The following is a 113275-nucleotide window of genomic DNA, read 5'->3' as shown; positions in this document are numbered from 1 at the left end:
GCCATCTCCGCGACCCGCGCCGCGGTCGAGGAGGGCATCGTCTCCGGTGGTGGCTCCGCGCTGGTCCACGCCGTCAAGGTGCTCGAGGGCAACCTCGGCAAGGAGGGCGACGAGGCCACCGGTGTCGCCGTCGTCCGCCGCGCCGCGGTCGAGCCGCTGCGCTGGATCGCCGAGAACGCGGGCCTCGAGGGCTACGTGATCACCGCCAAGGTTGCCGAGCAGGACAAGGGCCAGGGCTTCAACGCCGCCACCGGCGAGTACGGCGACCTGGTCAAGGCCGGCGTCATCGACCCGGTCAAGGTCACCCGCTCCGCCCTGGAGAACGCCGCCTCCATCGCTTCGCTGCTGCTGACGACCGAGACCCTGGTCGTCGAGAAGCCGGCGGACGAAGAGGCCGAGGCCGGTCACGGCCACGGTCACGGCCACTCGCACTGACGCGTGCAGTAATCCGGTACGGCTCGAGGCCCGGTCCCCGCTCAACGCGGGGGCCGGGCCTCGGCCGTACGCCCGTCGGCACCGCGGCCGCGACCGTCGGCCGCCGCCTCATGCCGAGTGGCCCAGCCCCTCCGGCCGTACGGGATCGCTGAACGGCAGCCCCCGGGTGTAGCGCTCGAGTTCGTCCAGGGCCAGGTCGGCCAGGCGGTGGAGCTCGCCGCCGAGGGAGCCGGCGATGTGCGGGGTCAGCAGGACGTTGGGGAGGTCGTACAACGGGGAGTCGGGGGGCGGGAGTTCGGGGTCGGTGACGTCGAGTACCGCGCTCAGCCGGCCGGTCAGCAGCTCGGCGAGGAGGGCCGCTTCGTCGACGAGGGACCCGCGGGCGGTGTTGATCAGGGTGGCGCCGTCGGGCATCAGAGCCAGCTCGCGGGCGCCGAGCATATGGCGGGTGGCGGGCAGCTGAGGGGCATGGACGGTGACGATGTCGCTGTCGGCGCAGAGGGTGTCGAGGGGTACCGCGGTTGCGCCCAGGCGAGCGGCCTCGGCGGCGTCCACGTACGGGTCGTGGAGGAGGACCCGCAGGTCGAAGGGGCTCAGGAGTTCCATGAGGCGGCGGCCGATGCGGGAGGCGCCGATGACGCCGACGGTGCGGCCGCAGTTGCCGGAGCCGGTCAGCTCGTGCTGCCAGTCGTGCGGGGCGCGCAGGGTGCGGTAGCGGTGGGCGGCGTGCAGGACGCGCTTGTTGGCGAAGAGGATCGCGGCGAGGGCGTACTCGGCGACCGGCAGCGCGTTGGCGGTGGCGGCCGAGGCGACGGCGATGCCGCGCTGCCAGCAGGCCTCGGTGATGTGGTGCTTGACGGAGCCGGCGGCGTGGACGACGGCACGCAGCCGGGGCGCGGCGGCCAGCACCCGGTCGGTGAGCGGCGGGGCGCCCCAGCAGGTGAGGAGCACCTCGGCGCGGGCGAGGGCGGCGGCGACCTGGGGGGTGGGAGCGGCCAGGTCGTGCGCGACGAGGTGGGAGTCGGTACGGGCGAGGGCCGCGAGGCGGCGGTGGTGGCGGTCGGTGAGCAGCCGGGCGGCGATGCCGGGGCCCATCGACAGCAGCAGGCTGGGGCGCCTTCCCACGTCCTGCGCGCCGTCCCCTCCCGTGGGCGGGTCGTTGGGGCCGGTGGAGGCTGATGCGGTCATGTGTCCTTCTCTTGACCGTTGGCGGGGAAGCCATGCCCGGGTGGCGCTCCGACCCGTCGGCGTCCCGGGCGCCACGGTGGAGGCGCCGGGCCGTAGCGGCGATGCCGTGCGGGCCCGGCGCCGCGGCGGACCCGCACCGGACGACCCGCTAACGAGGCCCGTACTTCCGCCCCGTACGAGAGGAAAGGCCCCCCAGCACCCCCCGAGGCGCCAACTTCACGGCGCCCATCAGCGCCTTGTACCGCGGATCCGGAATCGAGAGGGACTTCCCCCGCGTCAGATCCTTCATCGCCGCATCCACCAGCTTGTCCGCATCCAGCCACATCCACGAGGGGATGTTGTCCGTCCCCATCCCGGCCCGCTGGTGGAACTCGGTCCGTACGAACCCGGGGCACAGCGCCATCAGCCGCACCCCGCTCCCCGCCAGATCCCGCGCCGCCCCCTGCGTGAACTGCACGACCCACGCCTTGCTCGCCCCGTACGTGCCCCGCGGCACGAAAGCGGCCACCGACGCCACATTGACCACCGCACCCCGCCGCCGGTCCCGCATCCCGCGCACCGCCGCCGAGGTCAGCCGCAGCACCGCCTCGCAGTGCACCTTCAGCATCGTCAGCTCGTCGGCCATCGGCACTTCGAGGTACTCGCCCTTGTTGCCGAAGCCGGCGTTGTTCACCAGCACATCCACCGGGTGCTTGGACTCCCCGAGCCGTGCCTCGACGGCTCCGATGCCCTCCTCGGTCGCCAGATCGGCGACCAGCACCTCCGCCTCGATGCCGTGCCGGTCGTGCAGCTCGGTGGCCTGTTCGCGCAGCCGCTTCTCGTCGCGCGCCACCAGCACCACGTTGTGTCCGTCGCTCGCGAGCCGCCGGGCGAAGGCCGCCCCGATGCCCGCCGTCGATCCCGTGATCAATGCAGTCGTCATACGGGCACGCTATCCGTCCGGGTCGCGCAACCCCCACCCCGAACGGATGCTCAATTCCCCGCCCGCCCTGCCTGCTTCGCCTGCTCCGCACGCTTCAGCGCCTTGGCCCGCGCCTCCGGATGCAGCGCCTCGCCCGCGTCGAGCAGCCGCGGCAGCAGTTCCGGCTGCGTGGTCAGGGCCCGGAACATCAGCGCGAGGGTCACCTCGTGGCCGGGCCGGTGCACCACCTGCACGGCGTCCCCGGCGCGGATCTCGCCGGGTTCGAGCACCCGCAGATACGCGCCGGGCACCGCGGCCCGGGTGAAGCGCTTGATCCACCCGGGTTCGCCGAGCCACTCCTGGAACGTCCGGCACGGGATGCGCGGCGAGGTCACCTCCAGCAGCAGCCGCGGCCCGATCCGCCAGCGTTCGCCGATCCGGGCGGCGGTGATCTCGACGCCGGAGGTGGTGAGGTTCTCGCCGAAGGCGCCGTTGGCCAGCTCGCGGCCCAGCTCCCGCTCCCAGTCGTCGAGGTCCTCGCGGGCGTAGGCGTACACGGCCTGGTCGTTCCCGCCGTGATGACGGATGTTGACCACCGCGTCGCCCGCGAGCCCGCTCGCCCCGATGCCCTTGGGCCCCGGGGCGGCGACCGCAACCGGCCCGGTCGCCGGACGCTTGTCGATACCCGTGCCGGCGCGCGCGGCCGCGGACGGCCGGGGCCGTCCCACATTCACGGTCAGCAGCTGCACACCGCGCTCCCTACGCCGCTCCGTCCGTGGTCGATAGCGTCACGCTAAGCCATCGCGCCGCCCCCCGCGCGGCCCGCTGCGCCGCCCGAAGCGCCCCCAAAGACCGCAACCAACTTTCCGCGATCAATCCAAGACTCGCTTATACTCGAAGCATGATCGAGGCCCGTCATCTCCGCGTCCTGCGCGCCGTCGCCCGGACCGGCTCCTTCTCCGCCGCCGCGCGGGAGCTGGGCTGCACCCAGCCCGCCGTCAGCCAGCAGATGAAGGCCCTGGAGCAGGCCACCGGCACTCCGCTCCTGGTCCGTACGGGCCGTGAGACGCGCTTGACCCAGGCGGGTGAGGCGCTGGTACGGCACGCCGTCGGCATCCTGGCGGGGCTGACCGCCGCCGAGGAGGAGGTCGCGGCCATCGCGGGCCTGCGCGCGGGGCGGGTGCGGCTGGTGTCGTTCCCCTCGGGCAGCTCGACGCTGGTGCCGACCGCGCTCGCCAAGATGCGCGCCGCGCACCCCGGAACCCGGGTCTCGCTGGTCGAGGCCGAGCCGCCGCGCTCGATCGAGATGCTGCGCAACGGCGACTGCGAGATCGCGCTGGCCTTCCGATACCCGGAAGTGCGCGGGGCGGACCCGGCGGCCGGGGCGGAGTGGGACGACCTGGTGGCTCGGCCGATCCTGAAGGATCGGCTGATCGGGTTGGTCCCGGACGGCCACCGGCTGGCGAAGGCGGAGGCGGCGGGGTTCGCCGAGCTGGCCGACGAGCCGTGGATCGCGGGCTGCCCGCGCTGCCGCCGGCATCTCGTCGAGGTGTGTGAGAGCGCGGGCTTCACGCCCCGTATCGACTTCGCGACGGACGACTATCCGGCGGTGATCGGGCTGGTCGGCGCGGGCCTCGGGGTCGCCGCGCTGCCGGAGCTCACCTTGGCGTCGGTACGGCCCAAGGGGGCCACGACGGTACGGATGGAGCCGGCCGTGCACCGGGAGATCGTCGCGCTCACGCTGCCGGATCTGGCGCGGGTCCCGGCCGTGGAGGCGATGCTCGATCAGCTGGTGGAGGCCGCGGGTCGCGCGCGTTGAGGGGCGTCCGGGCGCCGACCGGCCGCACGGAGCGGGAGCGCGCAGGTCGGACGCGCACCGACGGGGCGCGGTGGGCCCGCCGGTTCATCCGTGGGGTCTCGGGTCGTTCTGAAGAAACGTTTCCTCGTTACTGATCCGCTCCGGACGATCAGGGGCCGCTCATGCCCGCTTGGCCGGTCAGTGAGGTCGCGGGGATCAGCCGATGACGGGCCCGGCCCATGAGTTCCTCGCGTTCGTCCTCGGTCAGTCCGCCCCAGACCCCGTAGGGCTCGCGGACAGCCAGGGCATGCGCCGCGCACTCGGCCCGCACGGGGCAGCGCATGCACACCTCCTTCGCCGATGTCTCACGCGCGCTGCGGGCCGCTCCGCGCTCACCTTCGGGGTGGAAGAAGAGCGAACTGTCCACGCCGCGGCAGGCGGCGAGGAGCTGCCAGTCCCAGAGGTCTGCGTTCGGGCCCGGGAGGCGGGAGAAATCTGCCATTGCTTGTCCCCTCGAAGCGATGCTGATTCGGGCTCGGTGCTCAGAACGTACATCTACCGTCTAAGTAGATGTAAATATGACTCATTGCGAATCTAGTCGCAGACTCCGCGAAAATGGAAGCAAGAGAGCCAAATAGGGCATAGGGTGCACGCGCGGATGCCGGTCGCCCGAGATGCCGTCTGCGTATCCGGCTCCTTACGGAGCGTGCTGAAGACGGTCACCGAAGCCGTAACTCTTTCGAGTGACCGTCGTTGAGTGTGCGGAGGCGGTTGGCAGAGGTAGTCGTCGGGCAGGTGTCCGAGGGCCGTCAATCGCACAGGTGACGATACGTACCAGCCTGGAGGCTCAAGGTGACGCGCATCAGCTGCGGAGGGCGGTCATGACATCCGTCCTCGTCTGCGACGACTCCCCGCTTGCCCGAGAGGCGCTCCGTCGGGCGGTTGCGACCGTGCCCGGCGTCGAGCGTGTGACGACCGCGGCCAACGGCGAGGAAGTCCTCCGCCGCTGGGGTGCCGATCGCTCGGACCTGATTTTGATGGACGTACGGATGCCCGGACTCGGCGGTGTCGAGACCGTGCGCCGGCTGCTGTCCGCCGACCCCGGCGCCCGGATCATCATGCTCACGGTGGCCGAGGACCTCGACGGGGTCGCGCTCGCGGTCGCCGCCGGTGCCCGCGGCTATCTGCACAAGGACGCCTCGCGCGCCGAGCTGCGGGCGACGGTGACCCAGGCGCTGGCCGACCCGACGTGGCGGCTCGCCCCGCGCCGGCTGCGGTCCGCCGAGATGGGCGCCGCGCCGACGCTCACCGCACGCGAGATCCAGGTGCTGGAGGGGATGAGCCACGGCCGCTCCAACGCCGAGATCGGCCGTGAGCTGTTCCTGTCGGAGGACACGGTCAAGACCCACGCCCGGCGCCTGTTCAAGAAGCTCGGCGCCTCGGACCGCGCGCATGCGGTGGCGCTCGGTTTCCGCTGGGGACTGGTTCGCTGAATCTGCTGTGCCCACGGGGTTACGGCACCCGCCCGCCGGCCGGGTGGTGACCGTCGTAACCCCGCTGCGTCGACGCCCGGCGCCGAAACCTCGCGGGATGCCGCATCCTTGAGGTGTGACTCCTCCCCGGCGGAGGCCGGGGCTTCTCACTCGGCCAGAAGAGACCTCATGACGGACAAGTCCTGCCCGGCGCCGTACGGCACGCAGCCAAGCTACCGGCGAGGGCTCGCGGTCGGTATGGGTACAACCCGAACGGGGGAGGCGTGGAACGTGAGTGCTAGCGCGACGGCTCGTAACGGTTCGGGGCACAACGACGGGGGTGGTGCCACGGATCGTCCGGCACCAAGGCACCATGGACCGATGCGCGAGGACGGGAATCAGGAGATCGGCGATCTCGTCGCACGCGCCGTCGAGGGTGACCAGCGGGCCACGCACGACCTCCTGGCCCACGTCCATCCCCTCGCCCTGCGCTACTGCCGCACCCGGCTGTCGAGGCTGCCGGGCGATGCCCGGCACTTCGTCGAGGACCTGGCGCAGGAAGTCTGCGTGGCGGTGCTCTGCGCGCTGCCGCGCTACCGCGACACCGGCAAGCCCTTCGAGGCGTTCGTCTTCGCCATCGCCGGCCACAAGGTCGCCGACCTGCAGCGGGCCGCGATGCGGCATCCGGGCAGTACGGCCGTCCCGTCCGACGAGATGCCCGAGCAGCCGGACAACTCCCTCGGCCCCGAGGAGCGGGCGCTGCTGAGCAGCGATGCCGAGTGGGCCAAGAAGCTGCTGGCCAATCTGCCGGAGAACCAGCGGGAGCTCGTCCTGCTGCGGGTCGCCGTCGGGCTCACCGCCGAGGAGACCGGGCAGATGCTGGGGATGTCGCCCGGCGCGGTACGGGTCGCCCAGCACCGCGCGCTGAGCCGGCTGCGGGCGCTGGCCGAGCAGTAGGCACCGCCCGCCGGCGGGCGGCGCTCATCCGCGGCGCGATGTCGCCGTAGGAAGCCACAAGTGACGAGGCCCTCATTCGCCGTGGAATTGGACACCCCTCCAGGCCGTTAGCATGGGAGTCCGCGCTGAGGCAAGAGCATTGGGGAAGGTGTCATGAGTGACAACGTCGACGGTATGCCCGCCAAATTCGCCATGCTCGGGCTGACATACGACGATGTCCTGCTGCTGCCCGGTGCGTCGGAGGTGCTGCCGAACACGGTGAACACCGCCTCCCGGGTCTCGCGGAACGTCTCGGTCAACATCCCGCTGCTGTCGGCCGCGATGGACAAGGTCACCGAGGCGCGGATGGCCATCGCCATGGCGCGTCAGGGCGGCGCCGGTGTGCTGCACCGCAACCTCTCCATCGAGGACCAGGCCAACCAGGTCGATCTGGTCAAGCGCTCCGAGTCCGGCATGGTCACCGACCCGATCACGGTCCGCCCGGACGCCACGCTCGCCGAGGCCGACGCGCTGTGTGCGAAGTTCCGCATCAGCGGCGTCCCGGTGACGGATGCGGCCGGCAAGCTGCTGGGCATCGTCACCAACCGCGACATGGCCTTCGAAATGGACCGCGCCCGTCAGGTCCGCGAGGTCATGACGCCGATGCCGCTGGTCACCGGCAAGGTCGGGATCTCCGGCGAGGACGCCATCCAGCTGCTGCGCCGTCACAAGATCGAGAAGCTGCCGCTGGTCGACGACGCGGGCGTGCTCAAGGGCCTGATCACGGTCAAGGACTTCGTCAAGGCGGAGAAGTACCCGAACGCCGCCAAGGACGCCGAGGGCCGACTGGTCGTCGGTGCGGCGGTGGGCGTCGGCGACGCGGCGTACGACCGGGCGCAGGCGCTGGTCGAGGCCGGTGCGGACTTCCTCGTGATCGACAGTGCGCACGGCCACAGCCGCGGCATCCTCGACATGATCGCCAAGGTCAAGTCCAACATCACCGTCGATGTCGTGGGCGGCAACGTCGCCACCCGGGACGGCGCGCAGGCGCTGATCGACGCGGGCGTGGACGGCATCAAGGTCGGCGTCGGCCCCGGCTCCATCTGCACCACGCGGGTCGTCGCCGGTGTCGGCGTGCCGCAGGTCACCGCGATCTACGAGGCCGCGCAGGCCGCGCACGCCGCGGGCGTCCCGCTGATCGGTGACGGCGGGCTCCAGTTCTCCGGCGACATCGCCAAGGCCATCGCGGCCGGCGCGGACACCGTCATGCTGGGCTCGCTGCTGGCCGGCTGCGAGGAGTCGCCCGGCGAGATGGTCTTCATCAACGGCAAGCAGTTCAAGTCGTACCGCGGCATGGGCTCGCTGGGCGCGATGCAGTCCCGCGGCCAGGCGCGTTCCTTCTCCAAGGACCGCTACTTCCAGGACAACGTCCTGTCCGAGGACAAGCTCGTCCCCGAGGGCATCGAGGGCCAGGTCCCCTACCGCGGCCCGCTGGCCTCGGTCGCCCACCAGCTCGTCGGCGGCCTGCGCGCCTCCATGGGCTACGTCGGCTCCGCGACCGTCCCCGAGCTGAAGGAAAAGGGCCGCTTCGTCCGCATCACCACCGCGGGCCTGAAGGAGAGCCACCCGCACGACGTCCAGATGATCACCGAGGCGCCGAACTACGCGCGCGGCTAGCCTCGCCACGGCGTCCGAGCGCCGTTGCGGTGCAGTTGCAGGGGACCCGCGACCGGGGAGGTCGCGGGTCCTGTCGCGTCAGGGATACTGGGGGGCGTATTCCGTAGGAAGGGCCAATCACAGTGACTGAGATCGAGATCGGACGCGGCAAGCGCGGCCGGCGGGCGTATGCCTTCGACGACATTGCCGTCGTACCGAGTCGCCGCACCCGCGACCCGAAGGAGGTCTCGATCGCCTGGCAGATCGACGCCTACCGCTTCGAGCTGCCGTTCCTGGCGGCTCCCATGGACTCGGTGGTCTCCCCGCAGACCGCCATCCGCATCGGCGAACTGGGCGGCCTGGGCGTCCTCAACCTCGAGGGCCTGTGGACCCGGTACGAGGACCCGGAGCCGCTGCTCGCGGAGATCGCGGAGCTGGACGGCGCGTCGGCCACCAAGCGGCTCCAGGAGATCTACGCCGCGCCGATCAAGGAAGAGCTGATCGGGCAGCGGATCAAGGAGGTGCGCGACTCCGGTGTCGTCACCGCCGCCGCGCTCTCCCCGCAGCGCACCGCCCAGTTCTCCAAGGCGGTCGTGGACGCGGGCGTGGACATCTTCGTGATCCGCGGGACGACGGTGTCGGCCGAGCACGTCTCGTCCGCCGCCGAGCCGCTGAACCTCAAGCAGTTCATCTACGAGCTGGACGTTCCGGTCATCGTCGGCGGCTGCGCCACGTACACCGCGGCGCTGCACCTGATGCGTACCGGCGCGGCCGGTGTGCTGGTGGGCTTCGGCGGCGGTGCCGCGCACACCACCCGTAACGTGCTGGGCATCCAGGTGCCGATGGCGACCGCGGTGGCCGATGTCGCGGCCGCGCGCCGGGACTACATGGACGAGTCCGGCGGTCGGTACGTCCACGTCATCGCCGACGGCGGCGTCGGCTGGTCCGGCGACCTGCCCAAGGCGATCGCCTGCGGCGCGGACGCGGTGATGATGGGCTCCCCGCTCGCCCGCGCGACGGACGCGCCGGGCCGCGGTCACCACTGGGGCATGGAGGCCGTCCACGAGGACGTGCCGCGCGGCAAGCGGATGGACCTGGGCGCGGTCGGCACCACCGAGGAGATCCTGTGCGGTCCCTCGACCACGCCGGACGGGTCGATGAACTTCTTCGGCGCGCTGCGCCGGGCGATGGCCACCACCGGGTACTCCGAGCTGAAGGAGTTCCAGCGGGTGGAGGTCACGGTCGCGCCGTCGCAGCACGACAACCGCTGAGGCTGCCCTGTACGACCTGAAGGGCCCGGACCGCACGCGCGGTCCGGGCCCTTCGGCCGTGTGCGGGGGTGTTAGCCCGCCACCTTCTTGGCGGTGCTGAAGCCACCGGCGGCGGCCAGGATGAAGAAGAGGGCGTCGATCGCTTCGAGGTCCTTCTTCCAGACCTCGCTGAGGATGTCGAAGTGCTGGAAGAGCGCTTCGAAGACGGAGATGTTCGCGCCGTCGCCCAGGGCGAGGGCATAGGCGAACATCGTGCCGAGGTAGTACGAGAGCAGGCCGAGGATCGCGGCGACCACGGGAACCGCCGGGTTACGACCGCCGATCTTGCCCATGGCGGCGCCGATCAGCGCGCCGAGGGCCAGGGCCGCGTAGCCGATCGTGGCGCCTTCGGTGGCCTTGAGGATCGCGCCGTAGATGCCGGCCACGACCAGCATGACGATGACACCCACGGCGATGGCGCCACCCGGGTTTCCGCTGCTGGCCGGCGGCGCCGGGTAGCCGGGTGCGGGAGCGCCGTACTGGGGCTGCGGGGCACCGTACTGCGGCTGCTGGGGCTGTTGTGGCTGCTGAGGCGGATAGGGCTGGCTCATCTGGATCCCCCGTAGAAGAAAGCATGAAGAAATGCGTGAACGAGGGGACAAGCTAGCAGCGCGTCCTGGCATGCCCACAACCAGATAGTGGACTGTGACCTCATTGATGCCCGTCCACCACACGGGTTACAGCCGATGCGCCGCCCCCGTAGGCGTCGCCCCCCGCGTATCCAGGAGGAGTTGGGCCTTCACGGCCAGACCCTGCAGGTCGTAGACGCGGTGGGGCTGGAGCAGCACCGTCAGGTCGGCGGCGGCCGCGGCCTCGTAGAGGGAGTCGGCGCGGGGGATGGGGCGGTCGAGGACGTTCCACTGGGGGACGTAGGGGTCGTGGTAGGTGAGGCCGGCGCCCAATTCCATCAGGCGGGAGGCGATCTCGCGGGCCGGGGCGGCCTCCTGGTCGCCGATGTCCGGCTTGTAGGTGACGCCGAGGAGCAGGATGCGGGCGCCGCGGGCGGACTTGCCGTGTTCGTTGAGGAGGGTGGCGCAGCGCTGGATGACGTAGCGCGGCATCCGGCCGTTGACCTCCTGGGCGAGTTCGACCATGCGGAGCGGGTAGCCCAGTGAACGACCCTTGTAGGAAAGGTAGTTGGGGTCGATCGGGGCGGCGTGGCCGCCGACTCCCGGGCCGGGGCGGAAGGCCTGGAAGCCGAACGGCTTGGTCTCGGCGCAGCGGATGACGTCCCACAGGTCGACGCCGATGTCGTGGCAGAAGACCGCCATCTCGTTCATCAGGGCGATGTTGATGTGGCGGTAGTTGGTCTCCAGGAGCTTGGACGCCTCGGCCTCGCGGGGGCCGCGGGCGCGTACGACCTTGTCGGTGATCCGGCCGTAGAACGCCGCGGCGGCCTCGGTGCAGGCGGGGGTGAGGCCGCCGATGACCTTGGGGGTGTTGCGGTAGGGGTGGGTGCGGTTCCCGGGGTCGTGGCGGCCGGGGGAGCAGGCGAGGTGGAAGTCGCGGCCCGCGGTCAGTCCGGAGCCCTCTTCGAGGAGGGGGCGCACGAATTCCTCGGTGGTGCCCGGGTAGGCGGTGGATTCGAGGATGACGGTGGTGTGCGGGCGCAGCCGCGCGGCGAGCGCGCGGGCCGCATCCGCGATGCCGGTCAGGTCCAGGGCCCGGTCCGCGCCGAGCGGGGTGGCCGCGCAGATGACGGCCGTACGGACCTTTCCGAGGGCGGCGGGGTCGGTGGTGGTGCGGAAGCCGGCCGCGAGCAGCCGGCGGATCTCGGTTGCCGACAGCGGCCCGTCGGCGCCCGAGGGGGTGGCGGCGTGCGGGTCGGGGTCGTAGCCGATGGTGTTGATGCCGGCGGCGGTGGCGGCCTGGGCGAGGGGGAGGCCGAGGTGGCCGAGTCCGATGACGGCGAGGTCCGCGGGCATGTCTGCTGCCGTCCTTCCCGAGCGACTGCGAATAACGCATAAGTAGACTAAGCCGACATTTGACCCAGAATAGGGATTGGTGGATCAAGGGGGCGGGGTGTTGCCGTAACGGGCGGACCGGGGATACCGGCATGGAGCACGGCCGGAACGACGAACGATGGGTATGGCACCGATCACAGCGGGAGGCAGTGGTGAACACAGCGACACTGGGACCGGCCCAGCGTGCCGAGGCGCTCGCCCGGATGGCGGAACAGGAGTTGGACATCCTGGTGGTCGGCGCGGGGGTGGTCGGCGCCGGCACGGCACTGGACGCGGCGACGCGCGGACTGGCCACCGGCCTGGTCGAGGCCCGCGACTGGGCCTCGGGCACGTCGAGCCGGTCGAGCAAGCTCATCCACGGCGGCCTGCGCTATCTGGAGATGCTGGACTTCGCGCTCGTACGGGAGGCGCTCAAGGAGCGGGGGCTGCTGCTGCAGCGGCTGGCGCCGCATCTGGTCAAACCCGTGCCGTTCCTCTATCCGTTGCAGCACCGGGGCTGGGAGCGCTGGTACGCGGGCTCCGGCGTGGCGCTCTACGACGGCATGTCGGTGTCCTCCGGGCACGGCCGCGGGCTGCCCGTGCACCGCCATCTCTCCCACAAGCGGGCCCTGCGGGTGGCGCCCTGCCTGAAGAGCGACGCGCTGGTCGGCGCGCTCCAGTACTACGACGCACAGATGGACGACGCGCGCTATGTGGCGACGATGGTGCGCACCGCCGCCGCGTACGGCGCGCAGGTCGCCAACCGGGCGCGGGTGGTGGGCTTTCTGCGCGAGGGCGAGCGGGTGGTCGGCGCGCGGGTGCAGGACGTCGAGGCGGGCGGCGAGTACGCCATCCGGGCCCGGCAGATCGTCAACGCCACCGGGGTGTGGACGGACGACACCCAGGCGCTGATCGGCGAGCGCGGGCAGTTCCATGTCCGCGCCTCGAAGGGAATTCACCTGGTTGTCCCAAAGGACCGGATCCACTCGACGACCGGACTCATCCTCCGTACGGAAAAGAGCGTGCTGTTCGTCATCCCGTGGGGACGGCACTGGATCATCGGGACGACGGACACCGACTGGGACCTCGACAAGGCCCACCCCGCGGCCTCCAGCGCGGACATCGACTATCTGCTGGAGCATGTGAACTCCGTCCTCGCCATACCGCTGACCAGGGACGACGTGGAAGGCGTCTACGCCGGCCTGCGGCCGTTGCTGGCCGGGGAGTCGGATGCGACCAGCAAGCTCTCGCGCGAGCACACCGTCGCGCATCCGGTGCCGGGGCTGGTCGTGGTCGCCGGCGGCAAGTACACGACGTACCGGGTGATGGCCAAGGACGCCGTGGACGAGGCGGTGCACGGGCTGGACCGGCGGGTCGCGGAGTGCGTGACGGAGGACGTGCCGCTGGTCGGTGCCGAGGGCTACAAGGCGCTGTGGAACGCGCGGGCCCGGATCGCGGCCCGCACCGGCCTCCATGTCGCCCGTATCGAACACCTCTTGAACCGCTACGGGTCGCTGACCGAGGAACTGCTGGAGCTGGTGGTGGCCGATCCTTCGCTGGGCGAACCGCTCGCGGCCGCGGACGACTATCTGCGCGCCGAGGCCGTCTACGCGTGCACCCACGAGGGCGCCCGGCATCTCGACGACGTCCTCACCCGCCGTACCCGCATCTCCATCGAGACCTTCGACCGCGGTACCCGCAGCGCCCGCGAGGTCGCCGAACTGATGGCGCCCGCGCTGGGCTGGGACGACGCCCAGATCGAGAAGGAGGTCGCGCACTACGAGAAGCGGGTCGAGGCGGAGCGCGAGTCGCAGCGCCAGCCGGACGATCTGACGGCGGACGCGGCCCGGCTGGGCGCACCCGACATCGTGCCGCTGTAGTCCGCGGGTGCGGGCCCGCTACGGCCGGCGCTCCGGGCAGAACTCCGCCGCCAGTACGGCCGTCCCGTCCGCCGGCCGGGCCGGCGCGTCGGCGTTGACCCGGTAGCTGACCAGGTGCCGGCCGTCGGCGGTGCCCGCGGTCTCGACGAACGACCCGTTGATGCCGCCGCGGTGGCCCCGGACCGTGACGCCGCACGGCAGCCGGGTCGCGTACAGGCCGAGTCCGCGGGCGCGGTCGGCGCCCCGGTCGTTGCGCAGCTGCGCCATCTGGCGCGGCGCCAGGAACGTGCCGCTGAGCAGCGCGGAGAAGAAGCGGTTGAGGTCGCCGAGGGTGGTGACCATCTCGCCCGCGGCGCCGGCCCGGCTGGGGTCCAGGAAGGTGGCGTCCACCCGCCGGCCGCCGATCAGCGCGTAGCCGCGGCCGTGCGGCCGGGGCAGCGACGGGTCGGCGCCGGGGAAGGAGGTGTGGTCGAGCCCGGCGGGGACGATGAGGCGCCGGTGGATCTCCGAGGCGTACGAGCGGCCGGTCACCCCCTTGATGATCAGGCCGAGCACCAGGTAGTCGGTGTCGGCGTACGCGTAACGGACGCCGGGTGCGGCCACCGGACGGTGCGCGAGGGCGATCCGCAGGAGGCGGTCCGGGGGGTGGGTGTCATAGCGGTGGGCGGCGAAGCCCGTGCCGTACAGCCGTCCGGAGAGCCGGGGGTCCCGCGCGTAGTCGAACAAACCACTCGTATGGGCCAGCAGCTGGCGGATTGTCACCTTTCGTAGATCGCCGCCGTCGCTCTTTCCCGTGGCGGGCCAACGGGCCGGCACGCCCGCGGGGAGGTGTGCGGCCGCGGTGTCGTGCAGGGCCAGTTTCCGCTCGGCGACGAGTTGCAGGATCACCGTCGCCACCAGAGTCTGGGTGAGACCGCCGGCCCGGAAATGGTCGAGGGCGTCCATCGGGCGGCCGGTGCGCAGATCGGCCGCGCCGGCCGTGGAAAAGCGCGAGCCCCAGAACCTGCCGTCGCGGGTGATGAGGGAGGCGGCGCCCGGCGCCCCGTCGTGCACCAGGCGGCGCAGCGCCCCCACCGTCGTGGCGGGCGGCCGGCGGACTTCCCCAGGTGGGAGGGGAGCGATACGCGTCTGACCAGTACACCCCGTCAGAACCGGCACGATCAGCGCGAGCAGGGCGGCCAGTGCGGCCCGGTGGAGCGAGCGCATCGTCATCAGGACTCCCGTTCGTCCCGGCCATCATGCAGGGCGCGCGGCCCGCTACTGGACCGACCCGGGCCTTCCCCATGGCCGCGGATGAGGGAGAATGAAGGCTCCGCCAGGGTGGGTTGTCCGAGTTGGGTCAGTTTGGCGATCGCTGGAAGATCGACATGCGGTCGGCATGTGGTCTTCATGGCGTCGCGGTGCCAACTCGGCTGGATTGCAGAGGGGATTCCGTGGGCGACGAGGTCGAGATGGACGGCAAGGAGGGCAGGCTGCTCGCCGGCCGGTACCGGCTCGCCGATGTTCTCGGCCGGGGCGGCATGGGCACCGTCTGGCGGGCACGCGACGAGGTCCTGGGCCGTACGGTCGCAGTCAAGGAACTGCGCTTCCCCGGCGGGGTCGAGGAGGACGAGAAGCGCCGTCTGATCACCCGTACGCTGCGCGAGGCCAAGGCGATCGCCCGGATCCGCAACAACGGCGCGGTGACGGTCTTCGACGTGGTCGACGAGGACGACCGGCCGTGGATCGTGATGGAGCTGGTCGAGGGCCGCTCGCTCGCCGAGCTCGTCCGCGACGACGGCGCGCTCACCCCGCACCGCGCCGCCGAGGTCGGCCTCGCCATCCTGGACGTACTGCGCGCCGCGCACCGCGAGGGCATTCTGCACCGCGATGTGAAGCCGTCCAACGTCCTGATGTCCGACGACGGCCGCGTCGTCCTCACCGACTTCGGCATCGCCCAGGTCGAGGGCGACCCCTCCGTGACCTCCACCGGCATGCTCGTCGGCGCCCCCTCCTACATCTCCCCGGAGCGCGCCCGCGGCCAGAAGCCGGGCCCGCCGGCCGACATGTGGTCGCTGGGCGGCCTGCTCTACGCCTGCGTCGAGGGCCATCCCCCGTACGACAAGGGCTCGGCGATCGCCACTCTGACGGCGGTGATGACCGAGCCGGTCGAGCCGCCGAAGAATGCCGGTCTGCTGGAAGAGGTCATCTACGGCCTGCTGGTGAAGGACCCGGCGGGCCGCCTGGACGACGCGGGCGCGCGGGCGCTGCTGCAGGACGTCGTCAACGGCCCCGAAGAGCCCGAGCCCGAGCCGCCGATGGACGCCACGCGGGCGATAGCGCTGCCCACGGTGCCGGCGGAGCGGGCCGCAAAGCCGAAGGCCGCGCCCAGGAGCAAGGCCGCGCCGAAGCCGAAGCCCGAGCCGAAGCCGAAGGCCTCGCGGAAGCCGAAGGCGAAGCCCGAGGCCGGGGCCGCCGGTAAGGGGACGACGGCGGCCGCCGCCTCGGTGGGTGCGCCGGAGAAGGCGGAGACCTCCGGCACGCCGGCCGGCCCGGACCGTACGGACTCCGCTGCCGCCACGGCGAGCGACGCGGCCCAGCGGGACGCGGGCACCGCGACCGCCGACCGCCCCGCGGCCCGTCCCGGCTTCGACACCGACGCCGCCAAGGAGCGGGTGCGCGGCGCCCTGCAGGCCGTCCGCAACGCCGCCGCGGCGGCCCGCAACGACTCCAGACCCGGTGACGGCGGCCGTCCCGCCCCGCGCGCCTCGGTGACCGACGTCGTGCCGCGCCGCACGCTGATCACCGCGGCCGTGATCGTGGCACTGCTGATCCTGGGGACGATCCTGGCCTTCGCGCTCAGCGGCGGCGACACGACGAACGGCGCCTCGGGCGGCAAGGACGGCAAGGGCGGGAAGACGTCCGCCGGACACGCCAAGCCCTCGAAGGACGGCAAGAACGAGCCGGATTCGGCCACCGCGAGCAAGCCCGGGACCGACCAGAACGGCCCGTCGGGCCCGCAGTCACCGAACCCGGGGCAGGGCGGCGACGACAAGGGCAGCGACACGGGGGACAAGGGCGACAAGGCCCTGCCGGACGGCTTCGCGTCGGTCTCCAACGGCCGGTTCCACTTCACCGTGGCGATGCCCAAGGGCTTCAAGCAGACCGCGACCGCGGGCGAGGGCTCCGGCGCCATATACAGCACCTCGGGCGGGTTCCCGCGCATCCAGATCGACTACAACGCCAAGCCGGGCAACGATGCGGCGGCCTCCTGGCGCGACCTGGAGCCGGCCGTACGCCGCTCCACCCCCGACTACCACCTCCTCGGCATCAAGACGGTCTCCTGGCGGGACTATCCGACCGTCGCGGACTGGTCGTTCACCCGTCGGCAGGACGGCCAGAAGGTACGCGTCCTCGACCGCGGCTTCAGGGCCGACGACAACCATGGCTACGCGATCATGATCACGTGCAAGGCCGACGCCTGGTCGGACAAGGAGTGCACCCAGCTGCGCGACACGGCGTTCCGCACGTTCGCCGTGAAGGACTGAGCCGTACCGGGCGTTCGCCGCGAAGGACTGACGCCGTACGGGACCGACGCGGCGCGGGCCTGTGTCGGTCCCGGCACGTATCGTGAGAGCGGAACGGGCCGTACGCATGAACGCCGTACGCCTGAACGCGCTGTTGGGGAGGCGTCGTGGACGAGTACGCGGGGAGAGTGCTCGCCGAGCGCTATCGCCTGCCGCTGCGCCCCTCCGGCGAGGACACCTTCGCCGAGACCCGCGCGTTCGACACCTACAGCGGACAGGAAGTGCTGCTCCGTCAGGTGCCGCTGCCGGAGGTCGTGGAGGCGGAGGTCGTCGGCGACCCCGGCTTTCCGGGCGGCGGGCCCACCGGCGGCACGGGCACGGGGACGGCCGACCGCAGCCCCCGCGACCCCGCCGTCCGCCGCGCGCTGGACGCCGCGACGGCCGCCGCGCAACTCCCCGACCACCCCCTCCTCGACCAGGTCTTCGACGTCTTCGCCCAGGACGGCAGCCTCTGGATCGTCGGCGAACTCATCCCCGCCCGCCCGCTGTCCGCACTCCTCGCCGAGCGGCCCCTGAGCGCGCATCGCGCCGCGGAGATCGCCGCCGACGTCCTGACCGCACTGCGCGCCCTGCACGCACACGGCCGCCTCCACCGGAACGTCACCACCCGCACGGTCCTGGTCTGCGACGACGGCCGGGCCATCCTCACCGGCCTGGCGGTGGGCGCCGCCCAGGAGGCGCTGTGCGGCTACGACCCCGCCCCGGAGGAGGACGCGCCCGCGCCGGACGCCCCCGCCGCGGCGCTCCCCGAGCCGACCCGGGGGCCCGAGGCCCGCCAGGAGGACGCCTCGGGGGCGCGGTTCGGCCCGTACGGCGACCACATCGGCGTGCGCGCCGACCTGCACACCGACCTGCGCACCGACGCCGACACCCCGACCGACGCCGATACGGGCGACCTGCCCGCGCCGCGCCGCGAGCCGGCCCCGCAGACCGCGCCCGACGCCGACCTCGACCCCGCGCGCAATGTCCGCCTCACCAAGAGTGAACCCTCCGCCCCCTCCTCGTACGGCCGCCCCAGCGCGGGCCTGGCCGCCGAGCGCGCGTGGCAGGCCCGGCTCCAGATCGTCGGCCCCGTCACCGAACGCTGGGCGCCCGAACAGGCCGAACCGGCCCAGCGCGAGGGCGAAGTGACGGCTCGGACGGGCCCGGCAACGGACCTCTGGGCGGTCGGCGCGCTGCTCTTCCGTGCCGTCGAGGGACGTCCCCCCTTCCCCGAGGAGAGCGTTGCCGAACTGACGCGACTGGTCCGCTCGCAGCCGCCCGCCCCGGCCGACGCCTGCGGCGAGGATCTGGGCTACCTCATCGCCTCCCTCCTCCGCCGGGACCCTGCCGCCCGGCCGGACTTCGAGGAGCTGCGCGGCCGGTTGCGCGCGCTGATCCGTACGGCACCGGAGCCGGAGATCGGCCGTCGGCTGATCTCACTTCCGGCGCTGGAGCAGGGCACGGACCCCCGCCGGCTGCCGATCGTGCGGCGCCGCGGCGAACTCGTCCGTAAGGGGCGGCGCAAGAAGGACCGGGCCCGCCCCGCGGCGCAGCCGCGGACGACGCCCCTGGCCGCGCCGCGCGCGGACGACTTCGCGTCGCCGGTCGCCCCCGTACCCCGCCCTGCGCGCCCGCCGCGCCCCCCGAAGCAGCCCAAGCCCCTCCGCCAGCCCAGATCCGCCAGACCTGCCAGACCGCCCAAGCCGCCCAGGCCCGCCCGCAGCTACGGGCCGTCGGCCGGGGATCCGTACGAGGAGCAGCAGCTGCTCGTGCAGGTCGGCGTGGAGGCGGCACCGAAGCGGCCGCGCGGTGCCCGGGACCACGCCGACGCACGGGCCCCGCGAGGCCGCGGGCCGCGCCACCTCGGGCGGCTCCTCCTCGCCCTGATCCTGCTGCTCCTCGTGGGCGCGGTCGCCTACGCGATGGTGTTCCTGCCGAAGTCCGGCGGGGAGGCCCGGCGCGGATCGGATGGCTCGGGCGGCTCGGAGACCGGCGGCGTATCGGGCGCGGTGTCCGGCGGCACCCCCGCGCCCCCCACCGGCCAGGACGGCGGCCAGGACCAGAGCGAGGGCCAGGACGGCGGCTCGGGTGGCAGCCAGGCCCCGCAGCCCACCCCGCCCACGAACGTCGCCGACGGCTACGCGCTCCGCACCGACCCCGAGGGCTTCCAGGTAGCGGTCCACAAGGGCTGGCAGCGGCGCGCCAAGAACGGCCAGGGCCAGGTCCGTTACCTGGGCGGCGATTACGAGCTGCTGATCGTGCCCGGCCGCGACACCACGGCGCACTTCGGCGCGGACCCCATGGCCTACCAGCAGGACAAGGAGGGCGAGCTGGCTCCGTACCGAGGCTCCGGCTGGTCCTCGGCCTCCGGCCTGCGGCGGATCGACGTCGGCAAGACGGCGATGGCCGAGGGCACGTTCACCTGGAAGGACACCAGCGGCCGCGCGGTCTACGTCCGCAACCTCGCCATGATCCACAACGGCCGCTACCACCTCGTCCTCGTCATCGGCCCCGACACCGGCCGCCGCGAGGTGGACCGCCTGTACGAGCAGGCGACGAGCACATACAGCCCCCGGTGACACCGGTGCCGACCGCTGCGCCTCCCCCTACCCGCTCAACTCCCGCTCCAGCGGCGTCCGGAACCGCGGAGTGATGCGGACGTCGCCGACCCAGCCCGCGAGCCGGGCCGCCTCCGTCTCCACCGCCGAGGCGGCCGCGCGTCCGCCCTCGTCCGTCAGCAGCCGCCAGGCGATCTCGCCGTCCGCCCGCTGCGCCCAGCCGCCGACGATCCGGCCGTTCCACCACACCGTCGGGCCGATGTTGCCGCTGCGGTCGAAGAGGCGGGGGATGTGGTCGGGGCCGAGGTACCAGTCGCGGGCCTTCCAGCCCATGGCGGTGGGGTCGAGGGCGGGGAGGAGGGCGGCCCAGGGCTCGGGCGGGGCGAGCGGTTCGAGGTCGTCGGGCAGTGCCCAGGCGCCCACGCCGTCGTCCAGTGTCACCTCGACCGCATCGGTCGCGGCCACCGCCCGCCGGGTGTCGGTGAGCGTCCAGCCCGTCCACCACTTGAGGTCCTCGACGGTCGCCGGGCCGTACGCGGCGAGCCAGCGGCGGGCGAGGTCGGCGCGTGCTTCAGGGGCCGGCGGGGCGGGCAGGTCGGCGAATGCGGTGCCGGGGGTCCAGCGGAAGGAACTGCTGGTCCAGCCGCCGCGCGGCCGGCCGCGGCGGATGCGGCCCTCGGCGGCCAGTACGCGCAGGATCCGGCTGGAGACGGCGACGGTGGCCTCGTACCGTTTGCCGGGGGAGACGACGATCGTGTCGCGCAGTTCGGGCACATCGGTGGCGAGATCGCCGGCCGTCGCCTCGCCGCGGGCGGTCAGCGCGGCGAGGGCCTTCGCCTCCACCTCCGCCAGGCGCCGTTCGTCCCAGCCGGGAAGGCCACCGATGATCCACCGCGTCATATCGCGCCGTTCCTTCGCGGCGATGGCCAGCGCAGTGGACGAGGCGACCACGGGTGCGAGTCCGGCGCCGACCGCGAAGAGCGTGCGGCGCATGCACAGCAGCCGGACCAGCGAACCGTCGTCGTAGAGGGCCCGTTCCACCTCCGCCGGGTCGGGCGCGGTCAGGCGGGCGCAGGCCGCCAGATGGACGGTGGCCGCATCGCTGGCGTGCAGCCCCACGACCGCATCGGCGACCTCTTCGGTACGGGCCGACCGGTACGCGGGCGCCAGCAGATGGCGCCGCCCGAGGCGGGCCCGGCGTCCGAGGGCGTCGATGTGCGGGCGGGGGTGACTCATGGGGCGTCCCTGTGGGGGCGGGGGCGGTTCATGCGCAGGACCGTACGGGGTGTGGAGGACGGGTCGCGTCCTACACGCCGGTTCCCTGGGCGCCGGTCCCCTCGGCGCCCCCGAACCGCTCCCGCAGTTCCTGTTTGAGCACCTTGCGCAGGGTCGCCCCGCGCGGCAGCGCCGTCAGCACCTCCAGCTGTTCGGGGAGCTTGTGCGGCGCCAGGCCCTGGGAACGGAGGAACGCGCACAGGGCGGGAAGGGTCAACTCGCCTGCCTCCGGCGGCTGTTCGACCACGGCGCAGACCCGCTCGCCCCGCTCCGGGTCCGGCAGGCCGATCACCGCCGCATCGGCCACGTCCGGGTGCCGGTGCAGCAGGTGCTCGATCTCCTGGGCGGAGATGTTCTCGCCCTTGCGGATGATGATGTCCTTGAGACGTCCGGTGACGACGAGGTGGCCGGTGGGGGTGAGGCGGCCGAGGTCGCCGGTGGGGAGGAAGCCGTCGGCGTCGAAGGGGGACGGCTCGTCCAGGTAGCCGCGGCAGACGGCCGGGCCGCGCAGCCGTATCTCCCCGCTGTCGGGCGCGATACGGATCTCCATCTCGGCGGGCGGCCGGCCGTCGGTGCCGGCGAGGTGTTCGGGGCTGTCGTGCGGGTCGCCCATGGTGACCATCGGGGCCTCGGTCATGGCGTAGCCGTGGGTGAGCTGACACCCCAGCTCGGCGACCACCTCGTGGTGGAGCGAGGGGGGTTTCGGCGCGCCGCCGCCCGCCAGCAGGCGGAGGGCGGGCAGGAGCCGGCGGCCGGGCGGCAGTTTGCGCTGTTCGGAGAGGAAGAGGGAGTAGAAGGCGGTGGATCCGCCGGCGAGGGTGACGCGGTGACGCCGGTAGGCGGCCAGCGAACCGGGGAGGGCGAAGTGCTCCAGGAGGACGGCGGGAATGCCGTGCCGTAGGAGCATGACGGTGTAGTCGGGGCCGGCGACGTGGGCGTACGGGAAGGCCATCGAGCCGACGTCGGACGGGGCGATGCGCAGCGCGGCGGCCAGACAGCGGCCGGCGGCCAGCAGGCTGCGGTCGGTGTGCAGGACGCCCTTGGGGCCGGCGGTGGTGCCGGACGTCCAGTAGATCCAGCGCGTCTCGTCGGCGTCGGCGGGTGGCGGCGGCAGTACGTCCGGGTTCCCGTCCGGGAGGGCCCGGTACGCCTCGATGACCGTCGGCGGGGCGGGCAGCGAGGCCGCCAGGCGGCGGGCCATCGCGGTGTGGTCGAAGCCGCGCCAGGTACCGGGGACGGCGAAGAAGGCGGCGCGGGTGCGGCGCAGCACCTGGCCGACCTCGTGGTCGCGGTAGAGGGGGACGACCGGGCTCTGGACGGCGCCGATCCGGGCCAGCGCGAGGCTGAACAGCACGGTCTCGATGCGGGTCGGCAGCTGCCAGACGACTCGGCTGCCGGGCCGCACGCCCCGCCCGTACAGGCCGGCGGCGACCCGCTCCGCCCGCCGGTGCAGCGCCCCGAAGGTGATCCGGCGCTCGTGCCGGGCGGACTCGGTGCCCTGGATGAGGGCGGGCGCATCGGGGCTGCGGGCGGCGCGCCAGGCGACCAGGTCCCAGAAAGTGGCGCCGGTCGTCGTCATCCGGATCTGCCTCCCCTGCACTCCCGCATACTGACGGTGCGTCAGATTTCCTGCCGAGGTTAGAGGTCGACGCCTTGTCGGTCCAGAGCGCCGGGGCTAGCCTGATTCTGACGGGTCATCAGATACCGCGGCCGCCCGGATACGGCCGCTTCACGGGGCGAGGGGACACGATGGGGAATCCGGCAGAGCTACCGCGCATCATCGGCGTCGACGACCATGCGAGCGGGCCCGCGCACCGCTTCGGGACCCGGCTGCGGGGCGATGCGGTCCGCACGCTCCGCCCGGCCCTCGACGCCCGCCGCGGCAGGTAGCCGCCTCCCATGGACCTCACCTATACAGAAGAAGAGGAAGAGTTCCGGGCGCGGCTGCGGACCTGGCTCGGCGAGGTGCTGCCGAAGCTCCCCGCCAAGCCCGCCGCGACGGACTGGCCCGGCCGGCGGGCGTACGACGCCGCCTGGCAGCGGATGCTGTACGACGCCGGATACGCGGGGCTGCACTGGCCCCGGGACGCCGGTGGACAGGGTGCCACCCCCACCCAGCACCTGATCTTCCTGGAAGAGACGGAACTGGCCGGCGCGCCCTACGTCGGTGCGGGCTTCGTCGGGCTGCTGCACGCCGGTCCGACCATCGCCGCCGAGGGCACCGCCGAACAGCGCGCCCGCTGGCTGCCGCCGATCCTGCGCGGCGACGAGATCTGGTGCCAGGGCTTCAGCGAGCCGGACGCCGGATCCGACCTCGCGGCGCTGCGCACGAAGGCGGTACGGGACGGCGACACGTATGTCGTCACCGGCTCCAAGATCTGGACCTCGCACGCCGAGGTCGCCGACTGGTGCGAACTCCTGGTCCGTACCGATCCTCGGGCGTCCAAGCACCGCGGCATCAGCTGGCTGGCGATGCCCATGGACGCGCCCGGCGTCACGGTCCGGCCGCTGCGCACCCTCGCCGGCTCGACGGAGTTCGCCGAGATGTTCCTCGACGGGGTACGGGTGCCGGCCGGCAACCGCGTCGGGGCGGAGAACGACGGCTGGCGGGTGACCATGGTGACCCTCTCCTTCGAACGCGGCACCGCCTTCGTCGGCGAGGTGGTGGCCTGCCGCCGGGTGCTCGGCGCGCTCGCCCGTACGGCCCGGGCCAACGGCCGCTGGGACGATGCCGTGCTGCGCCGCAGGCTCGGCCGGCTGAGCGCGGAGTTCACGGCGCTGTGGCGGCTGACCCAGTGGAACGTCAGCGAGGCGATGGGGGTCCCCGGGAGCGGCGGTTCGGTCTTCAAGCTGCGCTATTCGCATGCCCGGCAGGAGCTGTACGACGCGGCGGCGGAGGTGCTGGGCGCCGGGTCGCTGGACGCGGACCAGGAGTGGGTCGCCGACCGGCTGTCGTCCCTCTCGTACACCATCGCCGCGGGCACCTCCCAGATCCAGCAGAACATCGTCGCCGAGCGCATCCTCGGCCTGCCGAAGGGGCGGTGAGCGGGCCGGTGCATTTCCAACTCGACGAAGATCAACGGGCGTTGCGGGAGGGCGTGCGGGAGCTGCTGGCCGGGCGGTTCGGCCGGGACCGGCTGCGGGCGGCCGTGGACGGGCCCGCGCTGGACCGCGCCCTGTGGCGGGAGCTGGCCGAGGCCGGGTTCTTCGCGCTGCGGCTGCCGGAGTCGGACGGCGGCGTGGGGCTCGGACTGCCGGAGGCGGTGCTGGTCCTCGAGGAGACCGGGCGGGCGCTGCTGCCGGGACCGCTGGTCGCCTGCCAGCTGCTGGCCGGCGTGGTGGACGGCGTCGCCACCGGCGAACGGATCGTCGCGCTGGCCGATGCGGCGACCGGCCCAGCAGCCGGCCCGACCGCCCCCGTGCTGTGGGAACACCCGGCGGACTGCGACGCGTTGATCTTGCTGGGGGGTGCGCAGGAGGCGGAGCCGGTGCACCAGAGGCGCGCATACGGGGCGTACCGGAGCGCGGCCGCCTCGGTGGCCTGCGCCCCTTTCGCCTCGGTCGACCCCCTGACCCCGCTCGTCCGCGTCACGGGCACCCCGGACGCCGCGCCCCTGGCCCTCGACGCGCCCCGGCTGCGCCGCGAGGCGGCCCTGCTCACCGCCGCCCAGCAACTGGGCAGCGCGGCCCGTACGGTCGACATGGCGGTGACGTATGCGCGCGAACGCGAGCAATTCGGCGCCCCCATCGGATCCTTCCAGGCGATCAAGCATCTGTGCGCGCAGATGCTCGTACGAGCCGAAATCGCCCGAAGTGCGGTGTATGCGGCGGCGGTCACGGAGGGTGTTCTCGAGACAACCGGCGCAAAACTGCTCGCCGATGCGGCTGCGGTGCGTAACGCCCGGGACTGCCTGCAGGTTCATGGCGGCATGGGGTTCACCTGGGAGGCCGATGTGCATCTGCATCTCAAGCGGGCCTGGTGGCGTGCCGAGTGCTGGGGCCGGGCCGCCGAGGCGGAGGAAGCGCTGGCGGAGGGCTTGATCGCCTGACGGAGGTTGAGGCGATGGGTCGTCTCGTGGACCGTGATGTCAGACTCTGGCATCACGTGTGCGAAATGTCGGGCACCGCACGCATAAGCGGTCACGGAGGGTCGATATCGGGTTGTGTCCTAGGCGTGACTCGTCGCAGGCGGGAGTCGGCGTTCCGCTCGGGTACGCTCCATTGGGTGCGAGTGGTTCTGTGGCGCAATGGTCGCGGTGCCGTCGAAATGACGGCTCCGGGGTACGGACTGCGCGCCGCTCGCCTCGGGCGAGGGCCCGAGAAATCCCCTTGTTCGACTCCCCGCAAAGTGCGTCGCACAGTATGCAGCACGCATACTCCCTTGCGCTGGAATATGCCCGAAGCGCTTGTTGGGGTGACTGAACGTCAACCATGCTGTGCTTCACCGGGGTCACGCACCGTGATCCTGTGGAGGCGCGAGGCGATGTTTCCGCCGGTTCGGATGGTGTGAGCGGTGCAGGTGCTTCAGGTTCAGTTGGAGGTACGGCCCGACCCCGCAGAGGTGGGGCGGGCCAGGCGATGGGCCCGATCGCGGCTGATGGGCTCCGGCATAGGGGCCGATGAGCCGCTGGCCGAGACGTTGATCTTGCTGATCTCCGAGCTCGTCACCAATGCCGTGGTGCATACCGGCTCGGCGGCCAAGCTGCGGATGTGCTTCTCGGGGTCGGGCGCGGTGGTGGGGACCGTACGCGTCGAAGTGCTGGACGCCAGCGCCCGCCCGCCGCGCCAGCGGCACGCCGACGGCGAGGACACCAACGGCCGCGGCCTCGAACTGGTCGACGGCCTGGCGGACCGCTGGGGCTGGCAGCAGGAAGGCGCCGGCAAGCGGATCTGGTGCGAGGTGGACCGCTGCCAGTCCCTGTTGATGGCGGCGGGCGGAGAACTGGGGCGTACGAAGCTCCTTGCGCCGTGACCGATCGGACGTAGGCGCATCGCACACCGATACATCGCGCGTCGGCAGGTGGCGCGCCGGCGAATCACGCGCCAGGCAATCACGCGCCACTCCATCACGCGCCAGCCAATCACGCGCAACCCCATCACGCGTCAGCGAATCACGCGCAACCCCATCACGCGTCAGGGAATCACGCGCCCATGCATCGTGCGGCAGTGCATCGGGTCCGAGTGAAGCGGGCGCAACGGAATTAGTCCAGACCAGCTGTTGACGTGACGTGCTCCGTTGATCACCCTTGGGGAGAGCGATTCGCCGCGAGGGGACGCCGAGGCCTTGGGGGAGGCGGCCGGTCCGGGATCTTGGCGAGTGCGGGTCGCGGCCTGGTTGGGGGTTCCCCGGCGTGAGCCGGGGGCGGGTGGCGGTCCGCGGTGCCGCGCTCGGGGCGCGCATGGGCGCACCGCCACCTGGCCGGGCCGGACGGCGTCCGGCGGGCCCCTTCAGAGGATCGCGACGGGTGCCACCGGCGTCCCGGTCCCGCCGACGAACGGCTCGGCCATCGCCGACAGCAGGAACGCCGAGCGGCCCGCCGCCGCGCAGGCCCGGCTCAGCTCCTCCAGATTCCAGTTCTGGCCCTGAAGCATGCCCATCTCCACCAGGTCGAGGGCGTGCACCGGCATCCACAGATTCTCGATCTCCGGCGGGAAGATCTCGAAGGTGAGGGTGTCGTTGGCGACGGCCGCCACATCGCGGGCGTGGAACCACTCGGGGGTGCGCAGCGACAGCCCGGGGGAGGGGAAGGCGTACGCCTGGCGGTCGCCCGCGAGGTAGTGCTGGATCTGGCCGGTGCGGACGAGGACGATGTCGCCGGCGCGGACCTTCGTACCCGCCAACTCCTCGGCGGCGTCGAGGTCTTCGGGGGTGACGGCGTGCCCGCCCGGCAGTCGGTCGGTGCCGTGGGCGCGGGCGACGTCCAGGAGGACGCCGCGGGAGACGATCGGGGTGGCCTTCTCGATGCCGAGGCTGGTCGCGCCGCCGTGGGCGGTGACGGAGTCGGCGGGACGGTTGTTGTAGAGCCGCCCGGAGTGCGAGACATGGGTGAGGCCGTCCCAGTGGGTGGCGGCCTGGAGGCCCATGGTGACCGCGTCGTCGGAGGTGGCGACCGTACCGGGGCCGAAGATCTCGTGGTTGATCGCGACCATGGTGTGCAGGGGGTTGACCCGGCCGGGGATCATGCCCGTTTGCACGCCGTCCTGTTGGAGGGGCAGCGCCAAGGGGATGCGCCGTCCGGTACGGATGCCGGCGGCGGCCGCGCGTACCACCTCGTCGGTGATCAGGTTGAGGGTGCCGATCTCGTCGTCGGCGCCCCAGCGCCCCCAGTTGTTGACGCGTTTGGCGATGTCGTGGAACTCCTGCGGCAGGGACATGGGTCTCCTCGGGGCGGGTTCGGCTCGGGGTCTTGTGTTCGTACCGCGTCTGCTCAAAAATCTAACGGTCCGTCAGAAAGTGCGGGAAGGGGTGCGGCATGGGGAACTTCTTGGCCGGCAAGGTGGTCGCCGTCACGGGCGCCGGGCGCGGCATCGGGCGCGCGGTCGCCCTCGCCTGCGCCGAGCACGGCGCCAAGGTGGTCGTCAATGACTACGGGGTCTCCCTCGCGGGCGGCGAGCCGAGCAGCGAGGTCGCCGAGTCCGTGGTGAAGGAGATCGAGTCGGCGGGGGGCGTCGCGACGGCCGTCGCCGATGACGTGTCCACGATGGCCGGCGGGCAGCGCATCGTGGACACCGCGCTGGCGCAGTACGGGCGCATCGACGGTGTGGTGTGCGTGGCCGGGATCCTTCGGGAGCGGATGCTTTTCAATATGTCCGAGGGGGAGTGGGATCCGGTTGTCGCCACCCATCTGAAGGGGACGTTCACGGTTTTCCGGGCCGCGGCGGCCGTGATGCGGCGGCAAGGGTCGGGGACCCTCGTGGGATTCACCAGCGGGAATCACCAGGGGTCGGTGTCCCAGGCCAATTACTCGGCCGCCAAGGGCGGGATCATTTCGCTGGTGCGGAGCGCCGCGCTCGGCCTGCACAAGTACGGGGTGACCGCCAATGCGGTGGCACCGGTCGCGCGGACGCGGATGTCGGCGAATGTGCCGATGGAGCTGACGGAGATCGGGGAGCCGGAGGATGTGGCGGCTTTCGTCGTGTATTTGCTGAGTGAGCGGGCGCGGGAGATCACCGGGCAGGTCTATACGGTCGCCGGGCCGAAGGTCGCGGTCTGGGCCCAGCCGAAGGAATTGCGGTCCGCTTATGTCGAGGGCGGATGGACACCGGAGAAGGCCGCCGAGGTGGTGGCCGGTTCGGTCGGCACCGATCCGATGCCGATGCTGGCGCAGCTGTCCGCCATGGCGGAGGCGGCGCGGGGCCATGCGCGCCCCAATCAGTAGGGGCCGCTCCGTGCGGCGCCGGGCCTGCACGGCTACGGCGCCGCGGCCCGTCCCCTCCCGCGGGTGGCGGTCGATGTCGGCGGGACCGTGCCTGGGAGGTTGGCGTGGACTTTGAGTTCGGGAGTGCGGACGGCGCATTCCGGGGTGAGGTGCGCGACTGGCTGTCGCGTCATCTCGTGGGATCCCATGCCGCATCGGGTGGGCTGGGCGGTCCCGGAAGCGAGCACGAGGGTTTCCCGGCGCGGCGGGACTGGGAGCGGGAACTCGGGGCCGGCGGATGGATCGGGCTCGGGTGGGACCGGTCGCGGGGCTCGTACGGGAATCGCGCGGCGACGCTGACCCAGCAGGTGGTGTGGGCCGAGGAGTACGCCCGGGCGCGGGCGCCCGGCCGGGTGGGGCATATCGGGGAGAACCTGCTGGCGCCGACGCTGATCGCTTACGGGGACGAGGTGCAGCGGGCGCGGTTCCTGCCGGGCATCGCGCGGGGGGAGGAACTGTGGTGCCAGGGGTACAGCGAGCCGGACGCGGGGTCGGATCTGGCGGCGGTGCGCACGGTCGCCGTACGGGACGGGGGAGCGTACCGGATCAGCGGGCAGAAGATCTGGACGTCGCTGGCCAGGGAGGCCGACTGGTGTTTTGTGCTGGCGCGGACGGATGCGGGGGAGCGGCGGCATCGGGGGCTGTCCTTTCTGCTGGTGCCGATGGATCAGCCGGGGCGGATCGAGGTGCGGCCGATCCGGCAGATGTCGGGAACCTCGGAGTTCAACGAGGTGTTCTTCGACGGGGCGGTGGCCCGGGGCGAGCACGTGGTGGGCGGGGCGGGCGCCGGCTGGCGGGTGGCGATGGGGCTGCTGGCGTGGGAGCGAGGGGTTTCGACGCTGGTCCAGCAGATCGGGTTCGCGGCGGAGCTGAGTGAGGTGGTCGGCGAGGCGGTCGGTGGCGGAGCGGTGCGGGATCCCGTTCTGCGCGATCAACTCATCGCCCAGTGGGCCGAGTTGAGGGTCATGCGGTGGAATGCGCTGCGGACCTTGGGGGCGTCCGGGGACGCGGGGGCGCCCAGCGTGGCGAAGCTGCTGTGGGGTGGGTGGCACCGGCGTTTGGGGGAGCTGGCCATGCGGGTGCGGGGCGCCGCCGCGGCGGCCGGGCCCGTTGCGTGGTCCCCGGAGGCGCCGTACGAACTCGATGCACTGCAACGGCTGTTCCTGTTCAGCCGGGCCGACACCCTCTACGGCGGTTCGGACGAGATTCAGCGCAACATCCTCGCCGAGCGCGTGCTCGGCCTGCCCAGAGGGGAGCGGCGATGAGGGGTGTCATTTTCGACGGCGAGCAGACCCGGGTCGTGGACGATCTGGAGGTACGGGATCCGGGGCCGGGCGAGGTACTGGTCGGGATCCGGGCCGCCGGACTGTGTCACAGCGATCTGTCGGTCGTCGACGGGACCATTCCGTTTCCGGTGCCGGTGGTGCTGGGGCACGAGGGCGCGGGGGTGGTCGAGGCCGTGGGGGCGGGCGTGGAGCATGTGGCGCCCGGTGACCATGTCGCGCTGTCGACGCTGGCCAACTGCGGCGCGTGCGCGGAGTGCGACCGGGGACGGCCGACGATGTGCCGCAAGGCGATCGGGATGCCGGGCAAGCCGTTCCGGCGCGGGAACACGGCGCTGTTCAACTTCGCATCGAACTCGGCGTTCGCGGAGCGTACGGTCGTCAAGGCGGTGCAGGCCGTGAAGATCGCCAAGGACATTCCGATGACGTCGGCCGCACTGATCGGGTGCGGGGTGCTGACGGGCGTCGGGGCCGTGCTCAACCGCGCGAAGGTGGACCGCGGGGATTCGGTGGTGGTCATCGGCACCGGCGGCATCGGACTCAATGTGCTTCAGGGTGCGCGCATCGCGGGGGCTTCGGTGATTGTCGCCGTGGATGCCAACCCGGCGAAGGAGGCGGTGGCGCGGCGGTTCGGGGCCACGCACTTCGTGGACGCGTCGGCGGTGGCGGACGGCGTCAAGGCCGTGAAGGACATCCTGCCGACCGGAGCCGATCATGCCTTTGAATGCGTGGGCAGTACGCGGCTGATCCGGCAGGCGATCGATCTGCTGGACCGGCATGGGCAGGCGGTGCTGCTCGGCGTGCCGCCGGCCAGCGCGGAGGCGTCGTTCCTGGTGTCGTCGATGTACTTGGACAAGTCGATCCTGGGATGCCGGTACGGGTCGGCCCGGCCGCAGCGGGACATTGCGCTCTACGCCCGGATGTACCGGGAAGGGCGGTTGCTCCTGGACGAGTTGGTGAGCGAGACGTATCCGGTGGAGGACTTCGCCAAGGCCGCGGACGATGCGCACCACGGCCGGGTGGCTCGGGGGGTGCTGACGTTCGGGTAGGGGGCGCGGTGGGTCCGGGGTGCCGGGCGCGCCTCGCTGGCCCGATCCTGGTGAAGGCTGGCCCTCCGGCCGCTCGTTCCGTACGGACCGGTCGATGATGCTGCTCGGGTGAGCCAGATACCTGACCGGATGTCCCCGCCGGTGCCGCCGCTCGCGGCGCCCGAGCCCACGCCCGTCCGCCGCCGGCGGCCCCACCGGGCGTGGTCCGTCGCCGCCGTCGCCTTCCTCACCATCATCGGCGCGGCCGGCTTCGCGTCGCTGCCGGGCCTGCTCATCGACCCGCTGCACGCCGAGTTCCACTGGTCGCGCGGCACCATCGGCTTCGCGGTGTCCGTCAATCTCGCGCTGTACGGGCTGACCGCGCCGTTCGCCGCCGCGCTGATGGACCGCTTCGGCATCCGCCGAGTGGTCGCCGCCGCCCTGACGGTGATCGCGGTCGGCGCCGGGCTGACCGTCTTCATGACCGCCAGCTGGCAACTCGTGCTGCTGTGGGGCGTGTTGGTGGGACTGGGCAGCGGATCGATGGCGCTGGCCTTCGCCGCCACGGTCACCGGGCGCTGGTTCGTCGCGCGGCGCGGGCTGGTCACCGGCATCCTCACGGCGGCCGGCGCCTCGGGACAGCTGGTCTTCCTCCCGCTGCTGTCCTGGATCGTGGACCGGCACGACTGGCGGCCCGCCGCCGTCACCGTGGCGCTCGCCGCGCTCGCGGTCGTCCCCCTGGTGTGGCTGCTGCTGCGCGACCACCCGGCGGACGTGGGCCTGGCGCCGTACGGGGCAACGGAGTTCGTCCCGAAGCCGCCGCCACAGCGGGGCGCGGCCCGGCGCGCGCTGGGGGCGCTGCGCTCGGCGGCCGGTACGGGCCCGTTCTGGCTGCTGGCCGGCACCTTCGCGATCTGCGGCGCCACCACGAACGGCCTGGTCAAGACCCACTTCGTGCCCGCCGCACACGACCATGGGATGCCGATGACGGCCGCCGCCTCGCTGCTCGCGGTGATCGGCTTCTTCGACATCGTCGGGACCGTCGCCTCCGGCTGGTTCACCGACCGCTTCGACACGCGTCGGCTGCTCGCCGTGTACTACGGCCTGCGCGGCGTCTCGCTGATGTTCCTGCCGCTGCTGCTCGCGGACACCGTCCACCCGCCCATGGTCTTCTTCATCGTCTTCTACGGCCTGGACTGGGTCGCGACCGTCCCGCCGACCATCGCCCTGTGCCGTGAGTACTACGGCGAGGACGGCGCGATCGTCTTCGGCTGGGTGCTGGCCGCCCACCAGGTGGGCGCCGCCGTGATCGCCTTCCTGGGCGGCCTGGCGCGGGACGCCTTCGGCACGTACGACCCGGTCTGGTACGCCTCCGGGGCGCTGTGCGCGGTCGCGGCGCTGATGGCGCTGGTCATCCGGCGGCGCAGGGCCGCTTAGGCGGCCCTGACGTGGGGGCGTCCCGAGGGCGGTGCATCATCCCGGTGGGAGGGTGATGCGGGATGAGCAAGACCAGGGGTGGGAATTCCGGCGGTGTTCTGGAGCTGGCCGGCGGTGGCGGTCTCGACTGCGGCGCTGCTGGGTGAAGCGTTGGCCGTAGGGGCCGGGCAGGCGATGTACGACCTCACCCGGGAACCGGCCGGACCGGGCGGCATCGGCTTTCTGCTGCCGGTCGTGCTGCCCTTCCTGCTGCTCTTCGGGCTCGTGCTGGGCGCCTTCGCCGGTTTCGTGGTGACGGTCACGCTGGTCCTGCCGACGCTCTGGCTCGCGGGGTGGGCGCACCGGCGGGCCGGCCGGCCGGGGCGACCCGCCTGGTGGTGCACGGTGGCCGCGACGCCCTTCGCCGCGTTCGGCGCGACCGTCGTGTACGGGGTCTTCTTCCTCATGGTCCACCGCACCACGGAGCCGCCCGGCTTCTCTTTGTTCCTGTGGCTGCTGCTCACGGCGGCCGCCGTCCCCGCCGCACTGCTGGCCGCGTATGCCGCCCGGGACCGCGCGGCGCGGCGTGCCGTACGGCTGACCGCCACCGTCGCGGGCGGCGCAATCGGGGTCGCACTCACGGTGGTTGTGCTGTTCGCGGTCGCCTTCGCCACCGGGCTGATGCATGAATACCGGGCACCTCACCTGGACCGCGCCGCGCTCACCGGCGTCTGGCAGGACGGCTCCGGTGGCACCCTGCGGCTGCGCTCCGACGGGGCGGCGAGCGCGTCCCGTCTGGACGTCGACGGGGTGCGCTGCGAGGGGGCCGGCAGGTGGTGGTCGGAGACGGCCTCGGAGCAGACGGTAGAGGTGAGCGGCGACATCTGCGGGCAGGACTGGAGCATCGGCGGTACGCAGGCGAAGCCGACCCTTTACTGCTACGTGGGTGACCCGGATGAAGGAAAGCGGCTGGTGCTGACGCGCCGGGCCGGGGCCCGGCGGTGAACGGGCCGGCCGCCGTCAGCCGCTGAAGCGCCCGAAGGCGCCCCGGTGGAAGAGCAGCGGTCCGGCCTCGGCGGCGGCCGGGTCCGCGGCGAGGGCGTCCACCCGGCCGACCACGATCAGATGGTCGCCACCGGTGTGCACGGCCTGGATGGTGCAGTCGATCCAGGCGGGGACGTCCGCCAGCCGCGGCGAGCCCGTCGCCGGAGCCGCCGTGTACGGGACGCCCGCGAACTTGTCGCCGCCGCTGACCGCGAACCCGCGGCACAGTTCGCCCTGTTCGGCGCCGAGGATGTTGACGCAGAAGACCCCGGCGCGGGCGATCACCGGCCAGGTGGTCGACGTACGCGCCACCATGAACGTCACCAGCGGCGGGTCCAGGGAGAGCGACGCGAACGACTGACAGGCGAAACCGGCCGGGCCCGCTTCGCCCGGCGCCGTGATGACGGTGATGCCGCTGGCGAAGTGCCCCAGGACGGAGCGGAATTCGGCCGGGTCCAGGGGGGCCCGCTCGTCCTCCCGTACGGCGCGCAGCGCGGGGCGCGGGTGCGGGGCGGCGGCCGGGTCGGGCGTGGTGTCCGTGCCTGGCGGGGAGGCCGTGGTCGGCGCGCCGACCGAGCGCAGATATCGCACCGCCGTGGCCGCCATTCCCGCGTGTCCCATCATGAGTTCATTGAATCTGATGCTTCGTCAGATGGGAAGTCCCCGGACGAGTGCCGGACGAGTGCCGGAAGGGTGCCGGACGGGTATCGGGCCGGCGCCGGGTTGCCGTCGGGCCTTCGTCGGGCCGCCGGCGGGCGGGAGCCGGGGGCCCGCCACCCACAGGGGTGGTTTGGGGTGACTCAGGGGTGATGCAGGCGGAATTCGGGGGAGATCGGGGGTGGTGCCTGGTTGGCTACGGACTGCACGGGTAGCTTCCGCCCAGGCCGCCGCCCGTAGCCCAGCACGGGGGAGTTTCCACCACATGGCCGATGCGACGCCGTCGTCACCTTGGTCTGCCGTGTCACCCACCTTCGACGAGGTCTTCTGCGGGCTGTTGCCCCGGCTCTACCGGCGCGCGGTGATGCTGGCCGGATCGAGACAGTCCGCGGAGGACGTGGTGCACGAGGCCTACCTCAAACTCGCTGCCCGCCCCCAGCGCTTCCTCGCGCATCCGGAGCCGTACGCCTACGCCTTCACCACGGTGCTCAACATCGCCCGCGACGCCCACCGCAAGGACCGCCGCCAGGTGCTGGTCGAGGCGATGGAGGGCGTCGAGGAGGTCCGCGCGGCCGGGGGCGTCGGCTGCGGGGCCGGGCCCGGTGGGGCGGCCGGGGGCTGGGACGGCGGGGTGGAGCGGCGGCATGCGGAGCTCGAAGCGGTGCGCCTGCTGGGGCGGTTGTCGCACCGCCAGGCCGGCATCGTCATCCTCGTCGACCTCGACGGCTACACCATCGACCAGGCCGCGAAGATCATGAAGGTGCACCGCGGCACGGCCGCCCGCCACCGCGCCCGCGCGCTGGACAGGCTGCGCGCCTACCTCGGGGCATCGCAGCACGGACGGGCCGGGAGGTGAGCGGCACGGTGGATGCGGGGGACAACGCCGAGGCGCTGCTGCGCGAGCGGCTGCGGCGTGCGGACGAGGGGATCGAGGTGCCGGGCGGGCTGTGGGCCCGCATCAAGCGGCCCGGCGCCGGGCCGGCACCCGTGCCGCCTGCGACGCATGTGGTCCCCGTGCCCACCACGCCGCCGCGCCGGAGGGCGTACGCCCTCGCGCTCGCGGTCGCTGCCACGGTGGCCGCCGTCGCGCTGGGCGCATGGTGGCTGGTCCGTCCGGGCGCCGCCGTGCGGCAGCCGGCCGCCGGCGTCCGTGCGGTGCCGGTCACGGTCTACAACAGCGAGTCGGCCTGCCGCCGGATCCGTTCCCTGGAGTGCGGGCTGCGGCTGGCCAAGGACCCGCACGTCAGATACGCCGCACGGGACAATTCGGCGGGCCGGGTCTGGCACGGCGAGGTGCTGGCCGCGCACTGTGTGGTCGCCGACGGTCGGTTGGTCCGGGACGAGGAGGGGGTGACGTCCACCCGCTGGTATCTGGTGACCGACAAGGGCGGCGTGACGGGCTGGCTGCCGGGGGTGCGGACCCGCAATACGCGCGAGGTGCCGTACTGCTAGGAGGGCCTGCCCGGTGGATCGGGGCCGGAAATCGATGTGCGGATCGGCTATCCGGTTGACAGGCTGAGGTCATGAACGACCCGCACGAACCCGTCCCCGGCTCCACCACGCCCCGGACGGCGGACTGGATCACCACTTCCGTCACCGCAGACCTCCTGCGCGGCGCGCTCGAGCTGGAACACACCGAGCACGGTGTGCTGCCGCACCGGCTGCCCGCCCGGGCCCGCGCACAGTGCGCCGACGGGCAGCTGGCCATGGCGGAGGCCCAGCCCTCCGGCGTGCGGCTGGTGTTCCGTACCCGGGCCACCGCCGTCGAGCTGGACACGCTCCGCACGAAGATGGCCTACCGGGGTGCCCCGCCCCGTCCGGACGGCGTGTACGACCTGCTCGTCGACGGCCGCCTGGCCGGCCGGGCCGGCACGGCCGGCGGCAACGTCCTGATGATGGACATGGCCACCGGGTCCGCGGAAACCCGGCCCGGCCCGGTCGGCACGGTCCGGTTCGCCGGTCTGCCCGACGGTGTGAAGGACGTCGAGATCTGGCTGCCGTTCAACGAGATCACCCAGCTGGTCGCCCTGCGCACCGATGCCCCCGTCGAGGCCGTGCCGCCCGGGGGCCGCAGGGTGTGGCTGCACCACGGCAGTTCGATCAGCCACGGCTCCGACGCCGCGAGCCCCACCACGACCTGGCCGGCCCTGGCCGCGTCGCTCGGCGACGCGGAACTGATCAACCTCGGGCTGGGCGGGAGCGCCCTGCTCGACGCGTTCACCGCCCGCGCGCTGCGGGACACCCCCGCGGACCTGATCAGCGTCAAGATCGGCATCAACCTGGTCAACACCGACCTGATGCGGCTGCGCGCCTTCACCCCGGCGGTGCACGGCTTCCTCGACACGATCCGCGAGGGGCATCCCACCGCGCCGCTGCTGGTCGTCTCGCCCCTGCACTGCCCCATCCATGAGGACACCCCCGGCCCCAGTGCCCCGGACTTCGACAACCTCGGTGCGGGGAGGCTGCAGTTCCGGGCCGCGGGGGACCCCGCGGAGCGCGCCGCCGGGAAGCTGACGCTCAACGTCATCCGTGCGGAGCTCTCCCGCATCGTGACGCAGCGCGCGGCCGACGACCCCCACCTGCACTATCTCGACGGCGGCGACCTCTACGGCGCGGCGGACTTCGCCGAACTGCCGCTGCCGGATCAGCTCCACCCGGACGCCGCCACCCACCGCCGCATCGGCGATCGCTTCGCCGAGCTGGCCTTCGGCGCCGGGGGGCCGTTCGCCGCCTGAACGTCCGGTGTGATGTAGATCACGTCGCGGTGTGTCATGTGGGGCGGGGGTGCCGCGCGTGTGCCGTGTGGAGGGCCGGCCGCGGGGCCGGCCCTACGGGCGTACAGGGAGTTCGGCGATGACGGCGGCGGCAGGCAACAGGCTCGGCGGCGCTCTGTGGGCCGGGGTGCTCGCGGCCGGGCTGCTGTGGGCGGCGGGCGTGGCCACCGGTGGGCAGGTCGGGGTGGCGGACGGCGGCGGTGCGGAGGGCGTCGCGGCGGGGCGTGACCCGGACGTCAGCGCGGACGACCGTGCCCGGCCCGTGCGGGCGGGCGGCACCCGTACCGCCCGCCGTCCTGTCACCGGCCCCGGTACGCCGGCTTGCGGCGCGCCACGAAGGACGCGACCCCTTCCTGGGCGTCGGCCGTGGTCATGTTGATCTCCTGGGCGGTGGCCTCGGCGGCGAAGGCCGCGGCCCGATCGGTGTCGAGCGAGGCGTTGACCAGCTGTTTGGTGAGGGCGAGCGTCCGGGTCGGGCCGGCCGCCAGACGCTCGGCCCACTCCCGCGCCGTCTTCTCCAGCTCGCCGTCCGGGACCACCCGGTTGACCAGGCCCAGCCGCTCGGCCTCGGCGGCCGGGACGGCGTCGCCGAAGAACATCAGCTCCTTGGCGCGCTGCGGGCCGATCAGCCGCGGCAGAAGGTAGGCGCCGCCGCCGTCCGGGACCAGCCCGCGGCGTACGAACACCTCGATGAAACGGGCCGATTCGGCGGCCAGTACCAGATCGCAGGCGAACGCGAGATGCGCGCCGATCCCGGCCGCGGTGCCGTTGACGGCGGCGATCACGGGCTTCTCGCAGTCCAGTACGGCGCCGATGAAGCGCTGCGCACCGCGCCGGATCATCCGCGCGACGTCGCCCGCGACCCGCTCCTCGCTCGCCGACGGCGCGCCGCGCAGATCGGCGCCGGCGCAGAAGCCCTTGCCGGTCGCGGTGATCACGACGGCCCGTACGTCCGGGTCGGCGGAGGCGTCCGCGAGCCGCTCGACGATCCGTTCGCGCTGGTCCCAGGTGAGGGCGTTCAGCGCGGCGGGGCGGTTGAGAGTGATCCACGAAACGCCGTTGTCAGTGGCGTGGAGTATCAAGGAGTCAACGGAAGGTGAGGGGCCGTCGGGGGATTCCGCGGATGCGGCGGATGCGGCGGCGCCGGGGGATTCGGGGGATGCGGGGGAGGACGTCATGGGGGTGCGGCTCCAGGGGGTGCGGTCCGGGCGCGTGCGGTCGGGGCGGGGGCGGCGGTGGGGTCGATGGTGGGGTGGGTGGTGGCGGCGATCACGGGGTGTGGGCCCCGTGGGGGGCATGGCACACGGCGAGCGCATCGAGGGCCACGGCCCCCTGCCCCCGCGGCAGGACGACCAGCGGGTTGATGTCCAACTCGGCCAGGTCCTCGCCCAGTTCGAGGGCCATCCGCTGTACCCGAAGGACGACCTCGACCAGCGCGTCCACATCCGCGGGCGGTGCGCCCCGTACGCCGTCGAGGAGGGCGTGGCCGCGCAGTTCGCCGAGCATGGCGCGCGCCTGGTCCTCACCGAAGGGCGGCACGCCCACGGCGACGTCCCGCAGCACTTCTACGAGGACCCCGCCCAGTCCGACCGTCACCGTCGGCCCGAAGAGGTCGTCATGGGTGACCCCGACGACCATCTCGACGCCCCGCTCGATCATCTGGCAGACCAGCACCCCGTCGAGGGGGACGCCCTCGTACCGGGCGATGTCCGTGAGCTCGCGGTAGGCGTCCCGTACCTGGCTGGCGGAGGTCAGTCCGACCTTCACCAGGCCGAGTTCGGTCTTATGGGCCAGTTGTGGCCCCGAGGCCTTCATGACCACGGGATAGCCGACCTGACTCGCCGCCCGTACGGCCGCCGCCGCGCTGGTCACCAGCTGTTCGCGGGGTACGCGGATGCCGTAGGCGCGCAGCAGCTGTTTGGCCGCGTGTTCGCTGAGCTGCTGGCCCGGACGCATCAGCGCCTGCGCCTTGCGGGCGGAAGGGGAGAGCACCCGCGGGGCGTCGTCGAACGGCGAGCGGTAGCCGTCGACGAACCGGTGGTGGTCGAGGCAGGCGCGTACGGCGGTGATGCAGTTGCCGAAGGTGCGGAACGTCGCCACGCGAGAAGAGCCGAGGAGGGTGCGCCGGTAGGCGTCCTCGGTGCCGACCGGCGACCCCCACACCACACACACCAGCTTGTCCGTCTGCTCCGCCGCGTCCACGAGATCCTGCGCGAGCTTGTCGCTCATGGGCGGGAAGGGCCCGGTGATCGGGCAGATGAGCACGCCGATCGAGGGGTCGGCCAGGATCGCATCGATGATCTTGCGGCCCCGCCAGTCCCCTACGGGGTGCCCGCCGTTGTCGATGGGATTGGCGACGTTGAGATAGTCCGGTATCCACTGGTGCAGCTCGGACTGCTTGGCATCGTCGAGGGTGGGCAGCCGCAGTCCCGCCGCGGTCGCCAGGTCCGCGAAGTGCGCGCCGGTGCCACCGGAGATCGAATACACCGCGACGCCCTCGGCCGTGGGCCGCTTGGCGCGGGCCAGCAGCGCGGCGGTGTCCTGCAGCTCGTCGAGCCCGTCCACCCGGATCACGCCGAACTGCCGCATCGCGGCGTCCACGACCCCGTCCGCACCGGTGAGCTTGCCGGTGTGTGAGGCGGCCGTCCGGGCGCCGGTCTCGGTACGGCCGACCTTGACGGCGACGACCGGCACCTTGTTGCGGGCGGCGCGGTCGGCGGCGAGCAGAAAGCTGCGGCCGTCCTTGAGACCTTCCACATACGCGGCGATGGCGCCGACCTCGGGCCGGGAGGCGAAGTAGGAGAGGAAGTCGGCGGTCTCCAGATCGGCCTCGTTGCCGGTGGGGGCCCAGTGCGAAAGGCGGATGCCCAGTTCCTGGAGGGTGAAGACGGGGCGGCCCTGGTGGCCCGACTGCGTGATGAGGGCGATGGCCGGGCCGTCGAGGTCCTCGCGGAATTCTTCGAAGGCGTTGAGGTTGGTGTTGGGCCCCAGCAGCCGCAGGCCGGAGCGTTCGACGACCTCGGCCAGCCGGGCCTGCGCCGCCGCGCCGTCCGCGCCCGTCTCGGCGAAGCCGGAGGCGAATGCCACCGCGAACTTCACCTTGGCGTCGCCCAGTTGCTCGATGACCGGGACCGGGTCGGCGACCAGCAGGACGGCGAGGTCGACGGGTTCCGGGAGGTCGGCGACGGAGGCGTGGCAGGGCCGGTCGAAGACCCGCTCGCGCCCCGGGTTGACGGGATGGAGCCGTGCGCCGACCCGCTCGGCCCAGGCGATCAGTTGGCGGGTGATGCCGGTGTTCGGACGGCCCTCGCTGTCCGAGGCGCCGATCACCGCCACGGACTCGGGCCGGAAGAAGCGGTCCAGGTCGGGCACCGGAGCGTGCAGCGGCCGCCCGCTGACGTCCCGGTCGACCGCCGCGCCGGGCCGCTGGTCGGCGCCGTCGCCGCGCGCCTCGGACACGCCGTGGACGGTATGTGGTGGTTGCTCCCCACAGGCCACGACGCGGGCCGGCCGGGAGTGAGTGGTGAGGGTGCCGTGAGTCGATCCAAGCATCGCAGACGCCCGCTCCTGTGTGACGGCTCTCATTAACTGACGCACAGTCAGATTACTGAACTGACGGCATGTCAGGAATGGGGCTGCACGGTAAAGCTTCGCGGCGGCGCCCCCAGGATCCGGGCGCCGCGCGGGGTGGTCAACGGCGCACGGCCCCTTGCGCACCCCTCCCCGCATCCGCTGAACTGACGTACCGTCAGGCAGCGGGGTGTCCCCGGCGGCCGTCGTTCGGCCCTGTTCGCGAGGGGCCGGCGGGCGTGGTCGCTCGACGATGCGGTGGAGGTGTTCCAGTGATGGCGGGACCCGAGGCGGCGCGCGGCGCGCCGCGAAGCGATCTGCCGGAGTCGGACGCCTTCACCCGGCCGTACTGGGACGGCGCCGCGGAAGGGCGGCTGCTGCTGCGCCGCTGCCGGGCCGAAAGCGGCGGGTGCGGTGCCGCCCACCACTACCCGCGCGAGTTCTGCCCGTACTGCTGGGGCGAGGACGTCGAGTGGGAGCCGGCCGGCGGCCGCGCCACCCTGTACACCTGGTCCGTCGTGCACCGTAATGACCTGCCGCCCTTCGGCGCCCGGGTGCCGTATGTGGCGGCCGTGGTCGACCTCGCCGAGGGGCCCCGGATGATGACCGAGATCATCGGCTGCGCGCCGGAGGACCTGCGGATCGGGATGCCGCTGGTGGTGGACTTCCGGAACGAGGCGACCCCCGCGGACGGCGGGGGCGCGGTCGCGGTCCCCGTCTTCCGGCCCGCGTGACCCGCCTCTCCCGACGGAATCGGGTGGCATGCCCGGCGCGCCCGAGTCATCCTCTCCTTGTGCAGATTCGCGAAGCGACCGAGGCCGACTGGCCCGCCATCTGGCCGTTCTTCCATGCCGTCGTCGCGGCCGGGGAGACCTATGCATATCCGCGTGACCTCGATGAACCGGCCGGCCGGGCGATGTGGATGCTCCCGCCGCCGGGCCGTACGGTCGTCGCCGTCGACGCGGACGGCACGGTGCTGGGCTCGGCCAAGATGAACCCCAACCACATGGGCGGCAGCTCACACATCGCCAGCGCCAGCTTCATGGTCGATCCGCGGTACGCCCGGCGCGGGGTCGGCCGGGCGCTGGGTGAACACGTACTGGCCTGGGCCCGCGCCGAGGGCTACCGCGGGATCCAGTTCAACTCGGTCATCGAGACCAACACCGCCGCCGTCGCCCTCTGGCAGTCCCTCGGCTTCGAGATCATGACCACGATTCCCGAAGGGTTCCGGCACCCCACCAAGGGCTATGTCGGTTTCCATGTCATGTACCGGAAGGTGTGAGCCCCCGGCCCGCCCGGCCCCTGCCGGCCTGGCTGCCCTGCCGCCTGTCACACCGTTACGGCCAGAGCAGTTCCCGTTCCCAACCACCGCCGGTGCGACGGTAGTTGAGCCGTACGTGCCGGCGCAGCGCATCCCCCTGGAAGAACTCGACCTCCTCGGCCCGCAGGACGTAGAGCGTCCAGCTGGGCACGGGGGCGTCCGGCTCGCGCCGGGCCCGCTCCCAGGCGGCGTCCGAGGCGCGGGCCAGTTCTTCGGCGGAGCCGAGGACCTCGCTCTGGCGGCCGACCAGCGCGGCGGCCAGCGCGCCCGTGGAGCGGCGGTGCAGATCGGCCGCGCTCTCCTCGGAGCCCGCCGCGGCCACCGACCCCCGGATGCGGACCTGACGGCCGACCGCCGGCCAGTAGAACCCGAGCGCGGCCCGCGGCCGGGCGGCCAGCTCGCGGCCCTTGCGGCTGCCGCGGTGCGAGCCGAAGTGCCAGCCGTGCTCGTCGGCGTCGTGCAGCATCAGGGTCCGTACGGAGGGGTCACCGGCCGCATCCGCCGTGGCCAGCGTCATGGTGTGCGGCTCGGGCACACCGGCCTCGGCGGCCTCGCGCAGCCACTGCCGGAAGAGCGGCAGCGGTTCGGCCGGGGCCCGTGCCGGGTCGAAGGCGGGCAGTTCGCTCTCCCAGACCCGCAGCCCGCGCAGCAGCTCGCGGAACGCGCGGGCCGCCGCCGCCTCCTCCGGAGGGTGGCGGTCGGCGCCGGTGGCGCGGTCGTCCGGGGAGTCCTGGTGGGCAGCGGGTTCGGCCATGTCAGGCAGCGTACGGGGGAAGAGCCGCGGCCGCCGGGGCGGTCCCGCGCCGTGCCGGGCGCCGGGCCGTCGATGCCGGGCGGACGGCGCCGTAGTCCTTGAGCGTGATGGCGTTGGCCCCGCGCTGCACGTCCTCGGCGATCTTCCTCGCGACGAGGTTCTTCCACGGCATGTGCGGCAGGATCCGCAGCATCAGATGCCGCAGCCGGATCCCCCGCCGCGTCGCCAAGGTCATCTCCTTCGCGAACTTCTCCGCCAGCCGGTGGTTGACCTCGACATAGCCGCGCATCTCCCGCTCGTAGCGGTCGAAGGCCACCGCCGGGTCGCCGCCCGCCGCCGCGAGCTCCCCGGCCAGGACGTACGCGCCGACCATCGCCATCCCCGTGCCCTGCCCCGACGCCGGCGAGGCGCAGTGCGCGGCGTCGCCGAGCAGCACCACCCGGCCGCTCGACCAGCGGTCCATCTCGATCAGTTGCATACCGTCGAAGTAGAGGTCGGACGCCTCGCGGGCCGCCCGCAGCAGCCGCGGGGCCCGCCCGCCATCGCCCGCGAACGCCGCCTCCAGCAGGGCAAGTTGCCGGTCGGTGTCCCGGTGGTCGTAGGTCAGCCGGGGCGAGCGGAAGCTCATCATGCCCTTGGCCGCCGGGTCCCCGGCCGAGCTGTATTCGCAGAGCAGCTTGTCGGGCAGCGCGTAGTACAACTCCTCCCGGTCCAGGCCCAGGTCATTGGGCATGGAGAAGGCCGCGATACAGGTCCCGAGGTGGCGCGCGAATCGCTCCTCCGGGCCGAAGACCAGCCGCCGTACGGTCGAGTGCACCCCGTCCGCGCCGACGACGATGTCGAAGCGGCGCGGCGCGCCCCGCTCGAAGGTGACGTCGACGCCCTCGCCGTCGGCGGTGGCGGAACCGAGGGAGGCGATCGAGTCGCCGAAGACGTACTCGACATCCTCCCGCGTGCGGTCGTAGAGGATGCGGGCGAGATCGCCGCGCATGATCTCGTCGTCGCGGCCGATGCGGGCGCCGAAGATGTCGGCGGGGAGCGTGGCGATCCGCTTGCCGTCGTCGTCGACGTAGGCGCCGGTCTGCATGTCCGTACTGGCGCGCTGGATGTCCTCCAGGATTCCCATTCGTTCGGCGGCCTCGATCGCCGCGCCCCGGATGTCGACCTTGTAGCCGCCGGTCCGCAGCGCGGGGGCGCGCTCGACGACGGTGACGGCGAAGCCGTGGCGGTGCAGCCAGTAGGCGAGCGCCGGTCCGGCGATGCTCGCGCCGGAGATCAGCACGGTCTTGGCGGGGCGGGGACGCGATCCGGTGCCGGGCATGGCGGATTCCCTTCGGGGCTGTGGGGCTTGGGCGGGGCGGGCGTGAGCGGCGCTCACGAACGTGACTATACGAGCGTCTTAAACGTTTGTCTATGACGCTTGTATAGAAGGGGCTCGGGTGGCTCCAGCCTCAGCCCCACCCCCACCCCCGCCCCCGGTCCCGGCCCCGGCCCCGGCCGAGACCGTGGGCGCGCCGCCGATGCGCCGCGCCCAGGTGCGGGCGCCTACCCCCTCCCCAGGACCACCGTCCCCGACGAGCAGAACCAGCCACCCGTACCGGAGGCGACGGCGAGCTGTGGGAGCCGGCCGCCCGGTTTGCGGACCTGGCGGCCGGGGCCGGCCTCGCCGCGGAGTTGCCGTACGGCCTCCACCAGCAGGAACAGGCCGCGCATGCCCGGGTGGCAGGCGGCCAGGCCGCCGCCGTCCGTGTTGACCGGCAGCGCGCCGTCCCGCAGCAGCCGCCCCTTCTCCACGAACGCCCCGCCCTCGCCCTTGGCGCAGAAGCCCAGGTCCTCCAGCGTCACCAGGGTCATGTACGTGAAGGCGTCGTAGAGCTCGGCGAGGTCGATCTCGGCGGGGCGGACGCCGGCCCGCTCGAAGGCCAGGCGGCCGGAGACCGCGGCCGGCGAGACGGTGAAGTCGTCCCACTCCGACATGGTGGTGTGCGAGACCGAGGTGCCGGAACCGAGCACCCAGACCGGGGGTTTGGCCAGGTCGGGGACGTAGTCCTCGGCGACCAGCAGGACCGCGCAGCCGCCGTCGGAGCGGATGCAGCAGTGCAGCTTGGTGAACGGGTCGGCGATCATCGGGCCGGCGAGGACGTCGTCGACGGTGATCGGGTCGCGGTACATGGCGTCCGGGTTGGCCGCCGCGTTGGCCCGCGCCTGGACGGCGATCTCGGCCAGCTGCTCCAGCGTGGTGCCGTATTGGTGCATGTGCCGGCGGGCGGCCATGGCGTACTTGGCTATCAGGGTGTGCCCGTAGGGGACCTCGAACTGGAGCGGGCCCCGCGCGCCGAACGACAGGTTGGAGGTGCGGCGCCCGGCCTTGATGTCCGCGCGCGCGGTGGATCCGTAGACGAGGAGTACGGCACGGGCGTGACCTGCGGCGATCGCGTCGGCGGCGTGGGCGGCCAGGACCTCCCAGGTTGCGCCCCCGACGGAGGTGGAGTCCACCCAGGTGGGGCGCAGGCCCAGATACTCGGCGACCTCTACGGGCGCGAGGGTGCCCAGCCCGGCCGAGGCGAAGCCGTCGATCACCGACCGGTCCAGGCCGCTGTCGGCGAGCGCCCGGCGGGCGGCCTGGGCGTGCAGGGCGTAGGGGGTGGCCTCGTCCACGCGTCCGCAGTCGGACAGGGCGACTCCGGCGACGGCTACCTTGCGAGGGCGATGACGGTGGCGATACCCGGAAGGGGTCCCTGAAGTCATGAATCTGACGGTACATCAGATAGTGCGGTGCGGGCAGGTGGCGGACGGGGCGGCGGGTGGGGTCGGCGGGGCCCCGGCGGCGCAAACCCCCTCGGGAGGTCGAGGGCCGCGGCCCTAGGAAAGTCGTGCCCCCGTCCCTACTATGACGGCCCGTCAGATCGGATGCCGGGGCCCGTCGTACCCGATGGGCGTTGTCGCACGGCCGGGAGGAGCCCGCCGATGGATGCCGCGTTCACCGAGGAGCAGGACGAGATCCGCCGCACTCTGCGCGAACTGCTGCACAAGCGCTGCGGCCCGGACGAGGTCAAGTCGGCGGTGCGCACCGCGCCGGGGTACGACGAGGCGCTGTGGCGGCAGCTCGCCGGGCAGCTCGGGCTGCCGGGCCTCGCCCTGCCCGCGGCCTACGGCGGCGCGGACTGCGGGCCCACCGAACTCGCCCTGGCCTGCGAGGAGACCGGCCGCGTCCTGCTGCCCTCGCCGCTGATCGCCACCGCCGCGCTCGCCGCGCCGCTGATCCTGGCCCTGGGGACGGAGGGGCAGCGCGCCGAGCTGCTGCCGAAGCTCGCCGCCGGGGAACTGACCGCGACCCTTGCCGTGCCCGGCGGACGGCTGGCCACCGCGCTGGCGCTGACCGGGTCGAATGCCGGGGACTGGGCGGGCGGCGGCCGCGCGGGCGGCATCCAGGCGCAGGCGCAGAACGGAGGGTGGCGGCTGTACGGGGAGGCCGCGCAGGTCCTCGACGGCCACACCGCAAAGGTGCTCCTGGTGGCCGCGCACGCCGGCGGCTTCGCGCGCAGCCGCACCCTGATCTTCGTCGTACGGGCGGACGCCCCCGGCCTGGTGCGGACCCGGCAGACCGCGATGGACGAGACCCGCCCGCAGGCTCGTATCGAACTGCGCGATGTGGCCGCCGAGTTGCTGGGGGATGGTGAGGGCGGCGAGACGGCCGTGACGGACGCGCTCGCCGCCGCTGGGGTCGAGGCGGCCGCGGCGCTGGCCGCCGAGGCGGTCGGTGCGGCCGATGCCGCGCTCGCCCGTACCGTCGAATACGTCCGTACGCGCGAGCAGTTCGGCCGGCCGATCGGCTCCTTCCAGGCGGTGCAGCACCGGCTCGCCGACCTGTACGTGGCGGTGCAGGCGGCGCGCTCGGCGGCGTACTACGCGGCCTGGTCGGCGGGCGGAGCCCGGAGCGGGGAGCGGCGCGCGACGGAGCCGGGGGTGGCCGGGCTGGCGCTCGCGCAGGCGTTGGAGGCGCTGCGCAAGGTGGCTGCCGAGGCGGTGCAGTTGCACGGCGGCATCGGCTTCACCTGGGAACACGAGGCGCACCTCTACTTCAAGCGCGCCGCCTGCGACGAACTGCTGCTGGGGCCCGTGCACCGGCTGCGGGCGCGGGCCGCCGAGGAGGCCGGGCTGTTCGCGGCCGGGGGCGGGGGAGCGGCGCTCGGCCCGGCCGCGGCGGCCGGTGCGCGAGAGGCGGTCGATGCCTGATGCCACCGGGTGAGCGGCTGGTGCAGAAGGTCTCCTCGACCCGTACGTTCGCGCGGATCGCACCGCATGTCATCCCCGCGCTGGATCGCGCCGTACACCGGGTGACCCGGGGAAAGGTGCTGCTCAGCGCCCGGATGCTGCCCGGGGTGATCCTGACCGCGACCGGGGCGAGGAGCGGGCAGCCGCGGCGTACCCCGCTGGCGTGCATGCCGGAGGAGGGCGGCAGCTGGCTGCTGATCGGCAGCAACTTCGGGCGTCCGGGACACCCCGCCTGGACCGGGAATCTGCTCAAGCATCCGGATGCGGAGGTGAGTTGGCGCGGTCGGGACATTCCGGTACGGGCCCGGCTGCTCAAGGGGGCGGAGCGGGAGCGTGCCTGGCGGGCGGCGCTCGCCTTCTGGCCGCCGTACGCCGCGTATCAGGCGCGGGTGGAGCGGGAGATCCGGCTGTTCCGGCTCGAGCGGCGCTGAGCGCACGGACAGCGGGTGCCTTATGAACCCCTGAGGGCCCTACGGCACCCGCTGTCTGTGCAGCTGGACTGCTATGGCAGGACGGATACAGGACGGATGCAGGGCCGGTCGCGAACTGGTCCGGCGGCTGCGGTGACGGCTGAGGAGCCGGCTGCTGCGGACTGCGTCGGCTACCGCGCGGCTACTTCGTCGGCTTCTTGCCGGTGATGCCGAAGTGCACCAGCAGCGCCAGATTGGGCTTGAGCTCGGTCTGCTTGACGCCCCAGCTCTGGAAGCCCTTCTGGTGCCCGGCGACCGCCGCCAGCATCGCGACGATGGACCCGGCCATGGCCGGCGCGCTCACGTCCTTGTCGACCTTGTTCTTGCTCTGCAGCTCCTGGATGGAGTCCGTAAGGGAGTTGGTGACGGCATTGAGAATCTTCATGCGGATCTTGTAGAACCGCTTGTCGCCCTCGGCCGCGCCCAGATCCACGACGCGCAGGATCGCGTCGTTCTTGCGCCAGAAGGAGAGAAAGCCGTCGACGAGCTCCTCCGCCGTCTGCCAGCCGGACTTGCCCACCCAGGAACGTCCGGCGACAAGATCGGTCAGACTTGCGCCTTCTTTGGCCATCTCCTCGGCGATTTCGAGGACAGCGCCCTCCACGTCCGGGAAGTACTGATAGAACGTAGCGGGTGAAGTCCCCGCTTTTCGGGCCACATCGATGACTTTGACGTCCCGGTAGGGGGACGAACTGAGCATTTCGCTGAGGCAGTCGAGCAGCTTCTGCCGCGTCGCCTGTCCACGGCGGCCGGCAACTCTGCCGTCGACGGTTCGCACTTGTCCTGTCATGCCGTCAGCTTACCGACGGGTGATCGGAGCGCGATTTGGCTGCCTGCAAATGGGGATGCGGGAGTTAGCCGCCCTTGGCCCCGGTTCCCGCCCCTCTTGCGGCCTCCGGCACGACTGCGGATCCGTGCGGCGGCGCTTGATCCAAACCGGTGAATGGTCTTATCAACAGGCTGTGGACAACTTTGGTGGACAAGCGCGCGGGGCGGCGATGACAAGTGCGGGCGGCGACTGGCCTGTTGTGCGCCATCCGCGGGATGACCTGCGTCAACACGAGAATGAATCGACCACACGTTCGAGTGCTCGCCGGGCGGGGCGCCCGTACCGCCGCTAGCGTTGAGGTCATGACTGCACTCGCGGACGGTGCTCCCTGCTGGGCGGATGTCATGCTGCCCGATCCCGAGCGGGGCAAGCGCTTCTACGGCGACCTCCTGGGCTGGACGTTCTCCGGGGGCGCCGCCGAGTTCGGCGGGTACATCCAGGCCTTCCGCAACGGCAAGAAGGCCGCCGGGCTGATGCCCCGGCAGGACGAGGCGTCCCCCATCGCCTGGGGGCTCTACTTCGCGACCGGCGACATCGGGCGCACCGAAACCCTGATCCGGGACGCGGGCGGGCGGATCCTCGCGGCGCCCGCGGAGGTCGGGGCGCTGGGCTCCATGCTGGTCGCCGTCGACCCGACCGGGGCGGTGTTCGGCGCCTGGCAGGCCGGAACGCACCTGGGCTTCGAGACCGGCCAGGAGCCCGGCGGCTACCTCTGGATGGGGCTGCACACCCGCGACGCCGCCGCGGCGGATGCCTTCTACGGGAAGGTCTTCGGCTTCGAAGGCGTCGCCGACAGCCCGATGGCGCGCCCCGGCTTCCTGCCGTGGCGGCTGCCCGGCCACGCCCGCGAGATCGGCTGCCGGATCGCGATGGACGCGACGTTCCCGCCGCAGGTACCGGCGCATTTTCTCGTCTGCTTCCTCGTCGACGAGATGGACGCCGCGGTGCGCACCGCAACCGCCCTCGGTGGCAGTGTCGTCGTCCGCCCGAAACAGACCCCCGGCGGTCCGTTCGCGGTCTTCAGTGACAACCAGGGCGCCACCTTTGGCGTCATAGGGCTGAAGTAGCCGTTGGCGTCGCAGAATTGGGCCGGCGGTTGCGAGCCGCCGGGAGAGTGTCGGAGAAAGTCGTGCGGAGGGTGGAAGGTGCGAGTGCGGGGGAATACGCGGGGTGCGCGCGACGCTGCACGACGTGCACGACAGCGGCGGCAGGGCGGGGGAGAGAGGGCCGTTGGGGGACGGGCGCCGGGGCGGACGACGGCGGAGCGGCGGAGGTGTGCCGCCGGGGGCCCGCTGCGCCGGGGGATAGCGGAGACCGGCGCAGGGGCAACCGGCCGGTAACCTCGCGGCAACCGCTTTTTGCCGGACGTATCGGCGCACGTCAGGCGGGCGTGAGTTACACCTGGTAACGGCCGCGCCATGTGTGACGGGGCGTGATCCCGGACACGACGCATGGCCCCGGGTTCGCAACCGTCGGCCCGGCCAGGAAGAATCACCACGCGTACGGCCGTTTCGGCCAGGCGGTGAGACGCTGCACGGGGCAGTGGCTCTCGGCGGCTCGTGGCTATTGAGAGTCTCTTTTTAAGCCCCACGGGGAGGTGGCAGGCAAGTGGTGGAGCAGCTGACGCAGCTGACGCAGCACGATCCCCGGCGGATCGGGCCGTTCGAGGTGCTCGGCCGTCTCGGGGCCGGCGGCATGGGACTGGTCTATCTGGCGCGTTCGGCGTCCGGCCGGCGCGTGGCGATCAAGACGGTGCGTACCGAGCTCGCCGAGGACCAGCTGTTCCGGGTCCGCTTCACACGCGAGGTCGAGGCGGCCCGCGCGGTCAGCGGCTTCTACACCGCGGCGGTGGTGGACGCCGATCCGCGGGCGGCGGTGCCGTGGCTGGCGACGGCCTACGTCCCCGCCCCCTCCCTCGAGGAAATAGTCAATGAGTGCGGGCCGCTGCCGGCCCAGGCGGTGCGCTGGCTGGCGGCCGGGATCGCCGAGGCGCTGCAGTCCATCCACGGCGCCGGCCTGGTACACCGCGACCTGAAGCCCTCGAACGTCCTGGTGGTCGAGGACGGCCCCCGGGTCATCGACTTCGGTATCGCCTCCGGGGTGTCCAACACCCGGCTGACGATGACCAACGTGGCCGTGGGGACCCCGGCCTACATGTCGCCCGAACAGGCGCGCGACTCGCGCAGCGTCACGGGCGCCAGCGACGTCTTCTCCCTCGGCTCGACGCTGGTCTTCGCCGCCACCGGGCACGCCCCCTTCCACGGCGCCAACCCCGTCGAGACCGTCTTCATGCTGCTGCGCGAAGGCCCCGACCTGGCCGGGCTGCCGGGCGAGCTGCGGCCGCTGCTGGAGTCCTGTATGCAGATGGAGGCGGTCCACCGGCCGTCCCCCGCCGATCTGCAGTCCCAGCTGGCGCCGCATCTGTTCGGCTCCGGCAGCGACGACAGCGGCACGGCCTCGGCCTGGCTGCCGCCCGGCGCGGTGGCGCTCATCGAGCAGCGGCGCGGCGGCCGTTCCGCCGTACCCAAGAGCGCGCAGCGCGCCGCCGCCGGCCGTGGCTCCGGCCGCCAGGCGCCCGCCGAGCCCGCCCCGCAGCCCGTACAGCCGCCGCCGCGCCCCGAGAGCGCCCCGGCGGCCGCCGCCGCGCCCGAGTCCGGCTGGCCCGGCCGGGTCGGCGCGGGCCCCGGCGCGCACCGCGGCGGCGACCCGCGTACCGGCGGCCCCGGCCCGATGCCGCAGCCCGCTGCGCTCGGCCCGGACGTCTCGACGGCCCGGGTGACCCCGATCTCCGCCGCACCGCCGCCCGCCGCGCCCCCGGAGGCGGGCCCCGTCCACCTCGGTGGCTCGCCCGCCGCCATAGGGCCGGGGCCGCGCGCCGCCGATGCGCGCGATCCGCAGCCGCGCGGGCAGGCCGGTGCCGCCACGAACTGGGTGCGGCCGCCGGGCGGCGGGCCGGCCGCCGGTGTGCCGCAGCAGGGCGGGGCCAACGGCGCCCCGGCCCAGGCCGCGCCGCCCCCGCCGCCCGAGCAGCCGCCCGCCGAGCCGGGCCGCTGGCGCCCCTGGCGCTTTCGGATGTCGAACGACGTGTGGGGCACCCCCGCCGTCTCCGGCGATCTGCTCTACGTCACCTCCTTCGAGGTGCACGCCCTCGACGTGGCCAGCGGACGGCGGAAGTTCAAGACCCGCGACGTGGCGTGGGCGATGGCCGTCGCCGACGGCCGCATCCATGCCTCGGACGGCCCGAGCCTGTACGCCCTGGACGCCGATGACGGCACGGAGCTCTGGCGGCTGAACACCGAGGGGTGGGTCTACGCCCTGAAGGTGGACCGCGGCACGGTCGTCACCAGCACGCGCGGCGGCGGTGTCCAGGCCTGGGAGGCCGCCAACGGCGAGCTGCTGTGGGAGACCGGCGGCCTCCAGACGGACTTCGAGACCGATGAGACCGGGCCCGTGGTGCACGACGGCACGGTCTTCGTCTGGGCCGACGCGCGGCTGAAGGCGCTGGAGGCGCGTACCGGCGCCGAGCGCTGGTCGTATCCCGTGGGCGACACCGCGTCCTGCGGCGGGGTGCCGATGAGGCTGCTGCCCGCGCCCGACGGCGTGGTCTACGTCGTGGCCGGGGCGCGGGTGATGGCGCTCGACATCGCGCGCGGCGATGTGCGCTGGCACTTCGAGGCGCCCGCGGTGTTCGTCAGCCCGCCCGCCTTCGCCCCCGGCCCCGCGGTCACCGGCGGCGGCGTCTATCTGGCGGACTACCTCGGCACGGTCTACGCCCTGGACGCGGCGGACGGCCGCGACCGCTGGCGGATCGCCACGGAGGCGCGCCAGTCCACCGAGCCGGTGCTGGTCGCACACGGCGCGGTCCACCTGGGCAGCGGCAAGGCGCTCTACACCCTGGACGCGGTGACCGGGACGCCGCGTTGGCGGTTCCAGGCCGGCGCGGACGTGGTCGGCGCACCGGTCGCCGCCGAGGGCCGGGTGCACTTCGGCTCCGCCGACCACTGCCTGTACACCCTCGACGCGATGGGTGGCCAGCTGCGCTGGAAGCTGGAGACCGGCGGCGAGATCACCGGATCCCCGGTGGCGGTCGGCGGCGTCGTCTATGCGTGCAGCAAGGACCGCTGTGTGTACGCGCTGGACGCGGCGAAGGGGACGGGCCAGGCCCGGCGTTCGTAACCGGGCCGCACCAGCACCGGGCCGCGGCTACTCCCGTTCCTCCGGAGGCTGTTGGGTGCCCCGCTGCCGATGCTCCTTGCCCCACTCCACCGGAGGCGTGGGGGGCTGCGGATGCGCCGGCCCGGTCGGCGGCGGAGGCGGGGGCGGCGGTGCCGTCGGCCGGGGCCAGGGTTCGGTGGACGGCTGGTGCGGCGGGCGGCCACCGTCTTCGGGGCCGAGCCTGTCCGGGTCGAAACCGGGGCGGGTGAGCGGGCGGGTGGCGGGCCCGTCATCAGGGGGCTCGCCCTCGTTGCCGTACTGCTCCGGCGTCCACTCCTGGGTCGCCGGGTCGTGCGTGACCGGGCGGCCCGGGTCCCATGGTTCGGGCGCTGGTCGGGGCGCCGCCGCCGGGGGCGCGGCCGCGGGCTCGTCGTAACGGCCGTACCCGTCGTCGTAGCGCTCCTCGGCCCGGCGGCCGCCTACCCGCCCGCCGTGTACCCGCCCGCCGCGACCGCTCATCACCAGGGCGCCGAGCACCATCAGCGCACCGCCACCGAGGGCATTGGCCACGCCCACACCGAGGCCGTGGGCGCCCGCCGTGAGTTCGCCGGCCGACTGCCCCTGGCGGACCATCCACAAGACGGTGAAGCCCAGCACGACCACGCCCGCGAAGGCGACGAGCACCCGCGAGCGCAGCACGATGCCGATCAGGGTCAGCACGCCCGCGACGGCCAGCGGCAGAAAGACGGAGCCGTAGACGGAGGCGGCGTTGTCGGTGATGTTGTTGAAGAGATCCTCGATACGGAAATCGCTTCCGTGACGGCCGTCGTACCAGGGACGGAAGGGGCTCCAGACGGCGGCCGTCGCTCCGATGAGGGCGATCAGGGACCCGATGACGTTGCGCACCACTGGCGTCGCCTCGCTTCGAGTCGTCCTGAGCTCCTCCGTGAACGACGCTACGCCTGACCGCCCGTACCCGCTATTTCTCGGGCGTTTTCGGGCCCCGTCCGGGTTGTCACCCACGCTTGCTAGGGTGCCGTGCACGCGTCAGCCAACGCATGACGCGGAGAAAACGTCTTCAGGGGGATGGGCAAGGGTATGAAGCAGCGCACGCGCATATCGGGGACACAGAGCGGCAGGCGAACGAGGGCGCGGGCGCTGACCGCGACCGGGCTCGCACTGGCCACCGTCGCGACGGTCGGGGGCTGCGCCCTCACCACCCCTCGGGTCAAGATGCCGCCGCTCCCGTCCCCGAGCCCCTTCAGCTCGTACAACCCGAACGACCCGACCCCCTCCGACGAACCGTCGTACGACACCTTCTCGCCCTCGCCGACCGAGGAGACCTACAACCCGGACGGGAGTGCCGACGTCAACGGCACCGGCTGCGACTTCTCCGAGTCGCGCCACACGTTCACGTACACGATCCACATCACCAACCCGTCGCTGAGTGACACGTACTCCTACGACATCTCCGTCCTCTGGCTGAAGGACAAGCCGGCCGACGGCAAGAACTACGGCTCGCACCGGCGCTCCGTCACCGTGGGCCCCGGCGACACGGAGAGCTACGACGCCGAGTTCACCATCAATCAGTCCACCTGGGACCGGTTCTGGTTCACCTGCCACATCGATTCGGTCCAGAAGTCCCGGGCGTGACCGCATCCGGGCCGGGCCCGGTCACCGCACCCGATGGCCCCCTTTCCGGGCCGCGAACAGGTCCGCCTGCTGCTCCGGCGGCGCGTTGCCGAGCGTGATCAGATGCGGCGCGCCCGCCAGCGCCTGCGCACGCGCCGCCTCGCGCGCCGACCAGACCGCCCGTACGGTCCCCTGGACGGCCGCCGTCGGGTAGGAGGCGATCACCGCGGCCGCCCGCAGCGCCGCCGCGACCTCCTCGCCGTCGGGTACGACCTCCGACAGCAGGCCGGTCTCGTAGGCCCGCGCGGCCGAGAGCCGCTCCGCCGTCCCCATCAGCGCCATCCGCGCGATCTCGCCGAACGGCATCCGCTGCGCCATACCGATCGCCTCGTACGCGCTGACCATGCCGTACGTCGTATGCGGGTCGAAGAAGGTGGCCGACTCGGCGCCGATGAGGAACTCGCACTCGCCCAGCAGGTAGAACGCGCCGCCGCAGGCCATGCCGTTGACGGCTCCGATGACCGGTTTCCACAGGTCGTTCGCCTTCGGGCCGACGGTCAGCAGCGGGTCGTCCATCGAGTACGGGGAGGAGGGCTGCGGCGCATGGACGGAGCGGTCGATGCCGGTGCAGAAGGCACGGTCGCCCGCTCCGGTGAGGACCACGGCCCGGATCCGGTCGTCACCGCGGATCGCCCGCCAGGCGGCCTCCAGCGCCGCGGCCGTCGCCAGGTCGATCGCGTTGTGCCGTTCGGGCCGGTCGATCGTGACCAGTGCGACGCCGTCGTCCCCGGGGTGCTCGACCCGGATCGTACGGCCGGTCATGTTGTGCGTGCTGTTCGTGCCGTTCGTGCCGGTCACGGCCGCTCCAGGAGCCAGCGGGGTACGGTCACGCCCCCGGGCATGGTGTGGAAGGCGACTTTCACCGGGGCGCCGATGCGCAGCCGCGCCGGGTCGACGGAGTTGAGGGGGGCGTCGGCGGCGGTGACGAGGTTGCCGACGAGGCGGATGCGCGGGGCCTCGGCCAGCTCCACGACGACGGCGTTGTAGCCGGGCTGGGCGGCGTACGCGGGCAGCAGCGGCGGATGCGGCAGCACATACGACCAGATGCGGCCGCGGCCGCTCATCTTCCGCCAGTGGGCGGCGAAGGATTGGCAGTGCGGGCAGCAGGGGCGGGGCGGGAAGCGCAGCTCGTCGCAGTCGGCGCAGGCCTGGATGCGGAGTTCGCCGCGGGCGGCGTGTTCCCAGAAGGGCGCGCCGTCGTCGTCGGGGACCGGAAGAAGCAGGTCGGCGCCGGTGTCGGGCCGATTGTCAGTGGCGGGTGCCACGCTTGAGGACATGACTTCACGAACGGATTCGACGTCTCGGACGGATGCGGCGTCTCGGACGGATGCGGCGTCGCGCGCGAACTCGCGAGAACTCATTGACCGTCAACTCCTCAGCAGCAGGGCCGAGGTGGGGACTCCCTCGCCCGCGGTGACCAGGCAGGTGGCGGCGTCCGGGACCTGTGCGGTGCTGGTGCCGCGCAGCTGCTTGACGCCTTCGTTGATGAGGTTGAAACCGTGGACGTACGCCTCGGAGAGGCCGCCGCCGCCGGTGTTGAGGGGGAGCCGGCCGCCGATCTCCAGCGCGCCGCCTTCGGTGAAGGCCGCGCCTTCGCCGCGCCCGCAGAAGCCGTAGCCCTCCAGCGAGAGGGGAATCAGGGGGGTGAATGCGTCATAGATCTGCGCCACGTCGACGTCCTGCGGTCCGAGGTCGGCGCCCTTCCACAGGTGGCGGGCGGCGGTCCAGGCGGGCCCGGTGAGCGGGTCGTCGTTCCAGTAGTTGACCATGCCGTGGTGCTGGGCGGGCAGGCCCTGCGCGGCGGAGTGCACATAGACGGGCCGCTGCCGGCAGTCGCGGGCCCGCTCGGCGGAGACCACGACGCAGGCCAGCGCGCCGTCCGTCTCCAGGCAGTTGTCGAAGAGGCAGAGCGGTTCGCTGATCCAGCGTGCGGTCATGTACATCTCGCGGGTCAGCGGGCGGTCGTACATGATCGCGGCCGGGTTCTGGTTGGCCCGGTTGCGGCAGGCCAGCGCGACGTTGAAGAGGTGGTCGCGGGTGGCGCCGTACTCGTGCATGTAGCGGCGGGCCAGCATGCCGATCTCGTCGGCGGGGCGCAGCAGTCCGAAGGGGCGGGTCCACTGCCCCGGGGTCGGCAGCTGGACCTGCGTGTTCTTCCAGGGCCGCGGTCCCGAGCCGCGTTTGCGCGAGCGCCAGGCGACGCCGACGCTCGCCTGGCCGGTGGCGATGGCGGCCGCCAGGTGGGCCACGGTCGCGCACGAACCCCCGCCGCCGTAGCCGATTTTGGAGAAGTGGGTGACGTCGCCTGCGCCGATCGCCTTGGCTATCTCGACCTCGTCCGTCTCCTCCATGGTGTACGAGGCGAACGCGTCCACCTCCGACGGTGCGATCCCGGCGTCGTCCAGCGCCGCCACGATCGCCCGGCAGGCCAAGGCCTTTTCCGATTCCGGGAGTTGTTTGGCAAAAGGAGTCTGTCCGATGCCGGCTATCGCCGTAGCGTCCTTGAGGGTCGCCCCCATCGCCACCTCCGTGGTCGGCCGTCAGTGCTGACAGCCGAGGAGGCTACCGCTAATCTGACGGACAGTCAGCTATGACGACATCATGCTCTTGTTCGGCCGGCTCTTTCGCGGGAGGCAGTGCGATGCGCGATGACCTGGAACTGCGGGCGGACCTGGAGTACGGCTCCATCCCCCGGCTGGTGCGCGTGGCCGCGGAGCGGTACGGCCCCCAAGAGGCCGTGGTCGAGGGCCGCACCCGGCTCTCGTACGCCGAGCTGGGCGAGCGGGTGACGCGGGCGGCCGCCGCCTGTATCGCTTCCGGCGTCGCGCCCGGCGACCGCGTCGCCGTCTGGGCGCCCAACACCCTCGACTGGATCGTCTCCGCCCTCGGCGCGGTGACGGCCGGCGCCGTCCTCGTCCCCGTCAACACCCGCTTCAAGGGCGCCGAGACCGCCTATGTCCTGCGCCGCACCCGCGCCAAGCTCCTCTTCATCACCGGCACCTTCCTCGGCACGTCGTACGTCGCCTCGCTCCGCCGCGCCACCCAGGAAGGCGCCGGCCCCGGACCGCTCCCCGGACTGCCGCACCTGGAAAAGGTCGTGGTCCTGTCCGACGACGCCCCCGCCGACTTCACCACCTGGAAGGACTTCCTCGCCGCCGGCGCCTCCGTCGACGCCGCGACGGTCACCACCCGCGCCGACAGCCTCCGCCCGGACGCCCCCTCCGACATCGTCTTCACCTCGGGCACCACCGGCCACCCCAAAGGCGCGGTCATCACCCACGCCCAGACCCTGCGCGCCTACGCCGTCTGGAGCGAACTCGCCGGTCTCCAGCAAGGTGACCGCTACCTGATCGTCAACCCCTTCTTCCACACCTTCGGCTACAAGGCCGGCATCATCGCCTGCCTGCTGCGCGGCGCGACGATGATCCCCCAGCCGGTCTTCAACGCGGAGACCGCCCTCGCCAACATCGCCGCCGAACGGATCTCCGTACTCCCCGGCCCGCCCACCCTCCATCAGCAGATCCTCGACCACCCCGAACGCGGCCTGCACGATCTCTCCGCGCTCCGCCTGGTCGTCACGGGCGCGGCGGTGGTCCCCCTGGAGCTGGTCGAACGGCTGCGCAGCGAGCTGAAGATCTCTACCGTCCTGACGGCATACGGCCTTTCGGAGAGCTCCGGCATCGTCACGATGTGCCGGCGCGGCGACCCGCCCGAGGTCATCGCCGCGACCTCCGGCCGGGCCATACCCGGCACCGAGGTCCGCGTCGCCGACGCCGCGGGCCGCCCGACGTCACCCGGCGACCCCGGCGAAGTCCTGGTCCGCGGCTACACCGTCATGTCCGGCTACTTCGAGGACCCGGTCGGCACGGCCCGCGCCCTCACCTCCGACGGATGGCTGCGCACCGGCGACGTCGGCATCCTCGACGCCGACGGCAACCTCCGCATCACCGATCGCATCAAGGACATGTTCATCGTCGGCGGCTTCAACGCCTACCCCGCCGAAATAGAGCAGCTCCTGGGCCGCCACCCGGACATCGCCGACATCGCCGTCATAGGAATCCCGGACCCCCGCCTGGGCGAGGTCGGCAAGGCCTACGCGGTCCGCCGCCCCGGCTCGTCCCTCACTGCCGACGACCTGATCGCCTGGTCCCGCCGCGAGATGGCCAACTACAAGGTGCCGCGCGAGGTCGAGTTCGTCGCGGAACTGCCGCGCAATGCGAGCGGGAAGGTGGTCAAGCGGCGGTTGCGGGAGGGCGCGGCGACTGGGTGACGAGGCGGGGGTTCCAGATCCCGGGGGTCCGTGCGGCGGGGCGGGGCGACCGGGCACGCCGACCGGGGCGCCGGGACCGCGGAGGCGCGCGCCCACGTCATGCCGCGCAGCTACCGCCGAGGCGCGCGCCCATGTCACGCCGCGCAGCTACCAAGCCGCCGTCACCCTGCCACCGACCACCCCCACCCCCTCCGCCAACACCCGCATCCGTTCCCCGAACCCGTCCTCCACCGGCCCGAACCACACCGCCAGATCCTCGGCGCCCGCCGCCTCCCAGGCGGCCACCTCGGCCCGTACGTCCGCGAGCAGGCGGTCCGCCGAGGACCACTCCGTGCGGCTCCCCGCCGAGACACGAGGTGCACCCCCGGCCCCCTCGGGCCCGCCTGCGAGGACCTTCCGCCGCGCCGCGAACTCCCGCGGCGACAGCCCCACCGCCTGCCAGTACCCCCCGAACTCCGCCGCCCGCCGCAGCGCCGCGCCCGAATTCCCGCCGATCAGGAACGGCACCGGCTCCTCGGGTACGGGCTCGAACACCGCCCGCTCGTCGAACGCCACCGCCCCGTCCTCGTACGGCCCCCCGAGCCCCGAGTGCAGCCGCCGGATCAGCCGCAGCGTGTCGTCCGTCCGGGCGCCCCGCGTCCCGAAGTCCACGCCCGCCGCCTCGAACTCGTACCGCTGCCACCCGACCCCGACGCCCAGCACGAACCGCCCGCCGCTGAGCCGCGCCAGGGTCGCCGTCTGCCGGGCAAGGATCAGCGGATCGCGCAGCGGAGCGATGAGGACGGACGTGCCGAGGGTGATCCGTTCCGTGAGCGCCGCGATATAGCTGAGCGTGGTCAGGGCCTCGTACACCCCGCCGTATCCCGGCAGCGGCGTCCCGTACGGGCCCGGCGGGAGCACATGATCCGGCAGCCAGACCCCGGCGTACCCCAGCTCCTCCGCCTCCCGCGCCAGCTCCGCGACGGTCCGGACGTCCATCGCCGCGGACTCGTCGGGCAGGACGACATGCAGCCGCATCCGGGCGCCCGCGCCCTCGGTCCCCGGCTCCGGCTTCCTCTCCGTCATGACCTGTCCCCTTCTCTCCTGGACGCCTCGTTCCCGAGGCCTGCGGCCGAGGCGCCGCCGCAGGCCGCTCCGCTCCCGCGTGGCTCCTGCGGTACCTCCCGCGGCGCTTCGCTATGGCATTCCTACGGCCTCACACCGGTGTGAGAGTCAAGCGCCGCAGGGCAGGGGCGGAGCAGGAGCAGGGACGGAGGCGGGGACAGGCGGCAGGGGGGCAGGAGCACAGGCCGGCCCCGGGAGCTACTTCGCCGACGTCCAGTCCGGCCGGCGGCCGCTGAGGGCCACCACCCGGTCGAGCAGCGGAGCATCGTCCCCCACCGGCGCGGGTGCGGCGAACGCCGGCGCGGGCCCGCTCCCCGACTCCTCGGCCCAGGAGGTCAGCAGCGCATACGAGACCCCCAGGCTCGCCGGGTCGGGCGCGTACTCCTGGCCCGTGGCGCGCGCCAGATCCCAGCCGTGCAGCACCAGCTCGTTCAGCGCGATCCGGCCCGCGATGGCGGCGGGGAGGGTGACACCGCCCGCCTGGGTCTCGCCGGTCCAGGCCTCCGGGGCGCGCCAGGCCGCTGCCATCCCGGTCAGGTTCCGGACCAGGTCGTCGCGCCAACCGGGCGCCACATCCGGTACGGAGCTGCCCGGCGGCGTGCTGGTCATCGGCCCGAGGTCCTTGCGCGCCGCGTCCCGGAAAGCGCCGCTCAGCCCGACGAGATGCCCCAGCAGATGGCGTACGGCGTACTCCTCGCACGGCGTGGGGACGTCCAGCTGTTCCTCCGTGGTGTGCTCCGCCAGCCGCGCCACCAGCTGCGTCTGGGTGCCGAAGTCGATCTTCTCGGTCATGGTCTGTCCTTCCGTGCTGCCGTCGCGTCGGGGAAGCTGCTCCCTCGAGTGAAGACCCCTCCGGCCGGGGAAAGTCATCGCCACACCGGGCGGTAAGTCATTGCCGCAGCGGACGGTAAGTCGTCGCCGCACCGGACGGTAAGTCGTCGCCGCACCGGACGGTCCCGTGCGGCGTCGTGGTCTTTGTGTGGCGCGATGGTCTTCACCTGGAGCGATGGTCTTCACCTGGAGCGAAGGTCTTCACCTGGCGTGATGGTCTTCGCGCGGCGCGGTGGTGCCCCGTGGTGCGACGGGCCCGCACAGCGCGACGGTGCCTGAGCCGCGTCATGGTCCCCGCATACCGCGACGCTCCCGCGCGACGTCACCGTCCCCCCCCGCAGCCTCGCGGTCCGCGCGGCGTCGCGCGTCACCGTCCCCCGCAGCCTCACGGTCCCCCCGCAGCCTCACGGTCCGCGCGGCGTCGCGTCACCCTCTCCCCCCCCCCGCAGCGCCACGGTCTGCACCGCGTCGTGTCGTTCCCGTGGCGAGTCTCGGGAATACCGCCCGGCGGCGGCCGCGTTGTGGCCCCGCAGGGGGCGCTCGTATCCCCTACGGGATCTGTTCCCCCGCCCCCTAAGGAGCCTCTCCCCACCCCGCATCCCCCGCCCCCCGCCCCGCCTCGGCGTAGCGTTCCCGCAGGGCCGACTTGAGCACCTTGTTCAGCGGACCGCCGCGCGGCAGCTCATCCATGACCTCCAGCTGCTCCGGCAGCTTCTGCATCATCAGCCCGGCGGCCCGCAGATGTGAGGTGAGGGCGGAGAGCGTCAACGGGGCGGAAGCCGGCCCGGCGGCGGAACCGGGGGAGGGCTCCGCGAGCGTGACGACCGCGCACACCCGCTCCCCCCGCTGCCGGTCCGGCAGCCCGATGACCGCGGCATCGGCCACCGCCGGATGCGTACGCACCAGGTCCTCGATCTCCTGGGCGGAGATGTTCTCGCCCTTGCGGATGATGATGTCCTTCAGCCGCCCGGTGAGGACGAGATGCCCGTCGGGCCGCAGATGTCCCAGGTCACCGGTGTGGAAGTAGCCGTCCTCGTCGAACGCCTCCGCCGTCAGTGCCGGATCGGTGTACCGGCGGAAGAGCATCGTCCCCTTGAGCGTGACCTCCCCCGGCTCCCCGGCCCCGGCCTCACTTCCGTCCGCCCGTACGATCCGTACCTCGGCGCCCACCACGGGACGGCCCACCGTCCGCGCCAGCTGCTCATCGCTGTCGTACGGCGTCCCCATCGCGATCATCGGGCATTCCGTCATCCCGTACCCGTGCACGATCGCGCAGTCCAGCTCCCGCCCGGCCGCCGCGTACAGCTCCTGCGGCATCGGCGCCCCGCCGCCGGACAGCAGCCGCAGCGACGGAATCAGCCGCTCCGCCTCCGGCGACTGTCCCCGGTACCGCCGCGACTCGTCCAGGAACGCCTGATAGAACGCCGTGCTCCCGCCCGCCATCGTCACCCCGCTCCGCCGGTAGACGGCCGCCGCCCGCCCCGCCTCGAACGTTTCGAGCACCACCGCGGGAAAGCCGCTGACCAGCATCGCGATGACGTAATCCGGCCCGGCGATATGCGCGTACGGGAACGCAATCGAGCCGATGTCGTCCCCCGACATCCCCAGCGCGGTGGCCAGTCCGACCCCGCCGGCGATCAGCGAGGCATCCGTGTGCTCGACGCCCTTGGGGGACGCCGTCGTACCGGAGGTGTAGTAGACCCAGGTGGTGCGCCCGTCCCCGCCGTCGGCCACGGGATCGGCCGCATCGCCCGGGTCGCCCACCGGCAACCCGTCCGCCACCGAAACGACCCGCACCCCGTCCCCGGCCAGCTTCCGCGCCATCGCGGCGTGGTCGAACCCCCGCCACACCCCCGGTACGAGGAAGAACTCCGCCGCCGACTCGGCCAGGATGAACCCGACTTCCCGCTCCCGGTGCAGAGGGATGACCGGAGTCTGTACGGCCCCGATCCGCGCCAGCGCCAGCGACGCCACCACCGTCTCCACGCGCGTCGGCAACTGCCACGCCACCCGCGTCCCGGCCCCGATCCCCAGCCCCCGGAACCCGGCGGCCACGCGCACCGCCTCGTCCCGCACCTCGTCGAAGGTGACGGTCCGCCCGTCCTCGTCGAAGAACATGGGCGCCCCGGCCGAGGCCCGCGCTCGGTACTCGACCAATTCCCAGAGCGTGCGGATGCGGGAGGGTTCGAACACGGCGCGCCTCCTGGCTGTGAGCTGAGCTGAGCTGACTGAGCTGAGACAGAGCTGAGCAGAACAGAGTGAGCGGAGCGTGACGGGGCGGGCTGGGCCGGCCGGGTGCGTGGAATGGCGAGACTGTAGCACCGAATATGACGGAGCGTCAGATGCCGGATGTCGGTCGGATGCCGGTCAGGGGCCCGCCCGATGCCCGTCCGATGCCCGTCAGGCGTCATCCGCCGGTATCCGAAGGTGATGCGAGCGCCGCTGCAACCGATGGTGGGCCGTCGGGGTTTCTGTACTAGCGGAAGGAGGCCGGCCGTTGTCGGCACACCGCGCTTCGCTCGGCGGCGCCCGCTCGACGGGCGGCGGTCGTTCGGCGCGCATGCCCGGGGCCTGGGCGACTGCGCCAGTGCGCCGCGGCCCCGGCCGGAAGATCCCCCCACGAGTAGTTGCTCTCCGAGCAGCAGGAAACGGACCGCACATGAGCACCGAGGCCGCAAAACCCGAGGGCGTGAACACCCCGCCCGCGCACGCCGAAGCCGCACGCATCGAGCCCCTACAAGCAGAAAGCCGCCAGGACCGCTTCGAACGTGGCATGAAGGTGCTGTCGACCGTCAACGGCGAGGGCGGGCAGCGGGTCGTCGACGCCCTCGCCGATATCTCTCCCGAGCTCGGGCATCAGATCGTGGCCTGGGCCTTCGGCGAGATATACGACCGCCCCGGACTGGCCCTCCGCGATCGGCAGTTCGTCACCCTGGGCATGCTCACCGCCCTCGGCGGCTGCGAACCCCAGCTGGACGTGCACATCAACGCGGCGCTCAACGTGGGCCTCACTCCCGAGGAGGTCGTCGAGGCCCTGCTCCACTCCGCCGTCTACTGCGGCATACCCAAGGCGCTCAACGCGACCATGGCCGCCAAGAAGGTCTTCGCCGAACGAAGGCTTCTCGTGGCCGACGCCTCGTAAGTCGATGTGTGTGGTTTGTCGGGCGGAGGTGCGCAGCGGCCGATGCGCCGGTCGTCGTGGTGGGAAGGTGCTTGCTGCCCTGCGGCCGGCCAACGGGGGGCGTTAGCTGTGGCCGTGCGGGTCAGGGCGTGTGGCTGTCCAGCGGAGCCAACGGCGTGTGGCTGTCCAGCGGGGCCACCGGCGAATGGTTGTCCTGGGCGATGAAGGCGCTGCCGGAGGTCGGCGGGCGGTCGTCGGCCATCGCCGGCGCCGCGGTCGCGCCGGCGGCCGCGGCCGCTATCGCCGCGATGACAAGGGTCTTTTTGATACGGGTCACTTTGCTCCTCCGTCAGGGGCTGCGCGATTGTCGGGTACGCGACGCTAGCGCTAAATAGGACTAGTGTTCTATGTGTGGCTGGAATACGCCGCAGGATGGCGAGATACGACGTGGAGTCCGACATGCCGCAGGGGCCGGTCGCGATGGCCCCCCTCCATGCCATCGCGACCGGCCCCTGCGATCCCCCGAAGACTCGGTGGTGGACTGCTACCGGGGCTCGATGATCGGGGTGTGGTTGTCCCCCGTGGTCACCATGTCCCCCGGCTTCGCGGGGTTCTTCTTCTTGCCGAGCCCCGTCGCGGCAATGGGGGTGTGATTGTCCATGGGCTTGATGACATCACGCTCGGTCGGCTCTGGAGCCTTGTTCTCGGTGGCCACGTTCATCAACTCCTGTGTGTGGGCGCTTGTTGGCCTACCCGGCCGGCGACTCCCCCGTGGGTCGCCGGACGAGCGGACCAGGCCGTACACCTTACGGTGGGGCCGTGGCCGAGCCGCTTGCCCCCCGAGGCGGCGGTTCGGTAAGTAAGAGAATGGCCCTTGGCGATGAACGATCGATAAACGTCTCGCCGGAAGCCGCCGACCTGCGGTTATGCGGCGGTGGCCGGCCGGAGCAGCGCCTGGACGGTGGAACGCTCGGGCGATCCCAGGCGCGTGTAAATGGCGAGGGCGTCCTGCCAGCAGGCTTGTGCACGGCCGCTGTGGCCCACTTCGTTGAGCGCATGGCCCAGTAACGTGAGGACGTTCGCCCGCCACCATTCACCGCTGACGCCGCGCAGCGCGGTGAGAGCCTGGTCTGCGCTGGTGGCGGCCTCGGCGGGCCGGTGGTCCGCGAGGCATATCTCCGCCAGCCTGAAGTGCGTCATACCGGCCCAGAACCGCTGCCTGCTGTCCTGGAAAATGGCCAGCGCCTCGGTGAGTTGCTGCGTGGCATCTGCGAGTCGATTGGCGCGGGCGTAGGCCAGACCCAGCGCGTACATGCCGTTTGCCAGCCGTCGGGTCGCCCCGAGCTGCCGGTATATCGCGATGCCTTCCCTGGCGAGCCGGATCGCGCTGTCCAGGCGGCCAGTGTTCAGGTGAACGCGGGACAGGTTGCACAACGCGCTTGCTTCGGACTGCTTGTTGCGGTCGTCGCGAAAGGCGGCGAGCGCCTGGGTGAGGTAGGCCTCGGCATCGTCGTAACGCTGCTGGGTGGTCGCGATGATTCCGCGGTCGTTCGGCGCGTATGACGCGGCGAAGGGGTCCTCGGCGGCCAGACCGAGCAGCATCGCCGCCTTGGCGTGCTCGTCCGCTTCGTCGAGGCGGCCGGCCAGCGTATGGACGTTCGTGAGAGCGGTGTGAATACGCGCTTCGGCGTGCAGGTCCTTGCTCTCCCGGGCAGCATCGAGCAGGGAGTTGTTGACCTGCTCGTACTGCAGCGCGTCGGCACCGGATTCCGCGAGGTCCCGGGTCAGCAACAGCAGGTCCACCGCGCGTCGCAGGGATTCGGGGTCCCTCGACTGCTGCGCACAGGCCAGAATGCTGCCGGCCTCACTGAACAGCCAGCTCAGCGCCGTCGTACGGTCGTCGAAGGCCAGTCCGGGGTGGCGGGGGGACTCCATGTGGTCCACCAGCCGGTCCCCCGGCCGCTCCAGTGCGTACATCCCGGCGGCCGTCGCCAGGTAGAAGTCCAGCAACCGCGACAGCGCCGCAGCCCGCTCCGACGGCAGGTGCTCATCGCGCTCCGCACATGCCCGCGCATACAGGCGCACCAGGTCGTGGAAGCGGTATCGGCCGGGGGCGGCGGACTCCAAGAGGCTGGCATCCACGAGGGATTCCACAAGGTCTTCGGCGGAATCGGTGTCCATGTCGAGAAGCGCCGCGGTCGCCGCCAGCGAAATATCCGGCCCGTCCGCCAGCCCAAGTAGCCGGAATGCCCGCGCCTGCTGCGGCTCCAACTGGCCGTATCCCAGCTCGAAGGTCGCTTTGACGGCCAGGTCGCCGGCGCGCAATTCGTCCAGGCGGCGGCGTTCGTCGGCGAGTTTGCGGGCCAGGGTGGAGACGGTCCAGGTGCGGCGGGCGGCCAGGCGGGAGGCGGCGATGCGGATGGCGAGGGGCAGGAAGCCGCAGGCACCGACGACGGCCATGGCGGCCTGGCGTTCGGAGGTGACGCGTTCCTCGCCGACGATGCGGGTGAAGAGAGCCAGCGCCTCCTCCGGGCTCATCACGTCCAGGTCGATGAGGTGCGCGCCCGCCAGGTCGATCATCCGGGCGCGGCTGGTGATGAGGGCGGCACAGCCCTCCGTACCGGGCAGCAGCGGCCGGACCTGCGCGGCGTCACGTGCGTTGTCCAGCAGGGCCAGGACGCGGCGGCCGGCGAGCGTGGAGCGGTAGAGGGCGGAGCGCTCGGCCAGGCCGTCGGGGATGGCGGAGTCCGGTGTGCCCAGGGAGCGCAGGAAGGCGCCGAGGACGGCCTCGGGCTCGGACGGGGTGTGGCCGGCGCCCTGGAGGTCGACGTAGAGCTGCCCGTCGGGGAAGTGCTCGCGGGCGGCGTGCGCGACGTGCACGGCCAGCGTCGTCTTGCCGACGCCGCCGATGCCGGTGAGCGCGGAGACCGCCATCACGCTGCCCTCGGCGGTGGCGAGCTGATCGCCCAGCTCGTCGACGAATGAGGTGCGGCCGGTGAAGTCCGCGACGGTGGCGGGGAGTTGCTGGGGTCGTACGGCGCCCCGTCCGGTGGCGTCCCGGCCGTCGCTGACGGCGGGCGGCGCGTCCAGGTCGGCGTCGGCACGCAGGATGCGCTGCTGGAGCTCGGAGAGCGAGGCGCAGGGATCGACGCCCAGTTCATCGTCCAGCAACTTGCGGGTGTCGGTGTAGACCGCCAGTGCTTCCGCCTGCCGCCCGCTGCGGTACAGCGCCAGCATCAGGAGTTCGCGCAGCCGTTCGCGCAGCGGGTGAGCGGCGGTGAGGGCGGTCAGTTCGGAGACGGCTTCGGCATGGCTGCCGAGTTCCAGGTCGAGTTCGAGCAGGGTCTCCATCAGGGACAGCCGCCACTCGTTGAGGCGGGTGCGCTGGGTTTCGGCGTACGGGCCGGGGAGGCCGGCCAGCGGTTCGCCGTCCCACAGGTCCAGCGCCCGGTCGAGGAGTTCGCGGGCACGGCTGAGATCGCCGGCGGTCCTGGCCTTCTCGGCCTCGGCGGCGTACTGCTCGGCGTGATCGTGGTCGAGGTCGAGCGGCCGGCCGTCGGTCGACCGGATCGCATACCCACCGGACTCGCTGACCAGCGCATCGGCATCCGGGCCGAGCGCCTTGCGGAAACGGGAGGCATAGGTGCGCAGCGCGGCGAGCGCGGCGTGCGGCGGTTCGTCGCCCCACAGGGCGTCGACCAGCTCGGCCGCGGTGGCGGTGCGGCCGCCGCGCAGCAGCAGTGCCGCGAGCAGCGCCCGTTGCTGCGGGGAGCCCGCCGCCAGCGCCGTTTCCCCGCGCCATGCCCGTACGGGACCGAGCACGGTGAAGCGGAGCCGCTCCTGCCCCTGCCCCGTACCGTCGTCCATCATTTCCCCCTGCCCTGTCCCGGTCGTATACGCGCTGTTCGTACGTATCCGCTGTGCGCAACGGTCAGTCTGCCTTGTCGGGCCCCTTTACGTCAGTAGGGGTCTGGAGCATCCACAAAGCCTCCCCCGGTGTCGGGTGGGCGTTGAGGGGGAGGCGCACGGAGGAGCGCGGAGGCGCGGGTTCCGTGCGCCCCCTGTGTGCCTCTCCAGGCTCTGGTACGCGAAGAGGCCCCCGGTCGGTTCCCGTTCGGCGTCGGATTCGATCTCGGGTTCGCTATCGGATTCGTCGTGCCGCTCGACGCCGAGTTCGTCGTCTCGCGCCGTGTCGTCGTGTTTCGTTGCCGCGATCGCTCGCCGCATTACTGACGGACCGTCAGATCAACGCTACCGTGGCGCTATGGAGACCAAGGAGACCAAGGGCACCTTCCCCAAGATCATCTCGGTGGACGACCACACGGTGGAGCCGCCCGGCGTCTGGCGGGACCGGCTCCCGTCGAAGTACCACGACGTCGGCCCGCGCATCGTCCGCGCACCCCTGAAGGAAATGACCTTCGTGGGCGGCAAGTTCGCTCCGAAGATGGGCGCCCCGGGCGACGACGGCCCGATAGCCGACTGGTGGGTATATGAAGATCTGCACCGGCCGCTGACCCGCCTCGACACCGCGGTCGGCTACTCCCGCGACGACATCAAGCTGGAGGGCATCACCTACGAGCAGATGCGCCCCGGCTCCTTCAGCGTGCCCGAGCGATTGGCCGATATGGACGTCAATCACGTCCAGTCAGCGCTCTGTTTTCCGACCTTCCCCCGGTTCTGCGGGCAGACCTTCACCGAGGCCAAGGACCGCGAACTGGGGCTGCTGGGGGTGCGCGCGTACAACGACTGGATGGTGGAGGAGTGGTGCGGCCCGCAGGCGCAGGGCCGGCTGATCCCGCTCACCCTCATCCCCCTCTGGGACGCGGAACTGGCCGCCGCGGAGGTGCGGCGCAACGCGGCCCGCGGCGTCCGGGCGGTCTGCTTCAGCGAGATTCCGCCCCACCTGGGCCTGCCCAGCATCCACACCGACGACTGGGACCCCTTCCTGCGCGCCTGCGACGAGACCGGCACCGTCATCGCCATGCACATCGGCTCGTCCAGCAAGATGCCGTCCACCTCCGCCGACGCGCCGCCCGCCGTCGGCTCCACCATCACCTTCGCCAACTGCTGCTTCTCGATGGTGGACTGGCTGATGAGCGGCAAGTTCGACCGCTTCCCCAACCTCAGGATCATGTACGCCGAGGGCCAGATCGGCTGGATTCCGTACATCCTGGAGCGCGCCGATGTGGTCTGGGAGGAGAACCGGGGGTGGGGAGGCGTCGCCGACAAGGTCCTGCGCCCGCCGTCCGAACTCTTCGCGGAGCATGTGTACGGCTGCTTCTTCGACGACGCCTTCGGGCTGAAGAATCTGGAGGCGATCGGGGTGGGGAACGTGCTCTACGAGACCGACTACCCGCACTCGGACTCGACCTGGCCCAAGTCGAAGGAGGTCGGGGAGGCGCAGATGGGGCACCTGGCGCCCGATGTGGTGGAGCGGATCGTGCGGGGCAACGCCATCGAGCTGCTGGGGCTGACGGGGGAGGGTCTCTGGGGGCCGGCCGCGCCCGCCCGGTAGCGGGCCGGCCGTGCCCCACCTTCTGCCGCGGCCGCCGAGGCGGGGCCTGCCGAGGCGGGATCGGGGCCGATGCGTGGTGCGGGGGGTGGACGGCGGACCCCCGGAAAAGCGCCCGTCTCCGGTGAGCAGCGTGACCGCCATGGCCACCAGCTCCGCGTCGGCCTCCTCCGTACGGTGATCGGCAATGCCGGCGCGAAACGGCGCCGCCCCCTCGACGAGCGTCGCGAACACCCCGGCCCGTGCTCGGCATCGCGCGGGCACAGGCCGGGCCGTCGAGCGTGGAGGAAGGCGGCGACCTGGCCCCGGTGGTCGCGGTCCTGCCGCCCCTCTTGCCTGATGTGGCGTCAGCCACCACGATGGCCCCGCCGATAATTGACGGTCCGTCAGGTGTGGGCGCCGACGGCGCAGCCGCCCTGAGTGCCGGACACCGGACATCCAATGAGGAGCCGTCCAGATGGTGCGGATACTGCCCGAGGGGCGACTGGCGTACGGAATGCAGCTACCGGTGCAGTCGCAGAGCACTCTCTACGCGGAAAGCTGGGAGTCGGCGGCCGGGCCGGCCGACCTGGTGGAGATCGCGCGGGTCGCCGACCGGCACGGTTTCGCGTACATCGCCTGCTGCGAGCACATCGCGATTCCGCGGCGGCTGGCCGCGGCGATGGGCACGACCTGGTACGACCCGGTGGCCACCCTCGCCCACCTGGCGGCCGTGACGGAGCGGGTGCGGCTGCTCAGCCACGTCGCGGTGGTGGGGCTCAAGCATCCGCTGGTGAGCGCGAAGCAGTACGCGACGCTGGACCGGCTCTCCGGCGGGCGGCTGATTCTCGGCGTCGGCGCGGGTCATGTGCAGGAGGAGTTCGAGGCGCTGGGGGTGGATTTCGCGCGGCGGGGGGCGGTGCTGGACGAGACCGTCGATGCGCTGAAGGAGGCGCTGGGGCCGGCGGAGTTCCCCGAGTTCAAGGGGGCGCGGTTCGCGTTCTCGGGGCTGGGGCAGTCGCCGCGGCCGGCGCAGTCGCCGCGGCCGCCGATCTGGGTCGGCGGCTCCTCGACCGCCGCCGTACGCCGGGCCGCGGTGCGCGGTGACGGGTGGCTGCCGCAGGGCGACCGGCGGGATCAGCTGCCCGGCCAGATCGCCAGGCTGCTGGCCCTCAGGGAAGCGGCCGGGGTCGCCGAGCCGATCGCGATCGGGACCATCGCCGAGCCGCTGTACGTGGGTGAGCCGGGATGGGAGGTCGGGCGGCGGACCCTGTCGGGGGCCCCGGAGCGGATCGCGGAATCGCTGCGCGAGTACCGGGCGATGGGCGTGGCCCAGATACAGGTGCGGTTCCGCAGCCGGAGCCGCAGTGAACTGACGGACCAGATGGCCGCGTTCGCGACGGAGGTCGCGACGCATCTCGACGACTGAGCGACTGAGTGGGGCCGGAGCGGGTGCGGCACGGACCGCCGTACCGCACGGGAACGCTGGGAGGCGGGCATGGAAAAGCTGGCAGGCCGGGTCGTCCTCATCACGGGCGCGGCGCGTGGGCAGGGCGAGCAGGAGGCGCGGCTCTTTGCGGCGGAAGGGGCGCGGGTGGTCCTTGGTGATGTGCTGGACGGGCCGGGGGAGGCGCTCGCCAAGGAGCTGGGGGAGGACCGGGCCCGGTACGTCCATCTGGATGTGAGCCAGGAGGCGGACTGGGAGGCGGCGGTCGCGGCGGCGAAGGCGGCGTTCGGGAAGATCGACGGCCTGGTCAACAACGCCGGGATACTGCGCTTCAACGAGCTGGTGAATACGCCGCTGGCGGAGTTCCAGCAGGTGGTGCAGGTCAACCAGGTCGGTGCGTTCCTGGGGATGAAGGCGGTGACGCCCGAGCTGGCGGCGGCCGGCGGCGGGACGATCGTGAACACCGCCTCGTACACGGCGCTGACCGGGATGGCGTTTCTGACGTCGTACGCCGCGACCAAGGCCGCCATCGTCGGGATGACGCGGGTGGCGGCGATGGAGCTGGCGGGCAAGGGGATCCGGGTCAATGCGATGTGCCCGGGGGCGGTCGATACGCCGATGACCAACCCGGACCGGGTGGCGGCGGACGGCGGGCCGAAGGCCGCCGATGCGGCGGGCAGTGCGGCGCTGGATGAGTTCTACGGGAAGGTCGTCCCGATGGGGCGGATCGGGCAGCCGGAGGAGGTGGCCCGGCTGGCCCTTTTCCTCTCGTGCGAGGACTCGTCGTACATCACCGGGCAGCCGTTCGTCATCGATGGGGGGTGGCTGGCGGGGGTCTCGGTCTTCTGAGTGCCCGCGGAGTGGCCTTCGGGCGCCCGCCGAGTGTCCTCTGCGCGCGGTCCGGCGCGTCCCGGCGCGGTCCGGCGTCTTCCGGGTGCGGCGCGGGTCAGTTTCTGACGCGGCGTCAGGTATTGACGGTCGATGCGGGCGGTGCCAGAGTCGGCCTGGATCGTCATCTGACGGTGCGTCAGTTGAGCGCCGGGCGGGCTCCGCCGGCTCGGCCGGGCGGATTGTCAGAGGGGCGGGGTACCGTCGAAGACGTGACGGAATGTACGGCGAACATCGACGGAAAGTAATCAGACGGACGCAATCTTCCGGGGGGCGACCCCCGCACCCCGAAGGAGTGAACTCCCTTGGAATTCGGGCTCTTTGTGCAGGGATATGTGCCGGCGGCGAGGGCGAAGGTGGACCCCGAGGCCGAGCATCACGCGCTGATGGAGGAGACCGAGTACGTCATCCAGGCGGACAGGTCCGGCTTCAAATACGCCTGGGCCTCCGAGCACCACTTCCTGGAGGAGTACTCCCACATCTCCGCGAACGACGTGTTCCTGGGCTACCTGGCGCACGCCACCGAGCGCATCCACCTCGGCTCCGGGATCTTCAACCCGCTCGCCCCGGTCAACCACCCGGTGAAGGTCGCCGAGAAGGTCGCCATGCTCGACCATCTCTCGGGCGGACGCTTCGAGTTCGGCTCCGGACGAGGCGCCGGCAGCCACGAAATACTCGGCTTCATGCCGGGCGTGACCGACATGAACCACACCAAGGAAATCTGGGAAGAAACCATCGCGGAATTCCCCAAGATGTGGCTCCAGGACGAGTACGTCGGCTTCAAGGGCAAGCACTGGGAGCTGCCGCCGCGCAAGGTCCTGCCCAAGCCGTACGGGAAGTCGCATCCGGCGATGTGGTACGCCGCCGGATCGCCGTCCTCGTACGCGATGGCGGGCAAGAAGGGGCTGGGCGTGCTCGGCTTCAGCGTGCAGAAGGTCTCCGACATGGAGTGGGTCGTCGAGTCGTACAAGACGGCCGTGAAGGAGGCGGCGGCGGTCGGCGATTTCGTCAACGACAACGTCATGGTCACCTCGACGGCGATCTGCGCGGAGACGCACAAAAAGGCGGTGGAGATCGCCGTCGGCGGCGGGCTCAACTACCTGCAGTCGCTGCTCTTCCGCTACCACGACACCTTCCCGCGGCCCGAGGGCATACCGGAGTGGCCGGAGCTCCTGCCCGAGTACACCGAGGAGATCATCGAGCTGCTGATCGCCGAGGAGCTGATGATCTGCGGTGATCCGGACGAGGTGCTGCGGCAGTGCAAGAGGTGGGAGCAAGCCGGCGCCGACCAGCTCTCCTTCGGGCTGCCCATCGGAGTGAACTCCGAGGACACCCTCAACACGATCAAGCTGATCGGCGAGCACGTCATCCCCAAGATCGACACCGATCCGGTGCACCGGACCACGCGATTCCGTCAGTCGGCGGGCAGCTAGAGCCCGTCCGGTCCGCCTGCGCCGGAGAGGGCGGCGCCCTGGCCGGGCGCCGCCCTCCACGAACCGCACCGAGAAAGGGATCCTCGCCATGCTCGACCACCTGATCAAGGGCGCGACCGTCGTGGACGGGACCGGCGCGCCCTCCTACGCCGCCGACCTCGGCATCCGGGACGGGCGGATCGCGATCGTCGCGGAACCCGGGACGGTCACCGAGGCGGCCCGCACGAGCGAGGACGCCCAGGGCCTCGTCCTCGCCCCCGGCTTCGTCGACCCGCATACGCACTACGACGCCCAGCTGTTCTGGGACCCGTACGCCACCCCCTCGCTCAACCACGGCGTGACCACCGTCGCGGGCGGCAACTGCGGCTTCACCCTCGCCCCGCTGCACCCCGACCGCCCCGAGGACGCCGACTACACCCGGCGGATGATGAGCAAGGTCGAGGGCATGTCGCTCGTCGCACTGGAGGAGGGCGCGCCCTGGAACTGGCACACCTTCGGGGAGTATCTGGACGCGCTGGAGGGCCGGATCGCGGTCAACGCCGGCTTCATGGTGGGCCATTGCGCGCTCCGGCGGCATGTGATGGGCGCGGACGCGGTGGGCGGGCAGCCGACGCCCGAGCAGATGGCGGACATGCTGCGGCTGTTCCATGACGCCATGGACGCCGGGGCCTGGGGGCTGTCCACGACCCAGTCGTCCACGCACTCCGACGGCGACGGCAAACCGGTCGCCTCGCGGCACGCGCGCCCCGACGAACTCCTCGCCCTCTCCCGCGCGGTGGCCGACCACGAAGGCACCCAGATCGAAGCCATCGTCGCCGGCTGCCTCGACCGGTTCGACGACGACGAGATCGATCTGTTCGTGGAGATGTCGGCGGCCGCCGGGCGCCCGCTGAACTGGAATGTGCTCACCATCGACGCCGCGGTCCCCGAGCGGGTGCCGCGCCAGCTGGTCGCCAGCGAACGGGCCCGCAAGGCGGGCGGCCGGATCGTGGCGCTGACCATGCCGATCCTCACCCCCATGAACATGTCGCTGGGCACGTTCTGCGCCCTGAACCTCATTCCCGGCTGGGGCGAGATCCTCGGCCTTCCGGTGCCCGAGCGGATGGCCAGGCTGCGGGATGCGGACGTACGCGCCGAGATGCTGCGCCGGGCGACCAGCAAGGAGGCCGGGGTCTTCCGCCGTCTGGCCCGCTTCGACCGGTACGTCATCGGGGACACCTACTCCGCGGCCAACGAAGGGCTCAGCGGCCGGGTGGTCCGCGACATCGCCGCCGAGCGGGGTCAGGACGCCTTCCACTGCCTGGTCGAGATCTGCGCCAACGACGAGCTCCGTACGGTCCTGTGGCCGATGCCCACCGACAACGACCCGGACAGCTGGGCGCTGCGGCGGGAGACCTGGCAGCACGAGGACGTGCTGCTCGGCGGTTCGGACGCCGGCGCCCACCTGGACCGGATGTGCGGGGCCCCGTACACCACCCGCTTCATCGGGGACTGTCTGCGCGGCCGCCAGCTCGTCGGGCTGGAGCGGGCCGTACAGATGCTGACCGATGACCCGGCCCGGCTGTTCGGGCTGCGCGAGCGGGGCCGGATAGCCGAGGGCTACCACGCGGACCTGGTGCTGTTCGACCCGGACCGGATCGACGCGGGGCCCGCGACGCTGGTGCACGACCTGCCGGGGGACAGCCCGCGGCTGGACTCGAAGGCGATCGGCGTGGTGAGCGTACGGGTCAACGGCGTGGAGACGATCCGGGACGACGTGGTGACCGGGGCGGTGCCGGGGACGGTGCTGCGGTCGGGGCGGGACACGAGGACGGTGAGTACCAGGTGACCGGAGCGGATGCGGCGACCGCGGGGGACGGGCGGCTGTTCATCGGCGGGGAGTGGGTCGAGCCGGACGGCGGCCATTACGACGTGATCGACCCGGCGACCGAGGACGTCGTCGGGCGGGCCCCGGAGGCCGGCCGGGCACAGGTGGAGGCGGCGGTCGACGCGGCCCGCGAGGCGTTCGCGGGCTGGTCGCGCACCGCACCCGAGGAGCGGGCGGCGATCCTGGACCGGGCCGCCGAAGTGATGCGCCGCGAGATCGTTCCGTACGCGGAGCTGGCCCGGGCGGAGAGCGGCGCGACGACCGCCACCGCGCGCGGGATGCAGGTGGGGGTGTCCGTCGCACGCTTCAAGCGCTATGCGCGCGGTGCCCTGGAACCGGTCGAGACGGGGCTGCCGCCGCAGGTCAACGAAGCCGGGCCGATGGGGAAGGCGGGCGTCCTGGGCGCGCTCGCGGTGCGTCGCCCGGTCGGCGTCGTCACCTGCATCACCTCGTACAACAACCCCTGGGCGAACGCGGCGGGCAAGGTGGCGCCGGCGCTGGCGATGGGCAATACGGTCGTGGTCAAGCCGGCGCCGCAGGATCCGCTGTCGGTGTACCGGATGGCCGAGGCGCTCGCGGAGGCCGGGGTGCCGCCGGGGGTGGTCAATGTCGTCACCGGCGCGCGGCCGGAGGTCGGCGAGGCGGCGGTGGCCGCGGACGGCGTGGACATGGTCAGCTTCACCGGTTCCACCGCCGTCGGCCGGAAGATCGCCGAGGAGTGCGGCCGCGGCATGAAGCGGCAGCTGATGGAGCTGGGCGGCAAGGGCGCGGCGCTGGTCTTCGACGACGCCGACCTGGAGAGCGCGGTGGCCGGCATCGGCACGACCTTCTCCTTCTACAGCGGCCAGATATGTACGGCGCCGACGCGGGTGCTGGCGCAGCGCGGCATCTACGAGCGTCTGGTGGCCGGCCTCGCGCGGTATGCGGAACGGCTGCCGCTGGGCGATCCGGGCGACCCCGGCACGGTCGTCGGCCCGGTGATCTCCGCCGCGCACCGGGACCGTATCGAGTCGTACACCGAGCTGGCAGGGAAGGAGGGCGCGCGGCTGGTTGCCGGCGGCGAGCGTCCCGCGCGGGAACGCGGCTTCTATGTGGCACCGACGCTCTTCGCGGACTGCACGAACGCGATGCGGGTGGTGCGCGAGGAGATCTTCGGGCCCGTCGTCGTGGTGGTCCCCTTCGACGACGAGGAGGAGGCCATCGCGCTGGCCAACGACAGCGACTACGGGCTGCTGGACTATGTCTGGTCCGGCGATGTGGCCCGCGCCTTCCGGGTCGCGGGCAGGCTTCGGGCCGGCGGGGTGGGCATCAACACGGTCGGCCGCAACATGGAGGCGCCGTTCGGCGGCTTCAAGCGCAGCGGGGTCGGCCGCGATGTCGGTTCGTACGCGCTGCACGCCTACAGCGAGCTGCAATCGATCGTGTGGCCGGGGTGAGATGCCGGTCACAGGGCCGGGGCGGGAGGCCGGTCGTGGCGCGGCGGGAGAGGTCCCCTTGCACGAGCGGCCGAAAATTTCCAGACAACGGACGGGAAATTTTTGAACTACACCAAAACGGACACTGCTGCGGTTCCCGCATCGCGGAAGACGTGAGCTAATCCCGTGAAGTTGAAGGCTCAACTCAACTTTCTCATGCGATTGCCCGGCTGTTGAGTCTCATTTACCTGCACAGTGAAGGCATTCGCGGCGGAGGCTGACCTTCCGGATGCGGAAACAGAAGGCTTTAACGTCCTGTTCATGGTTCAGGTAGACCCCCGGCCGAAGACCGGAGACACGGTAACGAGCGTCGGCGGAAGTGGCAGTGACACCCGCAGCAAGGGCCTCAGCGGCAACTCCGTCGGCTTGCTCGGCAGCGCGGTCATCGGCATATCGACCGTCGCGCCGGTCTACTGCCTCACCTCCACGCTCGGCCCGACCGTGGGCGAGGTCGGCGTGCAGATGCCCGCCGTCTTCCTCGCGGGCTTCCTGCCGATGCTGCTCGTCGCCTTCGCCTATCGCGAGCTCAACAAGGCGGTCCCCGACTGCGGCACGTCCTTCACCTGGACGGTCAAGGCCTTCGGGCCGCGCGTCGGCTGGATGTGCGGCTGGGGACTGGTGATCGCGACGATCATCGTGCTCTCCAACCTCGCCGGCGTCGCCACCTCGTTCTTCTATCTCCTGCTCGGCGAACTCACCGGCAGTCAGGCCATCGCCGACCTGGACGGCAACAAAGTCGCCCACGTCGCGACCTGTCTGGTCCTCATCGCCGCCGCCACGGCCATCAGCTACCGCGGGATGACCGCCACCAAGGGCGTCCAGTACGCCCTGGTCGGCCTCCAGCTCGCCGTCCTGGCCGTCTTCGTCGTGATGGCGATCGTCAAGGCGCAGTCCGGCGATCTCGCCGGCTCCCTCCACTTCTCCTGGACCTGGCTCGACCCGTTCGCCGTCCAGTCCTTCTCCGCCTTCACCGCCGGTCTCTCGCTGTCGATCTTCATGTTCTGGGGCTGGGACACCTGCCTGACCGTGAACGAGGAGACCGCGGGCAGCGAGAAGACCCCCGGCCGCGCCGCGCTGCTGGCCATGGTCGTCCTGATCGGCTCCTACCTGCTGACCGCCGTCGCCTCGCAGATGTTCTCCGGCGTCGGCCACAAGGGACTGGGCCTCGGCAACCCCGGCACCGCCGACAACGTCTTCGCCGCCCTCGCCAACCCCGTCATGGGCACCGTGCTCGGCGTACTGCTCTTCGTCGCGGTCCTCGCCTCGGCCGCGGCCAGCCTCCAGACCACCTTCATCCCGGTGGCCCGCACAGTCCTCGCGATGAGCACGTACGAGGCCCTGCCGGCCTCCTTCGCCAAGATCCACCCGCGATTCCGCTCCCCGGGCAAGGCGACCGTCGCGGCGGGCACGGCGACCGGCGTCTTCTACGCGGTGATGAGCTTCCTGAGCGAGAACGTCCTCATCGACACCATCTACGCGCTCGGCCTCATGATCTGCTTCTACTACTCGATCACGGCCTTCGCCTGCGCCTGGTTCTTCCGCCGCGACCTGCGCAACTCCGCCCGCGACCTGCTGTTCAAGGGCGTCTTCCCGGCCCTGGGCGGCGTCCTTCTCGCGGCCGTCTTCTTCAAGACCCTGATCGATATGTGGCACCCCTCCTACGGTTCCGGCAGCTCGGTCTTCGGTGTCGGCTCGGTCTTCGTCATCGGCGTCGGCCTGCTGCTGATCGGCGTCGTCGTCATGCTGGTGATGCAGCGGCGCAGCCCGGCGTTCTTCCGGGGTGAAGTGCTGACGCGGGCCACGCCGGCCATGGTGGTCGAGGACTGACCCGGGGAGGGCCCCTCACCCCCTCCCCGGGAAGACCGGATTGGTCATCTCCCCAGGAAGACCGGGTTGGTCATCGCCGCCATCGCCCCCGGAAGCCCCGCCGTGGTGGGGGGATGGCGGACCTCGGCGCGTATGTAGGCGGCGTTGTCGGGCGTGGTCCGCCAGGTCACGGTGCCTGTGCCGGAGGGCGGGAGGGGGGCGCTGAACAGGCGTCCCTGGTCGGTGACGAAGGAGACCGTGCAGCCCGGGGCGCCGGAGACCTTCAGCTCGGCGGTGGCCTCGGCCGTACCGGAGATCTCGAGGCGTTCGGCGATGCTGGCGTGTTCGCCACGCTCGCCGGTGACCGCGAAAGCGAGGTCGATCTGCGAGGACTCGGCGATCCAGACCCGGCCGGCCCGGATGCCGGCCTGGACGGCGTGCCGCGAGAGGTCCTCGGCCAGTACGACGGTCTGCGGCAGGCCCACGACGTCGGGGTCGCGGTGTGCGTCGCTGTGCCCGACGGCCGGCAGCCAGGCCGCGCGGCCGCGGACGTGGGCGACCAGGGTGTTGTCCCACTCGGCGAGGGTGACCTCGTCATCGGGGGTGTACGGGCCGTTCCAGACCTCCACCGCATCGGCGTCGTTCAGGCCGAACTTCCAGTTGCAGCCGATGCAGGTGGCGTGCGGATGGGCCGGGATGACCAGCCCGCCGGCCCGGTGGACGGCGCGCGCGTACTTGCCGAAGGCGTTGTCGCGGGCCCGGTAGCGCCAGTCGATGAAGACGCCGGGGTCGGTGCCCATCGCCACCACGTGGCCGTTGCGGGTGGTGATCTCCTCGCCGGTCAGGATGAGCAGGTCATCGCCCCACAGACCCTCCCAGGCACGGTGCGAGGAAGTGGTGTTGTGCTCGGAGGTGGTGAGGAAGTCCAGGCCGGCGGCGCGGGCCAGCGCCGCGATCTCGGCGGGGGTGCGCTTGCCGTCGGAGTGGACGGAGTGCAGATGGTTGTCGCCCCGGTACCAGGCGCGGCCGCGGCCCCGGGCGCGTTCGGGAGGGTGGACCGGGGCGGGCGTGCGCCCCGGGGGGCCGTACCGGAGGGTGATCGTGACGTCGTAGGTCAGCCCCTGCGGCGCGACGGTGTACGGGCCGAGGGCGATGTGCCAGGTCCCGGCGTTCACGGGGCCCGGAAGGTAGCCGGGGGTGGCGTCGTCGGCGCGCAGGAAGAATTCCGTGCGGGCGCCGCCCGACCAGCCGCGGAATCCGGCGCCGCCGAGGTCCGTACCGCGCTCGTCGAAGATGCCGATGTCGCAGGCGTTGCCGGCCGTGCCCTCGGGGACGGCGGGCCGGTCGTAGCGGTAGGCGACGGCGATCTCCCGGACGCCGTGCGGTACGTCGACCGGCAGGTAGACGAAGTCCGGGGCGCCGGTGGGCAGATGGCCGGTGACTCTGCGCGTCTGTTCGGCCCCGTCGGCCCCGTCGGCCCCGTCGGCCCCGTCGGCCCCTCCGGCCCCGGGCGCCGCGTCGGCGAAGCTCACCGTGCCGGGCGCCAGCGCGCCCGCCGCACCCGCAACCGCCGAAAGCCGTAGAACATCGCGTCGTTCCATCCTCGCCCCCGCGCCGTCTCCTGACGTCCCTCGACGTCGCTCCGTCTCGTCGTTACCGCTGCGCTCACCGCTCGTATCGCTGTGTACCGGCGCTCCGTCGCCGCGTATCGCCGTGTGAAAACTGTTGTACGCGGGTGTGACACGGAGGGAAAGGCCTGTGGATAACCGGCGGGCGGTAAGGCAACATGCGGTCACCCATACGCCTTACGGAGGTGTCCTCAGCATGCGGATCGCGACCACGATCTTCCTGACCGACGAGACGATCCGGCCGGACCGGCTGGCCCGTGAGCTGGAACAACGCGGGTTCGCCGGGCTCTATCTGCCCGAGCACACCCACATCCCCGCCAGCCGGGACACCCCCGCGCCCATGGGGGAGCCGCTGCCCCGCGAATACGGCCGCACCCTCGACCCGTTCGTCGCGCTCGGCCAGGCCGCGGCCGTCACCGAGCGGCTGGGTCTGGGCACCGGCATCACCCTGGTCACCCAGCACGACCCGGTCGACCTCGCCAAGCAGATCGCGACCCTCGACTTCCTCTCCGGTGGCCGCTTCACCTTCGGCGTCGGTTACGGCTGGAATGTCGAGGAGGCCGCCGACCACGGCGTGGAATGGTCCACGCGGCGCGAGCTGACGCGCGACCGGGTGGCGTTGATGCGGGCGCTGTGGGCCGAGGAACCGACCGCCTACAAGGGCGAGTTCGGGTCCGTACGGGCGTCGCTGGCGTATCCCAAGCCGGCGCACGGCGCGCCGCGCACCCTGATCGGCGGGTCGGCCGGGCCCAAGCTCTTCGGGCACATCGCGGAGTACGCGGACGGCTGGCTGCCGATCGGCGGGCGGGGCCTGACCGAAACCGTTCCGGTGCTGCGGCAGGCCTGGGCGGACGCCGGGCGCCCGGGGCAGCCCGTGGTGGTGCCGTACGCCGTCCGCCCCTCGGCCGGGAAGCTGGCGCACTACCGCGAGCTGGGCCTTGAGGAAGTGGTGCTGCAACTGCCGCCGGCCGGGGAGGCGGAGGTGCTGCGGACGCTGGACGACTTCGCCCAGTACCTGTGAGGCGACCACAGCGTCACCCGTGACGGGGCGGGACGGCGGCCCTACCCGGTGGAGCGGCGCAAAGGAGAGAGGGCGGGGCGGGCGGTGAGGCGTGGCGCGGACGCCTAGGACCATTGGCGTACGGCCACCGGCGCGGGTCGGTACCGCAGACCGATCCGCGCCCGCCCGGACCGTCCTAGCGTGGAACGTGACGGATCCGCAGCGCGCCACGGACCGGTGGCGCGTCCGGGGTCCGGTGCGCCACAGAGCCGTATTCGCAGATCAACGGTCCAAGGAGAATTGTGATGCCCAGCCTCGACCACACGATCGTGCACAGCACCGACCGTTTCGCCTCCGCGCAGTTCCTGGCCGACCTTCTGGACGCCCCCGCGCCCAAGGCCTACGGCCCGTTCGCCGCCGTCAAGATGGACAACGGGGTGACCCTCGACTACGCCGAGCACGTCGCCTCCGGCCAGGAGTTCGTGCCGACGCACTATGCGTTCTTGGTGACGGAGGCCGAGTTCGACGCGATCCTGGCACGGATAGAGGCGCGGCAGCTGCCCTACTGGGCCGAGCCCCTGCACCGCGGGGCACAGCAGATCAACACCCGCGACGGCGGCCGTGGCCTGTACGTCGACGACCCCGACGGGCACTACATGGAGTTCCTGACCCGGACGTATTCGGAGGAAATGCTGGCCGGTCTGTAGCCGCTCGCCGCCGGGGTGTGCTCCGCGCGGCCGCCGGGAAGTGCCCCGCCGCCGCGCGGAGGGAACCTCCGCCTGACGTGATCAGCGGCACACCGACGGCCGGTTGTCCGGCGGCGGCACTGTCGGCGGGCGCTCGTATCCTCGGAGGATGACTTCCAGCGCGCAGGGACCTGACCAGGGATCTGACCGGCGACACCACCAGGGATCCGACCGGGTGCCCGACCAGGCGTCCGGCCGAACGGCCGACGGGGAGAAGGGCGCCGCCGCCGGCCAGGAGGGGCGCCCGACCGCGAACGCCATGCGCCGTGCGCTCAAGCGGGCCCGCGACGGCGTGGCGCTGGACGTCGGCGAGGCCACGGTGCTTCTGCAGGCCCGCGGCGAGGACTTGCGGGACCTGTGCGCCTCGGCGGCCCGGGTGCGGGACGCGGGCCTGGAGGCCGCCGGGCGCCCCGGAATCATCACGTACTCGCGCGGCGTGTTCATCCCCCTGACCCGCCTGTGCCGGGACAAATGCCACTACTGCACCTTCGTCACCGTCCCCGGCAAGCTGCGCCGCGACGGTCACGGGATGTTCATGTCGCCCGACGAGGTGCTCGACATCGCCCGCCGCGGTGCCGAAATGGGCTGCAAGGAAGCCCTGTTCACGCTCGGTGACAAGCCCGAGGACCGCTGGCCCGAGGCCCGCGAATGGCTCGAGGCGCACGGCTACGACGACACGCTCTCCTACGTACGGGCCATGGCCATCCGCGTCCTGGAGGAGACCGGGCTGCTGCCGCACCTCAACCCGGGGGTGCTGTCCTGGACGGACTTCCAGCGCCTCAAGCCCGTCGCCCCCTCCCTCGGGATGATGCTGGAGACCACCGCCGAGCGGCTGTGGAGCGAACCCGGCGGCCCGCACCACGGCTCGCCCGACAAGGAGCCCGCTGTCCGGCTGCGCGTCCTGGAGGACGCCGGCCGCTCCAACGTTCCCTTCACCACCGGACTGCTCATCGGGATCGGCGAGACCTACGAGGAGCGCGCCGAGTCGATCTTCGCGCTGCGCCGTATCCAGCGGGCCTACCACGGCATCCAGGAACTGATCATGCAGAACTTCCGCGCCAAGCCGGACACGGCCATGCGCGGAATGCCGGACGCCGAACTGGAGGAGCTGGCCGCCACCATCGCGGTGGCCCGGCACATCATGGGGCCCGCCACCCGTATCCAGGCGCCGCCCAACCTGGTCGACGGCGAGTACGCGCTGCTCATCGATGCCGGGATCGACGACTGGGGCGGCGTCTCCCCGCTGACCCTCGACCACGTCAACCCCGAGCGCCCCTGGCCGCAGATCGAGGAGCTGACCGAGCGCTGCGCGGCCGCCGGCTTCGAGCTGCGCGAACGGCTGCCCATCTACCCGGAGTTCCTCCTGCGCGGCGAACCCTGGCTCGACCCCCGGCTGCTGCCGCACGTCCGCGCCCTCGCCGACCCGGAGACGGGGCTGGCCGTCGAGGACGCCCCCGTGGTGGGCCGCCCCTGGCAGGAGCCCGACGAGGGCTTCTCGATGAGCTCCTCGGGCCGTACGGACCTGCACCACACCATCGACACCGAAGGCCGGACGGCGGACCGCCGCGACGACTTCGACGAGGTCTACGGCGACTGGGAGGCGCTGCGCGAGGCCGCCGCCCCCGGGATGGTGCCCTCGCGCATCGACGCGGACGTACGGCAGGCCCTGTCCCAGGCAGCCGACGACCCCACCAGGCTCACCGACGCCGAGGCGCTGGCCCTGCTGCACGCCGACGGGCCGGCCCTGGACGCCCTCTGCGGCATCGCCGACGACCTGCGCCGCGCCACGGTCGGCGACGACGTCACCTACATCGTCACCAGGAACATCAACTTCACCAACGTCTGCTACACCGGCTGCCGCTTCTGCGCCTTCGCCCAGCGCCGCACCGACGCCGACGCGTACACCCTCTCCCTCTCCCAGGTGGCCGACCGTGCCCAACAGGCCTGGGACGTCGGCGCGGTGGAGGTCTGCATGCAGGGCGGCATCCACCCCGACCTGCCCGGTACGGCGTACTTCGACATCGCGCGCGCCGTCAAGGAACGCGTCCCCGGCATGCATGTGCACGCCTTCTCCCCGATGGAGGTCGTCAACGGCGCGACCCGCACGGGCCTGTCCATCCGCGAGTGGCTCGCCGAGGCCAAGGCCGCCGGCCTGGACACCGTCCCCGGCACCGCCGCCGAGATCCTCGACGACGAAGTCCGCTGGGTCCTCACCAAAGGAAAGCTCCCCACGGCCACCTGGGTCGAGGTCATCAAGACCGCCCACGAGCTGGGCATCCGCTCGTCCTCGACGATGATGTACGGCCATGTCGACCAGCCCCGCCACTGGCTCGGCCACCTCCGCCTGCTGGCCGAGATCCAGCAGGAGACCGGCGGCTTCACCGAATTCGTCACCCTCCCCTTCATCCACACCAACGCCCCCGTCTATCTGGCCGGCATCGCCCGCCCCGGCCCCACCACCCGCGACAACCGCGCGGTGACGGCCATGGCCCGGGTCCTGCTCCACCCGCACATCACCAACATCCAGACCAGCTGGGTCAAGCTGGGGACGGAGGGCGCCGCTCAGATGCTCCGCTCGGGCGCCAACGACCTGGGCGGCACCCTGATGGAGGAGACCATCTCCCGGATGGCGGGCTCCAGTTACGGCTCCTACCGCTCCATCCAGGACCTGGTCGCCATCGCGGACCGGGCCGGCCGTCCCGCGCGTCCCCGCACGACGACGTACGGCCCCGTGCCGCAGGAACGCCAGAGCGCCGCCCTCGCCTCGGACGGGCATCTGCCCGAGCTGCTGCCGGTGGTGGAGTAGCGGGGTTCGATGTCCCCAACTGGCGAGCGGACCGGGGAGTTGCCCGGTCCGCTCGGGCTTTTGGACCGTCGGGAGACCGAAGCGCCGGGAGTTGTCCACAGCCTCGGACGCTCTACTCCGCCGAAGGCTAATCTGCGTGAGCAGGGCGGCGGAGGCCGACGCGGAGGGGGTGGAGACGTGAACCGCAGCAGGATGTCGCGGCAGGAGCTGATCCGGCTCAGGCGGCGGGAGGGGTTCGTCGGGCGGCAGGGCGAGATCGCGGCCTTTCGCGACAACTTCGCGCGGCCGGCCGAGGATCCGGCGTTCCAGTTCCTGTTCCATGTGCACGGCCAGGCGGGCGTCGGCAAGACGTCCCTGATCAGGCAGTTCGAGAACACCGCCCGGGACCGGGGCGCGCCGACCGCCTACGTCGACGAGGCGGTGCACGACGTGCCCGCGGCGATGGCCGCCGTGAGCGGGCAACTCGCCGCTCAGGGACGTCCCCTGAAGGCGTTCGACAAGCTGATGGCCACCTATCGCGAGCGGCGGCACGAGGCCGAAGCGGCGGCCGTGATCGCGGAGGAGGGGCCGTCCGGGGCGGTGGAGCCGGGCGAAGGCCAGGGGCCCGTCCCTTCGCCCGGCAGCATGCTCGCGGCTCGGGCCGGGCTCGCCGCCGCCGGTCTGCTGCCCGGTGTCGGGGCCGTCACCGGAGCGCTGGACCCCCGCCAGGTGGCGCGCGGCGCGGACCGGCTGCGCGGCCTGCTCAGCGCCCGGCTGCGCAACCACGACGACGTCCAGCTGGTGATGGAGCCGCTGGAGGCGCTGACCCCGGTGTTCGTCCGTGAGGTGAACGCCGCCGCCGACGAGGTGCCCTGGCTGGCCCTCTTCTTCGACACCTACGAACGGACCGGGCCGTTGCTGGACGTCTGGCTGCGCGACGTCCTGGTCACCGACCGGTACGGCCCGCTGGCGCCCAATGTGGTGGTGACGCTGGCCGGACAGACGGCCCTGGACCGCCGGTGCTGGGCCGACTACCTCGACTGTGTGGCGGAGCTGCCGCTGGACGCCTTCACCGAGGCGGAGGCGCGGCAGTTCCTGGCGACCAGGGGCATCGTCGACGAGCCCGTCGTCGAGGTGATCCGCCGGCTGTCCGGCGGGCTGCCGGTGCTGGTCTCCACCCTCGCCGAGAACCGCCCGCGCGCGGCCGAGGCCGTCGGCGATCCCAGCGACACGGCCGTCGAACGGTTCTTGAAGTGGGAGACCGACCCCGTCCGCCGGGAGGCCGCGCTGGCGGCGGCCCTGCCGCGCCATCTGGACGAGGACGTCTTCCGGGTCGCGGTGGATGCGGCCGCCGCCGGGCAGTTCGGCTGGCTGTGCGGACTGCCGTTCGTCGCCGACCGGGCCGGGCGCCGGCAGTACCACGAGGTGGTGCGTACGGCGATGCTGCGCCTTCAGCGGCGCAGGTCACCGCAGACCTGGGCGGCCCGGCACCGCCGTCTGGCCGAGGCCGCCCGGAGCCGTCGTACGGATTGCGACGCCGACGCCGAACCGGAGCGGTCCTGGGCCGACGAACGCTGGGTGGAGTACCGGCTGCGGGAGACCTACCACGCGCTGTGCGCGGATCCTCAGCCGGCGCTCGCCCAGGCGCTGACCGACGTCGTGGATGCGGCCGAGTACGAGCGGCCCGTCGTGCGCAGGGTGGCGGAAAGCCTCCGCCAGGCCGGGGAGGACGCCGGGGCGGCCGAGGCCGCAGGATGGGGTGACCGTCTGGTCGCCGAACTCACCGAGGACGGTGGCGGCCTGATCGCCGTGCTCACCGCGCTGCTGGCCCGGCCCGGCCTGGAGGCGGCCGAGCAGGCCCGCATCCACCGCATCCGGGGCCGGGAGTACCGCAAGACCGAAGCCTGGCCGCAGGCGTTCGCCGACTTCGACCGCTGCCTGGAGCTGGCGCCGCGCAACCTGCCCGCACTGCTGGGCCGGGGGCTGACGCACCGGTACATGCGTTCCTTCGAGCGCGCGGCCGAGGACTACGCCCGCGCCCTGGAGGTCGCCCCGGACTCGGTGGATGCGGCCTCCCAACTCGGCGAGGTCCACCGCCTCACGGGCCGCTTCGAGCAAGCCGTCGCCGAATTCGACCGGGCGCTGGCCGGTCAACCCCGGCACGCCTTCACCATCGCCAGCCGCGCCGTCTGCCTGCGCCGCCTCGGGCGCCACGAGGAGGCGCTGGCGGGTCTGGAGCGGGCCATAGAGATCGACGCGGAGTACGCCTGGGCGATGGCCGAGCGGGGCGCGACCTACCGGGACCTGGGGCGGTACGACCTCGCCCTCGCGGAGTTCGACCGCGCCCTGGCCATCAACCCCGACTACGTCTGGGCCCACGCCCGCCGCGGCCTCACCCTGCGGGAGATGAGCCGTTACGAGGAAGCGCTGGCCGCCCTCGGACGCGCGGCCGAACTCCGGCCGGACGACCCCTGGGTGTGGGGGGAGCGCTGCCGCACCTACCTGGACATGGAGCGCTACGAGGAGGCGCTCGCGGAGGCCGAACGGTCTCTTGCGGCCGATCCCGCCTACGCCTGGGCGCATCTGGCCCGTGGGGTCGCCCTGCACGCGATGGGCCGCCACGAACGGGCCCTGGCGGCGCTCGACCGGGCGCTGGAGCTCAACGGGGAAGGGCACGGCCCCACCCAGGAGCAGCGCGGCCTGGTGCTGCAGGCGCTGCGCCGCACCGAGGAGGCCCGCGCCTCCCCCGAGCCGGACGGCACGGGGCACTCCTGAGCGGAGCGGCACGGATCACTCCTGAGCGGAGCGGACCACGTCACTCGCCCTCGTACTCGGCCTCGTGCTGCAGGATGCACTGCTGCCACTGCGACAGCGCCTCCTCGCGGTCGCCTCCGGTGTCCTGGGCGGCGGCGATCAGCGCGTCGGCGGCCATGGCGGCCAGCCGTACGGCGATATGGCAGACGTCGCGCTGGGCGAGCGGCCGGAGGAGTTCCACCGCGCCATCGCTGTCGCCGGAGAGCGCGGAGGCGACGACGGCCATGGTGGTGCGATCCCACTCGTACTCGGACATGGGGGGAGCATGCCCCGCATGCGGCGCCGCCATGGTCGAACGGATGAGCGTCGTCGGAAGCGGGGGACGAATCCGGCCTCACCCCCGCTTCCCGCGTCTCACCCCAGCTCCCGCACCGGCTTCCCGTCCAGGAACCCCACGATGTCCTCCACCGCCTGCTGGAAGTACCCCTGGTAGTTCCGGCGGGTGACATAGCCGAGATGGGGCAGCGCGAGGACGTTCGGGAGGGTGCGCAGGGGGTGGTCGTCGGGCAGCGGTTCCTGATCGAAGACATCGAGGCCGGCGCCCGCGATGCGCTCCTCGCGCAGGGCCTCGATCAGGGCGGGCTGGTCGACGATGGCGGCGCGTGAGGTGTTGACGAGGTAGGCGGTGGGCCGCATCCGGCGGAGCTCGGGGGCGCCGAGCAGCCCGCGGGTGCGGTCGCCGAGGACGAGGTGGACGGAGACGAAGTCGCTGGTCTCCAGGAGCTCTTCCTTGGTGGCGGCGGCGCGTACGCCTGCCGCCGCGGCGCGCTCGTCGGTCAGGTTCTGGCTCCAGGCGACGACGTCCATGCCGAAGGCCTGGCCGATCCCGGCGACCCGGGTCCCGATCTTGCCCAGGCCGAGAAGTCCCAGCCGGCGGCCGTGCAGATCGGCGCCGAGCGTGCTCTGCCAGGGGCCGCCCGCGCGCATCGCGGTGCTCTCGGTGACCACGTTGCGGGCCAGGCCCAGGATCAGCGCCCAGGTCAGCTCGACGGGCGGTTCGGTGGTGCTGGCCGTACCGCAGACCGTGACACCGTGCCGGGCGGCGGCCGCCAGGTCGATGGCGGCGTTGCGCATCCCGGAGGTGATCAGCAGCCGCAGGCGCGGCAGCCGGGCGAAGAGCGAGGCGGGGAACGGGGTGCGTTCGCGCATCGCGACGACGAACTCGCAGTCGCCGATCGCCTCGACCACCTCGTCCTCGGAGCCGAAGGGCTGCCGCAGGGTACGGACGTCCACGATGCCGTCCAGAGGGGACCAGTCGGCCATGGAGAGGGCGACGTCCTGGTAGTCGTCGAGTACGGCGCAGCGCGGGGTCATCGAGGCTTCTCCTGGTGCGGTCGGGGGCGGGTACGACGGCGCGCGGGGGGCCGTGAGCGGCAGGTGGCCGGGCGTGGCCGGGGGCCTAATCATGGCAATCGTGGCGAGCCGCCACAGCGATCATGGGTGACAGATCACATTACGATCCGGGGCTCAAAGCGATCATTCGTGGTCGATTACAGTGCTGCGGCGGGGAGCCTGCAAGGCCCCGGGACGTTGTGAGTTTCTGGAGGTCGCGCGTGAGCGAGCGAGCCGTCGACGGGTGCGCGCCGCGCGAATGCGAGGCCGGGCGAAGCGAGGTGTCGGCATGAGTGCAGCGCCAGGCAACACCGCGATCTGGGGCCGCGCCGAACAGCAGGATTTCCGCAGTCGGGTGCGGGGCTGTCTGCTCGGCGGAGCCATCGGCGATGCGCTCGGCGCCGGCATCGAATTCGATGCGCTGGACGCGATCCGCGAGGCGCACGGGCAGGAAGGCGTGACGGACTTCGTGCCCGCCTACGGGCGGCGCGGCGCGGTCACCGACGACACCCAGATGACCCTCTTCACGGTGGACGGGCTGATCCGGGCCCAGGTGCGCCGCGACACCGGTGCCTGGCATCCGCCCACCGACGTCCACCGCGCCTATCTGCGCTGGGCCGCCACCCAGCGCGACTGGGGCCCCGACGAGCGGAAGAAGGACGACGGCTGGCTCGCCCGCGAGGAGTGGCTCTACGCCCGGCGGGCACCCGGCCGGGCCTGCCTGAGCGGCCTCGGCGACGAGGTGATGGGCACCGTGGACCAGCCCAAGAACCCCGACTCCAAGGGCTGCGGCGCGGTGATGCGCTCCGCGCCGTTCGGACTGCTGGTCGGCTGGGAGCCGCAGCTGGTCTTCCAGCTGGCCGTCGAGTGCGCGGCGCAGACCCACGGCCACCCCACCGGCTATCTGTCGGCCGGCGCGTTCGCCGTCATCAGCCATTCCCTGGCCCGCGGCGAGCACCTCGACAGCGCCGTCCAGAAGGCCCTGGCCCATCTGGCCACCCGCCCCGGCCACGAGGAGACCACCGACGCCCTCAAGCGCGCGCTCGGCGCCGTACGGCAGGGCATGCCGACGCCCGCCCGGGTGGAGTCGCTCGGCGAGGGCTGGACGGGGGAGGAGGCGCTGGCGATCGGCGTGTACTGCGCGTTGGTCGCGGAGGACATCCGGCACGGTCTGCTGCTCGCCGTCAACCACGGCGGCGACAGCGACTCCACCGGCGCCATCTGCGGAAACCTGCTGGGCACGCTGCACGGCGAGACGGCGCTGCCGCCGGACTGGCTGGTCGAGCTGGAGGGCCGGGAGACGATCCTGCAGCTGGCCGACGACTTCGCGATGGAGATGACGCAGGCGCCCGCGCTGCACGGCCCGGGCGGGTCGTCACCGGGCTGGCTCGCCCGTTACCCGCGGGCGTAGGAACCCGGGCGCCGGCGGTCGGCCCGGCCCCCGCGGTGACCCGCTGGGGCCGCCCGCCGGCCCCCTCATACGGACCTCGGCGCCTCCCCTTCTTCCGTGACTGCCGGGCCCTGCTCCGGCACGGGCAGCGCCGCGGCCGCCGCCCCGTCGCCGTCCGAGTTGATCCGCGCCAGCAGCGCGTCCCGCTGCGTCGTCGCCTCCGGCCTGACCAGCCCGATCAGCACGAACAGCACCAGGGAGACGGCGACCGGCGACACGATCTGCACCTGCAACTGCATCCCGCTCAGCCCGTAGTTGGTCAGCCAGAAGGCGAACAGCCCCGCCGCCCACGAAGTCAGCGCCGCGGTCGGCCCCGACCTGCGGAACGTCGGCAGCATGCCGAGCAGGAACGGGATGGAGATCGGACCGACGAGCCCGGCCACCCATTTGATGACGACGGTGATGATGTCCTTGAACGCCGGCGAATCGACCTGCGTGGCGATCGCCATCGACAGCGCGAGGAACGACACCGTCGACAGCCGCGCCGCCAGCAGCCCGGCCCGGTGGTTCCAGCCCCGGGCCCTGGCCGACAGGGCCGGCGCGATATCGCGGGTGAAGACCGCGGAGATGGCGTTGGCGTCCGAGGAGCACATGGCCATCGTGTGGGAGAAGAAGCCCACGACGACGAGCCCCAGCAGGCCGTGCGGCAGAAGCCGTTCGGTCAGCAGCGCATAGGAGTCCGACGCATCCGGTTTCCGGGCCCTGACCAGCAGCGGCGCCACCCACATCGGGAAGAACAGCACCGCGGGCCAGACGAGCCACAGCGCCGCCGACAGCCGCGCCGAGCGCTTGGCGTTCCGGGCGCTGCCGGTGGCCATGAAGCGCTGGGCCTGGTTCCACATCCCGCCGCTGTATTCGAAGGTCTTGATGAAGAGATAGGCGAGCAGGAAGGTGAGGGTGTACGGGCCGACGGTCGGTCGGGCGTGGCTGTCCGGCAGCCTGTCCCATACGGTCCACAGCGAGCTGACGCCGCCCAGCTCGCCCATGACGGTGATCAGCATCGCGACGCCGGCCAGCAGTTGGATGACGAACTGCCCCAGCTCGGTGAGCGCATCCGCCCACAGGCCGCCGACCGTGCAGTAGATGCCGGTGATCACGCCGGTGATGAGGATGCCCTGGTTGAGGGACATACCGGTGAAGACGGACAGCAAGGTGGCGATGGCGGCCCACTTGGCGCCCACGTCCACGATCTTCAGCAGCACGCCGGACCAGGCGAGCGCCTGCTGGGTGGGCAGGTTGTAGCGGCTCTTGAGGTATTCGAGCGGCGAGGCGACACCGAGCCGCGACCGCAGCCGGTTGAGCCGCCCCGCGAACAGCTGGGCCCCGATCGCGATGCCGACGGCGATGGGGAAGGACCAGGTGACGTAGGAGGTGACGCCGTATTGGTAGGCGATGCCGGCGTACCCGGTGAACATCACGGCGCTGTAGCCGGACATGTGGTGCGAGATGCCGGACAGCCACCACGGCATCTTGCCGCCCGCGGTGAAGAAGTCGCCGACGTCGTCCACGCGTTTGTGGGACCAGACGCCGATCGCCACCATCACGCCGAAGTAGCCGATGAGTACGGCCCAGTCGAGACTGTTCATGCCCCCTTCAGGGGTCCGCCTTGTGAACGTGCCGATGACGTCCGGATGGGAAGTCACTTCGCCGTGACGTCCTGTGGGGCGGTGTCCCCGTACGGGATGGGGGACTGCAGGGGATTGAACCGCCGAACGAGCGGACCTGTCAAGGCCTCGACGGTCAAGGATGTGAACTACGGTCAAGAAAGCGAACGATTTTGCCGTCCCTTGACCATCGCGGCCGTTGTCCCGGCAACGCCGTCGAACCCACGATGAGCGGACACTTCGCCGGGCGGCGCATGCCCGAACACGCTTGGACGCGCCACGGCCGCACGGGTACGGGACCCGTGCGGCCGGCTGACGAGAGAGGACGGTGGCGGCTAGCGCATCAGCTCACCGGCATTGACCAGCAGCGACTGGCCCGTGATGGCGCGGGCCCGGTCGGAGGCGAGGAAGACCGCGGTGTCGGCCACATCGGCGTCCGTCGCCAGGTCGGGCAGCGCCATCCGGTCGGTGAGCCGGCCCAGCACCTCGGACTCCGGTACGCCCTCGGTGTGCGCCGTGAACTGCACGTACGCCTGAACCGGCGGGCCCCACATCCACCCGGGCTGCACGGTGTTGACCCGTATCCGGTCCGGCCCCAGCTCGCGCGCCAGCGAATACATCGCCGAGACCAGCCCGCCCTTGGATGCCGCGTACGCCGCCTGCTGCACCTGTGAGGGCGCGGCGACCGACGACTGCGTGCCGATCATCACCACCGACCCGCCGCCGCGCTCCGTGAGCGAGGGCAGGCAGGCGCGCGTCATGCGCAGGGTGCCGAAGAGGTTGACGTCGACGACGCCGCGCCAGGAGTCGAAGTCGGCGTCGCGCAGGCCGCCGAAGAGCGAGTCGAGGGCCGCGACATGGATCACCGCGTCGATGCCCCCGAACCGCTCCACGGCGAGCGCCGCCAGCGCCTCGCACTGCGCCTCGTCGGCGATGTCCGTGGCCCGCCAGGCCGTGCGCTCCCCCGAAGGGTCGATGGCCGCCGCCGACGCGGCGAGGTTCTTCTCCGTGCGGGCGCCCAGGACCACCGACGCGCCGTCCCGCACACAGGCCGCCGCGACCTGATGGCCGAGCCCGGCCCCGACGCCCGAGACGATCACGGTTTTGTTCCGCAGCAGCATGGGTGCGCCTCCCGGATCCGGATTCTGACGATACGTCAGATAGCCGGTCAGGGTAGGGCCGGGGCGCCGCGATGGCCAGAGGGCGCGTTCCGCCGCGCGCCCGCCCCGCCGCCCGACGCGACCCGCCTCAGCCGGCCCGCTGCGCCCCCTCCAGCGCCGCCCTCAGCCGGACCAGGCCCGTCCGGATCTCGTCCGGCGCATGCGTGACGAACGACAGCCGTACGGCCGTGGGGTCCGGCGCCCCGGCGAAGAACGGCGCCCCGGGGACGTACGCCACGTCCTGCCGCACGGCCTCCGGCAGCAGCGCCGTCGCGTCGTACCCCGCGGGCAGCGTCGCCCACACGAACATCCCGCCCGCCGGACGGTTCCACCGCGACCCCTCCGGCAGCGCCTCGGGCAACCCGTCCACCAGCGCGTTCCGCCGCTCGCGGTAGGCGCCGCGGATCCGCTCCAGGTGCGCGTCGAGGTCGGCGTCCGCCAAGTACCGTGCCGCGGCGGCCTGATCGATGGTCGACGTGTGCAGATCGGCGGCCTGCTTGGCGGTGATGCAGGCGCGCCGCAGCGCCGCCGGGGCGCGCAGCGAGCCCAGCCGCAGGCCCGGCGCCATCACCTTGGAGAACGAGCCGAGCAGCGCCGTACGGTCCTCGGCGCCCGGGAAGGACGCGACCCACCGCTGCGGCTCGCCCTCGAAGCGCAGCTCGCTGTACGGGTCATCCTCGGCGATCCACAGCCCGCGCCGGGCGGCGACCTGCGCCACCGCGGCCCGCCGCTCGGCGGACAGGGTGCGGCCGGTCGGGTTCTGGAACGTCGGGATGACATAGAGCAGCTTGGGGTTCTCGCGGGCGGCGATCTCGTCGAGCGCGGCCGGGTCCAGGCCCTCGTCGTCGGTCGGCACCGGCACCACCCGGGCGCCGGCCAGGGAGAAGATCTGGAGCGCCGCGAGATAGCAGGGGTCCTCGACCAGCACCACGTCGCCCGGCTCCAACAGGGCCGTGGCCAGCAGCGACAGCCCCTGCTGGGAGCCGGTCGTCACCAGCAGGTCGTCGGCGTCGGTGGGCAGGCCGCGCGCGGTGGTGCGCGCCGCGACGGCCGCGCGCAGCGCCGGATCGCCCTCGCTGGTGGAGTACTGCAGCGCCCGCCGCGGCGCCTCGCTCAGCACCTGCCGGAAGGCCGCCGCTATGCCCTCCGCGTCGAACAGCTCCGGGGCGGGCAGTCCGCCGGCGAACGAGATGACCTCGGGCCGGGCGGTGAGCGCCAGGATGTCGCGTACGGGCGAGCTACCGGTCCGCGCCGCGCGGGCCGCGAGCTCGGGGACGGGGGTGGCGGTGTCGGCAAGGATCGCGTCCGACATGACGGCTCCAATCGCTCGGATTGCAGGCGCCGCCGGGCACCGCACGGGGCGTTAACCGGCGTTAGCTGCGCGGGGCAGGGAGCTTAGGCGCCCGGGTGACGTGTGCGCAGATCTGCCCGCATGGTGGGCGGCCCGTACCGTTCGACACCTCCCTTTCTGACGTCATGTCAGCTACACCTGTCTGTCATGACCGAGGACACGGAACGCACCTCCACGGACTCCGCCCCCTCCCACGCGGCCTACGCCGAACTGGCCGCCGCCGGCCCCTACGGCGTGCACCCCGGGCATGCGCTGATCACCATGGTCGAGCCGCATCCGGGCCATGAGTACGCCTACAACCGCTGGTACGAGGACGACCACTACATCGCGGGCGCGATGGCGATGCCCTGGATCTTCGCCGGCCGTCGCTGGGTCGCCACCCGCGATCTCCAACTGCTGCGCTACCCCGAGAAGTCCGCCGTCGCCCAGCCGGTCACGGCCGGCTGCTATCTCTCCACGTACTGGCTCACCGAAGGCCGCTACGACGAGCACATGAAGTGGACCGTCGGCATCAACAAGCGCCTCAACCGGGACGGCCGCGTCTATCAGGACCGTACGCATGTCTTTACGGCCTTCCAGGACCATGCGGCGACGGTCTACCGGGACGGGGCGGCGGGTCCGCGTGACTTCCATGCGCTGGACCACCCGTACGCGGGCCTGGTGCTGGAGGTGATCGACGCGGACGGCCCGGAGCGGCGGGCGGAGCTGCTGGAGTGGCTGCGCGCCCGGCATCTGCCGCGACGGCTGGCGGGCTCACCGGCCGCGATGGTCACGATCTTCCGGCCGACGCCGCTGCCGGGGGACCGGATGGCGTATGTGAAGCAGGTCGAGGGCGTCGACACCCGGCTGACGCTGCTGTGGTTCCTCCAGCAGGACCCCCGGGAGGCCTGGGCGGCGCATTTCGCCGACCGGGAGGCCGCGGTCGCGGAGTCGGGGCTGGGGCGGGTGGAACTGGTGGCGCCGTTCCTGCCGACCGTCCCCGGGACGGACCGGTATGTGAGCGAACTGCGCTGAACGGAGCGGCGGTCCATGCCTCCGCCGGGCATGGCCGAGCCCCCTCGGCCGGGACGGCGATCCAGTCGAGAGGGCTCATCTCCGCGCGCGGTCGCGCGGACTGGGGTGGGTGACGCTCAGTTCACGCCAGGTCGAACGAGCCGCAGGCCACGTCCGACACGAAGGTGCTCCAGGCGGCGTTGTCGAACGTGAGGCGCGGGCCCTCGGGGTCCTTGGAGTCGCGCACCGCGATGGCTGCCGAGGTCGGGACGGCCATCTCGACGCAGGCGCCGTTGCCGCCGGAGTACGAGGACTTCGTCCAGGAGAACGCGGAATTCGGCTGAATAGCCATTTTCACTCCAACTCACTCTGTGTTACCGGGGATTCGGTACTGCTGACGCTACGCGCCAACATCACGAGCCGCAGGAGTCGTTCACCCTTCCGAATGTCATATTCCTTGATCTCTTTTCATGTCGCCGGGCGCCGGTGTACCGTGCGATCCCGTTATCCGGAAGGCGACATTCCGGGCTGAATTGCCCCCATTGCTTCCACCCGCCCCCTTCATCCCGTGGCGTCCGCGTGCGCCTTGGCCGCCCGGGCGATGAACTCCCGGCTCTGATCCGCGTTCAGCGCCTGCGCGCGCAGGTGCTCGTACATGATCGTGTATTTGTGCACATCGTTGGTCTTCTCCAGATACAGATCACTGGTGACGCCCTCGATGTACACCACGCTCGAATCCGAGGCATCGTCGAATTCCAGGATCGAGAACGTCCCCGACATTCCGGCGTGCGCACCCGTGTCGTACGGCAGCACCTGCACCGTCACATGCGGCAGATGACTCATCTCGACGAGATGGTCCAACTGCTCGCGCATGACCAGATGGCTGCCGACCACCCGGCGCAGCGCGCTCTCGTCCAGCACCACCCACAGCCGCAGCGGGCGCTTGGGGTCGTTGACCCGCTCCTGCCGACGCATCCGCACCTGGATGCGCTTCTCCAGGCTCTCGGGTGCGAGTTCGGGGACCGCGCCGGGAATGACCGCCTCGGCGTAGCCGGGCGTCTGCAGCAGGCCGGGCACCAGCAGGGACTCGTAGACCCGCAGCGAGGCCGCCTCGGTCTCCAGGCCGATGTAGACGCTGTACGGGATGTCGCCGAAGGCGTGCCACCAGCCCTGCTGGCGCGAATCCTTGGCCATCTGCATCAGCGAATCGACTATGCGGTGGTCGTCCACTTCGTAGACCCCGCACAGGTCGCGCACGTCGCGCTGGCTGATGCTGCGGCGGCCGTTCTCGAGCCTGCTGATCTTCGACTGGGAGACCAGCAGCCGCTCGGCCACCTGTTCCGCCGTCATGCCCTTGTCCTCGCGGAGCCTGCGCAGCTCCTGTCCCAACCGGCGTCGCCTGACGGTGGGGTTGATGTTGGACGCCACGGGTAGTGCACCTCCGGCTCCGTACTGCTGTCGTGTTCTGTCCAGCAGGGTGCCACTCCGACGCCACGGCGCGCAGTCGAATGGACACAGAAGGCGAGCGGGCATGCGCGTGGGGTGGTGGTCCGGCCATCGTCCAGAACGGCCGGGCCACCACCCCACGCTTTCTTACTGCGGCTCCCGAACGGATCTGCGGGATAGGGGAAGTCGGTGTTGAGGGGTAGTGGTGCGCGTGTGGTGCGGGTGTCCTGCTTGCCGCGTCAGCGGGCGCCGACGCGGGCCATGCTGCCGTGACCGTGCCGCGACTGCACCGGCACGCCGGCCGGCTCCGTGGCACGCGCTGCGGTCTGCCGTACGGCTCCCGGTCCCGCGGCCTGCGCCCGCCGGGGCTGCGCCGCGGCGCCGTTCTGCACGTCCATGACTGCGTGTGCGACCAGCCCGCCCATCGGGTCGTGCCGGATGAGATCCCGGAGACGGGAGCGTGATGAGCGCCCTTCGTTCCCTGGATAGAGGTGCTTGCCGAGTCCGACCGCATGGGCCAGCGCGGCGAGCGCCGCGGTCCGCGGGTCCGGTGGTACGCCGGTGCGGATCGCATTGTCCAGCCGGGCCCTGATTTCCCGGCTGATGGCCGTCTCCGTCGCCTGGTAGCGCGTCGTCGGCAGCACCCCGCACATCTGTCCCGCCACGGCATGGACCATGCCGCACCGTTCGAGATGCGTGAGATACGTCTGGCGCAGCCCCAGTCGGGGCCCGCCGATCCAATGGACCGCACGCACCGGACTGCCGCGTCGGCGCAGCAGTTCGAGCGCGGAGTCCAGAGTCGGATCTCCTGTCGGCCGTGCCATCACCACGGCGATACGATCCCCGTCTGGGGCTATCCGTCCTGCCAGAGCCAGCTCTACTAGCTGGGCCCCGGCCAGGCCGAGGTCGAGCGACTGCGGCTGCGCTGTGGTGCCCGTGGTCGGGTCCAAAGCGAGCAGCAGAAGCTCCTCCGGAATTGTTCTGCGGCTCCTGCCCATCCATGCCTCCCCGCGTGGATGAATGACAGGGTGACCCCTCTCACATTCATCTGTCGAGAGTGCGTGGGGGGTTCGATAGGGAACCGGTAGGTATGTCGTTCTCGTCTTGCACGTAGGCGACATCTGCGGTGGGGTGCGGCGCGTACTGGGTTCGCGTGGCGACGGGATGGCGCCGTGCGGACACAGGACACTGGGAAACACTGGCTGTGGTGGAGCGGGCGACGTAGTGAAGGAGACATCGGTGGCGGGCGAGTCCCCCGACAAGTCGGACACGAACAAGTCGGACAAGAAGAAGTCGTCGGGGCGGACGGCGCGGAGCGAACACGATCCGCGCCTGACGGTCTTCCGCGGGGAATCTGATGTGAAGGCGGCGGAGCCGTCCGGCGAGCCGTCGGGGAAGTCGGCCGGGAAGTCGTCGGGGGAGCCGGACCAGCCGGATGCGCCCGGGGAGCCGGGTGCGCCGGTGGAGGACGCGGCGGACGACGCGGTGACGGACGCGGTGGAGGCCGAGCCCGCCGCCGACGTTGCGTCCGAGAAGGGCCCTGAGGCGTCGCAGGACGCCGAGGCGGGCGAGGGCGGCGCCAAGGGTGGTAACGATCGCCTGCGGGCCGCTGTGGCCGCCTGGGTCGCCGGTACGGACGATGAGGACGGGGGCGCGGACGGGGGCGCGGCGGCGGATTCGGGTGACGGCGCCGATGCCGACGCGGATGACGCGGGTGCCCGTGATGACGACGGCGACGAGGGTGACGGCGATGGCGAGGGCGCGAAGGCGGCGGTGAAGCCGGCGGTGAAGCCCGAGGCCGCCCCGGAGCCCGACGCCGACCCGAAGTCCGATGCTGCCCCGAAGTCCGGGGCCAAGGGCGCGGACGCCAAGGACGCCAAGAGCGAGGGCGCCAAGGACTCCAAGGCCAAGCCCGAGTCCGACTCCAAGGCCAAGCCCGAGTCCGACTCCAAGGCCAAGGCCGAGCCCAAGGCCGAGCCCAAGTCGAAGGCCGACTCCGACGCCAAGGCCGACGCTGACGCCAAGGCCGACTCCGCTCCTCAGCCCAAGGCCGTCGACCAGGCCACGGCCGTGTTCAAGACGGTCGGCCTCCAGAAGGGCAAGGGCAAGGGCGGCGACGACGAGGCGGCCGACGAGGCGCCGGCCGATGAAGCCACCCGGGTGTTTGCCATCGCGAAGCCCAAGGGGGCGTCGGACGGTCGGCCCGTCGACCAGCCGACCACGGCGTTCAAGATCACGCCGCCCGGCAAGGGCAAGCCCAAGGACGAGTCCAAGGACGAAGCCAAGGACGAAGCCAAGTCCAAGGACGAGCCCAAGGGCGAGACGAAGGATGGAGCCAAGTCCAAGGGCGAGACGAAGGACGAGGCAAAGGCCAAGGACGAGGCCAAGGCCAACGACAAGGCCAACGCCAAGGCCAACGCCAAGGGCGACGCCAAGGGCGAGGCCAAGGGCAAGGCGGCCGCCAAGGCTCGGCCCGCTGAGCGTGATCCCGAGCGGACCAGCCAGTTCGTGGCGCTGAAGTCGACGGACGACGGTGCGGCGGAGAAGTCCCTCGGCAAGACGGCGGACCGTACCCCCACCCGTGCGCCCGGCAAGGCCCTCGACAAGGCGGCCCCCGCGAAGGGCCCCGGCGCGCTGCCCCCCGAGGCCCCCGAGGCCCCCGCGACACCGGCCGCCCCCACCGCCGCCGAGCCCGCCCCGCCGCGTAGCGAGCCCGAGGCGCTGCCCGAGTCCGAGCGGACCCGGCAGGAGCCGCTGCCGCCGCTCGACCTCCTGGCCAGGCTCACCAACACCCCGCCGCCGCCCGAGACCACGCTGCGCACGGTCGTCCGCCGGTTCAAGATCTGGACCCCGCTGGTCGTGCTGCTGGCGATCATCTTCGTGGTCGTCCAGTCGGTCCGGTCGCTGCCCGCGCCCACGCTCGCCGTCGGCTCCTCGACCGCGTTCACCTTCAAGGGCGGCAAGCTCACCGTGCCGTGGCCCGAGCACGGACAGGCGGCGGTCAAGGTCGTGGGGTCCGGCGACCTGGGGACGTTCGGCGCGCAGAAGCCGGTGCCGACCGCGAGCGTCGCCAAGATCATGACGGCCTACGTCATCCTCAAGGAGCACCCGCTCAAGGACAAGGACGACAAGGGCCCGGAGATCGAGGTCGACGCCAAGGCGGTGGCCGAGGGCGGCTCCACGGACGAGTCGCGGATCGAGGGGCTCCAGGCGGGGCAGAAGTTCCACGAGCAGGACATGCTCAAGATGCTGATGATCCCGTCCGGCAACAACATCGCCCGGCTGCTGGCCCGTTGGGACACCCAGTCCGTCAACGAGGGGGCGTTCGTCAAGAAGATGAACGCCGCCGCCAGGGATCTGGGCATGAAGAAGACCACCTACACCGACCCCAGCGGCCTCGACCCCAAGACCGTGAGCACCGCCGTCGACCAGATCAAGCTGGCCGAGGCCGTCATGAAGTTCGACGCGTTCCGGCCGATCGTCGCCATGACCAACGCCGAGATCCCGGGCCTGCCGGGGCGGATCAACAACAACAACGACAACCTGCTGCTGGCCGGGCTGAGCGTCAAGGGCATCAAGACCGGCTCCAGCACGGCGGCCGGCGGCACGCTGTCCTGGGCGGCCTACAAGACGGTGGACGGCAAGGACCGGATGATCCTCGGCACGATGCTGGACCAGCACTTCAAGGGTCTGGACCCCAACGCCACCAACAGCCTCACCATGGTCAAGGACAACAGCCAGAAGGTCATCGAAGCGGTGCGCAACGCGCTGACCTCGGCCACGGCGGTGAAGAAGGGCCAGGTCGTCGGGTACGTGGACGACGGCCTCGGCGGCCAGACCCCGGTGGTCGCGACCAAGGACCTGACGGCCGTGGGCTGGCCGGGCATGAAGGCGAAGTTCTCGATCGACGGCGGCGGCAAGCCCGTACCGCACACCGCCAAGGCCGGGACCAAGGTCGGCATCCTGACGGTCGGCAGCGGCGCCAGCGCGCAGAAGGTTCCGGTGGCCCTGCAGAAGGACCTCACCGAGCCGACCTTCGGGGCGAAGCTGACGCGCCTCGGCTGAGTGCGGAGGAGCGCGTAACGGGGCTCTCGGATCCGGCGTTCCGGATCCGGGAGCCCCGCGCGTCGTACGGGCCCCACCGGCGCCGTCTCCCTACGATCCGGTGCGTCCGTACCAATGACCGGAGCCCGTCATCGACGCAGCGCAAGCACAGAAGACGACGTTCGCGTCCTCCCTGGCCACCCGTGGCACCCGGGCGGCGCAGGGGGCGGTGGTGCTGACGCCCTCCGGGCTGATGCTGCTCCTGGGAGCCTGGGGCATCCGCCGCCAGGAGGCCATATGGCGCGACGAGGCGGTCACCTACGACATGGCGCACCGCGCCCTGGCCGACCTCTGGCCGACGCTTCGGCACGTCGATGCCGTCCACGGTCTCTACTACGCGCTGATGCACCTCTGGTTCGCCGGCTACGACGCCGCCCTCGGCGGCGCCCTCGGCGAGGTGATCGGCCTGCGGCTGCCGTCCGTCGCCGCCATGACCGCCGCCGCTGCCGGTGTCGCCCTGCTGGGGGAGCGCCTGGTGGGGCGGCGCGCGGGCCTGTTCGCCGGTGTCACCTTCGCGCTGGTCCCCCTCGTGCAGCAGTACGCGCAGGAGGGGCGCTCGTACGCGATGGTCTGCGCGCTGGTCGTCTGGGCGACCTATGTCCTGGTGCTGACCGCCGCTCGGCCGCGCCGGGGGCTGTGGTGCGCCTATGCCGCCCTGATACTGGTCGCCTGCCTGCTGCACGAGTTCGCCACGCTGGCGCTGCCCGCGCACGGCGCCGCCGTCGTCCTGGCGCGCCGGCCCCGCCGGGTGCGGCGCGCCTGGGCCCTGGCCGCCGTCGCGGTCCTCGCCGGAGTGGCCCCGCTCGCGGTCTTCAGCACCCGGCAGGCGGGGCAACTGGGCTGGCTCATGTGGCCGGACCCCGTGCAGCTGCTGACGTTCGGGGTGCTGGCGGTGCTGGGCGGCGGCTGCGCCCGGATCCGTACCCGATCGCGCGGTCCGATCGGCCTGAGCGCCGTCGGCCTTCCCCTGCTCTTCCTCCCCACGTTCCTGCTCTTCCTCCTCTCCTACGCCGAACCGGCCTACGTCGACCGCTACGTCCTCTACTCCGTCGCCGGCTTCGCCCTGCTCGCCGGTGCCGCGCTGGCCCGGTTGCTGCGGCCGGCCGGCGAACTCGGCCAGACCCGGGCGCGATGGCGGCGGCGGGCGGTGGTCCTGGTGCTCGTGGCGGCGGCGCTGCTGCCCGTCGGCATCCAACTGCGCAGTCCCGACAGCCGGGTCGACGATGCCACCGCGGTCGCCCGGGCGGTACGCACGATGGCCGCCCCCGGTGACGGGCTGCTGTTCCTGCCCGCCCGGCGCCGCATCTGGAGGGCGCCGTATCCGCACGCATTCCGTGGCCTGACCGATCTCGCGCTGGCCAAGAGCCCGGTGGCCTCGCACACCCTCTACGGCACCGAACGCTCCGGCGACGCGATCCGCGACCGGATGCTCGCCACCCGCCGGATCGTCGTCGCCGGCGACCCGCCCGGCCAGCCGGTCGACGTCAACGACCAGGAGCTCGCCAAACGCGCCACCCTGCGCGACGCGTTCGAGGTCTGCACCAGTACCGAGGTTCGCGGCGCCCGGACAACGCTGTATGCGTGGCCGGGGCGGTGTGCGCGGTAGGCGGCCGCGGCGCGCCGGGTGGCGGGACGGCGGGCGGCCGGGGACCGGCCTTCGCCGTGCTACCCGCGGCGCAGGAAGCGGCGGTCGGCGTCGAGGACGCGGGCGTACGGGCCCGCCGCGCGCAGCACCACGCCCAGTACGCCGTCCGGATCGGCGGCGTAACTGTGCGCGAACCACGGCATGTTGGCCTCGACGACCGCCCAGCGGCCGTCGTCCAGCAGACCCACATCGACCGCCGCCGCGCTGGGCAGCGGGGCGAGGCCGGACAGCCGCGCGGCGAAGGCGCGGACGTCGGGTGCGTACGGATCCTCGGACAGCGGCGCCGGGTCCAGGCGGCCGTGGACGGCGTAGCGGGTGGCGGCGGCGAGGGCGCCGTCCAGGAGGAACAGCCGGTACTCGGCGGCGAAGGAGACGACGTCCGAGACCAGGACCGGGGTGTGCGGGGCGGCCGGCGGCAGCCGCCGGCCGTCGCCGTACACGCCCGGCGGGAAGGATTTGTCGCTCGGCGGCTTGGCGAAGAACGGACGGCCGGCGCGGCGGCGGTCCGCCTCCGCGTGCGTCGTCAGCTCGATGTGCCGGTGGGTGAGCGGGCGGGGCAGCTGGGCCAGCCAGTGGTCGGGCGGCTCCAGCAGGCCCAGCCGCAGCGTCCCGGAGACGAGGTCGGCGACGCGGGGGCCGCCGTGCCAGTGGACGGCCCGCCCGGTCAGCGCGCGGACGGTGTCCGGGCCGGTCAGGGTCGCCGTCTCCAGGCCGCGCCGGGCGGCCGCCTCGGTCAGCAGCAGGGCGGTGCTGGTGCGCTGCGCCGAGATCAGCAGGACCGGGGCGGGGCCGGGGGCGCTCATGGCCGGGGCGTCGGGTGCGGCGGGTGGAAGCTGCGGACGAGTGCGATACGGCCGACGATGTGCCGGTTGAACTCCGCCAACTCCTCGGCGGGAACCCAGAGTTCGAGGATTGTCTCGCCGCCCGCCTGGCGTACCGGATAGCGCTCCAGGAACGCCGCCTCGACCTCGAAGCGGGTGACATGGCCGATCCCGGAGGCGGGCACGTTCCAGTCGCGGGCGATCCGTATCGCGTAGTCCTCGTTGAGCACCGGATAGAAGATCGGCTGGTCGGGCAGCCGCGGCGGCCAGGCGCGCCAGCCGGAGGCCTCGACCAGGGCCAGCTCCTCGGGGCCGGTGGGGCGCCAGAGGGTGCGGGTGGGGGACGGCTGCCCGTCGGGCGCCGTTGCCGGGCGGTGGCCGGGCGACGGCTCGGGTATGGCGATCATGGCCGTACGGTACGGGCGCGGGCGGTGCGGACGCGCGGGGTTATCCGGGAGCCGTACCGGGCGCGCCCTTCACGGCCGTCCGGCCGCCGGTCTCTTCACACCAGTCCCGCCGCCGCGCCGTCGATGCCGAGCAGGCGGTGCAGTTCCCGCGCGCCGTCCGGGGTGAGGCGGACCGCCCGGCCGCTGCCGATCCGGCGGACCCAGTGGAGTTCCAGGAAGCGGTCGCAGAGCCGGGCGCCGGCCGTGCCCGCGAGATGCGGGCGGCGCTCGGTCCAGTCCAGGCAGCCGCGGGCCTGCGGGCGGCGCCCGTTGCGCAGGGCGGCCGTCTCGACCCCGAGGCCGTCGGCGAACCACTGCCGTCCGGCGTCGGTCAGCGTGAATCCGCCGTCCTGGTCGACCAGCCCGCGGTCGGTCATGGCGTCCGTGACGGCCACTCCGAGCCGCCCGGCCAGGTGGTCGTAGCAGGTGCGGCCCCGCGCGAGCGCCGCGGACGCGCTGACGGCGCGCAGCCCGCGCGGTGGGGCGGTCGGCGGGCCCAGGTGGGCGACCAGGGATTCGAGGAGTTCGGCGACGCGCGGGCTCGCGAGCTGGACGTAGCGGTGCCGGCCCTGACGCCGCTCGACCAGCAGCCCGCCCTCCGTCAGCCGGGTCAGATGCTCGCTCGCGGTCGACGGGGCGACCCCCGCGTACGCCGCCAGCTCACCGGCCGTCCAGGCCCGCCCGTCCAGCAGCGCCAGGCAGAACGCGGCCCGGGTGCGGTCGGCCAGCAGCGCGGCCAGCCGGGCGAGGTCGGCGCCGTATGGGGGGCCGTCGGCGCTGGTGGTGCGGGTCGGTGGGGTGGGGGTCATGGGTTCTCTTGTCCGCCGCGGTACTTCGGCCACCGCCGAAACGATTCGTGCCTACCGTCCTCGGTATGAGCCGTACGCGTCGCATGAGCCCTGCAGGTCCTGTGAGCCCGGTGAGTTCCGTGAGTGCTGCGAGTCCCGTGAGCCACGTGGATCCCGCCGTGGCGTCGTCCCCCGGCGCCTTCCATGCCCTGCATCACGTCGGCGGGTCGTTGCTGCTGCCCAACGCCTGGGACGTCGCCTCGGCCGTCGCGCTCGCCGACGCCGGACACGCGGCGATCGGTACGACGAGCCTGGGCCTCGCCGCGGCCCACGGCCACCCCGACGGGCGGGGCCTGGCGGGGGTGCGGGCCGCGACGGTGGCGCTGGCGCGGCGGCTCGGGGGCCGGCTGCCGTGTCCGTTCACCGTCGACATCGAGGGCGGCTACGGGGGCGAGGACCACCGGGCGGCCGAACGGGTGGCCGGCCTGGCAGCGGAGCTGGCGGCCGCCGGCGCCGCCGGAGTCAACATCGAGGACGGGCTTCCCGGCGGCGAGGGCCTGCAACTCCCGTCCCGCCAGGCGGAGTTGATCGCCGCGGTGAAGGAAGGCGCCCCGGACCTCTTCCTCAACGCCCGCGTCGACACCCACTGGGGGGCCGACGACCCGCCGCCCCTCTCCGCCACCGTCGCCCGCGCCGAGGCCTACCTCGCCGCCGGGGCGGACGGCATCTTCGTACCGGGCATCGTGACGGACGAGGACGTGTCGGCCCTGGTGGGCGCCGTCCCCGCGCCGCTGAACATCCTCTTCGCCCCCGGGCGGCACACCGTCAGCCGGCTGGCGGATCTCGGCGTACGCCGTGTCAGCACCGGCTCGCTGCTCTTCCGTACGGCACTGGGGGCCGCCGTCGCGGCGGCGGAGTGCATCCGTACGGGGCGGCCGCCGGGCGGCGAGGGCGCTCCGGGGATCGAGACTCCGGGGTATGCGGACGTGCAGCGGCTGATGGAGTAGCCCCGGGTGCGGGAGGCGCGCTCAGGGCTCAGGGCTCAGGGTGCAGGCGCAGGGGGAGACGGGCTCAGGGGTCGGAGTGCAGGCGCTGGGGGCTGGCTCAGGCGCGCTGTGCGCGGCGGCCGCGGCGCGATCCGGTGGCCCGGGCGGGGTGGCCCCCGCGGCGTCGGCGGAGTGCGGCGATGCCCTCGCCCGCGACGCCGAGCGCACCCGCGCCGCCGATGAGTGCCGCCTGGGGCAGGTTGCCGATCTTCTCGGCCACTCCGGCCAGCCCGGCGTCCGGCAGCACGGCCTCGGTCCGGTGTCCCGTGGGCGCGGTGGAGTCGGCGGCGAAGGCGGCCCCGGCGGGAAGTGCCAGGGCGACCAGCGCGCCGGTCGCGACGGCGGCGGTACGGATCACGGAGCGGCGCTGGGCCGGCATGGGTACTCCTCGTCGTGGGCGGCTCGGGCCGCCTTGGGCGTACGGCGTGAGGCAGCACGTTACGCAGCGTCCTTAACGGTGACCCATACGTTGTGTAACAGTCACCAAGATCTCTGCTGTAGTTCGCGTGACGGAGCGGCCGACGGATGGCCCTCCTGGAGATTCCCCGCCCCGCCGCATTGGGTAGCTTGGTCTAGCTGTGCCCGGTATATACCGAATCCCGGATATCCGGTGCATCCGGCACCGCGGTATCCGTCCGTCCGGCGTATGCCGGCCGTACGTGGAGGCGAAGGGTGGTGGTGAGATGCCGCGGTTGCCGTCGCGGGCCCGCGCCGCCCTGGCCTCCCTCGCCGCGCTGGCCCCGCTGCTGGGCCTGCTCGCCGGCTGCGCGGGCCTGGAGGGGCTCGAGAGCGAGGGCAAGGCGCGGGATGTGAAGGCGCCGCTCGCCCTGTGGCCCGAGTATTCGCCCGCCCCGCCCACCCGGGCGGACAATCCGGCCGCGCGCAGGCCCGTACCGCATCTCGCCCGTATCCCCAGCGGCAGCATGGCGGCCGCGGACCCGCTCGCCGTCCTGGACGCCGACATCACGTCCGGTGGCGCCGCCGCGCCCGCCCCGAAGTCCGTACGCCGGCCCGTCCTGCGCGACCTCACCGACGACGGCAAGCCCGACCTGATCATGGCCGTCGACCTGGACCCCCGCACCAGTGAGCTGCGCGTCTACAGCGTCCAGAAGCAGGTCGTCACCCGGGTGCTGGTGCTGCGCGGGGTGCTGGCCGGGGTCGAGCTGGCGGCGGGACATCTCGTCATCCGCGAGCCCACCAAGGACCCGCGCTATGTCAGCGTCACCGACTACACCTGGGACGACGGCGAGCTGGGGCTGTGGGACCTCACCCTCGACGACGCCCGTACGCCCCAGACGCCGTCCCCGACTCCGTCGCGGTCCCCGACTTCGTCGCCGTCCCCGGCGCTGACCCCAGGGCCCGTGCCGTGAGGCGCCTCCCGGTCTCCCTGCGCTGGAAGTTCGCGCTGACCGTGACGGCGGTGTGCTGCGCGGTCGCCGCCGTCCTGGGTGTGCTCGTCCACAACGCGGTGGCCCATCAGACCGTCGGCGAGGTCCGCAAGGACGCCGGTAAGGACCTCGACACCGCCCTCGTCCTCTTCGAGTACGGCACCTCCCGCGAAGGCATCAACTCCGTCATCGACCCACCCGAACTCCCCGCGCCGCTGCGCCAGTTGGTGCACAGCGGTCGACGCGGCAGCATGGTCGGGACGTTTCACGGACGGTCGGTGATGTGGGTGGCGGCGCCCGCGAACGGCCAGATCATGGCGGTGTGGTCGCCGTACGGGAGCACCCGGCGCGCCCTGGAGGATTTCGATACGGCGATCCTCGGCTCGGCCGTCCTCGCCGCCGTCGTCGTCGCGCTGGCCGGACTGTTTCTCGCCCACCGCATCAGCCGTCGGCTCACCACCACGGCGGCCGTCGCCCGCCGGATCACCGCGGGCGATCTCGACGCACGGGTCGGCGGCAGCGGAGGCCGGCCCCCGGGGCGCGGCCCGGCGGGGCACGACGAGGTGGCGGCGGTGGCCGCGGCGCTGGACTCGATGGCCGGTTCACTGCAGAGCCGCCTCCAGGCCGAACAGCGCTTCACCGCCGATGTCGCCCATGAACTCCGTACGCCGTTGACCGGCATCCTCGCCTCGGCCGAGCTGCTCCCGGAGGGCCGCCCCAAGGAGATGATCAACGACCGGCTGCGGGCGCTGCACCGGCTCACCGAGGACCTGCTGGAGATCTCCCGGCTGGACTCCGGCGCCGAGCACGCCGACCTCGCCGCCTACGCACTCGGCCCGCTGGTCGAACGCTCGGTGCAGGCCACCCGGTCCGACACCGAGGTGCGGATCATCACGGACACGGTCGTCGAGACCGACCGGCGGCGCCTCGACCGTATCGTCGGCAACCTCGTCATCAACGCCCACCGGCACGGCCGGCCCCCGGTCCAGGTCACCGTCGACGCGCCTCCCGACGGCGCCCCGACCGTCGAGGTACGCGACCGTGGTCCGGGCTACCCCGAGGCGCTGCTGCGCCACGGCCCGCAGCGCTTCCGCACCGACGCGCCCGGCCGCGGCAAGGGCCACGGCCTCGGCCTGACCATCGCGGTCGGCCAGGCCGGCGTCCTCGGCATCGACCTGCGCTTCAGCAACGCTCCCGACGGCGGCGCCCGCGCAAAGCTTCAGCTGCCGCGCCATCCGGAGGACGGCCACTGACGCCCCTCAGCGCGCCCCCTGCACAGCTCGCCCTCGCACCTTGCCCGCTCGCACCCCTCGTTCGATCGTGCCCCTAGCCGATCGAGCCCTCACCAATCGATCCCGGCGTACTCATCGGCGTCCGGCTCCGGCGCCTCCCGGTCCTCCGCCGACGGTTCCTCCGCCAGCGGCTCCTCCGGCCGCGCCGCCTCTCCCGCACCGGCCGGGCCGTCCCCGGCCGGGCCGTCCCCGGCCGGTTCCGCGCCGTCCCGCCCCGCCAGCACCTCCAGAATCTGCTGGCCGTACTTCGCGAGCTTGTTCTCGCCGACTCCGTTGACCGACCCCAGCGCGGCCGTCGTCGCCGGCCGGGCGGTGGCGATCTCCCGCAAGGTGGCGTCGTGGAAGATCACATACGCGGGCACGCCCTGCTCCTTGGCCGTACGGCCCCGCCAGGCGCGCAGCGCCTCGAACACCGGCAGCGCCTCCGCGGGCAGATCCACCGGCGCCCGCTTGCCCTTGGACTTGGCCTTCGCCGTCGCCGCCCGCGCCGCCTTCTCCGGCTCCCGGCGCATCGGCACCTCGCGCTGCCCGCGCAGCACCTCGCCGCTCGCCTCCGTCAGCACCAGCGTGCCGTAGTCGCCCTCGACGGCCAGCAGCCCCTGCGCCAGCAACTGCCGTACGACGCCCCGCCATTCGGCCTCGCGCAGGTCGTCGCCCACCCCGAAGACGCTCAGCCCGTCATGGTCGAACTGAATGACCTTCGCGGTCTTGCGCCCCATCAGGATGTCGATGATCTGCCCCGCCCCGAACTTCTGCCGCCGCTCGCGCTGCAACCGCACGACCGTCGACATCAGCTTCTGCGCCGGCACCGTGCCGTCCCAGGTCTCCGGCGGGGCGAGGCACGTGTCGCAGTTGCCGCACGCGGTGCTCTCCTGCCCGAAGTACGCCAGCAGTCGGACCCGACGGCACTGCACCGACTCGCAGAGCGCGAGCATCGCATCGAGATGGACGGACAGCCGGCGCCGGTGCGCGTCGTCGCCCTCCGACCCGTCGATCATCTTGCGCTGCTGCACCACGTCCTGCAGCCCGTACGCCAGCCAGGCCGTCGACGGCTGCCCGTCCCGCCCGGCGCGCCCCGTCTCCTGGTAGTAGCCCTCCACCGACTTCGGCAGATCCAGATGCGCCACGAACCGCACATCCGGCTTGTCGATCCCCATGCCGAACGCGATGGTGGCGACGACCACCAGCCCGTCCTCCCGCAGGAACCGCGCCTGATTCGCCGCACGCGTCCGGGCCTCCAGCCCCGCGTGATACGGCACCGCCTCGATGCCGTTGTCCACCAGGAACTGCGCCGTCTTCTCCACCGACGCCCGCGAGAGGCAGTACACGATGCCCGCGTCCCCGGCGTGCTCGCTGCGCAGCAGCTCCAGCAGCTGCCGCTTCGGCTCGTTCTTCGTCGCGATCCGGTACTGGATGTTGGGCCGGTCGAAGCTGGCGACGAAGTGCCGGGCGTCCTCCATCCGCAGCCGCGACGTGATCTCCTGGTGCGTCGCTTCGGTGGCGGTCGCCGTCAGCGCGATCCGCGGCACCTCGGGCCACCGCTCGTGCAGCATCGACAGCGCCAGATAGTCCGGCCGGAAGTCGTGCCCCCACTGGGCCACGCAGTGCGCCTCGTCGATCGCGAAGAGCGAGATCTTCCCCCGGTCCAGCAGATTCAGCGTCTGCTCCACCCGCAGCCGCTCCGGCGCCAGGTACAGCAGATCCAGCTCCCCGGCGAGGAACTCGGCCTCGACCAGCCGGCGCTCCTCCAGATCCTGCGTGGAATTGAGGAACCCGGCCCGTACCCCCAGCGCCCGCAGCGCATCGACCTGGTCCTGCATCAGGGCGATCAGCGGCGAGATGACGACCCCCACACCGCTCCTGACCAGCGAGGGAATCTGGTAGCACAGCGACTTCCCGCCGCCGGTCGGCATCAGGACGACCGCGTCCCCGCCCCCTATGACGTGATCGATGATCTCCTGCTGACTGCCACGGAACGCGTCATAGCCGAACACGCGGCGCAGCACCTGCACCGCCTCGCTCACGTCCGAAACGCCTTCCGCATCCATGTCCACGACCACTTCCACGTCCGCCAGTGCCATTCATGAAGCGTACGAGCTGGGCGGGTGCGTCCGCTGAGCCTGTGGATAACTCGGACCGGCGATGTCCGTGGCCGTGTCCGTGGCCACGGCCACGACGGTGCGGGGCGGTGCGGTGCGGGGCGACGGTCCTTGCGCGACCGGCCGTCCACAATGATCTTCTTCGGCGTGTGACGCATCCCTCGCAGATTCACTGCTCATTCAATGTCGAGTCGAGTGACATCGACGGCGGACTTCTGAATGTCCGGCTCGCTCAGCCACGCGGACGGACGTGGAGCTCCAGTCCGCTGGTCCCCGGGGCCTCCACGCCCGGCAGCAGCCGCATGTCGTGGTCGTAGTCGCCGCCGACGAGCGTCCGGAACGCGACCGGCTCATCCGTGAAGAGGCCGTCGAGCCGCCGCCCGTACGCCCGCTTCCCCGCCGCGTACCGCTCCTCCGGCACGTCGTTCGCCCCGTACACCGCGAACGGTTCGAGCGGCGCCATGCCGGTGAACCAGAACAGGCCGTGCTGCACCGGGTAGAGGACGTCCGCCAGCGGCCCATGGATGCCTCGGTCGGAGAACCCCGTTTCCCGGGCGCCGATCGTCACCGACACCAGCGCACGCCGCCCGGCGAGGGGGCCCTCGGCATACGGCGGCGGGACCGCCGGGCCGTAGCCGAACCCGGCGGTGAACACCCGGTCGATCCATCCCTTCAGGATCGCGGGCACCGAGAACCACCACATCGGGAACTGCAGGATCACCGCGTCCGACCAGCGCACCTTCTCCTGCTCCGCCGCGATGTCCGGCGACAGCCGCCCCGCCAGCGTGGCCCGCTCCGAGGCGGCCATCACCTCCAGCCGCCGGTCCGCGGTGTGGTGGGGGAAGTCGTCGGCGTCCACCGTCGCCTTCCACTTCATCGCGTAGAGGTCGGACACCCGCACCTCGTGCCCCGCCGCACGCAAGTGCTCGACCGCGAAGGTGGTCATGGCGGCGTTGAGCGAACGGGGTTCCGGGTGGGCGCTGACGACGAGGATCTTCTTCGGCTGCTGCGGCGTGGCTTCGGTCATGCCACCACGTTCTCCCGGGCACGACCGGGCAGCCAGCACCCTGTTCAACCGGAGGAACGGCGATCCTGGTACTGCGAGGGCCACGCATACTTGAGCGCATGGACGGCGTGGACCACATCGAGCACATCGACGGCGCGGACAACCGCATACCGAACAGCGACGGAATCGCCCCCGCCGACGGCCCCGACGGCCCCCACCGCATCGACGGAATCACCGGAATCACCGGCATCGACGGAATCGGCGACACCCGGCGGGCGCTCGGCGGCTTTCTGCGCGCCCGCCGTGGGCGCGTCGCACCGGAGCACGTCGGGCTCTCCGGCGGCGGGCGCCGACGGGTGCGCGGACTGCGCCGCGAGGAGCTGGCCCAGCTCGCCGGGATCAGCGTGGACTACTACGTACGCCTCGAACAGGGCCGCGCCACCCAGCCGTCCCCCGAGGTGCTCGACGCGCTCGCCAGGGCGCTCGGCCTCGACGCGGCGGAGCGCAGCCACCTCGCCACCCTGGCCGGCGCCCGGCGCAGCCCCGTACCCCGAGTCCGGGTCAGCCCGCTGCTGCAACGCGCCCTGGACGCCATGGCCCACCTCCCGGCCTTCGCGACGAACCACCGTCTCGACGTGGTGGCCTGGAACACCCTGGGCGCCGAACTGACCGGCGGCCTGGCCGACCCGGCCCGCCGCGACCGGAACAACGCCAGATACCTCTTCCTCGACCCCGCCTCCCGGAGCGTCCACCCCGAGTGGGAGGACCGGGCGGCGGAGTCCGTGGGCCAACTGCGGGTCTCCGCGGGGCGTTACCCCGACGACGCGGAGCTGGCCGCGCTCGTCACCGAACTGTCCGAGCGCAGCGCCGAGTTCCGGCGGATCTGGGCCACCGGCGAGGTCGTGATGTGCAGGGCGGGACGCAAGCGGCTGCGGCATCCGTCGGCCGGCCTGCTCACCCTGGACTTCGAGACGCTGCACGTGCCGGCCGCGCCCGGCGAGACGGGCCTGGTGGTCCACGTGTTCAGCGCCGATGAAGGAAGCCGGGAGGCCGTCGCGCTCGCCCGCCTGGCCACGGCCGCAACGGCGCTGCCCGAGGCGCCGCAGCCGGCCTCAGCCGAGGCATCCGCCCATGCCTCGCTCCCCCGCACGGCCCCGGACGAGGAGCCCGAGGCGCGTGTGCACGGCGCTTCCCGCCCGCACGTGCACTGAACCCGTTCCGCGCAGCGCCGGCGGTGCGGCCCGACGCCGCCCGCCCTCACCGCCGCCCGGACTCGGGGACGACGGCCTCGCCGCCCTCGCGTACGGCTTGCACGGCGGCGGCATGCAGGACTTCCAGGCCGCCCGGCGCCACGGGGATCGGGCTGCCGGTGAGCGTGTACCACTCCTCGGCGCCGGTGTACTGGATACGCACCGCCGCACGCCCGTCGGGCTGGAGGGCGGTGGCGAGGGTGAGGTCGCCGGTGATGACGCCGACCTCATCGGTCATCGCTCCGCCGGGGCCGGCAACCACCGTGCCGATGCAGCGCCGGGGTTCGTCGGGCATCAGGCGCAGGTATCGAGCATCGTGACGAGCTGGTCCGCCTCGGGCTGCGTCACCGACAGCTGGTAGAGGTGCTTGACGTCCGTCCACGCCCGCGCGTACGTGCACCAGTAGCCGCGGCTCGGGGGGCTCCACTGGTCGGGCGACTGGTCGCCCTTGCTTCTGTTGGAGCCGGCCGACACCGCGATCAGCTGCGAGTGCAGCAGGTCATTGGCGAACTCCGTGCGCCGGGCCGTCGTCCAGCTGTCGGCCCCCGACCGCCAGGCGTTGGCCAGGGGCACCATGTGGTCGATGTCCACCTGCGACGCCGCCGTCAGGGTCTTGTCGTCGTAGAGGCTGCGCCACGTGCCGGAGACGGCCCGGCACTGGGCGTCCTGGGCGACGTTCTCACCGTCCCGCTTCAGCACGACCTCACGGGTGTCGCAGCTGTTGCCCTGCTGGATCCAGTGCGGGAACTTCGCGCGCGAGTAACCCTCCATCGAGTGCGGAGCCTCCACGGTCAGGTCCGCGAGCTCGGTGCGGGCGACCTCCGCCGAAGGCGGTTCGGGCATCTCGGCGGGTGCCGCTGCGACTGGAGTGGCGGCGACCGGCCCGAGAACAGCAGCCAGAGCAAGAGCGACGACAGAGACCAGCCGCTGGGCACGTGTACGGATCATGAGCTAGAAATATCGGACACAGTAGAAGAAATGCCGCACCGCCGACCGGATGGCGGCGTGTCACCCCACGCCGGCACCACAGCCCGAGCGAGCCGACATACCTCCGACCGGGTCGACATACCTCCGGCCGGGCCCGGGCGCGGCGAGACCGCGCTGCTGGCCGGCCCTCTTTCCCGGCGCCCGGGTGTCGGAGTTGTCATGCAGTCAGGCACTGACCATGCGACGTTACCGTCGCTTGCGGCCGAAGCGGCGCTTGCCCTTGTTCGTCTTCCGTCCCGTCAACTGTTGAGCCTCATGCGTCTTTCCCATTGCGGCCAGCGAAGCGGCGAGATTCCTCGTGACTTGCGCGGTTGCAGGATGGTTCGGGCCATGGACGCGAAGGCAGCGGGCGCGTGCATCTTTGAAGAATGCGACAGCCTCCGGGTGTAGGCGGAGAGCGTGCAGGGTGGCAGCGAAGCTGTTGATCGAGCTGAGGGTGTCTGGATGGTCCTCGCCCAAGACGCGGCGGCGGCGAGCGAGAACGTCCTCGTGCCTGCGGCGGGCCTCCGCATACTCCCCCAAGGCGTGAAAGGTGCTGGCGAGGCTGCCCACGGAGCTGAGGGTGTCTGGATGGTCCTCGCCCAAGAGACGGCGGCGGCGAGCGAGAACGTCCTCCTCCATGGGGCGGGCCTCCGCATATTTCTTCAAGGAGTACAGGACGCTGGCGACGCTGGCGACGGAGCTGAGGGTGTCTGGATGGTCCTCGCCCAAGACGCGGCGGCGGCGAGCGAGAACGTCCTCGTGCCTGCGGCGGGCCTCCGCATACTCCCCCAAG

94 protein-coding genes (1 of these 94 only partly in view) are annotated in these 113275 nt (G+C 72.2%); 49 read left to right on the top strand and 45 right to left on the bottom strand.

Annotated features, from left to right (window positions below):
• Positions 1–435: the final stretch of a chaperonin GroEL gene (gene groL / locus ACIGWZ_RS21405; protein ID WP_400066903.1), read on the top strand. The gene continues 1194 nt to the left of window position 1, outside the view; 435 of the gene's 1629 nt are visible here — the last part of the coding sequence; its start codon lies off the left edge, out of view; the stop codon is at positions 433–435.
• A 108-nt stretch (positions 436–543) separates the two neighbouring features.
• Here groL and ACIGWZ_RS21400 read toward each other — a convergent pair whose 3' ends face one another.
• From ACIGWZ_RS21400 to ACIGWZ_RS21390, 3 genes are all read right to left on the bottom strand, one after another.
• On the bottom strand, positions 544–1530 hold the full coding sequence (locus ACIGWZ_RS21400; RefSeq protein ID WP_400067266.1) for a hydroxyacid dehydrogenase: 987 nt from the start codon (positions 1528–1530) through the stop codon (positions 544–546).
• A gap of 241 nt (positions 1531–1771) precedes the next feature.
• Positions 1772–2545, bottom strand: coding sequence for an SDR family NAD(P)-dependent oxidoreductase (locus ACIGWZ_RS21395; RefSeq protein ID WP_400066901.1), 774 nt, complete (start codon positions 2543–2545; stop codon positions 1772–1774).
• A gap of 50 nt (positions 2546–2595) precedes the next feature.
• Positions 2596–3273, bottom strand: coding sequence for an MOSC domain-containing protein (locus ACIGWZ_RS21390; protein WP_400066900.1), 678 nt, complete (start codon positions 3271–3273; stop codon positions 2596–2598).
• Positions 3274–3425: 152 nt separating this feature from the next.
• On the opposite strand from ACIGWZ_RS21390, the gene ACIGWZ_RS21385 reads away from it, so the two are divergent.
• Positions 3426–4343, top strand: coding sequence for a LysR family transcriptional regulator (locus ACIGWZ_RS21385; RefSeq protein ID WP_400066898.1), 918 nt, complete (start codon positions 3426–3428; stop codon positions 4341–4343).
• Positions 4344–4491: 148 nt separating this feature from the next.
• Here the strand turns inward: ACIGWZ_RS21385 and ACIGWZ_RS21380 are convergent, their stop codons facing one another.
• A complete protein-coding gene (locus ACIGWZ_RS21380) occupies positions 4492–4824 on the bottom strand; it encodes a WhiB family transcriptional regulator (RefSeq protein WP_400066896.1) in 333 nt (110 codons plus the stop codon).
• A gap of 379 nt (positions 4825–5203) precedes the next feature.
• On the opposite strand from ACIGWZ_RS21380, the gene ACIGWZ_RS21375 reads away from it, so the two are divergent.
• The 4 genes from ACIGWZ_RS21375 (at position 5204) to ACIGWZ_RS21360 (ending at position 9657) form a co-directional block, all read left to right on the top strand.
• Entirely contained in the window at positions 5204–5815 is a 612-nt protein-coding gene (locus ACIGWZ_RS21375; protein ID WP_003948568.1) for a response regulator transcription factor, read from the top strand.
• 360 nt (positions 5816–6175) lie between these two features.
• Positions 6176–6751, top strand: coding sequence for a sigma-70 family RNA polymerase sigma factor (locus ACIGWZ_RS21370; RefSeq protein WP_400066894.1), 576 nt, complete (start codon positions 6176–6178; stop codon positions 6749–6751).
• Between the two features lie 153 nt (positions 6752–6904).
• Complete coding sequence (gene guaB, locus ACIGWZ_RS21365) at positions 6905–8407, top strand: IMP dehydrogenase (RefSeq protein ID WP_400066893.1); 1503 nt, start codon at positions 6905–6907, stop codon at positions 8405–8407.
• A 122-nt stretch (positions 8408–8529) separates the two neighbouring features.
• Positions 8530–9657, top strand: a complete 1128-nt coding sequence (locus ACIGWZ_RS21360; RefSeq protein ID WP_400066891.1) for a GuaB3 family IMP dehydrogenase-related protein — start codon at positions 8530–8532, stop codon at positions 9655–9657.
• A gap of 71 nt (positions 9658–9728) precedes the next feature.
• Here ACIGWZ_RS21360 and ACIGWZ_RS21355 read toward each other — a convergent pair whose 3' ends face one another.
• Both ACIGWZ_RS21355 and ACIGWZ_RS21350 read right to left on the bottom strand, forming a co-directional pair.
• Positions 9729–10247, bottom strand: coding sequence for a hypothetical protein (locus ACIGWZ_RS21355; RefSeq protein WP_400066889.1), 519 nt, complete (start codon positions 10245–10247; stop codon positions 9729–9731).
• A gap of 126 nt (positions 10248–10373) precedes the next feature.
• Positions 10374–11621, bottom strand: coding sequence for a nucleotide sugar dehydrogenase (locus ACIGWZ_RS21350; protein WP_400066887.1), 1248 nt, complete (start codon positions 11619–11621; stop codon positions 10374–10376).
• A 191-nt stretch (positions 11622–11812) separates the two neighbouring features.
• Between ACIGWZ_RS21350 and ACIGWZ_RS21345 the strand changes: the two genes are divergently transcribed.
• Positions 11813–13519 (top strand): glycerol-3-phosphate dehydrogenase/oxidase, encoded by a 1707-nt coding sequence (locus ACIGWZ_RS21345; RefSeq protein ID WP_400066885.1) that lies wholly within the window; start codon positions 11813–11815, stop codon positions 13517–13519.
• Positions 13520–13537: 18 nt separating this feature from the next.
• Here ACIGWZ_RS21345 and ACIGWZ_RS21340 read toward each other — a convergent pair whose 3' ends face one another.
• Entirely contained in the window at positions 13538–14731 is a 1194-nt protein-coding gene (locus tag ACIGWZ_RS21340) for a serine hydrolase domain-containing protein (RefSeq protein WP_400066883.1), read from the bottom strand.
• A gap of 221 nt (positions 14732–14952) precedes the next feature.
• Here ACIGWZ_RS21340 and ACIGWZ_RS21335 point away from each other — a divergent pair, with 221 nt between their 5' ends.
• Both ACIGWZ_RS21335 and ACIGWZ_RS21330 read left to right on the top strand, forming a co-directional pair.
• Entirely contained in the window at positions 14953–17046 is a 2094-nt protein-coding gene (locus ACIGWZ_RS21335; protein ID WP_400066881.1) for a serine/threonine-protein kinase, read from the top strand.
• 146 nt (positions 17047–17192) lie between these two features.
• Positions 17193–19646 carry a protein kinase gene (locus tag ACIGWZ_RS21330; protein ID WP_400066879.1) on the top strand — a complete coding sequence of 818 codons (2454 nt, stop codon included), beginning with the start codon at positions 17193–17195 and terminating at the stop codon, positions 19644–19646.
• A 27-nt stretch (positions 19647–19673) separates the two neighbouring features.
• Here ACIGWZ_RS21330 and ACIGWZ_RS21325 read toward each other — a convergent pair whose 3' ends face one another.
• Both ACIGWZ_RS21325 and ACIGWZ_RS21320 read right to left on the bottom strand, forming a co-directional pair.
• Positions 19674–20861, bottom strand: coding sequence for a winged helix DNA-binding domain-containing protein (locus tag ACIGWZ_RS21325; RefSeq protein WP_400066877.1), 1188 nt, complete (start codon positions 20859–20861; stop codon positions 19674–19676).
• A gap of 70 nt (positions 20862–20931) precedes the next feature.
• Positions 20932–22479, bottom strand: a complete 1548-nt coding sequence (locus tag ACIGWZ_RS21320; protein WP_400066875.1) for a class I adenylate-forming enzyme family protein — start codon at positions 22477–22479, stop codon at positions 20932–20934.
• Positions 22480–22649: 170 nt separating this feature from the next.
• Between ACIGWZ_RS21320 and ACIGWZ_RS21315 the strand changes: the two genes are divergently transcribed.
• From ACIGWZ_RS21315 to ACIGWZ_RS21300, 4 genes are all read left to right on the top strand, one after another.
• On the top strand, positions 22650–22790 hold the full coding sequence (locus tag ACIGWZ_RS21315) for a hypothetical protein (RefSeq protein WP_400066873.1): 141 nt from the start codon (positions 22650–22652) through the stop codon (positions 22788–22790).
• 9 nt (positions 22791–22799) lie between these two features.
• Positions 22800–23945 carry an acyl-CoA dehydrogenase gene (locus tag ACIGWZ_RS21310; protein ID WP_400066871.1) on the top strand — a complete coding sequence of 382 codons (1146 nt, stop codon included), beginning with the start codon at positions 22800–22802 and terminating at the stop codon, positions 23943–23945.
• A gap of 8 nt (positions 23946–23953) precedes the next feature.
• Positions 23954–24949 (top strand): acyl-CoA dehydrogenase family protein, encoded by a 996-nt coding sequence (locus ACIGWZ_RS21305; RefSeq protein WP_400067264.1) that lies wholly within the window; start codon positions 23954–23956, stop codon positions 24947–24949.
• 464 nt (positions 24950–25413) lie between these two features.
• Entirely contained in the window at positions 25414–25872 is a 459-nt protein-coding gene (locus ACIGWZ_RS21300; RefSeq protein ID WP_400066869.1) for an ATP-binding protein, read from the top strand.
• Between the two features lie 476 nt (positions 25873–26348).
• Here ACIGWZ_RS21300 and ACIGWZ_RS21295 read toward each other — a convergent pair whose 3' ends face one another.
• Positions 26349–27275, bottom strand: a complete 927-nt coding sequence (locus tag ACIGWZ_RS21295) for a cyclase family protein (protein WP_400066867.1) — start codon at positions 27273–27275, stop codon at positions 26349–26351.
• 98 nt (positions 27276–27373) lie between these two features.
• Between ACIGWZ_RS21295 and ACIGWZ_RS21290 the strand changes: the two genes are divergently transcribed.
• The 5 genes from ACIGWZ_RS21290 to ACIGWZ_RS21270 all read left to right on the top strand — a co-directional run bounded on the left by ACIGWZ_RS21290 (position 27374) and on the right by ACIGWZ_RS21270 (position 33050).
• Complete coding sequence (locus tag ACIGWZ_RS21290; RefSeq protein WP_400066865.1) at positions 27374–28279, top strand: SDR family oxidoreductase; 906 nt, start codon at positions 27374–27376, stop codon at positions 28277–28279.
• 104 nt (positions 28280–28383) lie between these two features.
• Positions 28384–29583 (top strand): acyl-CoA dehydrogenase family protein, encoded by a 1200-nt coding sequence (locus tag ACIGWZ_RS21285; protein ID WP_400066863.1) that lies wholly within the window; start codon positions 28384–28386, stop codon positions 29581–29583.
• Positions 29580–30650: a Zn-dependent alcohol dehydrogenase gene (locus tag ACIGWZ_RS21280; protein WP_400066861.1), complete on the top strand. Its 1071-nt coding sequence runs from the start codon at positions 29580–29582 to the stop codon at positions 30648–30650. Before ACIGWZ_RS21285 ends, ACIGWZ_RS21280 begins: the two co-directional genes overlap by 4 nt.
• A 129-nt stretch (positions 30651–30779) precedes the next feature.
• Entirely contained in the window at positions 30780–32066 is a 1287-nt protein-coding gene (locus ACIGWZ_RS21275; RefSeq protein WP_400067262.1) for an MFS transporter, read from the top strand.
• 114 nt (positions 32067–32180) lie between these two features.
• Entirely contained in the window at positions 32181–33050 is an 870-nt protein-coding gene (locus tag ACIGWZ_RS21270; protein ID WP_400066859.1) for a hypothetical protein, read from the top strand.
• Between the two features lie 15 nt (positions 33051–33065).
• Here ACIGWZ_RS21270 and ACIGWZ_RS21265 read toward each other — a convergent pair whose 3' ends face one another.
• Entirely contained in the window at positions 33066–33695 is a 630-nt protein-coding gene (locus tag ACIGWZ_RS21265; protein ID WP_400067260.1) for a flavin reductase family protein, read from the bottom strand.
• Positions 33696–34047: 352 nt separating this feature from the next.
• On the opposite strand from ACIGWZ_RS21265, the gene ACIGWZ_RS21260 reads away from it, so the two are divergent.
• The 3 genes from ACIGWZ_RS21260 (at position 34048) to ACIGWZ_RS21250 (ending at position 36481) form a co-directional block, all read left to right on the top strand.
• Positions 34048–34602 carry an RNA polymerase sigma factor gene (locus ACIGWZ_RS21260; protein ID WP_400066857.1) on the top strand — a complete coding sequence of 185 codons (555 nt, stop codon included), beginning with the start codon at positions 34048–34050 and terminating at the stop codon, positions 34600–34602.
• Positions 34599–35198, top strand: a complete 600-nt coding sequence (locus tag ACIGWZ_RS21255) for a hypothetical protein (RefSeq protein WP_400066855.1) — start codon at positions 34599–34601, stop codon at positions 35196–35198. The genes ACIGWZ_RS21260 and ACIGWZ_RS21255 overlap by 4 nt, the downstream gene beginning before the upstream one ends.
• 71 nt (positions 35199–35269) lie before the next feature.
• The gene (locus tag ACIGWZ_RS21250) at positions 35270–36481 is read left to right on the top strand and encodes a GDSL-type esterase/lipase family protein (protein ID WP_400066854.1); all 1212 of its coding nucleotides are present in this window, start codon (positions 35270–35272) and stop codon (positions 36479–36481) included.
• 338 nt (positions 36482–36819) lie between these two features.
• Here the strand turns inward: ACIGWZ_RS21250 and ACIGWZ_RS21245 are convergent, their stop codons facing one another.
• Positions 36820–37698: an enoyl-CoA hydratase/isomerase family protein gene (locus ACIGWZ_RS21245; protein ID WP_400066852.1), complete on the bottom strand. Its 879-nt coding sequence runs from the start codon at positions 37696–37698 to the stop codon at positions 36820–36822.
• 91 nt (positions 37699–37789) lie between these two features.
• Entirely contained in the window at positions 37790–40072 is a 2283-nt protein-coding gene (locus tag ACIGWZ_RS21240; protein WP_400066850.1) for an acetate--CoA ligase family protein, read from the bottom strand.
• 293 nt (positions 40073–40365) lie between these two features.
• Between ACIGWZ_RS21240 and ACIGWZ_RS21235 the strand changes: the two genes are divergently transcribed.
• Together ACIGWZ_RS21235 and ACIGWZ_RS21230 are read left to right on the top strand one after the other, a co-directional pair.
• Positions 40366–40824 carry a Zn-ribbon domain-containing OB-fold protein gene (locus tag ACIGWZ_RS21235; RefSeq protein ID WP_400066848.1) on the top strand — a complete coding sequence of 153 codons (459 nt, stop codon included), beginning with the start codon at positions 40366–40368 and terminating at the stop codon, positions 40822–40824.
• Positions 40825–40883: 59 nt separating this feature from the next.
• A complete protein-coding gene (locus ACIGWZ_RS21230; RefSeq protein ID WP_400066846.1) occupies positions 40884–41372 on the top strand; it encodes a GNAT family N-acetyltransferase in 489 nt (162 codons plus the stop codon).
• 55 nt (positions 41373–41427) lie between these two features.
• On the opposite strand, the gene ACIGWZ_RS21225 is transcribed toward ACIGWZ_RS21230, so the two are convergent.
• The 3 genes from ACIGWZ_RS21225 to ACIGWZ_RS21215 form a co-directional block, all read right to left on the bottom strand.
• Entirely contained in the window at positions 41428–42165 is a 738-nt protein-coding gene (locus ACIGWZ_RS21225) for a pyridoxal 5'-phosphate synthase (protein WP_400066844.1), read from the bottom strand.
• A gap of 1 nt (position 42166) precedes the next feature.
• Positions 42167–43486, bottom strand: coding sequence for an FAD-dependent monooxygenase (locus tag ACIGWZ_RS21220; protein ID WP_400066842.1), 1320 nt, complete (start codon positions 43484–43486; stop codon positions 42167–42169).
• Positions 43487–43710: 224 nt separating this feature from the next.
• Positions 43711–44913: a thiolase C-terminal domain-containing protein gene (locus ACIGWZ_RS21215; protein WP_400066840.1), complete on the bottom strand. Its 1203-nt coding sequence runs from the start codon at positions 44911–44913 to the stop codon at positions 43711–43713.
• A gap of 219 nt (positions 44914–45132) precedes the next feature.
• Between ACIGWZ_RS21215 and ACIGWZ_RS21210 the strand changes: the two genes are divergently transcribed.
• Both ACIGWZ_RS21210 and ACIGWZ_RS21205 read left to right on the top strand, forming a co-directional pair.
• Positions 45133–46401 (top strand): acyl-CoA dehydrogenase family protein, encoded by a 1269-nt coding sequence (locus ACIGWZ_RS21210; protein WP_400066838.1) that lies wholly within the window; start codon positions 45133–45135, stop codon positions 46399–46401.
• A complete protein-coding gene (locus ACIGWZ_RS21205) occupies positions 46401–46871 on the top strand; it encodes a nitroreductase/quinone reductase family protein (protein WP_400066836.1) in 471 nt (156 codons plus the stop codon). The genes ACIGWZ_RS21210 and ACIGWZ_RS21205 overlap by 1 nt, the downstream gene beginning before the upstream one ends.
• Positions 46872–47052: 181 nt before the next feature.
• Here ACIGWZ_RS21205 and ACIGWZ_RS21200 read toward each other — a convergent pair whose 3' ends face one another.
• Entirely contained in the window at positions 47053–47700 is a 648-nt protein-coding gene (locus ACIGWZ_RS21200; protein ID WP_400066834.1) for a TetR family transcriptional regulator, read from the bottom strand.
• A 341-nt stretch (positions 47701–48041) separates the two neighbouring features.
• Between ACIGWZ_RS21200 and ACIGWZ_RS21195 the strand changes: the two genes are divergently transcribed.
• Together ACIGWZ_RS21195 and ACIGWZ_RS21190 are read left to right on the top strand one after the other, a co-directional pair.
• Entirely contained in the window at positions 48042–48806 is a 765-nt protein-coding gene (locus ACIGWZ_RS21195; RefSeq protein ID WP_400066832.1) for a VOC family protein, read from the top strand.
• Between the two features lie 541 nt (positions 48807–49347).
• Positions 49348–51915, top strand: a complete 2568-nt coding sequence (locus ACIGWZ_RS21190) for a PQQ-binding-like beta-propeller repeat protein (RefSeq protein ID WP_400066830.1) — start codon at positions 49348–49350, stop codon at positions 51913–51915.
• A gap of 27 nt (positions 51916–51942) precedes the next feature.
• Here ACIGWZ_RS21190 and ACIGWZ_RS21185 read toward each other — a convergent pair whose 3' ends face one another.
• Positions 51943–52803, bottom strand: a complete 861-nt coding sequence (locus ACIGWZ_RS21185; protein WP_400066828.1) for a hypothetical protein — start codon at positions 52801–52803, stop codon at positions 51943–51945.
• Between the two features lie 189 nt (positions 52804–52992).
• Between ACIGWZ_RS21185 and ACIGWZ_RS21180 the strand changes: the two genes are divergently transcribed.
• Positions 52993–53547, top strand: coding sequence for a hypothetical protein (locus ACIGWZ_RS21180; protein WP_400066826.1), 555 nt, complete (start codon positions 52993–52995; stop codon positions 53545–53547).
• Between the two features lie 21 nt (positions 53548–53568).
• Here ACIGWZ_RS21180 and ACIGWZ_RS21175 read toward each other — a convergent pair whose 3' ends face one another.
• The 3 genes from ACIGWZ_RS21175 to ACIGWZ_RS21165 all read right to left on the bottom strand — a co-directional run bounded on the left by ACIGWZ_RS21175 (position 53569) and on the right by ACIGWZ_RS21165 (position 56105).
• Positions 53569–54348 (bottom strand): enoyl-CoA hydratase/isomerase family protein, encoded by a 780-nt coding sequence (locus tag ACIGWZ_RS21175; RefSeq protein ID WP_400067258.1) that lies wholly within the window; start codon positions 54346–54348, stop codon positions 53569–53571.
• A gap of 32 nt (positions 54349–54380) precedes the next feature.
• Positions 54381–54863 (bottom strand): Zn-ribbon domain-containing OB-fold protein, encoded by a 483-nt coding sequence (locus tag ACIGWZ_RS21170; protein ID WP_400066825.1) that lies wholly within the window; start codon positions 54861–54863, stop codon positions 54381–54383.
• Between the two features lie 90 nt (positions 54864–54953).
• On the bottom strand, positions 54954–56105 hold the full coding sequence (locus ACIGWZ_RS21165; RefSeq protein ID WP_400066823.1) for a lipid-transfer protein: 1152 nt from the start codon (positions 56103–56105) through the stop codon (positions 54954–54956).
• A gap of 122 nt (positions 56106–56227) precedes the next feature.
• On the opposite strand from ACIGWZ_RS21165, the gene ACIGWZ_RS21160 reads away from it, so the two are divergent.
• Positions 56228–57856, top strand: coding sequence for a FadD3 family acyl-CoA ligase (locus ACIGWZ_RS21160; protein WP_400066821.1), 1629 nt, complete (start codon positions 56228–56230; stop codon positions 57854–57856).
• Between the two features lie 147 nt (positions 57857–58003).
• Here ACIGWZ_RS21160 and ACIGWZ_RS21155 read toward each other — a convergent pair whose 3' ends face one another.
• The 3 genes from ACIGWZ_RS21155 to ACIGWZ_RS21145 form a co-directional block, all read right to left on the bottom strand.
• Positions 58004–58921 (bottom strand): TIGR03619 family F420-dependent LLM class oxidoreductase, encoded by a 918-nt coding sequence (locus tag ACIGWZ_RS21155; RefSeq protein WP_400066819.1) that lies wholly within the window; start codon positions 58919–58921, stop codon positions 58004–58006.
• Positions 58922–59158: 237 nt separating this feature from the next.
• The gene (locus ACIGWZ_RS21150) at positions 59159–59752 is read right to left on the bottom strand and encodes a TIGR03086 family metal-binding protein (protein ID WP_400066817.1); all 594 of its coding nucleotides are present in this window, start codon (positions 59750–59752) and stop codon (positions 59159–59161) included.
• A 612-nt stretch (positions 59753–60364) separates the two neighbouring features.
• Positions 60365–61984: a class I adenylate-forming enzyme family protein gene (locus tag ACIGWZ_RS21145; RefSeq protein WP_400066815.1), complete on the bottom strand. Its 1620-nt coding sequence runs from the start codon at positions 61982–61984 to the stop codon at positions 60365–60367.
• A 580-nt stretch (positions 61985–62564) separates the two neighbouring features.
• On the opposite strand from ACIGWZ_RS21145, the gene ACIGWZ_RS21140 reads away from it, so the two are divergent.
• Positions 62565–62933: a carboxymuconolactone decarboxylase family protein gene (locus tag ACIGWZ_RS21140; protein ID WP_400067256.1), complete on the top strand. Its 369-nt coding sequence runs from the start codon at positions 62565–62567 to the stop codon at positions 62931–62933.
• A 121-nt stretch (positions 62934–63054) separates the two neighbouring features.
• Here ACIGWZ_RS21140 and ACIGWZ_RS21135 read toward each other — a convergent pair whose 3' ends face one another.
• From ACIGWZ_RS21135 to ACIGWZ_RS21125, 3 genes are all read right to left on the bottom strand, one after another.
• Entirely contained in the window at positions 63055–63249 is a 195-nt protein-coding gene (locus ACIGWZ_RS21135) for a hypothetical protein (protein ID WP_400066813.1), read from the bottom strand.
• A gap of 207 nt (positions 63250–63456) precedes the next feature.
• On the bottom strand, positions 63457–63633 hold the full coding sequence (locus ACIGWZ_RS21130; protein WP_400066811.1) for a hypothetical protein: 177 nt from the start codon (positions 63631–63633) through the stop codon (positions 63457–63459).
• Positions 63634–63836: 203 nt separating this feature from the next.
• A complete protein-coding gene (locus ACIGWZ_RS21125) occupies positions 63837–66779 on the bottom strand; it encodes an AfsR/SARP family transcriptional regulator (RefSeq protein ID WP_400066809.1) in 2943 nt (980 codons plus the stop codon).
• Positions 66780–67176: 397 nt separating this feature from the next.
• On the opposite strand from ACIGWZ_RS21125, the gene ACIGWZ_RS21120 reads away from it, so the two are divergent.
• From ACIGWZ_RS21120 to ACIGWZ_RS21090, 7 genes are all read left to right on the top strand, one after another.
• The gene (locus ACIGWZ_RS21120; protein WP_400066807.1) at positions 67177–68427 is read left to right on the top strand and encodes an amidohydrolase family protein; all 1251 of its coding nucleotides are present in this window, start codon (positions 67177–67179) and stop codon (positions 68425–68427) included.
• Positions 68428–68881: 454 nt separating this feature from the next.
• Complete coding sequence (locus ACIGWZ_RS21115) at positions 68882–69832, top strand: TIGR03619 family F420-dependent LLM class oxidoreductase (RefSeq protein WP_400066805.1); 951 nt, start codon at positions 68882–68884, stop codon at positions 69830–69832.
• 69 nt (positions 69833–69901) lie between these two features.
• On the top strand, positions 69902–70699 hold the full coding sequence (locus ACIGWZ_RS21110; RefSeq protein ID WP_400066804.1) for an SDR family NAD(P)-dependent oxidoreductase: 798 nt from the start codon (positions 69902–69904) through the stop codon (positions 70697–70699).
• Between the two features lie 344 nt (positions 70700–71043).
• Positions 71044–72171, top strand: a complete 1128-nt coding sequence (locus tag ACIGWZ_RS21105) for an LLM class flavin-dependent oxidoreductase (RefSeq protein WP_400066802.1) — start codon at positions 71044–71046, stop codon at positions 72169–72171.
• An 88-nt stretch (positions 72172–72259) separates the two neighbouring features.
• Positions 72260–73999, top strand: coding sequence for an amidohydrolase family protein (locus ACIGWZ_RS21100; RefSeq protein ID WP_400066800.1), 1740 nt, complete (start codon positions 72260–72262; stop codon positions 73997–73999).
• Entirely contained in the window at positions 73996–75474 is a 1479-nt protein-coding gene (locus ACIGWZ_RS21095) for an aldehyde dehydrogenase family protein (RefSeq protein ID WP_400066798.1), read from the top strand. Before ACIGWZ_RS21100 ends, ACIGWZ_RS21095 begins: the two co-directional genes overlap by 4 nt.
• Positions 75475–75774: 300 nt before the next feature.
• Positions 75775–77340, top strand: a complete 1566-nt coding sequence (locus tag ACIGWZ_RS21090) for an APC family permease (RefSeq protein ID WP_400066796.1) — start codon at positions 75775–75777, stop codon at positions 77338–77340.
• Positions 77341–77384: 44 nt separating this feature from the next.
• Here ACIGWZ_RS21090 and ACIGWZ_RS21085 read toward each other — a convergent pair whose 3' ends face one another.
• Positions 77385–78920: a CehA/McbA family metallohydrolase gene (locus ACIGWZ_RS21085; RefSeq protein WP_400066794.1), complete on the bottom strand. Its 1536-nt coding sequence runs from the start codon at positions 78918–78920 to the stop codon at positions 77385–77387.
• A 223-nt stretch (positions 78921–79143) separates the two neighbouring features.
• On the opposite strand from ACIGWZ_RS21085, the gene ACIGWZ_RS21080 reads away from it, so the two are divergent.
• The 4 genes from ACIGWZ_RS21080 to ACIGWZ_RS21065 all read left to right on the top strand — a co-directional run bounded on the left by ACIGWZ_RS21080 (position 79144) and on the right by ACIGWZ_RS21065 (position 86253).
• Entirely contained in the window at positions 79144–79968 is an 825-nt protein-coding gene (locus ACIGWZ_RS21080; protein WP_400066792.1) for a TIGR03619 family F420-dependent LLM class oxidoreductase, read from the top strand.
• A 284-nt stretch (positions 79969–80252) separates the two neighbouring features.
• Positions 80253–80654, top strand: coding sequence for a VOC family protein (locus tag ACIGWZ_RS21075; protein ID WP_400066790.1), 402 nt, complete (start codon positions 80253–80255; stop codon positions 80652–80654).
• A 148-nt stretch (positions 80655–80802) separates the two neighbouring features.
• Positions 80803–83499 (top strand): bifunctional FO biosynthesis protein CofGH, encoded by a 2697-nt coding sequence (locus ACIGWZ_RS21070; protein WP_400066788.1) that lies wholly within the window; start codon positions 80803–80805, stop codon positions 83497–83499.
• A gap of 177 nt (positions 83500–83676) precedes the next feature.
• The gene (locus tag ACIGWZ_RS21065; RefSeq protein WP_400066786.1) at positions 83677–86253 is read left to right on the top strand and encodes a tetratricopeptide repeat protein; all 2577 of its coding nucleotides are present in this window, start codon (positions 83677–83679) and stop codon (positions 86251–86253) included.
• A 40-nt stretch (positions 86254–86293) separates the two neighbouring features.
• Here the strand turns inward: ACIGWZ_RS21065 and ACIGWZ_RS21060 are convergent, their stop codons facing one another.
• Both ACIGWZ_RS21060 and ACIGWZ_RS21055 read right to left on the bottom strand, forming a co-directional pair.
• Positions 86294–86548, bottom strand: coding sequence for a hypothetical protein (locus tag ACIGWZ_RS21060; protein WP_400066784.1), 255 nt, complete (start codon positions 86546–86548; stop codon positions 86294–86296).
• Positions 86549–86646: 98 nt separating this feature from the next.
• Positions 86647–87606, bottom strand: coding sequence for a D-2-hydroxyacid dehydrogenase family protein (locus ACIGWZ_RS21055; protein ID WP_400066782.1), 960 nt, complete (start codon positions 87604–87606; stop codon positions 86647–86649).
• 307 nt (positions 87607–87913) lie between these two features.
• Between ACIGWZ_RS21055 and ACIGWZ_RS21050 the strand changes: the two genes are divergently transcribed.
• Entirely contained in the window at positions 87914–89035 is a 1122-nt protein-coding gene (locus tag ACIGWZ_RS21050; RefSeq protein ID WP_400066780.1) for an ADP-ribosylglycohydrolase family protein, read from the top strand.
• 65 nt (positions 89036–89100) lie between these two features.
• Here the strand turns inward: ACIGWZ_RS21050 and ACIGWZ_RS21045 are convergent, their stop codons facing one another.
• The 3 genes from ACIGWZ_RS21045 to ACIGWZ_RS21035 form a co-directional block, all read right to left on the bottom strand.
• Positions 89101–90660: a sodium:solute symporter family protein gene (locus ACIGWZ_RS21045; protein WP_400066778.1), complete on the bottom strand. Its 1560-nt coding sequence runs from the start codon at positions 90658–90660 to the stop codon at positions 89101–89103.
• 353 nt (positions 90661–91013) lie between these two features.
• Positions 91014–91799, bottom strand: coding sequence for an SDR family oxidoreductase (locus ACIGWZ_RS21040; protein ID WP_400066776.1), 786 nt, complete (start codon positions 91797–91799; stop codon positions 91014–91016).
• A gap of 127 nt (positions 91800–91926) precedes the next feature.
• Positions 91927–93150: a PLP-dependent aminotransferase family protein gene (locus tag ACIGWZ_RS21035; protein ID WP_400066774.1), complete on the bottom strand. Its 1224-nt coding sequence runs from the start codon at positions 93148–93150 to the stop codon at positions 91927–91929.
• A gap of 186 nt (positions 93151–93336) precedes the next feature.
• Here ACIGWZ_RS21035 and ACIGWZ_RS21030 point away from each other — a divergent pair, with 186 nt between their 5' ends.
• Positions 93337–94203 carry a hypothetical protein gene (locus ACIGWZ_RS21030; RefSeq protein WP_400066772.1) on the top strand — a complete coding sequence of 289 codons (867 nt, stop codon included), beginning with the start codon at positions 93337–93339 and terminating at the stop codon, positions 94201–94203.
• Positions 94204–94324: 121 nt separating this feature from the next.
• Here ACIGWZ_RS21030 and ACIGWZ_RS21025 read toward each other — a convergent pair whose 3' ends face one another.
• From ACIGWZ_RS21025 to ACIGWZ_RS21015, 3 genes are all read right to left on the bottom strand, one after another.
• Entirely contained in the window at positions 94325–94534 is a 210-nt protein-coding gene (locus tag ACIGWZ_RS21025) for a DUF397 domain-containing protein (RefSeq protein ID WP_400066770.1), read from the bottom strand.
• Between the two features lie 209 nt (positions 94535–94743).
• Complete coding sequence (locus ACIGWZ_RS21020; RefSeq protein ID WP_400066768.1) at positions 94744–95610, bottom strand: helix-turn-helix domain-containing protein; 867 nt, start codon at positions 95608–95610, stop codon at positions 94744–94746.
• 257 nt (positions 95611–95867) lie between these two features.
• Positions 95868–96626, bottom strand: a complete 759-nt coding sequence (locus tag ACIGWZ_RS21015) for a GPP34 family phosphoprotein (RefSeq protein ID WP_400066766.1) — start codon at positions 96624–96626, stop codon at positions 95868–95870.
• Between the two features lie 241 nt (positions 96627–96867).
• Here ACIGWZ_RS21015 and ACIGWZ_RS21010 point away from each other — a divergent pair, with 241 nt between their 5' ends.
• Positions 96868–99693, top strand: a complete 2826-nt coding sequence (locus ACIGWZ_RS21010) for a D-alanyl-D-alanine carboxypeptidase (protein ID WP_400066764.1) — start codon at positions 96868–96870, stop codon at positions 99691–99693.
• Between the two features lie 208 nt (positions 99694–99901).
• The gene (locus tag ACIGWZ_RS21005; RefSeq protein WP_400066762.1) at positions 99902–101338 is read left to right on the top strand and encodes a glycosyltransferase family 39 protein; all 1437 of its coding nucleotides are present in this window, start codon (positions 99902–99904) and stop codon (positions 101336–101338) included.
• 59 nt (positions 101339–101397) lie between these two features.
• Here ACIGWZ_RS21005 and ACIGWZ_RS21000 read toward each other — a convergent pair whose 3' ends face one another.
• The 3 genes from ACIGWZ_RS21000 to ACIGWZ_RS20990 form a co-directional block, all read right to left on the bottom strand.
• The gene (locus tag ACIGWZ_RS21000; RefSeq protein WP_400066760.1) at positions 101398–102180 is read right to left on the bottom strand and encodes an ATP-grasp domain-containing protein; all 783 of its coding nucleotides are present in this window, start codon (positions 102178–102180) and stop codon (positions 101398–101400) included.
• Entirely contained in the window at positions 102177–102605 is a 429-nt protein-coding gene (locus tag ACIGWZ_RS20995) for an ADP-ribosylation/crystallin J1 (protein WP_400066758.1), read from the bottom strand. The genes ACIGWZ_RS21000 and ACIGWZ_RS20995 overlap by 4 nt, the downstream gene beginning before the upstream one ends.
• A gap of 95 nt (positions 102606–102700) precedes the next feature.
• The gene (locus ACIGWZ_RS20990; RefSeq protein WP_400066756.1) at positions 102701–103453 is read right to left on the bottom strand and encodes an ArsR/SmtB family transcription factor; all 753 of its coding nucleotides are present in this window, start codon (positions 103451–103453) and stop codon (positions 102701–102703) included.
• 158 nt (positions 103454–103611) lie between these two features.
• Here ACIGWZ_RS20990 and ACIGWZ_RS20985 point away from each other — a divergent pair, with 158 nt between their 5' ends.
• The gene (locus ACIGWZ_RS20985) at positions 103612–104439 is read left to right on the top strand and encodes an isocitrate lyase/phosphoenolpyruvate mutase family protein (RefSeq protein WP_400066754.1); all 828 of its coding nucleotides are present in this window, start codon (positions 103612–103614) and stop codon (positions 104437–104439) included.
• 97 nt (positions 104440–104536) lie between these two features.
• Here the strand turns inward: ACIGWZ_RS20985 and ACIGWZ_RS20980 are convergent, their stop codons facing one another.
• Positions 104537–104857: a hypothetical protein gene (locus ACIGWZ_RS20980; RefSeq protein WP_400066752.1), complete on the bottom strand. Its 321-nt coding sequence runs from the start codon at positions 104855–104857 to the stop codon at positions 104537–104539.
• Between the two features lie 304 nt (positions 104858–105161).
• Here ACIGWZ_RS20980 and ACIGWZ_RS20975 point away from each other — a divergent pair, with 304 nt between their 5' ends.
• The gene (locus ACIGWZ_RS20975; protein ID WP_400066750.1) at positions 105162–105848 is read left to right on the top strand and encodes a hypothetical protein; all 687 of its coding nucleotides are present in this window, start codon (positions 105162–105164) and stop codon (positions 105846–105848) included.
• The gene (locus ACIGWZ_RS20970; RefSeq protein WP_400066748.1) at positions 105845–107119 is read left to right on the top strand and encodes a sensor histidine kinase; all 1275 of its coding nucleotides are present in this window, start codon (positions 105845–105847) and stop codon (positions 107117–107119) included. Before ACIGWZ_RS20975 ends, ACIGWZ_RS20970 begins: the two co-directional genes overlap by 4 nt.
• Positions 107120–107208: 89 nt before the next feature.
• On the opposite strand, the gene recQ is transcribed toward ACIGWZ_RS20970, so the two are convergent.
• Together recQ and ACIGWZ_RS20960 are read right to left on the bottom strand one after the other, a co-directional pair.
• Complete coding sequence (gene recQ / locus ACIGWZ_RS20965) at positions 107209–109239, bottom strand: DNA helicase RecQ (protein WP_400066746.1); 2031 nt, start codon at positions 109237–109239, stop codon at positions 107209–107211.
• A gap of 250 nt (positions 109240–109489) precedes the next feature.
• The gene (locus ACIGWZ_RS20960; RefSeq protein ID WP_400066744.1) at positions 109490–110284 is read right to left on the bottom strand and encodes an NAD(P)H-dependent oxidoreductase; all 795 of its coding nucleotides are present in this window, start codon (positions 110282–110284) and stop codon (positions 109490–109492) included.
• Positions 110285–110382: 98 nt separating this feature from the next.
• Between ACIGWZ_RS20960 and ACIGWZ_RS20955 the strand changes: the two genes are divergently transcribed.
• Entirely contained in the window at positions 110383–111474 is a 1092-nt protein-coding gene (locus tag ACIGWZ_RS20955) for a helix-turn-helix transcriptional regulator (RefSeq protein ID WP_400066742.1), read from the top strand.
• 46 nt (positions 111475–111520) lie between these two features.
• Here ACIGWZ_RS20955 and ACIGWZ_RS20950 read toward each other — a convergent pair whose 3' ends face one another.
• From ACIGWZ_RS20950 to ACIGWZ_RS20940, 3 genes are all read right to left on the bottom strand, one after another.
• Positions 111521–111808: a hypothetical protein gene (locus tag ACIGWZ_RS20950; protein WP_400066740.1), complete on the bottom strand. Its 288-nt coding sequence runs from the start codon at positions 111806–111808 to the stop codon at positions 111521–111523.
• Entirely contained in the window at positions 111808–112461 is a 654-nt protein-coding gene (locus ACIGWZ_RS20945; RefSeq protein ID WP_400066738.1) for an HNH endonuclease family protein, read from the bottom strand. Before ACIGWZ_RS20945 ends, ACIGWZ_RS20950 begins: the two co-directional genes overlap by 1 nt.
• Positions 112462–112686: 225 nt before the next feature.
• Positions 112687–113274, bottom strand: a complete 588-nt coding sequence (locus tag ACIGWZ_RS20940) for a tetratricopeptide repeat protein (protein WP_400066736.1) — start codon at positions 113272–113274, stop codon at positions 112687–112689.
• Position 113275 lies beyond the last annotated feature (1 nt).

Origin of the sequence: Streptomyces sp. NPDC053427 (genome assembly GCF_044544985.1) — a bacterium.
Taxonomy (GTDB): domain Bacteria; phylum Actinomycetota; class Actinomycetes; order Streptomycetales; family Streptomycetaceae; genus Streptomyces.
This window is presented reverse-complemented; position numbering and strand designations above follow the sequence as displayed.

Excerpts from the sequence above, each read along its gene's own strand:
- ACIGWZ_RS21400 (WP_400067266.1), bottom strand. The coding sequence starts at position 1,530 with ATGGGCCCCGGCATCGCCGCCCGGCTGCTCACCGACCGCCACCACCGC.
- ACIGWZ_RS21395 (WP_400066901.1), bottom strand. The coding sequence starts at position 2,545 with ATGACGACTGCATTGATCACGGGATCGACGGCGGGCATCGGGGCGGCC.
- ACIGWZ_RS21385 (WP_400066898.1), top strand. The coding sequence starts at position 3,426 with ATGATCGAGGCCCGTCATCTCCGCGTCCTGCGCGCCGTCGCCCGGACC.
- ACIGWZ_RS21380 (WP_400066896.1), bottom strand. The coding sequence starts at position 4,824 with ATGGCAGATTTCTCCCGCCTCCCGGGCCCGAACGCAGACCTCTGGGAC.
- ACIGWZ_RS21375 (WP_003948568.1), top strand. The coding sequence starts at position 5,204 with ATGACATCCGTCCTCGTCTGCGACGACTCCCCGCTTGCCCGAGAGGCG.
- ACIGWZ_RS21370 (WP_400066894.1), top strand. The coding sequence starts at position 6,176 with ATGCGCGAGGACGGGAATCAGGAGATCGGCGATCTCGTCGCACGCGCC.
- guaB (WP_400066893.1), top strand. The coding sequence starts at position 6,905 with ATGAGTGACAACGTCGACGGTATGCCCGCCAAATTCGCCATGCTCGGG.
- ACIGWZ_RS21355 (WP_400066889.1), bottom strand. The coding sequence starts at position 10,247 with ATGAGCCAGCCCTATCCGCCTCAGCAGCCACAACAGCCCCAGCAGCCG.
- ACIGWZ_RS21350 (WP_400066887.1), bottom strand. The coding sequence starts at position 11,621 with ATGCCCGCGGACCTCGCCGTCATCGGACTCGGCCACCTCGGCCTCCCC.
- ACIGWZ_RS21340 (WP_400066883.1), bottom strand. The coding sequence starts at position 14,731 with ATGACGATGCGCTCGCTCCACCGGGCCGCACTGGCCGCCCTGCTCGCG.
- ACIGWZ_RS21325 (WP_400066877.1), bottom strand. The coding sequence starts at position 20,861 with ATGAGTCACCCCCGCCCGCACATCGACGCCCTCGGACGCCGGGCCCGC.
- ACIGWZ_RS21320 (WP_400066875.1), bottom strand. The coding sequence starts at position 22,479 with ATGACGACGACCGGCGCCACTTTCTGGGACCTGGTCGCCTGGCGCGCC.
- ACIGWZ_RS21315 (WP_400066873.1), top strand. The coding sequence starts at position 22,650 with ATGGGGAATCCGGCAGAGCTACCGCGCATCATCGGCGTCGACGACCAT.
- ACIGWZ_RS21310 (WP_400066871.1), top strand. The coding sequence starts at position 22,800 with ATGGACCTCACCTATACAGAAGAAGAGGAAGAGTTCCGGGCGCGGCTG.
- ACIGWZ_RS21295 (WP_400066867.1), bottom strand. The coding sequence starts at position 27,275 with ATGTCCCTGCCGCAGGAGTTCCACGACATCGCCAAACGCGTCAACAAC.
- ACIGWZ_RS21290 (WP_400066865.1), top strand. The coding sequence starts at position 27,374 with ATGGGGAACTTCTTGGCCGGCAAGGTGGTCGCCGTCACGGGCGCCGGG.
- ACIGWZ_RS21280 (WP_400066861.1), top strand. The coding sequence starts at position 29,580 with ATGAGGGGTGTCATTTTCGACGGCGAGCAGACCCGGGTCGTGGACGAT.
- ACIGWZ_RS21275 (WP_400067262.1), top strand. The coding sequence starts at position 30,780 with ATGTCCCCGCCGGTGCCGCCGCTCGCGGCGCCCGAGCCCACGCCCGTC.
- ACIGWZ_RS21265 (WP_400067260.1), bottom strand. The coding sequence starts at position 33,695 with ATGGCGGCCACGGCGGTGCGATATCTGCGCTCGGTCGGCGCGCCGACC.
- ACIGWZ_RS21250 (WP_400066854.1), top strand. The coding sequence starts at position 35,270 with ATGAACGACCCGCACGAACCCGTCCCCGGCTCCACCACGCCCCGGACG.
- ACIGWZ_RS21245 (WP_400066852.1), bottom strand. The coding sequence starts at position 37,698 with ATGACGTCCTCCCCCGCATCCCCCGAATCCCCCGGCGCCGCCGCATCC.
- ACIGWZ_RS21240 (WP_400066850.1), bottom strand. The coding sequence starts at position 40,072 with ATGCTTGGATCGACTCACGGCACCCTCACCACTCACTCCCGGCCGGCC.
- ACIGWZ_RS21235 (WP_400066848.1), top strand. The coding sequence starts at position 40,366 with ATGGCGGGACCCGAGGCGGCGCGCGGCGCGCCGCGAAGCGATCTGCCG.
- ACIGWZ_RS21225 (WP_400066844.1), bottom strand. The coding sequence starts at position 42,165 with ATGGCCGAACCCGCTGCCCACCAGGACTCCCCGGACGACCGCGCCACC.
- ACIGWZ_RS21220 (WP_400066842.1), bottom strand. The coding sequence starts at position 43,486 with ATGCCCGGCACCGGATCGCGTCCCCGCCCCGCCAAGACCGTGCTGATC.
- ACIGWZ_RS21215 (WP_400066840.1), bottom strand. The coding sequence starts at position 44,913 with ATGACTTCAGGGACCCCTTCCGGGTATCGCCACCGTCATCGCCCTCGC.
- ACIGWZ_RS21210 (WP_400066838.1), top strand. The coding sequence starts at position 45,133 with ATGGATGCCGCGTTCACCGAGGAGCAGGACGAGATCCGCCGCACTCTG.
- ACIGWZ_RS21205 (WP_400066836.1), top strand. The coding sequence starts at position 46,401 with ATGCCACCGGGTGAGCGGCTGGTGCAGAAGGTCTCCTCGACCCGTACG.
- ACIGWZ_RS21200 (WP_400066834.1), bottom strand. The coding sequence starts at position 47,700 with ATGACAGGACAAGTGCGAACCGTCGACGGCAGAGTTGCCGGCCGCCGT.
- ACIGWZ_RS21195 (WP_400066832.1), top strand. The coding sequence starts at position 48,042 with ATGACTGCACTCGCGGACGGTGCTCCCTGCTGGGCGGATGTCATGCTG.
- ACIGWZ_RS21180 (WP_400066826.1), top strand. The coding sequence starts at position 52,993 with ATGAAGCAGCGCACGCGCATATCGGGGACACAGAGCGGCAGGCGAACG.
- ACIGWZ_RS21175 (WP_400067258.1), bottom strand. The coding sequence starts at position 54,348 with ATGACCGGCCGTACGATCCGGGTCGAGCACCCCGGGGACGACGGCGTC.
- ACIGWZ_RS21170 (WP_400066825.1), bottom strand. The coding sequence starts at position 54,863 with ATGTCCTCAAGCGTGGCACCCGCCACTGACAATCGGCCCGACACCGGC.
- ACIGWZ_RS21165 (WP_400066823.1), bottom strand. The coding sequence starts at position 56,105 with ATGGGGGCGACCCTCAAGGACGCTACGGCGATAGCCGGCATCGGACAG.
- ACIGWZ_RS21160 (WP_400066821.1), top strand. The coding sequence starts at position 56,228 with ATGCGCGATGACCTGGAACTGCGGGCGGACCTGGAGTACGGCTCCATC.
- ACIGWZ_RS21155 (WP_400066819.1), bottom strand. The coding sequence starts at position 58,921 with ATGACGGAGAGGAAGCCGGAGCCGGGGACCGAGGGCGCGGGCGCCCGG.
- ACIGWZ_RS21150 (WP_400066817.1), bottom strand. The coding sequence starts at position 59,752 with ATGACCGAGAAGATCGACTTCGGCACCCAGACGCAGCTGGTGGCGCGG.
- ACIGWZ_RS21140 (WP_400067256.1), top strand. The coding sequence starts at position 62,565 with ATGAAGGTGCTGTCGACCGTCAACGGCGAGGGCGGGCAGCGGGTCGTC.
- ACIGWZ_RS21130 (WP_400066811.1), bottom strand. The coding sequence starts at position 63,633 with ATGAACGTGGCCACCGAGAACAAGGCTCCAGAGCCGACCGAGCGTGAT.
- ACIGWZ_RS21125 (WP_400066809.1), bottom strand. The coding sequence starts at position 66,779 with ATGGACGACGGTACGGGGCAGGGGCAGGAGCGGCTCCGCTTCACCGTG.
- ACIGWZ_RS21120 (WP_400066807.1), top strand. The coding sequence starts at position 67,177 with ATGGAGACCAAGGAGACCAAGGGCACCTTCCCCAAGATCATCTCGGTG.
- ACIGWZ_RS21115 (WP_400066805.1), top strand. The coding sequence starts at position 68,882 with ATGGTGCGGATACTGCCCGAGGGGCGACTGGCGTACGGAATGCAGCTA.
- ACIGWZ_RS21110 (WP_400066804.1), top strand. The coding sequence starts at position 69,902 with ATGGAAAAGCTGGCAGGCCGGGTCGTCCTCATCACGGGCGCGGCGCGT.
- ACIGWZ_RS21100 (WP_400066800.1), top strand. The coding sequence starts at position 72,260 with ATGCTCGACCACCTGATCAAGGGCGCGACCGTCGTGGACGGGACCGGC.
- ACIGWZ_RS21090 (WP_400066796.1), top strand. The coding sequence starts at position 75,775 with ATGGTTCAGGTAGACCCCCGGCCGAAGACCGGAGACACGGTAACGAGC.
- ACIGWZ_RS21085 (WP_400066794.1), bottom strand. The coding sequence starts at position 78,920 with ATGGAACGACGCGATGTTCTACGGCTTTCGGCGGTTGCGGGTGCGGCG.
- ACIGWZ_RS21080 (WP_400066792.1), top strand. The coding sequence starts at position 79,144 with ATGCGGATCGCGACCACGATCTTCCTGACCGACGAGACGATCCGGCCG.
- ACIGWZ_RS21075 (WP_400066790.1), top strand. The coding sequence starts at position 80,253 with ATGCCCAGCCTCGACCACACGATCGTGCACAGCACCGACCGTTTCGCC.
- ACIGWZ_RS21070 (WP_400066788.1), top strand. The coding sequence starts at position 80,803 with ATGACTTCCAGCGCGCAGGGACCTGACCAGGGATCTGACCGGCGACAC.
- ACIGWZ_RS21060 (WP_400066784.1), bottom strand. The coding sequence starts at position 86,548 with ATGTCCGAGTACGAGTGGGATCGCACCACCATGGCCGTCGTCGCCTCC.
- ACIGWZ_RS21055 (WP_400066782.1), bottom strand. The coding sequence starts at position 87,606 with ATGACCCCGCGCTGCGCCGTACTCGACGACTACCAGGACGTCGCCCTC.
- ACIGWZ_RS21050 (WP_400066780.1), top strand. The coding sequence starts at position 87,914 with ATGAGTGCAGCGCCAGGCAACACCGCGATCTGGGGCCGCGCCGAACAG.
- ACIGWZ_RS21045 (WP_400066778.1), bottom strand. The coding sequence starts at position 90,660 with ATGAACAGTCTCGACTGGGCCGTACTCATCGGCTACTTCGGCGTGATG.
- ACIGWZ_RS21040 (WP_400066776.1), bottom strand. The coding sequence starts at position 91,799 with ATGCTGCTGCGGAACAAAACCGTGATCGTCTCGGGCGTCGGGGCCGGG.
- ACIGWZ_RS21035 (WP_400066774.1), bottom strand. The coding sequence starts at position 93,150 with ATGTCGGACGCGATCCTTGCCGACACCGCCACCCCCGTCCCCGAGCTC.
- ACIGWZ_RS21030 (WP_400066772.1), top strand. The coding sequence starts at position 93,337 with ATGACCGAGGACACGGAACGCACCTCCACGGACTCCGCCCCCTCCCAC.
- ACIGWZ_RS21025 (WP_400066770.1), bottom strand. The coding sequence starts at position 94,534 with ATGGCTATTCAGCCGAATTCCGCGTTCTCCTGGACGAAGTCCTCGTAC.
- ACIGWZ_RS21015 (WP_400066766.1), bottom strand. The coding sequence starts at position 96,626 with ATGGGCAGGAGCCGCAGAACAATTCCGGAGGAGCTTCTGCTGCTCGCT.
- ACIGWZ_RS21000 (WP_400066760.1), bottom strand. The coding sequence starts at position 102,180 with ATGAGCGCCCCCGGCCCCGCCCCGGTCCTGCTGATCTCGGCGCAGCGC.
- ACIGWZ_RS20995 (WP_400066758.1), bottom strand. The coding sequence starts at position 102,605 with ATGATCGCCATACCCGAGCCGTCGCCCGGCCACCGCCCGGCAACGGCG.
- ACIGWZ_RS20990 (WP_400066756.1), bottom strand. The coding sequence starts at position 103,453 with ATGACCCCCACCCCACCGACCCGCACCACCAGCGCCGACGGCCCCCCA.
- ACIGWZ_RS20980 (WP_400066752.1), bottom strand. The coding sequence starts at position 104,857 with ATGCCGGCCCAGCGCCGCTCCGTGATCCGTACCGCCGCCGTCGCGACC.
- ACIGWZ_RS20975 (WP_400066750.1), top strand. The coding sequence starts at position 105,162 with ATGCCGCGGTTGCCGTCGCGGGCCCGCGCCGCCCTGGCCTCCCTCGCC.
- recQ (WP_400066746.1), bottom strand. The coding sequence starts at position 109,239 with ATGGCACTGGCGGACGTGGAAGTGGTCGTGGACATGGATGCGGAAGGC.
- ACIGWZ_RS20960 (WP_400066744.1), bottom strand. The coding sequence starts at position 110,284 with ATGACCGAAGCCACGCCGCAGCAGCCGAAGAAGATCCTCGTCGTCAGC.
- ACIGWZ_RS20955 (WP_400066742.1), top strand. The coding sequence starts at position 110,383 with ATGGACGGCGTGGACCACATCGAGCACATCGACGGCGCGGACAACCGC.
- ACIGWZ_RS20950 (WP_400066740.1), bottom strand. The coding sequence starts at position 111,808 with ATGCCCGACGAACCCCGGCGCTGCATCGGCACGGTGGTTGCCGGCCCC.
- ACIGWZ_RS20945 (WP_400066738.1), bottom strand. The coding sequence starts at position 112,461 with ATGATCCGTACACGTGCCCAGCGGCTGGTCTCTGTCGTCGCTCTTGCT.